Raw genomic sequence first — 114,039 nt, forward strand, 5'->3', positions numbered from 1 at the left:
CGGCATGGCCCTGCTGCACGCGCTGCCAGTGGTCGCGCGAGGTGATGTTGGCGTCATGCGGCTCGCTGCCGATGGCGGTCGGGTAGAAGAGGATTTCCGCGCCCATCAGCGCCATGCTGCGGGCGCACTCCGGGAACCACTGGTCCCAGCAGATGCCGACGCCGATGCGCGCGTAGGCGGTATCCCACACTTTGAAACCGCTGTCGCCCGGGTTGAAGTAGTACTTCTCGTGGTAGCCCGGGCCGTCCGGAATGTGGCTCTTGCGGTAGATGCCCAGGTTGCTGCCGTCGGCGTCGATGATAGCGATGCTGTTGAAGCGGGCGCGGCCGGCGCGCTCGAAGAAGCTGATCGGCAGAACCACTTTCAGCTCGGCGGCGACTTTCTGGAAGTGCGCGATGGCGGCGTTCTCTTCCACGCGGGTCGCCAGCTGGGTGTAGTCGGCATTGGGCTTCTGGCAGAAGTAGGGGGTCTCGAACAGTTCCTGGATCAGGATGATCTGCGCGCCCTTGGCGGCAGCCTGGCGCACCAGCTTCTCGGCATTGGCGATATTGGCCTGGCGATCCCAGGAACAGGCCATCTGAGTAGCGGCGACGGTGACATTGCGGGTCATGGAACACCTCATGAGCGGACGCGGATGGGCCTTCTGACCTTAGCAGAGGCCGGTGACGTTGCTGCGTGGTGGCGTGCATTCGCTCTCCGCGCAGCGTTGAGGCGATTTATATCCGATAAAAATCGGCTTTTGAAGCGATAATTTTCTATTGAAAGAAATTTATGGATAAAAAACCGGATAAGTATCGGTAAAAGTATCGCGAGTCTTCAGCGGGCGCTCTGCCGTTTGGGCAGGAAGGGCGGCAGGTACAGCGCCAGGTAGGCGTCGAAGACGCGCATGCCTTCTTCCGCCAGGCGCGGCTCGATGTGGCCGTGGCGTTGCACCGAAAGGGCATAGACGCGGTCGCCCAGCTCCATGGCCAGGCTGAACACCTCGATATCCTCGGGCAGCTCCGGCAGGTGGAAGTGCCGGTCGAACAGCGCGCGCATGGAGTCGCCGAGTTGCACGTCGTGCTGCCGGTCGGCCAGGGTCACTTCGGCCAGGCCGTGGCTGGCCAGGATCAGTTGCCGCGCGGCGGCGTCGGCGGCATAGACCGCGAGCATGCGCTCTTCGACGATGCGCGAGAGGTCACGCCAGCAGCGCAGCGCGGCATGTTCCACCGGGGCGGCGAGGCAGGCGCGGAAGGCCGCGTGGACGTCCGCGGTGAGCGCCTGCAGCAGCGCCGGCACGCTGGGGAAGAAGTGGTAGACCGAGGATGGCGGCATCTCCGCGCGTTCGGCCACGGCGTAGATCGACAGGCCGGCGGCGCCGTTCTCGGCGAGCAGGGCGCGGGCGGCAGCGAGGATCGCGGCGATGCGCGCCTGGCTGCTGGCGCGCGGCTTGCGGGAGCTGTTGGCGGTGGTCGACATGGGAATCTCCGGGCGTGGGCGGCTATTGGACGCCAGCTCACGCCGGAGGAGCAAGTCAGTTGCTGGCGCGCAGCTTGTCCCAGACTTCCTTGAACACCGGCGCGGTCTTCTCCGGCGCGGTTTCCAGGGCGAACAGGCGGCGCTTGGTTTCCTGGTCCGGGTACAGGCCTGCCTGGCTGCGCAGGGCCGGATCGAGGAACGAGGCGGCATCGGCGTTGCCATTGGGGTAGAGGGTGGCGCTGGTGATCTGCGCGGCGACCTTCGGCTGCATCAGGTAATCGATGAAGCGCAGGGCCTGGTCGCGGTGCTCGGCGCTGCTGGGGATCACCAGGCTGTCGATGAACAGCACCGAGCCTTCCTGGGGCACCATGAAGTGCACCGGCTGGCCGGCGTTGGCCGCGTGCAGGGCATCGCCGACCCAGGCCATGGCGACGCACAGCTTGCCGTCGTTGAGATCCTGGATATAGCGCTCGCTGTCGATGTAGCGCAGGTTCGGCCGCAGCGCCGCGAGTACCTCGCCGGCGCGGCGAATCTGTGTCGGCGCGCTGCGGGCAAAGTTGCGGCCCTGGTAGTTCATCAGCACCGAGAAGGTTTCGCTGGGAGCATCGAGCAGGCTGATGCCGCAGCTCTTCAGGCGCTGGCTGTTCTGTGGATCGAACAGCAGGCTCCAGCTATCCGGTATCGGGCCGCCGAGGGCCTTTTCCACCTGCGGCTGGTTCACTGCCAGGCCCACCGCGCCCCACAGATAGGGCACGGCATGCTGGTTGTTCGGATCGACCGCGGCCAGCTTGCTCAGCAGTTGCGGGTCGAGGTGCTGGCGGTTGGGCAGGCGCGTGAGGTCCAGCGGCTGGATCAGCTGGTCCTTGATCAGTTGCGGCAGGTCGTTGTGCGAGGGCACCGCGACATCGATGTGCTCGCCGCTGTGCAGCAGTTGCTTCAGCTCCTCCGCGGTGCTGTAGGTGTGGTACTCGACGCGGATGCCGGTGTCTTTCTCGAAGTCCTTGAGCACTTCGGGAGCGATGTAGTCGTTCCAGTTGTAGACGCGGATGACTTCTTCGGCCTGGACGAACAGCGGGCACAGTAACAGCAACAGCGGGGCAAGCAGGCGTGGCATTGACATTCTCCCTGTATGTCCAAGCGCAGCATGGGCGGCTGGTGGCCGGGCGAGCCCGTTCTCCAGCGAAGAAGGCAGTCGTGCAGAGACGCGGTCGAGCCGCGTGATAGCGCCGGGGTCGGAGCCGCCGGCACCGACGCCCCCGCGTTGTGTGCCTGTCGGTCCGCCCCGTCGCTTGCCAGCCGTACAAAGAGACGCCGGCACGGGGCCGGCGTCTCGCGACTGGCTTATACGGTGTGCAGGTACCAGTTGTACTCGAGGTCGGAGATCGAGTACTCGAACTCCTGCAGCTCGTGTTCCTTGCACGCGACGAAGATGTCGATGTACTCGGGGCTGATGTACTTGTTCATCACATCGCTGTCGTCCAGCTCGCGCAGCGCATCGCGCAAGTTGTTCGGCAGGCTCTGCTCGAGTTGCTCGTAAGCGTTGCCTTCGATGGGCGCGCCCGGTTCGACCTGGTTGGTCAGGCCGTGGTGGATGCCCGCGAGTACCGCTGCCAGCAGCAGGTACGGGTTGGCGTCGGCACCGGCGACCCGGTGTTCCAGGCGTACCGCTTCCGGCGCGCCGGTCGGCACGCGCAGGGCCACGGTGCGGTTGTCCAGGCCCCAGCTCGGCGCGTTCGGTACGAAGAAGGCCGAACCGAAGCGGCGGTAGGAGTTCACGTTCGGGCAAAGGAAGGCCATGGAGGCCGGCAGGGTCTCGAGCACACCGCCGATTGCATGGCGCAACGCGGCGTTCTGCTCGGGATCCTCGCTGGTGAAGATGTTCTTGCCATCCTTGTCCAGCAGCGACACATGAACGTGCAGACCGTTGCCGGCCTGACCCGGGTAGGGTTTGGCCATGAAGGTCGAGTCCATCTCATGGTCGTAGGCCACGTTCTTGATCAGGCGCTTGAGCAGTACCGCATAGTCACAGGCCTTCAGCGCGTCGTTGACGTGATGCAGGTTGACTTCGAACTGCGCCGGGGCGCTTTCCTTGACGATGGCGTCGGCCGGGATACCTTGGGCGCGGGCTCCGTCGATGATGTCCTGCAGGCAGTCTGCGTACTCGTCGAGGTCGTCGATGGAGTAAACCTGAACCGATTGCGGGCGTTTGCCGGAGATCGGCGAGCGTGGCGGCTGCGGACGGCCGTTCACGTTCTCCTGGTCGATCAGGTAGAACTCCAGTTCGAAGGCCGCGACGATGCTCAGGCCGATGTCGGTGAACTTCTGCACGACTTGGCGCAGCACTTCACGTGGGTCGGCGAAGAACGGCTCGCCTTCCATTTCATGCATGGTCATCAGCAGTTGCGCGGTCGGGCGCTTCTGCCAGGGTTCCATGGCGATGGTGTCGGGGATGGGGAAGCAGACGCGGTCGGCATCGCCGATGTCCAGGCCCAGGCCGGTGCTTTCCACGGTGGAGCCGGTGATATCGAGGGCGAACAGCGATGCGGGGAGATTGATACCTTTTTCGAATACTTTGGGCAGACTGGTGCGTTCGATGCGTTTACCGCGAACCACTCCATTCATGTCTGCAATAAGGAGGTCGACGAATTGGACCTCGGGGTGTTCCTTCAGGAACTCGGTCGCTTCTGTGAGCGGAACGGCACTCGGGGGTACCGACATGATGCAACACCTTTATTGTTAAAAATTTCAATCATGCAGGGGCTGAGGTGTGAGTCAATCCGAAAGGCCTGTTGTTGTCAATAGCGCCAAAAATTGCTCCCTGTTGGTGCAATGGGGCCGTTTTTGGGGCGTTTCAGGTCGCTTTCGACTCGCTGAAAGCCATGGCTGGCGCGATGTTCAGTAAGGCGTGTGCAATTTTTTACAGAGCTATTGTGTAAAAAAATGAACAGCGCTAAGCTCGGTCGCAACCCATAACACATAACAAGCACGGGTGCCCCAATGTCTCGCCTGCCGTTAATCGGTGTATCTGCGTGTATCAGGCAGATCGGTCCTCAGCCATACCACACCGCCGGCGACAAATATCTCAAGGCTGTCGTTCACGGCGCTAATGGTCTTCCGCTGATCATTCCTGCCCTGGGCGAACAGATCGACCAAGGCACCCTGCTGGCCAGTCTCGACGGCCTGCTCTTCACTGGCTCTCCGTCGAACATCGAGCCTCATCATTATAGTGGTTCTGCGAGCGATGCTGGCACATTGCACGATATCGCCCGCGACGCTACCACACTGCCCCTCATTCGCGCTGCGATCGCCGCTGGCGTACCGGTACTCGGTATCTGCCGCGGCTTTCAGGAGATCAATGTGGCTATGGGCGGCAGCCTGCACCAGAAGGTGCACGAGACACCAGGATTCATGGACCACCGCGAGCCGGCAGACCAGCCGCTCGAGGTGCAGTACGCCCAGCGCCATGCCGTGCATGTGCAGCCGGGCGGAGTGCTCGCCGGCATCGGCTTGCCGGAAGAGATAAAGGTCAATTCCATTCATGGCCAGGGCGTTGAACGTCTGGCGCCGGGCCTTCGAGTAGAAGCGCTGGCGCCTGACGGGTTGGTCGAAGCCTTCTCCGTCGAAGGTGCCAAGACCTTCGCACTCGGTGTGCAGTGGCACCCGGAGTGGCAGGTCCGATCGAACCCCAACTATCTCGCTATCTTCCAGGCATTCGGCAAAGCCTGCAGCAAGAGGGCGGGGCAACGTTGAGTCCGGCGGTTGGGGCCGGGCTCTCACACCCTGAGGTCTTTATGACTACCAAGTTAGACCAGCTGACCAGCTGGCTGAAGGAACGCAAGATCACCGAAGTGGAATGTCTGATCGCCGATCTGACCGGGATTGCCCGGGGCAAGATCGCGCCGACCAACAAGTTCCTCAACGAGAAGGGCATGCGCCTGCCGGAGAGTGTTCTCCTGCAGACCGTGACCGGTGATTACGTCGAGGACGACATCTATTACGACCTGCTGGACCCGGCGGACATCGATATGGTCTGCCGCCCGGACGAGAATGCCGTGTTCCTCGTCCCCTGGGCCATCGAACCTACCGCGATGGTGATCCACGATACCTACGACAAGCTCGGCAATCCCATCGAGCTGTCGCCGCGCAATATTCTCAAGCGCGTGCTCAAACTCTATTCCGACAAGGGCTGGAAGCCGATCGTGGCCCCGGAGATGGAGTTCTACCTGACCAAGCGCAGCGACGACCCAGACTACCCGTTGCAGGCGCCGGTCGGCCGCTCCGGCCGCCAGGAAACCGGCCGCCAGTCCTTCTCCATCGACGCGGCGAACGAATTCGACCCGCTGTTCGAGGACATGTACGACTGGTGCGAAGCGCAAGGCCTGGACCTGGACACGCTGATCCACGAGGAAGGCACCGCGCAGATGGAAATCAACTTCCGTCATGGCGATGCCCTCGATCTGGCCGACCAGATCCTGGTGTTCAAGCGCACCATGCGCGAGGCCGCGCTCAAGCACAACGTCGCGGCGACCTTCATGGCCAAGCCGATGACCGGCGAGCCGGGCAGCGCCATGCACCTGCACCAGAGCATCATCGATATCAAGACCGGCAAGAACATCTTCTCCAATGCCGACGGCAGCATGAGCGAGCTGTTCCTGCACCATATCGGTGGCTTGCAACGTTTCATCCCCGAGGCGTTGCCGCTGTTCGCGCCCAACGTCAACTCGTTCCGCCGCTTCCTGCCGGATACCTCGGCACCGGTGAACGTCGAGTGGGGCGAAGAGAATCGTACCGTCGGCCTGCGCGTGCCGGACTCCAACCCGGAGAACCGTCGCGTGGAGAACCGTCTGGCCGGTGCCGATGCCAACCCATACCTGGCCCTGGCGGCCAGCCTGCTGTGTGGCTACATCGGCATGATCGAAGGCATCAAGCCCAGTGCCCAGGTCAAAGGACGCGGCTATGAGCGACGCAATCTGCGCTTGCCGCTGACCATCGAGGCGGCGCTGGAAACCATGGAAGGCAGCAAGACCCTTGAACAGTACCTCGGTAGCAGGTTCATCCGCGGCTATATCGCGGTGAAGCGCGCCGAGCACGAGAACTTCAAGCGGGTGATCAGTTCCTGGGAGCGCGAGTTCCTCCTGCTTTCCGTCTGATCGGCGTGGGGCCCGGCTGTCCCGGCCGGGCCCTGTGTTACATAGAGAGAGGTTTTGACCAAAATGACTAAAGAGACCAGCGCCCAGACCCAACACTGGCAGGCGCTCAGCCGCGAACACCACCTGGCTCCGTTCACCGACTACAAACAACTGAACGAGAAGGGCGCGCGGATCATCACCAAAGCCGAAGGCGTGTACCTGTGGGACAGCGAGGGCAACAAGATCCTCGATGGCATGGCCGGTCTCTGGTGCGTCAACGTCGGCTACGGCCGCAAGGAACTCGCTGACGCTGCCTACAAGCAGATGCTTGAGCTGCCCTACTACAACCTGTTCTTCCAGACGGCCCACCCGCCGGTGCTGGAGTTGGCCAAGGCCATCGCCGACATCGCGCCGGAAGGCATGAACCATGTGTTCTTCACCGGTTCGGGTTCGGAGTCCAACGACACCGTGCTGCGCATGGTCCGCCACTACTGGGCGATCAAGGGCCAGCCGCAGAAGAAGGTGGTCATCGGCCGCTGGAACGGCTACCACGGTTCCACCGTCGCCGGCGTCAGCCTGGGCGGCATGAAGGCCCTGCACAGCCAGGGCGACCTGCCGATTCCGGGCATCGAGCACATCGCTCAGCCGTACTGGTTCGGCGAGGGCGGCGACATGGACCCGGAAGAGTTCGGCGTCTGGGCTGCCGAGCAACTGGAGAAGAAAATTCTCGAAGTCGGCGAAGACAAGGTCGCGGCCTTCATCGCCGAGCCGATCCAGGGTGCCGGCGGCGTGATCGTTCCGCCGCAAAGCTACTGGCCGAAGATCCGCGAGATCCTCGCCAAGTACGACATCCTGTTCATCGCCGACGAAGTCATCTGCGGCTTCGGCCGCACCGGCGAATGGTTCGGCAGCCAGTACTACGGCAACGCCCCGGACCTGATGCCGATCGCCAAGGGCCTGACCTCCGGCTACATCCCCATGGGTGGCGTGATCGTCCGCGACGAGATCGTCCATACCCTGAATGAGGGGGGCGAGTTCTACCACGGCTTCACTTACTCTGGGCACCCGGTCGCCGCCGCGGTGGCGCTGGAGAACATCCGTATCCTGCGTGAAGAGAAGATCGTCGAGACGGTCAAAGCGGAAACGGCACCGTATTTGCAGAAACGCTGGCAGGAACTGGCGGATCATCCGCTGGTGGGTGAAGCGCGCGGTGTCGGCCTGGTGGCCGCACTGGAGCTGGTCAAGAACAAGAAGACCCGCCAGCGCTTCGAAGGCCAGGGCGTGGGGATGCTGTGCCGTGAGCACTGCTTCCGCAATGGTCTGATCATGCGTGCGGTTGGCGACACAATGATTATTTCGCCGCCGCTGGTGATCAGTAAGTCGCAGATCGACGATCTGATCACTCTGGCGCGCAAGTGCCTCGATCAAACCGCCGCTGTTGTGCTGTCTTGAGTCTTTAACCGGACCTTTGACAGACTGCGCCTGTGCGTTGGCCAGGCTCACCGGGTGGTGACGGCAGAGACTGTTCGGCGCCACCCGGATACACGAAAAATAACTGGAGCTACCCGCATGTTTAAGACCTTCGGCAAGACCCTGCTCGCTGTGACTCTGGCGAGCGCTGTGGCCGGTATGGCACAGGCCGATAACAAGGTATTGCACGTCTACAACTGGTCGGACTACATCGCCCCGGATACGGTCGATAAGTTCACCAAGGAAACCGGCACCAAGGTCGTCTATGACGTCTATGACAGCAACGAAGTGCTGGAGGCCAAGCTGCTGGCCGGCAAGTCGGGCTACGACGTGGTAGTGCCGTCCAACTCCTTCCTCGCCAAGCAGATCAAGGCCGGCGTCTACCAGCCGCTGGACAAGTCCAAGCTGCCGAACTGGAAGAACCTCAACCCGGACATCATGAAGACGCTGGAAGTCAGCGACCCGGGTAACAAGTACGCCATCCCCTACATGTGGGGCACCATCGGCATCGGCTACAACCCGGACAAGGTCAAGGCCGCGCTCGGCGACAACGCCCCGGTCGATTCCTGGGACCTGGTGTTCAAGCCGGAGAACATGGAAAAGCTGAAGCAGTGCGGCGTGAGCTTCCTCGATTCGCCGACCGAAATGATCCCGGCGGCCCTGCACTACCTGGGCTACAAGCCGGACAGCAGCGATCCCAAGGAAATCAAGGCGGCTGAAGACCTGTTCCTGAAGATCCGCCCGTACGTGGCCTACTTCCATTCCTCGAAGTACATCTCCGACCTGGCCAACGGCAACATCTGCGTGGCTATCGGTTACTCCGGCGACATCTTCCAGGCCAAGTCCCGCGCCGCGGAAGCCAAGAACAACGTGAAAGTGGCCTACAAGATTCCGAAGGAAGGCGCCGGCGCATTCTTCGACACCGTGGCCATCCCGAAGGATGCCGAGAACCCCGAAGGCGCGCTGCAGTGGATCAACTTCCTGCTCAAGCCTGAAATCATCGCCGAGGTCAGCGACACCGTTTCCTACCCGAACGGCAACGCCGCCGCCACCCCGCTGGTGAAAGAAGAAATCCGCAACGACCCGGGTATCTACCCGAGCGACGAAGTCATGAAGAAGCTGTACGCCTTCCCGGATCTGCCGGCGAAGACCCAGCGTCTGCTGACTCGCAGCTGGACCACCATCAAGTCCGGCAAGTAATGGGATAGCCCGGCCGGCGATCCTTGCCGGCCTGGATGTACCGGGTACGCGATGGGGGAGCCATGGCTTCCCCATCCGCGAGGCCCTGAATTTCGGATCATCTCAGTGGGATGGCCGTTGGTCGCGACGCTCTCGTAATTGACCGGGCTGTAGACGTTCCGGCGCGCTCCACGGAAGGCCAAACAGATACGCGGTAAACGCTACGCAGACATAGAAGCATTCAAAACAACGAGAGGACTAACGTGTGCGCATTCCCTTCCGCAAAACCCTGATCGCTGCAGCTTCCCTGCTGAGCCTGAGCGCCGCCGTCGCGCAGGCCGAGCCAACCGTGCATGTCTACAATTGGACCGACTACATCGGTGAGACCACCCTCGCGGACTTCCAGAAGGCCACCGCGATCAAGCCGGTCTACGACGTCTTCGACTCCAACGAAACCCTGGAAGGCAAGCTGCTGGCCGGTCATACCGGCTACGACGTGGTCGTGCCGTCGAACAACTTCCTTTCCAAGCAGATCAAGGCTGGCGTGTTCCAGAAGCTCGACCGCAGCCAACTGCCGAACTGGCAGAACCTCGATCCGGCGCTGATGAAGCGTCTGGACAAAGCCGATCCGGGCAACCAGTACGCCGTTCCCTATCTGTGGGGCACCAACGGCATCGGCTACAACGTAGAGAAGATCAAGGCCGTCCTGGGCGTCGACAAGATCGACTCCTGGTCCATGCTCTTCGAGCCCGAGAACATCAAGAAGCTGACCCAGTGCGGCGTCGCCTTCCTCGACTCGCCGGACGAAATGTTCCCGGCAGTGCTCAACTACATGGGGCTGGACCCCAACAGCACCAATCCGAAGGATTACGAGAAGGCCGAGGCCAAGCTGATGGCCGTCCGCCCCTACGTCACCTATTTCCACTCGTCGAAGTACATTTCCGACCTGGCCAACGGCAACATCTGCGTGGCCGCCGGTTTCTCCGGCGACATCTTCCAGGCGGCCAACCGCGCCAAGGAAGCCGGCAAGGGCGTGCACATCGCCTACTCGATCCCGAAGGAAGGCGCCAACCTGTGGTTCGACATGCTGGCCATTCCGTCCGATGCGCCTAATGTCAAGGAAGCGCACGCTTTCATCAATTACCTGCTGCAGCCTGAGGTCATCGCCAAGGTCAGCGAGTACGTGGGGTATGCAAACCCCAACAGCAAGGCCGACTCTGTCATGGATCAGGAGTTGCGTAACAATCCGTCGGTCTATCCGGCGCAGGACGTGCTAGACCACCTTTACGTATCCATTCCGCTGCCGCCGAAAGTGCAGCGCCTGGAAACCCGTTCCTGGACGAAAATCAAGTCCGGTAAGTAATAGCAATCCAAGCATGCCCGGCCGCGGGGGTCGGGCATCAATAGTTGGGAGTTGTGGTAATGGCTATAGCCTCCGGTGCCTACAAGAAAGCCCTCGCGGGCGACCAGCAGCCGAAAGAGGTGTTGGTAAAAATCGACCGGGTCACCAAGCAGTTCGACGAGACTCTGGCAGTGGACAGTGTGTCCCTGACCATCAAGAAAGGCGAAATCTTCGCCCTGCTCGGCGGCTCCGGTTCCGGTAAGTCCACCCTGTTGCGCATGCTCGCCGGCTTCGAGCGGCCGACCGAAGGTCGTATCTTCCTCGATGGTCAGGACATCACCGACCTGCCGCCTTACGAGCGGCCGATCAACATGATGTTCCAGTCCTACGCGCTCTTCCCGCACATGACCGTGGCGCAGAACATTGCCTTCGGCCTGAAGCAGGACGGCCTACCCAAGGCCGAGATCGACAAGATCGTCGAGGAAATGCTCAAGCTGGTGCAGATGACCCAGTATGCCAAGCGCAAGCCGCACCAGCTCTCCGGTGGCCAGCGCCAGCGGGTGGCACTGGCGCGCTCCCTGGCCAAGCGTCCGAAGCTACTGCTGCTCGACGAGCCCATGGGCGCGCTGGACAAGAAGCTGCGCTCGCAGATGCAACTGGAGCTGGTGGAGATCATCGAGCGCGTCGGCGTGACCTGCGTGATGGTGACCCACGACCAGGAAGAGGCCATGACCATGGCCCAGCGCATCGCCATCATGCACCTGGGTTGCATCGAGCAGATCGGCAGCCCGATGGACATCTACGAGACCCCGGCCAGCCGTCTGATCTGCGAGTTCATCGGCAACGTCAACATGTTCGACGGGCAACTGGTCGAGGACCTGCAGGACCACGCGGTGATCGCCTGCCCGCAACTGGAGAACCCGATCTACATCGGTCACGGCATCAGCACCCGTGCCGAGGACAAGCGCATCACCTATGCGCTGCGTCCGGAGAAGGTCATGGTCAGCGCGCAGAAGCCGGAAAACCTGGAACACGCCGGCTTCAACTGGGCCCAGGGCACCGTCTACGACATCGCCTACCTCGGCGGCCATTCGGTGTACTACATCAAGCTCGCCTCCGGGATGATCGTGCAGGCCTTCATGGCCAACGCCGAGCGTCACGTGGCGCGCCCGACCTGGGATCAGCCGGTCTACATCAGCTGGTACGACGATAGCGGTGTGGTACTGCAATCATGAATGTCGCCAAATCGATCCTGAAGCGCCTGCCCCGCGGCCGGCACGCCGTGATCGGTGTGCCGTTCCTCTGGCTGTTCCTGTTCTTCCTGCTGCCCTTCGCCATCGTGCTGAAGATCAGTCTGGCGGAAGCGGATGTGGCCATTCCGCCGTACACCGAAGTCTTCCAGTACGCTGACCACACCATCCAGGTGGTGCTGAAAATCGGCAACTACCTGATGCTGACCGACGACCCGCTCTACATCGACGCCTACCTGGGCTCGCTGAAGATGGCCTTCATCAGTACCCTGATCTGCTTGCTGGTCGGCTACCCGATGGCCTATGCCATCGCCCGTGCCAGCAAGGAAATGCAGACCGTGCTGCTGCTGCTGATCATGATGCCGACCTGGACGGCGATCCTGATCCGCGTGTACGCCTGGATGGGCATCCTCTCCAACAACGGGCTGCTCAACGGCTTCCTGATGTGGCTGGGGGTGATCAACGAACCGCTGACCATCCTCAACACCAACCTGGCGGTGTACATCGGTATCGTCTACTCGTACCTGCCGTTCATGGTCATGCCGCTGTACGCGAACCTGGTGAAGCACGACATGAGCCTGCTGGAGGCCGCATCCGACCTGGGCGCGCGCAACTTCACCAGCTTCTGGAAAATCACCGTGCCGCTGTCGAAGAACGGCATCATCGCCGGCTGCATGCTGGTGTTCATTCCGGCGGTGGGCGAGTTCGTCATCCCGGAACTGCTCGGCGGTCCCGAGACGCTGATGATCGGCAAGGTGCTGTGGCAGGAGTTCTTCAACAACCGTGACTGGCCGGTGGCATCCGCCCTGGCGGTGGTCATGCTGGCGATCCTTATCGTGCCCATCATTCTCTTCAACAAGAACCAGGCCAAAGAGCTGGAGGGCAAGGTATGAGCAAGCGCTGGTCGTTCTCCAACATCATGCTGATCGCGGGCCTGCTGTTCATCTACGTGCCGATGGTCATCCTGGTCATCTTCTCCTTCAACGGCTCCAAACTGGTGACCGTATGGGGTGGCTGGTCGGTGAAGTGGTATGTCGGTCTGCTGGACAACACCCAGCTGATCAGCGCGGTGTTCCGCTCCCTGGAAATCGCCGTCTACACCGCGTTTTCCTCGGTGGCGCTGGGCACCCTGGCGGCCTTCGTGCTGACCCGCATCCCGCGTTTCCGTGGCCGCACGCTGTTCGGCGGCATGGTCACCGCGCCGCTGGTCATGCCCGAGGTGATCACCGGTCTGTCGCTGCTGCTGCTGTTCGTGGCCATGGCGCAACTGATCGGCTGGCCGCAGGAGCGCGGTATCGTCACCATCTGGATCGCCCACACCAGCTTCTGCTCGTCCTACGTGGCGGTGGTGGTGTCGGCTCGCCTGCGTGAATTGGACCTGTCCATCGAAGAGGCAGCCATGGACCTGGGCGCCAAGCCGTGGAAAGTGTTCCTGCTGATCACCATCCCGATGATCGCGCCGTCCCTGGCGGCCGGTGGCATGATGTCCTTCGCCTTGTCGCTCGACGACCTGGTGCTGGCCAGCTTCGTCTCCGGCCCCGGTTCCACCACCCTGCCGATGGAGGTCTTCTCCGCCGTGCGTCTGGGCGTGAAGCCGGAAATCAACGCGGTGGCCAGCCTGATTCTGCTGACCGTCTCGCTGTTCACCTTCTTCGCCTGGTACTTCACCCGTCAGGCCGAAGAGCGGCGCAAGCGCGCGGTGCAGGAGGCCATGGAGGCCAATGCCACCGACTGGCAAAAGGGTTCGCCAGCCACCGCCTGAGGCCGTCTTGTCGGCCGGCCGTATCCGGCGTCTGTCGAACCACGGGCCACCTTCGGGTGGCCCGTGTTCTTTGTGGCGGGACGACTTATTCCACTCGCGGAGGCCTACAGGGTTTCTCAGAATCTTCTGGCGTGATTCCTCTCATACTTCCGCGCGATTGCCATCTACTATTCAAGTGTTCGTCGCGGATCGCTGGCTTTTCCCCGCAGCTTGGTCGGCAATCACGGCGCCGGACGACTTTTTGTGCAGAAGCAACGCACCAACGCGGGAGGTGGCGCCGAATACAAGACCCCGAGTTATCCCTAGGGGAAATAGCGCGCCAGGGAGCCACGGCACCTCCTGCAGTCCCTACAGCGAAAACGACGAACCCCGCCTGGCGGGGTTCGTCGTTTCTGCCCTCCGCCGATCGGCTGCGGCTAGCGGTTGGCGGGCTCCAGCTTGAGCAGCCCCTTGCTGTTGGCCTTCACTTCCTCGTCCAGGTAGTGCTCCGGCATGTACAGCCCCTCGACGTAGCTTTGCGCCTGGTCGGCATAGTGCGCGTCGAAGAGGACTCCGCTCTGGCCGACGGGGTTGATGCCCAGCGCATGGGCCGGGTCGGCGAAGTCGATCAGGCGCCGGGTCGAGGGGCCATAGGTCACTTCCCAGGGCGCCGGACCGACGCGCGCGGAGAAATTGTTGGGCGTCTCGTGGCTGCCGGGCGCCTCGAACGGGCCGACATTGAACAGGCGATCCAGCGGCTTCTGCATGCCCAACGGGTGGACATGGGTGAGGGTGTGCGCCTTGCCCCATTGCCAGTGCGCCGGATCCGGCCCGAGTAACTCGCGCAAGTGTTCGAGGCTGGCCTGCCAGGCACCCTTGACGATGTCCGCGCGGGTTTCCTTCTGCGGCGTGGCGCGCTTGTCCCACCAGGGCGAGTCCGCATCCGCGGTCAGGCGTGGCAACATGCTGTCCAGCACGCGCGTGGACAGCAGGCTATCGAAGAAGGCATCGCCCAGTTCGTCATGCATGGCGTCGTGGGCGATCTGGTAGAGCAACTGGTTGAACAGCGTGGCCGCCACCGAATCCAGCGGGTAATCGCCTTGCCACTGCGCCAGTCGCTCGACCAGGGCCTTTTCTTCGGCGTTGCCCGCTGCGTCACGGAGGATCGGCAGCAGCGGGGCCAGGGTACGCGGGCCGTAGCCGGTGCCGGTATCCAGTTGCAATGCCTGGCTGTTCTGCAGGTCCCACTTCACGCTGCTGTCGCTCAGCCGCTGGTTCAGCCGCCGGCCACGATCCGCCAGGTTGTAGTAACCGGGGATCGGCCGGCCATTGGCGGGCAGCGGCTGGAAGTTGGCCGAGACGATATAGCCGCGCGGCGGGTTTTCTTCCTGCGGATTCTCGTTGAATGGGTAGAAGCCATCCTTGTCCGCCGCGGTGCCGCTGCCATCGAGAATGAAGTTGGGGTCGACGCCGGCCGGGCGCTTGACCAGCTTGGCCGCGGCCCACCAGGCGATATCGCCGCTGGCGTTGGCCCAGACCACGTTGAGCCCCGGCGCCTGGATGTTCGCGACGGCGCCGCGGGCCTTGTCCAGGGTGTCGGCGCGGTCCAGGCGGTAGAAGGCGTCGAGGAGTGGATTCTCGGTCTCGAGGAAGCCCCACCACATGGCGATCGGTGTCTTGCCGCCAGCATTGCCGAGGGCATCGTTGATCAGCGGGCCATGGGGCGAGCTGCGCAGCGTCAGGCGAACCGGGTCCTGGCCTTTGACCGCGATGCTCTGCTCCTCGCTCTTCAGCTCGACCCACTGGCCGTGGTACCAGACCTGGTTGGGATTGTCCGGGTTGACCTTCTCGGCGATCAGATCGAGGTCGTCGTTCTGGAACATGGTCAGGCTCCAGCCGAACTGCAGGTTGTGGCCGAGCATGGCGAAGGGCACCAGCGCCTGGTGGTGACCGTAGAGTTCGAAGCCTGGCGCGCTGAGCTGCGCTTCGTACCACACCGAGGGGGTGGCGAAGCGGATATGCGGATCGCCGGCCAGCAACGGCTTGCCGCTGCGCGTGCGGCTTCCGGCTACGGCCCAGGCGTTGCTGCCCTCGAACTGTGGCAGGCCGGCAGCCTCCAGGGCCTCTCGACTCAGCCGGGCAATGGCGTTGAGGTCGCGCCAGTCGGCGGCGGCCAGCGCGCCGGACTGCTTCAGCATGCCCTCGGGGTGCCAGGCCAGGTCGAAGTCCTTGAGGTAGTCACTGCCGAGGGTGTCGCGGATGTAGGTCAGCACCGGCTCGGTACGGAAGGCGGCGGCGAAGCTGTAGGCCAGGTAGCCGGAAACGGCGACGGTGTCTTCGGCGGTGAAGGGGCGCTTGGGAATGCCCAGTACGTCGAATTCCAGCGGTCGCGGGTGGTTGGCCTGGTACTGGTTGATGCCATCCAGGTAGGCCTGCAGCGCCAGCCAGACCGGCGATTGCTTGTCCTGCCTGGCGACGTATTCGGCGGCGTGGTCGCGCAGGCGCAGGCTGCGGAACAGGCGATCGGTCTCCACCAGCTTGGGGCCGAGCACCTCGGCCAGTTCGCCGCGGGCCAGGCGGCGAATCATCTCCATCTGGAACAGCCGGTCCTGGGCATGCACGTAGCCCAGGGCACGGTACAGGTCAGTCTCGTTCTGTGCGCGGATATGCGGCACGCCGCGCTCGTCGTAACGCACGACGACCTCGGCCTGCAGGCCACCCAGTTGCGCCAGGCCGTCGCGGATCGGCTGCTTGCCGTGCAGGTACCAGGCAGCGCTTCCCGTGCCGGCCATGATGACCAGGGCGAGGACTGTCAGGGGGCGTTTCATTCAGCTCTCCTTGTTGTTTTGTGCTGAGGCGCGCGTGGGGGTCTGGCAGAAAACTCCTCAGACTAACCAAGGTGGTCACTGGATGTCGATGCTGCGAAAGGTGAGGCGGGCGGGCGCGAGAGGCTCTGGATGGCGCGCTTGGGAGCGCGGCGGAGGGAAACGCGGAGCAGTTGCCCGCACCAGAAGCACTGGTGCGGGTCGGGGACTGGCTTATTCGGCCAGCGGTACCTGGCTGCCGACATCCAGGACCATCATGGCGTCGAGCTGGGTTTCGATCTGCAGGAAGCGCATGGCGCGTGTCGGCGACACTGTCTTGGCGATCCGCGCGACATACTTGTTGCGCAGGTCCAGGCGGCGGCTCTGCAGGTCCTCCACGCGCTTGATCAGCTTGCTGGCATCCTGGTCCGAGACTTTGCCGGTGTTATAGGACTTGGCGTAGTCGGCCAGCAAACCCAGGCTTTCGTGGCTGAGCTTGTCGGCCTCGGTGCGGTAGGTGTTGTAGATCGGCCAGAAGGCTTCGCCTTCCTTGTCGCTCAGGCCCATGTTGGCCTCGACGATACGCTTGCGCTTGTAGTCGATGTCGGCCAGGCGATTCTGGATCTCTGCCTTGTGCTCCTTCAGCACGTCCTGGCCGCTGGCGTTGGTCTGGTCATCGGCGCTGGCCAGCAGTGGCGTGGCGAGCAGGGCGCAGAGGACGAGGGTCGAACGTAGACGCATGCTGTAGCTCCTTATCGCGGGACCGGCCCTTCATGGGCCGGTCGCCCCAGTCTAGCCAGGCTGGGGCGGCCGGCGGAGAAAAGCGCATCATTGTTTGATCCCGGTCGGGTTCCAGGGGCAATAACAGCCCAATGCCAGGGTGTGGGTCGCGTTCACCGCCCGCCCGCTGACCAGGGCTTCGAGGACCGGCTCGATGAAGCTGTTGCTGGAGCTGCAGGTGGCGCCTTCGCTGTAGGGGCCGAAGTAGGCCAGGCGCCCCTGGCGATCCCAGATCGCCACCGCCGGGCTGGCTGGCAACTGTTCGGCGCCGGGCACTCCGGCGAGCGCCTTCAAGCCGGCCAGGGTGCTCGGCAGTTGGCCACGGCTGCCGGGTTTCTGCAGCGAATAGAACGCCACCCCTTGCGGGGCAAAGCGCGCCAGCAGTTCGACGAGGTGCTGCTGGTTACCGACGTTGCACGGGCAGGCCGGGTCCCAGAAATGCACCAGGCGGATCGGCCCCGGCCCGGCCAATTCCGCGGGCAGCTGCAGGATGTCGCCGGCAAAGAGGGTCGGTTGCTGGCTGAATGGGCGAATGTAGCGGCCCTGGAACCATTGGTAGGCGCTCAGCAGGCCGATGGCGCAGAGCAGGGCGAGCAGGCAGGAGAGCAGCAGGCGACGGCGGGAAGTCATGGCGAATACCGGTAAGATAGCCGGCAAGATTGCCACGCCTGCGCGCGCGGCAGAATATCCCGGCAAGCGTCCGCGCATTCGCCGGCGCACGCCACTCCCAGCGGGGCCCCTGATGCCTGAAGCCTTCCAGCCCGAATCCCTGCGTCAACGCCTGCGACCCCTGGCCGCAGCCGAACTGGACAGCCAGGTACTCGGTTACCAGTCCTACTACGGGCTCGACCTGCGCGACCGCTACCCCGGTCTGGAAAGCCGCCTGGGGGTCTTCGAGTGCGCCGGTTACCGCATCGCCGCGCAATACTGGCGGCCGCCGTTGGCCCAGGGCAGTCTGTTGCTGCTGCACGGCTACTACGACCACATGGGGCTGTATCGCCATGTGATCGAGTGGGCGGTGGGGCTGGGGCTGGCGGTGCTGGCCTGCGACCTGCCCGGACATGGGCTGTCCGGCGGCGAGGCGGCGAGCATCGGCGATTTCGGCGAGTACCAGGCAGTGCTCGCCGGTCTGCTGGAGCAGGCCGACGCACTCGGCTTGCCGCAGCCCTGGCACCTTTGCGGGCAGAGCACCGGCGGCGCCATCCTTCTCGACTACCTGCTGACCGGCGCCCCGCGCCCGGAACTCGGGCGTACTCTGCTTCTCGCGCCGCTGGTGCGGCCGCGCGCCTGGGCTTGGTCGAAACTCAGCTATCAGTTGCTGAAACCCTTCGTCGGTTCGATTCCGCGGCGTTTCAGCGACAACTCCAACGACCCTGAATTCCTCGCCTTCCTGCGTGAGCGCGATCCCTTGCAGCCGCGCACCCTGCCCACCGCCTGGGTGGGCGCGCTGGCGCGCTGGATACCGCGCATCGAAGCCGCGCCCGCGAGCGCCCAGGGGCTGCTCGTGGTGCAGGGCGATGCGGACGAAACGGTGGACTGGCGCCACAACCTGAGGGTGCTGGAGGACAAGTTCGAGCGGATCGATTGCCTGCTGCTGAGCGGCGCGCGGCATCATCTGGCCAACGAGAGCGAAACCCTGCGTCAGCGCTATTTCCAGTTTCTCGGCGAGCGGTTGTTGTAGGCGGGGGAGACACGGCGGGGTGGGACCGTAGAGCGGAGGGGCTGTTCCTGGCTCCCTGCGCCTGTCCTGCGGCGCCACCTCGTTCTACGGTGCGCAAATACTAGCGGATTCCCTTATCAGGCCTGGGCTTGCCGAGGCGCGGGAAGTTTCCGTGCGGACCTAGGGCGTATTCCCGTTGGCCGACAGGCCGGCCCTGACCGCGGCCAGCGCTGCCTGGTAATAGGCCTTGCCGGCGGGCGATTCGGCGAATTCGGCAAAGGCGCCCAGTTCGTTGTCGGACAGCCCGCGGTAGACGTAGAGCAGGGTGTTATCGAGGTCGGCGCCGATCTGCTGCATGAGGTTCTGCCGCTGACCTTCGAGCATCCCCTGGCCTTGGCCCTGGCCGAGCAAGCCCGGCAGCATCTGGCTGAGGCTGTCGGCGGCGACGCTGGCCAGCGCCATGCTGACCTCGGCGCCGGCTTCGCGGGCCGGCAGCGCCTGGCTCAGGCGGTGGGCGATCTGCCGGCGTTGCTCGCTGACCTGCTGGCGCGGCAGGCCGCCGGCGTAATGGGCCAACTGGTCGCTGCGCGTGGCCAGGGTTTCCGCAGCGCTGATCTTGTGTCCCAGCGGGGACTGGAAGAATGCCAGCGCCGGGCCGCTGTCCGGCAGGTTCTGGCGCAGGCCGTCGAGCGCGCGGGCGTCGATCTGCGCCGGGGCGAAGCGCTGGTTGCTGTTGTCCACCAGGGCCTGGTACAGCGCGGGCGGCAGGTTGTTCTGGTAGCGCTTCTGCGCCGCATGCAGGGCATCGTTGAAGTGCGCGCGTTGCTCGGGCCAGCCGGCCACCTGGTACAGGCGCTGATAGTCGTCGGCCAGGACGGGTAGGCCCAGCATCAGCAGGGCTAGGGCTAGCAGTGCACGCAATTCGGGTTCCTCCGGGCGACAGCTTGCGTTCGCCGCGGCTATTGTCGGCAAGCCTGGCCTCGCTTGTCGAGGCGCTTGTGGCGGGCGTTACAATAGCGCATGAACCAATATCCCGATTCCCCCCTGCTGCAACATATCGCCGACGACCTGGCCGAACAGGGCTGGTCGCTGCAAAGCGTGTTCCTTTCCGCTGAGCTGACCGAGGCCCTGGCCGACGAGTGTCGCGCCCGTGCGCAGGCCGGCCAGCTCGCCGCCGCTTCGGTCGGTCGCGGCGAGGGGCAGGCGGTGCGCGAGGGCATTCGCGGCGATCGCATCCAGTGGCTGGAGCCGGGCCAATCGCCGGCCTGCGACCGCTATCTGGCGCTCATGGATGCCCTGCGCCAGGAGCTGAACCGCAGCCTGTACCTGGGGCTGGAGGATTTCGAGTGCCACTTCGCGCTTTATCCGCCGGGCGCTTTCTATCAAAAGCACCTGGATCGCTTCCGCGATGACGACCGGCGCAGCGTATCGGCGGTGCTCTACCTCAATCCGTCCTGGCTGCCGCAACAGGGTGGAGCGCTGCGTCTGTACCTGGCGGATGGTTCGGCGCGCGATATCGCACCGCTGGGCGGCAGCCTGGTGGTGTTTCTCTCCGGGGAGTTTCCCCACGAAGTGCTGCCGGCCGAGCGCGAGCGTTTGTCGCTCACCGGCTGGTTCCGCCGCCGCGGCGACGCGCCGCTCTGAGGCTCGGCGGGGCGGGGACCCGGCCGAAGCAAGGCTGTCCCGCCAACCGCTGGGCGTAGCGTCGCCTGGCGTGACCCTCGCGGATCGACGCGCTAGTCTTTGCCCATCGCAAAGGAGTGGTTCGCTCATGCAGAAGATTCTCGTCAGCCGTTGCCTGCTGGGACATCGGGTGCGCTACGACGGCGGTAGCCATGGCCCCTTCGATCTGCTGGCCCGCTGGCAGGCGCAAGGGCGCGTGGTGGCGCTTTGCCCGGAAGTGGCCGGCGGCCTGCCAACGCCACGGCCGCCAGCGGAGATTCCCGGCGGTCGCGGCGGCAGGGTGCTGGATGGCCTGAGCCAGGTGTTCACCGTGCACGGCGAGGACGTCAGCGCCGCTTTCATTCGAGGTGCCGAACAGGCCGTCGAGCTGGTGCGCGCCCACGATATCCGCCTGGCCATCCTCAAGGCGCGCAGTCCGTCCTGCGGCAACCGCGAGAACTACGACGGCAGCTTTTCCGGCATGCGGGTGCCCGGCGAGGGCGTGACCGCGGCTGCCCTGAAACGCCTCGGCGTGCTGGTGTTCAGCGAAGAGGAACTGGACGCGGCGGCGGTCTGCCTGGCCGGTCTGGAGGCGGGTGGCTGACGCATTCGGAGAGCCTTTGCCGCACTATTCCGCTTGAGCCCTGCGCAGGGATGCCTATGCTGAGTGCTCCAGGCGGACCTTTGCGCTCAGGTATGGTGTGCCACGTCACCGAGCGCCGCTGCTATTCGTCGGGAACCTGGCGGTCCGCCCGCGCTTTCCATACCCGTGTCACAGGAGAACTCCATGAAGCTCATGTTGCCTTGCCTCGGCCTTGCCGGCCTGCTGCTCGCCGCCTCCGCCGCGACCATGGCGGAGGGCATGCCGCGCACCCAGGCTCCCGAAGGTGCCAAGGTGTATTTCATCGAACCGCATGACGGCGCCACCGTCGGCAAGACCTTCACCGTCAAGTTCGGCCTCAAGGGCATGGGCGTGGCGCCCGCCGGTGTCGACTCGCCGAACACCGGCCACCATCACCTGCTGGTCGATCTCAAGGAGCAGCCGGCGATGGACCAGCCGCTGCCGGCGAACGATAACATCCGCCACTTCGGCAAGGGCCAGACCGAGACCGAACTCACCCTGCCGCCGGGCAAGCACACCCTGCAACTGCTGGTCGGCGACAAGAACCACGTGCCGCTCGACCCGCCGGTGGAGTCGCAGAAGATCACCATTACCGTCAAATGAGGCGGGCATGACATGAAAAAGGGAGGCCGAAGCCTCCCTTTTTCATGTCCGAACAGCGACTGCGATCAGAACAGCACGCGGCTGCGGATGGTGCCGTTGACGTGCTGCAGCTTCTCCAGCGCCAGATCGGAGTACTCGGCGTCGACGTCGATCACCACGTAGCCGACCTTATCGTTGGTCTGCAGGTACTGGCCGGAGATGTTGATGCCGTTGTCGGCGAACACCTTGTTGATTTCGCTCATCACGCCCGGGATGTTGGCGTGGATGTGCAGCAGGCGGTGCTTGCCCGGGTGCGACGGCAGGGCCACTTCGGGGAAGTTGACCGAGGACACCGAGGTGCCGTTGTCGCTGTACTTGACCAGTTTCTCGGCGACTTCCAGGCCGATGTTGGCCTGGGCTTCGGCGGTGGAGCCGCCGATGTGCGGAGTCAGGATCACGCGGTCCAGGCCACGCAGCGGGCTTTCGAATTCTTCGTCGTTGGACTTCGGCTCGACCGGGAACACGTCGATGGCGGCGCCGATCAGGTGTTCGTCCTTGATTGCGTTGGCCAGGTGATCCAGCTCGACCACGGTGCCGCGCGCGGCGTTGATCAGGATGCCGCCCTTCTTCATGGCGCGGATTTCCTTCTCGCCGATCATCCACTGGGTGGACGGCAGTTCCGGCACGTGCAGGGAAACGATGTCGCACAGGCCGAGCAGTTCGTGCAGCGAACCGATCTGTTGCGCATTGCCCAGCGGCAGCTTGGTCACCACGTCGTAGAAGTAGACCTGCATGCCCAGGGCTTCGGCGAGTACCGAGAGCTGGGTGCCGATCGAGCCGTAGCCGACGATGCCCAGCTTCTTGCCGCGGATTTCGAAGGAGTTGGCCGCCGACTTGATCCAGCCACCACGGTGGCAGGAGGCGTTCTTTTCGGGGATGCCGCGCAGCAGCAGGATGGCTTCGGCCAGCACCAGTTCGGCCACCGAGCGGGTGTTCGAGTAGGGCGCGTTGAAGACCGCGATGCCGCGCTCGCGGGCGGCGTCGAGGTTGACCTGGTTGGTGCCGATGCAGAAGCAGCCGACGGCGATCAGCTTCTTGGCAGCCTCGAAGACTTCTTCGGTGAGCTGGGTACGGGAGCGGATACCGATGAAGTGCACATCGGCAATCTTTTCCTTCAGCTCTTCACCGGACAGCGCACCCTTGAGGTACTCGATGTTGGTGTAGCCGGCGGCTTTGAGGGTATCCACCGCATTTTGGTGGACGCCTTCGAGAAGAAGGAATTTGATCTTGCTCTTGTCGAGAGAAGTCTTGCTCATCTGCTTGAACCTGTAGTCCCGGAGCCCGTGGTTCCGAATAGAGTGGCTAGAAATCGAACAGCTCTGGCCGAACCGGCCGGTGCCAGGCAGCTCGGCGCCTGTAGGCGATCTGCATGGGGTGCGTATGCTAGCATGTTCTCCCTTTTCCTTGCCCGGTTGCGACCTGAGCTGTTCTCAGGACGACCATGAACCATTTGAGAGTTCCTTCAATGACCCGCGAAGCCCTGATCGAATCGCTGAAGCCCCTGGTGGAGCCCGGCAAGCTGCTCACCGACGCCGATTCCCTCGAGACCTACGGCAAGGATTGGACCAAGCATTTCGCTCCGGCGCCGCTGGCCATCGCCTTCCCGAAGAGCATCGAGCAGGTTCAGGCCATCGTTCGCTGGGCCAATGAACACCAGGTCGGCCTGGTGCCCTCGGGCGGTCGCACCGGCCTGTCCGCCGCCGCCGTCGCCGCCAATGGCGAAGTGGTGGTGGCCTTCGACTACATGAACAAGATTCTCGACTTCAACGCCTTCGACCGCACCGTGGTGTGCCAGCCGGGCGTGGTCACCAAGCAATTGCAGACCTTCGCCGAAGAGCAGGGGCTGTACTACCCGGTGGACTTCGCGTCTTCCGGTTCCAGTCAGATTGGCGGCAACATCGGCACCAATGCCGGTGGTATCAAGGTCATTCGCTACGGCATGACCCGCAACTGGGTGGCTGGCCTGAAGGTGGTCACCGGCAAGGGCGATCTGCTCGAACTGAACAAGGACCTGATCAAGAACGCCACCGGCTACGACCTGCGCCAGCTGTTCATCGGCGCCGAGGGCACCCTGGGCTTCGTGGTCGAGGCCACCATGCGCCTCGAACGCACGCCGAAGAACCTCACCGCGATGGTCCTCGGCACGCCTGACTTCGATTCGATCATGCCGGTGCTGCACGCGTTCCAGAGCAAGCTCGACCTGACCGCCTTCGAGTTCTTCTCCGACAAGGCGCTGGCCAAGATCATGGCGCGCGGCGACGTGCCGCCGGCCTTCGAGACCGACTGCCCGTTCTATGCCCTGCTGGAGTTCGAGGCTTCCACCGAGGAAGTGGCCAACGAGGCCCTGGCCACCTTCGAGCACTGCGTCGAGCAGGGCTGGGTGCTGGACGGCGTGATGAGCCAGAGCGAGCAGCAGCTGCAGAACCTGTGGAAGCTGCGCGAGTACATCTCCGAGACCATCTCGCACTGGACGCCGTACAAGAACGACATCTCGGTCACCGTGTCGAAGGTCCCGGCTTTCCTCAGGGACATCGATGCGATCGTCGAGGCCAACTACCCGGACTTCGAAGTGGTCTGGTTCGGCCACATCGGCGACGGCAACCTGCACCTGAACATCCTCAAGCCGGAAAACCTGTCCAAGGACGAGTTCTTCGCCAAGTGCGCCACCGTCAACAAGTGGGTGTTCGAGACCGTGCAGAAGTACAACGGCTCGATCTCCGCCGAGCACGGTGTGGGCATGACCAAGCGCGACTACCTGGGTTACAGTCGCTCGGAGGCCGAGATCGGCTATATGAAAGCGGTCAAGGCGGTGTTCGATCCCAACGGGATCATGAACCCGGGCAAGATCTTCGCCGAGTAAGTCGAGTTACCCAGAAGGGCCGGTTCACCGGCCCTTTTCACGTGCAGCGCCGCCGGACGTGGCGCGCAGCGCCGGCAGGCGGCCGCTACCGCCCGGGATCGCGAGCCCTGGCCGGCAGAATCCTTTCCATCCGTTCAGGAGTCGGTAATGAGTTACCAGCATCAGTATGTCGATGGCACCCGTATCCACTTCCCGCTGGGCAAGGTGGTCTGCGTCGGGCGCAACTATGCCGAGCACGCCAAGGAGCTGAACAACCCGGTGCCCACCGAGCCGCTGCTGTTCATCAAGCCGGGCTCCTGCGTGGTGCCGAGCGAGGGTGGCTTCGCCATTCCCGAAGGCCGTGGCGACGTGCACTACGAAGCGGAGATCGCCGTGCTGATCGGCAAGCCGCTGTCGCGCCAGCCGAGCCGCGAGGAAGTGCTGGATGCCATTTCCGGCTATGCGCCGGCGCTGGACCTGACCCTGCGCGACGTGCAGGCCAAGCTGAAGGAAAAGGGCCTGCCCTGGGAGTTGGCCAAGTCGTTCGACGGCGCCTTCGTCCTCGCGCCCTTCGTCAGCGCCGACCATTTCCCCGATCCAGCCGACATCGGCATCCGCCTGAGCATCGATGGCGAGGTGCGTCAGGATGGCAACAGCCGCGACATGCTCAATCCGATCGTGCCGCTGATCCAGCACATCTGCGGGCATTTCTCCCTGCAGCCGGGCGATGTGGTGTCCACCGGCACGCCGGTCGGGGTGGGACCGCTGAAGCATGGCAATGCCCTGGTGCTCGAACTGCCGGGCGCCAGCCGCTTCGAAAGCCGCGTGCTCTGAGCCGCGCAAGGTCCGACGAAGGCCGCCGCAGGGCGGCCTTTTCGTTGCCTGGGCGGTTATCGGTTTGCCACGGATGCGCACGCCGGGTGAATGCCGGCGGCGGATTAATCCTGGCTTAAGGGCGAATTCAGGCTTGTTTCAGCGTCGCTGCCTAGCCTGGGCCCAACGAAATCAGCCAGGAGGCACCCCATGAAACTGCGTCATTTCTCCCTGCTCGGCGCCATTGCCCTGTTCTCGGGCGCCAGCGTCGCCGCCGGTTATGTCGGTCCGGGCAGCGACAGCGCGGCAGCGACCACCGCCACCCCGCTCACCACGGTGAAGCAGGCGCTGACCGCCGCGGACGACACCCCGGTACGGCTGGAGGGCAGCATCGTCAAGCGCATCGAGGGCGAGCATTACCAGTTCAAGGACGCCAGCGGCAGCATCCGCGTCGAGATCGGCAGCCGGCAGTGGCCCGCCGAAGCCGTTTCCGAGAGCACCAAGGTGCGCCTGAGCGGTGAAGTGGACGTCGACCACAAGCGCCATGAGATCGACGTCGATCAGCTGGAAATCATCCAGTAAGCGCCCCGCGCCGCCCCGTTCATCCCGATCCACGGTTGCCGCGTCCTCCCTCCCCTGGGGCGACGCGGCCTTTTTATGCGCGGCGTTCAGCGATGGGTGCTTTCGAAGCCTTGCAGCACGTTCACCGCGTTGATGCCGATCTCCTCCACCGCATAGCCACCCTCCATGACGAACAGTGTCGGCAGCCCCAGCTTGCCGATGCTCTCGCCCATGCGCAGGTAGTCCGGGCTGTCCAGCTTGAACTGCGAGATCGGGTCCTCCTTGAAGGTGTCCACGCCGAGGGAGACGATCAGCACGTCCGGGGCGTAGGCGCCGATCTGGCGGATGGCCGCCTGCAGCGCCAGGTTCCACACCGACCAGTCGCTGCCGGAAGCCAGCGGGTAGTTGAAGTTGAAGCCTTCGCCGACGCCCTGGCCCTTCTCGTCGGCGTAGCCGAGGAAGTACGGGTATTCGAAGCGCGGGTCGCCATGGATTGAGGTGAAGAGCACGTCGGCGCGGTCGTAGAAGATGTCCTGGGTGCCGTTGCCGTGGTGATAGTCGACGTCGAGGATGGCCACCCGCGCGGCGCCCTGGTCGAGCACCGCCTGGGCGGCGATGGCGGCGTTGTTGAAGAAGCAGTAGCCGCCCATGAAATCGGCCGACGCATGATGTCCCGGCGGGCGGCACAGGGAGAACACCGAGCGCGCGCCCTTGGCCAGTTCGGCCTGGCCGGTCAGGGCCACGTTCACCGAACTGGTGATGGCCTGCCAGGTGCCGGCGGTGATCGGTGCGCCGGCATCGAAGCTGTAGTAGCCGAGGCGGCCGTCGATGCTGTCCGGTTCTTTCTGCCGCAGGCGCCGGTTGGGCCAGGCGATCGGCAGCATGTCGTGGCTGCGGCCGGTGGCCAGCCAATCGCGCCAGGCGTGCTGGAGGAAGTTCACGAAGCCTTCGCTGTGTACCCGCAGGATCGGCTCCAGGCCGAACCCGCGCGGGCCCTGAATCTCGCCCAGGGTCACGGCCTTGACCCGGTCGAGGACCATGTCGGCGCGACTGGGTTTCTCATAGCAGGGGGTGAACTGGCCGCCGATCAGCTCGTGCTGGCCGTGGTGCAGGCGATGGTCATCGCTGTAGATCGTCAACATCGTCGGTACTCCTCGGGCGCTGTCCGGGCGCCCGTCTTGGGTGTTGATCTGGCCGGTCCCGGCGACGCGCATGGCCGGGGCCGCACCGGACGCCTGGGCAGCCCAGGGCGGTGTTCGGCCGGTCGCATCGGCAGCCGCTCGCCGGGCGCAACCCGGTGAGCGCTCAGAAAGGCGGATGGATAGGCGGTCTGTCCGTGCGCTTGCCTGGCGGGGCCGGGGCCCCGCCGGCGCAGCGTTGGCTTACTTCTTCAGCTTGGTCCAGACCTTGGCGCGCAGCGCCAGGGACTTCGGCGAGCAGAGCTGGAAGGGCTTCAGGCGGTCCAGCTTGTCGGTCGGGGTGTTGATCGCCGGGTCGTCGAACAGCTCCTTCTCCATGAACTTCTCGGAACCGGTGATGGCGTTGTTGTACTTGGCGAAGTTGGAGGCGGCGGCGATGTTTTCCGGCTGCATCATCCAGTTGAGGAAGGCGTGGGCTTCCTTGACGTTGGTGGCGTCCTTGGGAATCGCCAGGTTATCGATGAACAGGCGGATGCCTTCCTTCGGATAGACGTAGACCAGGCTGGCGCGCTGGGCGTGGGCGCGGTGGAAGGCGCCGTTCCATTGCTGGTGCATGTACACCTCGCCGGCGGCCATGCGTTCGATGGTGCCGTCGCTGTTGTACATCGCCAGCATGGGTTTCTGCTTGAGCAGCAGGTCGAGGACCTTCTCCGCCGCCTTGGGATCTTCGGTGCACTCGTCGACGCCGGCGTAATAGGTGGCCGGGGCCCAGAGGTCGTCGATGGAGTTGAGCGCGACCACCTTGCCCTTGAAGTCTGTCGGCGGCTCGAAGAAGGGCTTCCAGCTTTCCTCGAACTGGCCGCCCGGCGCCTTGGCGCTGTCGTAGCTGTAGCCGGTGGTGCCCCACAGGTAGGGCACGGTGTAGTCGTGGCCGGGGTCGTAGCTGAGGGTCTTGAACTTGTCCTTGAGGTTGGCCAGGTTCGACAGTTGCCCCTTGTCGAGTTTCTGCAGCAGGCCTTCCTTGACGAAGATTTCGATGAAGCTGTCCGAGGGCACCACCACGTCATAGGCGCCGCCGCCGGCCTTGAGCTTGGCGAGCAGGGTTTCGTTGCTGTCGTAGGAGTCGAGGGTGGCGTGAATGCCGGTGTCCTTCTCGAATTTCTTCAGCAGATCCGGCGGGAAGTAGTCGGACCAGTTGGCGAAGTGCAGGGTGCCTTCGGCATGGGCCTGGCTGGCCAGGGTGACGCCCGCGAGTAGCGCGGCCTTCAGGGCCAGCGCGAGGGGTGAGCGGCGGATGGTCATCGGTGAAGCTCCTTGGGTAGTTGTTATCGGGAGGCAGTCAGCGCCGGCGCTGGCCGACGTAGTACGACAACGCAACGAACGCGATGGAAATCAGGAGGATGATCGAGGAGATCGCATTGATCTTCGGAGATATCCCCATTCTTATGGAACTGAAGATGTACACCGGCAGGGTGGTGGCCCCGGCGCCGGCGACGAAGTAGGTGATGACGAAGTCGTCCATCGAGATGATGAAGGCCAGCATCGCCCCGGAAAGGATGCCGGGCATCAGCAGCGGACAGGTCACCCGCCAGAAGGCTTTCCACGGCGAGGCGTAGAGGTCGGCGGCGGCTTCCGCCAGGCGCGGGTCCATGCCTTCCAGGCGGGCGCGGATCGGCAGGTAGGCGAAGGGGATGCAGAACACCACGTGGGCGATGAGGATGGTGAACAGCGACAGCTTCAGGCCGATGAAAGCGAAGAACATCAGCGTGGCCACCGCGGTGACGATTTCCGGCACCAGCAGCGGCAGGCCGAGCACCCCGTTCATCAAGCCCTGGCCGCGGAAGGCGCGGCCGCGCATGCCCAGCGCCGCCAGGGTGGCCAGCGCGGTGGAGATCAGCGTGGCCAGGCTGGCGACCATCAGCGAGTTCTTCGCCGCGCGGACGATCTCCGGGTCGTTGGCCACCACCGCGTACCACTTGAGGCTGAAGCTTTCCCAGAGGGTCGCCGACTGGCCGCTGTTGAAGCTCAGCACCACCAGCACCAGGATCGGAACGTAGAGGAAGGCGAAGAACAGCCAGGCGGCCGGGCGCACGCCGGTGAAGCGCCACAAGGGATTCAGCGAGTTCATGGGTGACCTCCGGCGGCGCCCTGCTTGAAGCGCATGCTGTAGATCAGCATGGCGGCGAGGACGAAGGCGAGCAGGGCGAACGACAGCGCGGCGCCGAACGGCCAGTTGTGCGCGGTGCCGAACTGCAACTGGATGAGGTTGCCGATCATCAGCGACTTACCGCCGCCGAGCAGCTCGGGAATGATGTAGTTGCCCAACGAGGGGATGAACACCAGGATGCCGCCGGCCACCACGCCGGGCATCGACAGCGGGATGATGATCCGCTTGAGCGCTTTCCAGCGATTGGCGCCAAGGTCGAAGGCGGCCTCCACCAGGCGCCAGTCCATCTTCTCCAGGCTGGTGTAGATCGGCAGCACCATGAACGGCAGGTAGGTGTAGAGCAGGCCGATGATCACGGCCTTGTCGGTGTACAGCAGGCCGATGGCGGCGTCGCTGAAGCCCAGGGCGTGCAGGCCCTCGTCGACCAGGCCGCCGTTGCGCAGCAGCAGGATCCAGGCGTAGACGCGCACCAGCAGGTTGGTCCAGAACGGCACCGTGACCAGGAACAGCAGCAGGTTGCGCCGGCGTTCGTCCTGCAGCGCCAGGTAGAGCGCGGTGGGATAGCCGATCAGCAGGCAGCCGAGGGTGGTCAGGATGGAGAGCCAGAAGGAGCGCTGGAAGATGCCCAGGTAGTCGGTGTTGAACACCAGGGCGTCGTCCAGGTCGCGCTCCCAGAGGAAGTTGAGGTAGGCCTCCAGGGTGTGCTGGCCCCATTTGACCCCGCCGTAGTCGCCCGGCGCCTGGATCGACACGGCGAACATGATGCCCAGCGGCAGGACCAGGAATACCAGCAGCATGAACATGGCCGGGGTGGTCAGCGCCAGCCGCGCGCGCAGGCTCTTGCGCTCGGCTTGCAGGCGCAGCGTACTCATTCGGCGAGTACCCGGATGGCGTTGCCGGGCACCCGCACGCGGACCCGGCTGCCCGGCGCGTGGGGCGTGTGCGCGCCGTCGCGGTTCTGCTGGCGTACGCGGAAGCCGCTGCTGCCGCCGATATTCAGGTGGTACACGGTGTCGGTGCCCACGTAGACGATGTTCTCCACCAGGCCTTCGAGCTGGCCGTCATGGGCCAGTTCGGTGCGCTCCGGGCGGATCGCCAGGGTCACCTTGCCGGACTGGATGGTGCCGGTGGCGAGCACCTGGCCGTCGGCGAGGACCACGCCGTGGGCATAGGCCTCGCCTTCGAGGAAGTTGGTCTCGCCGATGAAATCGGCCACCAGGCGATTGACCGGCGCTTCGTAGATTTCCGTGGGCGAGCCCACCTGCATGACCTTGCCCTTGCTCATCACCGCGATGCGGTCGGACATGGTCAGGGCTTCCTCCTGGTCGTGGGTGACGAAGATGAAGGTGATGCCGGTTTCGTGCTGCAGGCGCTTGAGTTCGATCTGCATTTCCTTGCGCAGCTTCAGGTCCAGCGCCGACAGCGATTCGTCGAGCAGCAGCACCTTGGGCCGGCTGGCCAGGGCGCGGGCCAGGGCGATGCGCTGCTGCTGGCCGCCGGACAACTGGTCGGCGCGGCGCGCGCCGACGTCGGGCAGGCGCACCAGGTCGAGCATGGCCTTCACCGTGGCATCGATCTCGGACTTGGCCTTGCCCTGCATTTCCAGGCCGAAGGCGATGTTCTGCGCCACCGTCATGTGCGGGAACAGGGCGTAGCTCTGGAACACGGTGTTGACCGGGCGGCGGAAGGGCGGCAGGCCCTCCATGGGCTCGCCATACAGGCGGATGCTGCCGGAGGTGGGTTGTTCGAAGCCGGCGATGAGCCGCAGGAGAGTGGTTTTACCGCAGCCGGACGGGCCGAGGAGGGTGAAGAATTCGTTGGCGCGGATGTCCAGGGACACGTCGTCCAGGGCTTTGAGGCCTTGGCCGGGGGTACCGAATTCCATGCCGATTCGCTCGATGGCAATCGCGCTGGTCATACTTCAATACCATGCAGTTAAGCAGTTGTTATTGTTGAGGTTTTGCGATTCTGACGATCGCTTCACCTAGCTGCGGCTTGATAATGAACCGCCTTTCGGAAAGGGCAGAACGATAGAACAGGCCAATAAGGGATAAATCAGGCCAAGTTCATGGGCCGTTTGCATGACGTCGGGACTGGCCAGGAGCCGATGGCGGCCGCGATCGCCCGGCCCGAGCCGCGCGGACGAAGGTCGCCGGATGGCGCGTGTGGACCTGGGCGATGCGCGACTGCGGATCAGCCGCGGTAAAGGCTCGGGCTGTAGCCGCTCCAGCGCTGGAAGGCATGGCGGAAGCTGGCGGTCTCGCTGTAGCCGAGTTGCTCGGCGATCAGGTAGATCGGCAGGTCGGTGTCTTTCAGCAGTTGCCTAGCCTTGTCGTAGCGCACCTCGTCGAGCACTTGCTGGTAGCTGGTGTTGTGCTGCTGCAGGTGCCGCCGCAGGGTGCGGCTGGAGCGGTGCAGGTGGCGCGCCACGGTTTCCAGGCTGCGGCTCTCCTGCAGGTGATTGGCGAGGTGGCGGCGGATCACGTCGAGGATATCGCCGCGGCTGCTGAGCGCGGCACTCAGGCGCTGGCATTGCTGCAGCCCGTTGCGGCAGCTCACCGGATCGGCCAGCGGCAGCGGGCGTTCGAGCAGCGCCGGGCCGAAGCACAGGGCGCTGGTCGGGGCGCCGAACTCCACCGGGCAGCCGAGCCGTTCGGCATACGCATGCGCGTGCAGCGGCGGGCGGTAGGCCAGCAGCAGGCGGCGCGGGCGCACCGATTCGCCGAGCAGGTCGCGGACCACGGTCAGCAGCGAGGTCATGCACAGCTCGGTGTTGAAGACCGTCAGTTCCGGGGCGTAGCGATAGCCATCGGCGCTCAGGCGGACCTCGTCGCCGTGATCCTGCAGCGCCAGGCGAAAGTAGGTGCCGAGCAGGTCGGGGTAGTGCATGGCGTGCTGCAGGGCATCGCGCAGGGTGCGGCTGGCGAGCATGCTGTAGCCGAGGATGCCGTAGGCCGAGACATGCATGCGCAGGCCGAGGTAGAGGCCCAGCGCCGGGTCCTGGTGACAGCTCAAGGCATTGGCGAAGACGCGCAGCTCCTGGGCGTGGCTGACGAATTTCTCCGCGTTCTGCAGGTCGGCCTCGGCAATGCCGCTGCCCTCCAGCAAGCGCGCCCGTGGAATGCCGGCCTGGCTGAGCACCTCGGTGGCCAGGACCACGGTGTGCAGGGTGGTCAGGATACGCTGCTCGGGAAGCTGGAATGCAGGCATTGGAACCCTCGTGTGGCAAAGCGAGCGATCACGGTTGCACTGTCCTGAATGTAGCCTGGGGTCGTTTGCCCGTGCCAGCGCATCGCCCTCGGGAGGCCGCGTTCAGCAGTCGTCGCTGATTCCGGCGTCGCTGGCGTAGCGCTTCACCGCCGCCACCCCGCCTTCGGCATTGGCGCGGTTGGCATACATCTGGCTCTGCCCGATCACTTGGCCGTTGCTGGCCTTGAGCACGAAGTAATGCTTGCCGTTGACCGCCACCTTCAGCTCGAAGGCGCCGTCGCGGTGGGCGTTCTGCCGCACCGATTCGATGCCGTCGCGGGCGGAGGCCTTGGCTTTGTAGAGTTCGCTGGAGAGGACGATCTCGCCATTGCTGGCGTGTAGGCTGAAATGAAACTGACCATCGCTGGCCCGCTTCAGATGGTATTTCGCGGCCATGGCTGCCTCCGTCGGTGTCGGGAACAAGGCAAGCCTAGCTGCCGGATGGCGGCTGGCCAGTACCGCGCCCCGGGCGGGGCGCGATCGGGGCAAGGCTCAGGCCTTGAGGGTTTTCACGCCCTCGGCGGTGCCGAGCAGCAGCAGGTCGGCGGGGCGCGCGGCGAACAGACCGACGGTGACCACGCCGACGATGTTGTTGATCTGCTCTTCCAGGTGCGTCGGGCTGTCGATGCGCAGGTTGTGCACGTCGAGGATGATGTTGCCGTTGTCGGTCAGCACGCCCTCGCGGTACACCGGGTCGCCGCCCAGCTTGACCAGTTGGCGGGCTACGTGGCTGCGGGCCATGGGGATGACTTCCACCGGCAGCGGGAAGGCGCCGAGGATCGGCACCAGCTTGCTCTGGTCGGCGATGCAGACGAAGGTCTTGGCCACCGCGGCAACGATTTTCTCGCGGGTCAGCGCGGCGCCGCCGCCCTTGATCAGCTCCAGGCGCTCGTTGCTCTCGTCGGCGCCATCGACGTAGAACTCCAGCTCGCTCACGCTGTTCAGGTCATAGACCGGGATGCCGTGGCCCTTGAGGCGCTGGGCGGTGGCCTCGGAGCTGGCCACGGCGCCGTCGAACTCGGCCTTGTGCCTGGCCAGCAGGTCGATGAAGAAGTTGGCGGTGGAGCCGGTGCCGACCCCGATGATGCTCTTGCTGTCGAGGTGCGGAAGGATATGGTCGACGGCGGCCTGGGCGACGGCCTGCTTGAGCTGGTCCTGGTTCATGTACGCGGTTCCGGGGGAGATGGCGGAGCGGCGAATTATAGCGGGGGTGCCCGGCGAATGTGGATTTGCCGCGCCAGGGCGGAATTTCTTGGAGTAGACTTCCCGCTCCCCGCCAGCCCGCGAATGTATCCGTCGATGCTCGAACAGTACGTCAAGAAGATCCTCACCTCGCGCGTCTACGACGTCGCCGTGGAAACGCCCCTGCAACCGGCCCGCCAGCTCTCCGAGCGCCTGGGCAACCAGGTCCTGCTCAAGCGCGAGGACTTGCAGCCGGTGTTCTCCTTCAAGATTCGCGGCGCCTACAACAAGATGGCGCAACTGACCGCCGAGGAACTGGCGCGCGGCGTGGTCACCGCCTCGGCCGGCAACCACGCCCAGGGCGTGGCCCTGGCGGCGCGCGAGCTGGGCATCAAGGCGACCATCGTGATGCCGCGCACCACCCCCGAGCTGAAGGTCCAGGGCGTGCGCGCCCGTGGCGGCAAGGCGGTGCTGCACGGCGACGCCTTCCCCGAAGCGCTGGCGCATTCGCTGAAGCTGGTGGAGGAGAAGGGCTACGTCTACATCCATCCCTACGACGACCCGGACGTGATCGCCGGCCAGGGCACCGTGGCCATGGAAATCCTCCGCCAGCACCCCGGTCGCCTCGACGCGATCTTCGTCCCGGTCGGCGGTGGCGGGCTGATCGCCGGTATCGCCGCCTACGTGAAATACCTGCGCCCGGAGACCAAGGTCATCGGCGTCGAGCCGGACGACTCGAACTGCCTGCAGGCCGCCCTGGCCGCCGACGAGCGCGTGGTGCTGAACCAGGTCGGGCTGTTCGCCGACGGCGTGGCGGTGGCGCAGATCGGCCAGCACACCTTCGACATCGCCCGCCAGTACGTGGATGAGGTGATCACCGTCAGCACCGACGAAATCTGCGCGGCGATCAAGGATATCTACGACGATACCCGCTCAATCACCGAGCCGGCCGGCGCCCTGGCCGTGGCCGGGATCAAGAAGTACGTCGAGCGCGAGCAGGCCAGCGGGCAGACCCTGGTGGCCATCGACTCCGGCGCCAACATCAACTTCGACCGCCTGCGCCACGTCGCCGAGCGCGCCGAACTGGGCGAGAAGCGCGAAGCCATCATCGCCGTGACCATTCCCGAGCGGCCGGGCAGCTTCAAGGCGTTCTGCGAGGCCATCGGCAAGCGCCAGATCACCGAATTCAACTACCGCTACAACACCGAACGCGAAGCGCACATCTTCGTCGGCGTGCAGACCCACCCGGAAAACGATCCGCGCGCGGCGCTGGTCGGGCATCTGCGTGGCCAGGGCTTCCCGGTGCTCGACCTGACCGACAACGAACTGGCCAAGCTGCACATCCGCCACATGGTCGGCGGCCACGCGGCGCGGGTCAGCGACGAGCAGGTGTTCCGCTTCGAGTTCCCGGAGCGTCCCGGCGCGCTGTTCAACTTCCTCAACAAGCTCGGCGGGCGCTGGAACATCACCATGTTCCACTACCGCAACCACGGTGCCGCCGACGGCCGCGTGGTCGCCGGCCTGCAGGTGCCGGAGGAGGAGCGCCACCTGGTGGCGGCGGCGCTGGACGAGATCGGCTATCCGTACTGGGACGAGAGCGACAACCCGGCCTACAAGCTGTTCCTCGGCTGAACCCGGCCCCGGCGGCTGCCGGTTGCCGGCGTCCGGCGCGGTGGTTTCGCACAGGCAACGCAGCGCCGGCGGCTTCTCCGGCCAGTGGCGGCGCTGCTAGGCTCAAGGGACGCACAAATCGCGACAGGGATGCACGACATGGAAATCTACCCGCGCCTGCAGATCCTCCACGGCATCGCCGTGGTGATCCCGTTCCTGGCCATCCTCGGCCTCGCCTGGTATGGCTGGCGCAGCTGGCGCGCCGCGGACCCCGGCGTCCTGGCCAAGGCGCTGCGGCGCATCGGTCTGCTCGCCTGGCTGCTGGTGGCCGGCAGCGTAATCAGCCTACCGCTGAGCGGCTGGCAAATGGCGCACCGCGCCGGCCTGCCGCTGGGGCAGACCTGGCTGCTGGGCAGCGCCTGCCTGTTGATCGTCGCCGCTATCTTCTGGCTGCTCTTCACCAGCCGACTCTGGCGCGTCCGCGGCCATGCCCTGGCCGCGCACAGCAGCGGCGAGCCGCTGGCCGGCCGCGCCACCCGCGACCTGCGCTTTGGCCTGGCATTCTTCCTGCTGGCGTTGCTGAGCCTGCTGGCGATCCTCGCGCTGATGCTGGCCAAGCCGCTCTAGCGGCGGTACCCGTCCAATGATCAAGGCGATGGAGCGCCGATGAGCCCCTACCTGCTGCTCAAGACCCTGCACATCCTTTCGTCCACGCTGCTCTTCGGAACCGGGCTGGGCTCGGCCTATTACGCCTGGCGCGCCTGGCGCAGCGGCAACCTCGAGGCGATCCGGGTGACCTTCCGCCACCTGGTCAGCGCCGACTGGCTGTTCATCGCCAGCACCGCGCTGCTCCAGCCGCTCAGCGGCCTGGCCATGGCGCACCTGGCCGGTTGGCCGCTGACGCAAGGCTGGCTGCTGTGGAGCCTGGGCCTGTATGTGTTCGCCGGGCTCTGCTGGCTGCCGGTGGTCTGGTTGCAGATCCGCGTGCGCGACATGGCCGAGGTGGCGCATGCGGCGGCTGGCGCGCTGCCAGCCAGGGCCTTCTTCTATATGCGCTGGTGGTTCGTCCTGGGCTGGCCGGCGTTTCTCGCCTTCCTGGCGATCTTCTACCTGATGGTCAACAAGCCGGCCTGAGCCGGCCTTGCCGCTGACCTCAGTCGCGCAGGCTGATCACCGGCCAGCCGCGCGCCTGGGCGGTGGTGCGCAGGGTGTCGTCGGGGTCGACCGCCACCGGATTGCTGACCGCTTCCAGCAGCGGCAGGTCGTTGCGCGAATCGCTGTAGAAATAGCTGTCGTCCAGGCTCATGCCGTTTTCCCCCAGCCAGCGCTGCAGGCGCGTGACCTTGCCGCCCTGGTAGCAGGGCACGTCGAAGGTGGTGCCGGTGTAGCGGCCATCGCGCATTTCGCACTCGGTGGCGAGCAGGGTCGCGACGCCCAGGCGTGCGGCGATCGGCCCGGTGATGAAGCGGTTGGTGGCGGTGATGATCACCAGGCGGTCGCCGGCGGCGCGATGCTCTTCGAGCAGGGCCTCGCCCTTGGGCAGGATGATCGGCTCGATCACCTCGCTCATGAACTGCCGATGCCATTGCGCCAGCTGTTCCATCGGGTGGCGGGCGAGGATCGCCTGGGTGAAGTTCTGGTAGGCGATCACGTCCAGTTGGCCGGCCAGGTAGTCGGCGTAGAAGGCATCGTTGCGTGCCTGATATTCGCCAGCGTCGACCAGACCGCGCTGGCACAGCCATTCGCCCCAGCTATGGTCGCTGTCGCCGGCCAGGAGGGTGTTATCGAGATCGAAGAGGGCCAGTCGCGCCATGATTCACCGTTTATTGCCAAAGCGGAAAAAGCGCCTAGAGTAACGACTTTTGCCTGGCCTGCACATGAGGCCGCGCCCCGCGTTGCCGCTGTCACAGGCTTTGTGGAACAATGCGGGCACACGCGTTTTCGAGGATGTCCCGCCGTGATCGATCCCGATGGTTTCCGCCCGAATGTCGGCATCATCCTCTCCAACGAGGCCGGACAGGTGCTGTGGGCGCGGCGCATCAATCAGGAGGCCTGGCAGTTTCCGCAAGGCGGTATCAACGCCCAGGAAACCCCTGAGGAAGCGCTGTTCCGCGAATTGAACGAAGAAGTCGGCCTGGAAGAGCAGGATGTGAAGATTCTCGCCTGCACCCGTGGCTGGTTGCGTTACCGTTTGCCGCAGCGCCTGGTGCGCACCAATAGCCAACCCTTGTGCATCGGTCAGAAGCAGAAATGGTTCCTGCTCCGCCTGACCGGCGACGAGAACCGGGTCCGCATGGATGTGACCGGCAAGCCAGAGTTCGACGGCTGGCGCTGGGTGAGTTACTGGTATCCGCTGGGGCAGGTCGTGACCTTCAAGCGCGAGGTCTACCGGCGTGCGCTGAAGGAATTGGCGCCGCGCCTGCTGGCGCGGGACTGAAAAGGAGATAAGGCCCTGAGCATGCTCAACACGCTGCGCAAGATCGTCCAGGAAGTGAACGCCGCCAAGGATCTCAGGGCGGCGCTGGGCATCATCGTGCAGCGGGTCAAGGAGGCCATGGGCACGCAGGTGTGCTCGGTCTACCTGCTCGACGCGGAAAGCAACCGCTTCGTCCTGATGGCCACCGAAGGCCTGAACAAGCGTTCCATCGGCAAGGTCAGCATGGCGCCCAACGAGGGCCTGGTCGGCCTGGTCGGCACCCGCGAAGAGCCACTGAACCTCGAGAACGCTTCCGAACACCCGCGCTATCGCTACTTCGCCGAGACCGGCGAGGAGCGTTACGCCTCTTTCCTCGGCGCACCGATCATCCACCACCGCCGGGTGATGGGCGTGCTGGTGGTGCAGCAGAAGGAAAAACGCCAGTTTGACGAAGGCGAGGAAGCCTTCCTGGTGACCATGAGCGCACAGCTCGCCGGGGTGATCGCCCATGCCGAGGCCACCGGTTCGATCCGTGGCCTGGGCAAGCTTGGCAAGGGCATCCAGGAAACCAAGTTCGTCGGCGTGCCCGGTTCTCCCGGCGTGGCCGTCGGCAAGGCCGTGGTGGTGCTGCCGCCGGCCGACCTCGAGGTGGTGCCGGACAAGCCGATCGACGACGTCGAGGCCGAGATCGAGCTGTTCAAGCAGGCCCTGGAGTCGGTCCGCGAGGACATGCGCAACCTCTCCAGCAAACTCGCCACCCAGCTGCGCAAGGAAGAACGCGCGCTGTTCGACGTGTACCTGATGATGCTCGACGATGCCTCCATCGGGCAGGAAGTGAAGCGCATCATCCGCTCCGGCCAGTGGGCCCAGGGCGCCCTGCGCCAAGTGGTGATGGAGCATGTCTCGCGCTTCGAGCTGATGGACGACGCCTACCTGCGCGAGCGCGCCTCGGACGTCAAGGACATCGGCCGGCGCATCCTCGCCTATCTGCAGGAAGAGCGTAAACAGAGCCTGACCTACCCGGACCAGACCATCATCGTCAGCGAGGAGCTGTCCCCGGCGATGCTCGGCGAAGTGCCCGAGGGCAAGCTGGTCGGCCTGGTCTCGGTGCTCGGTTCGGGCAACTCCCACGTTGCCATCCTCGCCCGCGCCATGGGCATCCCCACGGTGATGGGCGCGGTCGACCTGCCGTATTCCAAGGTCGATGGCATCGACCTGATCGTCGACGGCTACCACGGCGAGATCTACACCAACCCCTCGCCGCAACTGGTCAGCCAGTATGGCGAAGTGGTCGCCGAGGAGAAGGAACTCAGCAAGGGCCTGGCCGCGTTGCGCGAGCTGCCCTGCGAGACCCTCGATGGGCACCGCATGCCGCTGTGGGTCAACACCGGCCTGCTGGCCGATGTCGCTCGCGCCCAGGAGCGCGGCGCCGAAGGGGTCGGTCTGTACCGCACGGAAGTGCCGTTCATGATCAACGACCGCTTCCCCAGCGAGAAGGAGCAGCTGGCGATCTACCGCGAGCAGCTCTCGGCCTTCCACCCGCTGCCGGTGACCATGCGCACCCTGGACATCGGCGGCGACAAGGCGCTGTCCTACTTCCCGATCAAGGAAGACAACCCCTTCCTCGGTTGGCGTGGCATCCGCGTGACCCTCGACCACCCGGAAATCTTCCTGGTGCAGACCCGCGCCATGCTCAAGGCCAGCGAGGGCCTGGACAACCTGCGCATCCTGCTGCCGATGATCTCCGGCACCCATGAACTGGAAGAGGCGCTGCACCTGATCCATCGTGCCTGGGGCGAAGTGCGCGACGAGGGGGTGGACATCCCCATGCCGCCGGTCGGCATGATGGTGGAGATTCCCGCGGCGGTGTACCAGACCCGCGAACTGGCGCGCCAGGTGGACTTCCTCTCGGTCGGCTCCAACGACCTGACCCAGTACCTGCTGGCGGTGGATCGCAACAATCCGCGCGTCGCCGACCTTTACGACTACCTGCACCCGGCGGTGCTGCAGGCATTGAAGAAAGTGGTCGACGATGCCCACGCCGAAGGCAAGCCGGTGAGCATCTGCGGCGAAATGGCCGGCGATCCGGCGGCGGCGGTGCTGCTCATGGCGATGGGTTTCGACTCGCTGTCGATGAACGCCACCAACCTGCCCAAGGTGAAATGGCTGCTGCGCCAGATCACCCTGAGCAAGGCGCGCGAGCTGCTCGCCCAGTTGATGACCTTCGACAACCCGCAGGTGATCCACAGCTCCTTGCATCTGGCCCTGCGCAACCTCGGCCTCGGCCGGGTGATCAATCCGGCGGCGACCGTCCAGGGTTGAGGCCGGCCGCGCCAGCCCAGCCGGCGTTCGCCGGCTGGGTCCTGCCCGACATCCTCACAGTTCCAGGTTCACATCGCCCAGCCGCGCACCGTGCGGGCCGAAACTGCGCTCGAAGAACTCGCGGCGGCCGTTGGCGTGCACGCGCAGCACGCTGCTGGCGCGGGTGCCGTAATTCGGGCTGGCGATGAACACGCTGGAGAGCAGGCGTTCGGTGGCCAGCCCGACGCCGGTTTCCGGTAACCGTTCGTCGGCGGGGCGTTCGTGGTCGGCCAGCAGCGCCAGCAGGGCTCCCGTTTCGGGCCGCTCGAGATGCCGCGCCAGTGCGGCGCGGGCGCGCTCGAGCTTGGGCCAGGGCGTGTCCAGGGCGGCATTGGACAGGCCGTAAAGGCCGGGGGCCAGGGCGTGCGGCGCGCCGCTGCGGGAGTTCAGGTAGCAGAGCTGACGGTGATCGCCGACCAGCAGGTTGAAGCCGGAGTATTCGGCGGCACGCTCGCGGACCTCGGCCAGATAGTCCAGCGGCGCCTGCTGTCCACGCAGGAAGCCAGCTACCAGTTCGCCGCGCGAGCGCGGGCCGAGCGCCTGGTCGGGATCGCGGACGTTGGTCAGGGCGGCGAAGCGCCCATCCGGGCCAATGCCCAACCAGGTCCCGCCAGCCTCCAGGTCGCGCCCGGCGTGCACCCCGGGGACATCCTCCCAAGCCGCCAGCGGTAGGCTGGGGCGGGCATAGAACTCGTCACGGTTGGCCGCGACGATCAAGGGCATGGCGTGCTCGGGGCGCCAGGCAAAGACGATCAGGCACATGGGAAACTCCTCGTGGTCGGGCGAGTCTATCAAGCCCCTGCTCGCGCCGCTCTGGCTGGAGCCACCGGATGGCTTCCGCTACCATGCCGCTTTTCCGATCCGAGGTGACCATGGAGTTCCTCTTCTACCTGCTGCTTGGCGCAGGCGCCGGCGTGCTTGCCGGCCTGTTCGGCGTTGGCGGTGGGTTGATCATCGTGCCGGCGCTGGTATTCAGCTTCACCGCCCATGGTTTCCCCGTCGAAGTCCTGACCCAGATGGCCATTGGCACGTCCCTGGCGACCATCGTCTTCACCTCGGTCAACTCCATCCTCGAACACCATCGGCGCGGCGCGGTGCGCTGGCCGGTATTCCTCTGGATGGCCCTCGGCATCATCGTCGGCAGCGCCCTGGGGGCGGTCACTGCCTCGGGCATCAAGGGGCCGGTGCTGCAGAAAATCATCGGTAGCTTCGCCGTGCTGATTTCCTTGCAGATGCTCCTGGACCTGAAGCCCAAGGGGCATCACGCGCTGCCGGGTCGGCTCGGCCTCGGTGCGGCGGGTGGCTTCATCGGCTGGGCCTCGGCGATCTTCGGCATCGGCGGCGGCTCGCTGACCGTGCCGTTCCTGTCCTGGCGCGGACTGACCATGCAGCAGGCGGTGGCGACCTCGTCGGCCTGTGGCCTGCCGATCGCCGTGGCTGGCGCCATATCCTTTATCGCCGTGGGCTGGCACAAGCCGTTGCTGCCGGAGTGGAGCGTCGGTTTCGTTTACCTGCCGGCGCTGGTCGGGATCGCCGTGACCAGCATGTTTTTCGCCCGCATCGGTGCGCGCCTGGCGCACCGCCTGCCGGCCAAGGTGCTCAAGCGTCTGTTCGCTCTGCTGATGTTCTGCATCGGCATGAGTTTCCTGCTTAAGTGATTCATCCCTAGGAGAAAGCGATGCTGCCTTATCCACAGATCGACCCGGTTGCGGTGTCGCTCGGTCCCCTGAAAGTCCACTGGTACGGCCTGATGTACCTGATCGGCATCGGCGGCGCCTGGTTCCTCGCCTCGCGCCGGCTGAACCGCTTCGATCCGACCTGGAGCAAGGAGAAACTCTCCGACCTGGTGTTCTGGGTGGCCTGTGGCGTGGTCCTCGGCGGCCGCATCGGCTACGTGCTGTTCTACAAGCTGGATTACTACCTGGCCAACCCGCTGGGCCTGTTCAAGGTCTGGGAGGGCGGCATGTCCTTCCATGGCGGACTGCTTGGGGTGATGCTGGCGACCTGGTGGTTCGGCAAGCGCAACGGCAAGAGCTTCTTCCAACTGATGGACTTCATCGCGCCGCTGGTGCCGATCGGCCTGGGCGCCGGGCGTATCGGCAACTTCATCAACGCCGAGCTGTGGGGCAAGCCCACCGACGTGCCCTGGGCGATGATTTTCCCGCCCTACAGCGACCCGGCGCAGCTGCCGCGCCACCCCTCGCAGCTCTATGAATTCGGCCTGGAAGGCATCGCCCTGCTGATCATCCTCTGGCTGTTCACCAGCAAGCCGCGGCCGACCGCCTCGGTTTCCGGGTTGTTTATCCTCTGCTACGGCCTGTTCCGCTTCTTCGTCGAATTCTTCCGCCTGCCCGACGCCGACCAGGGCGCCGGTGGCAACGGCGGTCCGGGCTACCTGGCCTGGGATTGGCTGACCATGGGCCAACTGCTCTGCGTGCCGATGATCCTCGGCGGCATCGCCCTGATGATCTGGGCCTATCGCCGCGCGGCGGCCAAGCCCCTGGTCAACTGAGTCGCACGCCCATGAAAAAGCCCGCCGCTCGGCGGGCTTTTTCATGCCGGGAAAGCATGCGCCGCGCCGCCGCAGCGCCCGTCGCCTGTGCAACGGCGGGCCTGGCGTCAGGCCGGTTCGACCAGCAGCAACACTCCATCCTGCCCGGTGACGCGAACCTGTGCCCCGGCCGGCAGGTCCGGGCCGCTGACCAGCCACAGCGAGTCGCCGACGCGAATCTTGCCGCGGCCGCCGACGATGGCGTCATGCAGGGCGAACTGGCGCCCGAGCAACTCGCTGCCACGGCGGTTGAGGCTGGAGTGGCCGGCGTCGGCGGTCGTGCGGCGCTGGTGACGCCACCAGAACACCGCAGTGAGGATGGCCAGCACGCCGAAGGCGAGGAACTGCCCGGTCCAGGGCAGCGCCGGGAAGAGGAAGGCGATGCCCCCGGTGATCGCCGCCGCCACGCCGATCCACAGCAGGTAGCCACCGGCGCCGAAGATTTCCAGGATCAGCAGCAGGGTGCCGAAGGCCAGCCAGTCCCAGAAGCGCAGGTGTTGCAGGTAATCCCACATAGGCTCAGCCCCTGGTTTTGCCGCCGTTGTCGCTCGCGCCGAAGGTGGCTTTGACGATCTCGCCGATGCCGCCCACCGCGCCTATCACCTGGCTGGCCTCCAGCGGCATCAGGACGATCTTGCTGTTGTTCGAGCTGGCCAGTCGGCCGAGGGCGTCGACGTACTTCTGCGCGACGAAGTAGTTGACTGCCTGCACGTTGCCGTTGGCGATGGCTGCGGAGACCACCTGGGTCGCCCGCGCCTCGGCCTCGGCCTGGCGCTCGCGGGCCTCGGCTTCGAGGAAGGCGGATTGGCGCAGGCCTTCGGCCTTGAGGATCTGCGACTGTTTTTCGCCCTCGGCGGTGAGAATTTCCGCGGCGCGCTTGCCCTCGGCTTCGAGGATCTGCGCGCGCTTCAGGCGCTCGGCCTTCATCTGGCTGGCCATCGCCTCGACCAGGTCGGCCGGCGGGCTGATGTCCTTGATCTCGATGCGGGTGACCTTCAGGCCCCAGGGCGCGGTGGCTTCGTCGACGGTGCGCAGCAGGCGCTCGTTGATCGCATCGCGCTGGCTGAGCATGTGGTCCAGCTCCATGGAGCCGAGCACGGTACGGATATTGGTCATCACCAGGTTGCGGATGGCGTTCTCCAGACCGCTCACCTCGTAGGCCGCGCGCGCCGCGTCGACCACCTGGTAGAAGCACACCGCGTCGATCTGCACGATGGCGTTGTCGGCGCTGATCGCCTCCTGCGGCGGGATGTCCAGCACGCGCTCCATCATGTTGATCTTCTGGCCGATGCGGTCCATCACCGGCACGATGATGTTCAGCCCCGGCTTGAGCGTGCCGGTGTAGCGGCCGAAGCGCTCCACCGTCCACTCGTGGCCCTGCGGCACCACCTTGAAGCCCATGAAGACGATGGCCACCGCGAGGATGACGAAGAGGATCAGAACACTACCGATTTCCATGTAACGCTCTCCTTGAACGAAAACGACGTCCTGTTCCCGCGCCTTGCCGGGCGCGGGTTATTTCTGCTCGCTCTGCGGCGTCACGCGCAGCACTTCCTCGATGGTCGTCAGGCCCGCCGCGACCTTCTGCGCGCCGGACAGGCGCAGGCTGCGCATGCCTTCCTTGAAGGCCTGGCGGCGCAGCGGGATGAGGTCGGTATCGGGGGTGATCAGCTCCTTCAGGCTGTCGCTCAGCAGCATGATCTCGTAGACCCCGGCGCGTCCCCGGTAGCCGGTGTCGCGGCACTCCAGGCAGCCCACGGCCTGCTGCGCGCCGCTGGGCAGCGGGGCGTTCCACGGGCGGGTCAGTTCCTGCCAGTCGTTTTCCTGCAGCGCCAGTGGCGCCTTGCAGTGCGGGCACAGGGTGCGCACCAGGCGCTGGGCCATGACCCCGAGCACGGTGGCGCGGATCAGGTAGTAGGGCACGCCCAGCTCGAGCAGGCGGGTGATCGCCGTGGGCGAGTCGTTGGTGTGCAGGGTGGAAAGCACCAGGTGCCCGGTGAGCGCGGCCTGGATGGCCATCTCGGCGGTTTCCAGGTCGCGGATCTCGCCGACCATGATGATGTCCGGGTCCTGCCGCAGCAGCGCGCGCACGCCGCTGGCGAAGCTCAGCTCGATGTTGTGCTGTACCTGCATCTGGTTGAACGAGGGCTCGATCATCTCGATCGGGTCCTCGATGGTGCAGACGTTCACCTCGTCGGTGGCCAGTTGCTTGAGCGTGGTGTACAGCGTGGTGGTCTTGCCCGAACCGGTGGGGCCGGTGACCAGGATGATGCCGTTGGGCTGGTTGGTCATGCTCTGCCAGCGGCGCAGGTCGTCCGGCGAGAAGCCGAGCTGGTCGAAGCTCTTCAGCAGCACTTCCGGGTCGAAGATACGCATCACCATCTTCTCGCCGAAGGCGGTGGGCAGGGTCGACAGGCGCAGTTCGACCTCGGCGCCGTCCGGGGTCTTGGTCTTGACCCGGCCGTCCTGCGGCTTGCGCTTCTCGGCCACGTTCATGCGGCCGAGCGACTTCAGGCGGCTGACCACCGCCATGCTCACCTGCGGGGGGAACTGGTAGACGTTGTGCAGCACGCCGTCGATGCGGAACCGCACCGTGCCCTGTTCGCGGCGCGGCTCGATGTGGATATCGCTGGCGCGCTGCTGGAAGGCGTACTGGAACAGCCAGTCGACGATGGTGACGATGTGCGCGTCGTTGGCATCCGGCTCCTGGTCGCTGGCGCCGAGCTTGAGCATCTGCTCGAAGTTGCCGATGCCGCTGATCTTCTGGTCCTGCGCCGAGGCGCCGCTGACCGACTTGGCGAGGCGATAGAACTCGGTGGTGAAGCGCTGGATATCCTGTGGGTTGCAGATCACCCGCTTGATCGGCCGCTTGAGCACGTGGGTCAGGTTGCTTTCCCAGCTCTGCACGAAGGGCTGCGCGCTGGCGATGGTGACGCTGTCCGGGGCCACCGCCACGGCGAGAATCTTGTGGCGCTGGGCGAAGGCGTAGGACATCAGCGGGGTCACCGCGGCGACGTCGATCTTCAGCGGGTCGATGCGCAGGTAGGGCTGGCCGGAATACTCGGCCAGCCAGTGCACCAGGGTATCGATATCGAGGCTACGGCCGGGCCGGCTGAGGTCCGGCACCTGTTGCGCGGCGAGGAACTCCAGGGGGTGCTGCTGGTTATTCACCGCGCTGCGGCGGATCGCCAGGCACTGCTCGGCATCGTTCTGCGCGACGCGGCCCTGGGTGACCAGCTCGTGGAGGACATCGGCCAGATCCAGCCAGCGATCCTGGGCCGGAGAAGCGAACACGGACATGCAGACTCCCTGCGTTGGTTGTGCCGCGGACGGCTGCGGGGGAATTCTGCCGAGTCCTTCCCGCAGCGCCGGGTCGCCAGCTTATTTCAAAAGCGCCTTCCACGGCTTGAGAGCCTGCACAGTATGGGCCTGGGCCGCCAAGGCATCCAGTGCGTCGGCGGCGTCGGCGTGGGCCAGCAGCGCTTGCAGCTTGGCCAGTTCGCCGTACAGGCGATCGACTTCCGCCAGCTCCAGGACGCCACGCGCCAGGCGCAGCCAGACCAGCATGCGCTGCAGGCGCGGCAGTTGGTCGGCGAGTACTTCCGGCTGCTGCTGGGCACGCGCCAGCGGTAGGCCCTCGGCTTCCTCGGCGAGCAGGCGCGGCAACCACTTGCCCAGCGCCGCGGCGCCCTGGCGGTTGCCGCGCTCGTTGCGGCCTTCGCACCAGGCCTTGCTCGACAGCCAGCGCGAGGCGTTCAGCGAGAACAGGCCCCAGCGGGTGTTTTCCAGTTCGGCGCGGAAGGCTTCCGGCGCTTGCTGACGCGCGGCTTCGTCGTGCTCGCCCTGTTCCAGGCGCGGGCGCCAATCGGCGATCAGCGCATCCAGGGCATCACGCAGTTCGCGGGTGCTCGCGCGTGGCACGGCCAGGCCGAGGCTGCCGAGCAGCGCGCGCAGGTCGACCAGTTGTTGCAGCCAGTCTTGCAGCAGGCGCCAGTGGCCGTTGAAACGGTATTGCTCGGCGAGGCGCTGGCTGCTGCCCAGCAGCGCCCAGGCGAGGGCGGCGAAGGCGCCGTCCAGCGGGGTTTCCGCGAGGAGTTTCTGGGCGTCCGGCTGGATGTCGTAGCTGGCCGGGTCGAACAGCCGGTAGCCGCGCTCGGCCTTGCTGATGTCGCAGGGCGTCAGCGGCAGGTCGGCGGCCAGCTCGGCGGCCAGCTCCAGCAAGGCCGCCGGTTCGCCCTGGCGCAGTTCCAGTTCCAGTTCGCAGATGTCCTCTTCGCGCTCGCCGGCCAGCACCTTGCCCAGGTCGAGGGCGGCTTCCACCACCACCTTGGCCTTGCCGCGTCCCCAGGCGATCTCGGCGCGCTCGCGGACGAAGTCGGTGCTGAAGATCGGCTTGAGCTGCTGCTTGTCGAGGTCGGCCAGGGCCACCGGCCAGCAGTTGTCGTCGAGCTTCTGCAGGTCCAGCTCGGGCTTGTCCAGGTACCAGTCCCACTCGTTGCGTTCGGACAGACCGGCGACGCTGTGGCCGCGGCTCTTCAGGGTCTGGATGTACTGCTCGCCGTCGCGGCGCAGGCGCAGCGCGACCTTGGCCCGGGACAGGTCGCGCTCGGGGGTGTCGTAGTACTGGTTGAACAGTTCGCTCTGCTGCCAGCCGGATTTGTTGCGTTTCTTCAGCAGCGGATGGTCGCGCAGGGCGGCGAGGGTCTCGCGGCTGACGCGCAGTTTGATTTCGGTTTCTTTCTGCATGACGGGGTCCGGGCGGCGGGCGCGTGGCGCCCTGGAAGGAATAGCGTAGACGGGAGCGTCGATGGGGATGCCGGCGCGGCCCGGCGAGGGGCGCGCCTGTCCGCCAGAGGGCGATAGTGTACAGGACTCCGCCTGCCGCATCGCCGCCGCGCGGCTGTCGCGTTCGCGCCGCAGGCGGTTTGCCTGGCGCCCGTCATGGTCCATGATGGGCGCAATGCAATCCGGAGAATCCCATGCCCTTGCCGAGCCTGAAAGACCGTTTCGCCTCGCTGCTCGCCAGCCCCTCGGTGAGTTGCACCCAGGCCAGCCTCGATCAGTCCAACCGAGCGCTGGTGGCGTTGCTGGCGAACTGGCTCGGCGACCTCGGGTTTGCCTGTGAACTGCAGGAAGTGACGCCGGGCAAGTTCAACCTGCTCGCCGTGCTCGGCAGTGGACCAGGCGGCCTGGTGCTGGCCGGACACACCGACACCGTGCCCTACGACGATTCGCTGTGGAGCAGCGACCCGCTGCGCCTGGATGAGCGCGACGGCCGCTGGTATGGCCTGGGCAGTTGCGACATGAAGGGCTTCTTCGCCCTGGCCATCGAGGCCTTGCTGCCCTTGCTCGACCGGCCGCTGCGCCAGCCGCTGATCATCCTCGCCACCTGCGACGAGGAAAGCTCCATGGCCGGCGCCCGCGCCCTGGCCGCCGCCGGTCGGCCGCTGGGCCGCGCGGCGGTGATCGGCGAGCCGACCAACCTGCGGCCGATCCGCCTGCACAAGGGCGTGATGATGGAGCGCATCGACATCCTCGGGCAGAGCGGCCACTCCTCCGACCCGCGCCTGGGCCACAGCGCCATGGAGGCGATGCACGCGGCCATCGGCGAGCTGCTCGCGCTGCGCGCGCAGTGGCAGACGCAATACAACAACCCGCAGTTCGGCGTGCCGCAGCCGACCCTCAATCTCGGCTGCATCCATGGCGGCGACAACCCCAACCGCATCTGTGGCCAGTGCGCCCTGGAGTTCGATCTGCGGCCGCTGCCGGGGATGCAGCCGGAAGCGCTGCGCCAGGCCATCCGCGAGCGCCTGCAACCGCTCGCCGAGCGCTTCAGCGTGCGCCTCGACTACCGGCCGCTGTTCCCCGCGGTGCCGCCCTTCGAGCAGGCTGCCGATGCCGAGCTGGTGCAAGTGGCCGAACGTCTGAGCGGACATTCGGCGGAAGCGGTAGCCTTTGGCACCGAAGCGCCGTATCTTCAGCAGCTCGGCTGCGAAACCCTGGTCCTCGGCCCCGGCGATATCGCCTGTGCCCACCAGCCGGACGAGCATCTGGCGCTCGACCGCATCGTGCCGACCGTGAATCTGCTGCGTGGCCTGATCCAGCACTACTGCCTGTAACCCCTTCGAGGAGAAAACCGTCCGATGTGCATGCGACGACGATAACCGCCGCTCCGGCCCTGCGCCGGCATCCGCACTCGACGCTTTTCCGCCGCTCATCGACCACAGGCTTTCTGGACAATGCACGACTACGTCACCTGGTTACGTCACGCTTCCCCCTACATCAACGCCCACCGGGACTGCACCTTCGTGGTGATGCTCCCCGGCGAAGGCGTGGAAGACCCGAATTTCGGCAACATCGTCCATGACCTGGTGCTGCTGCACAGCCTCGGCGTGCGTTTGGTGCTGGTGCATGGCTCGCGCCCGCAGATCGAAGCGCGCCTGGCTTCCCGCGGGCTGGCGCCGCGCTTCCATCGGGGCCTGCGGGTCACCGACGCGCCGACCCTGGAGTGCGTGATCGACGCCGTGGGCAACCTGCGCATCGCCATCGAAGCGCGCCTGTCCATGGACATGGCCGCCTCGCCCATGCAGGGCGCGCGCCTGCGCGTGGCCTCGGGCAACCTGGTCACCGCGCGGCCGATCGGCGTGGTCGAGGGCATCGACTATCACCACACCGGCGAAGTGCGGCGGATCGACTGCAAGGGCATCAACCGGCTGCTCGGCGAGCGCTCCATCGTCTTGCTGTCGCCGCTCGGCTATTCGCCCACCGGGGAAATCTTCAACCTCGCCTGCGAAGACGTGGCCATGCGCGCGGCCATCGAGCTGGGCGCGGACAAGCTGATCCTCTTCGGCGCCGAGCAGGGCCTGCTCGATGACAACGGCAAGCTGGTCCGCGAGCTGCGCCCGCAGCAAGTGCCGGCGCACCTGCAACGCCTGGGCAGCAGTTACCAGGCGGAGCTGCTCGACGCCGCCGCCCAGGCCTGCCGCGCCGGGGTGCGGCGCAGCCATATCGTCAGTTTCACCGAAGACGGCGCGCTGCTCAGCGAGCTGTTCACCCGCGCCGGCAACGGCACCCTGGTGGCCCAGGAGCAGTTCGAGCAACTGCGCGAGGCGAACATCGAAGACGTCGGCGGCCTGCTGGAGTTGATTCGCCCGCTGGAAGAACAAGGCATCCTGGTGCGCCGTTCCCGCGAGGTGCTGGAGCGCGAGATCGAGCAGTTCAGCATCGTCGAGCGCGAAGGGCTGATCATCGCCTGCGCGGCGCTCTATCCGATCGCCGATTCCGACGCCGCCGAACTGGCCTGCCTGGCGGTGAACCCGGAGTACCGCCACGGCGGTCGCGGCGACGAGTTGCTCGAACGCATCGAGGAACGCGCCCGCGCCCTCGGCGTGAAGACCCTCTACGTGCTCACCACGCGCACCGCGCACTGGTTCCGCGAGCGCGGCTTCCAGCCCAGCAGCGTCGATCGCCTGCCGGCGGCGCGCGCCTCGCTGTACAACTACCAGCGCAATTCGCAGGTCTTCGAAAAGGCCCTCTGAGGTTCGCCCTGCAACCCTCCGCGCCCTCGTAGGATGGCGTGGAGCGCAGCGATAGCCATCGATGCTTCCGCCGCGTTCCTGCCATCCTGCAAACCGGCCGATCGCTTGCTCGGCAGGGCACGCCGGCGATGCGCGGGAGCGGAGGGCGGACAACCCGTTCGCGGTTATCCGCCGCCCGGCCTCACACCCCGATCAGACCCAGGATGCTCGCCTGGTAGGCCGCGACGAAGGTATCGAAGTCGCCTTCCGGCTGCCGCTCCAGCTCCTCCTGTTCGGCCAGCGAGGTGCTGGCCAACCGTTCGAAGCGTGCCTGTTCGGCCGGCTCCAGCGGCTCCGAGCGCAGGTACTCGGCATGCTGGCGGCTCTGGCGCAGGGCGAAGGCGGCGAAGCTCTCGCCCCTGACGCGCATGTCCGCCAGTACGCGCGCGGAGGGCGTGCACTCGGGGTCGGCGACCTTCTCGCGCTGCTGCGCCAGGCTCTGCATATGGACCGTGTCGCCGTGGGCGCGGTCGAGCAGCTCGGCGATGGGCGCGATGCGCGCCAGTAGCTCATTGGCCCAGTCCTGCAGCGCGACGGTCTGGCCGCCGCGTTGCAGGTGCAGGCCGGGGCGCCGGCCTTCCTTGACCACCTTGAGGAAGTTGGCGGTGGCGCCGCCGCATTCGCCGTCGGCCAGCAGCGGGCTGTCGGCCAGCGCGCAGTAGAGCAGGAAGGCGTCGAGGAAGCGGCCTTCGGTGGCATCGATGCCCAGGGGCAGGAAGGGGTTGATGTCCAGGCAGCGTGCTTCGACGTACTGCACGCCGCGCGCCATCAGCGCCTGGATCGGCCGCTCGCCGGTGTAGGTGACGCGCTTGGGACGGATGCTCGAGTAGTACTCGTTCTCGATCTGCAGCACGTTGGTGTTCAGTTGCACCCATTCGCCGTTCTGCTGGGTGCCGATCTTCTCGTAGGGCGGGTAGGGCGTGCCGACCGCGCGGCGCAGACTCTCGATGTAGCTGTCGAGGTCGTTGTAGCAGGGCGTCAGGCCGGCCTGGGCGTTGTTCTGGTAACCCAGGTCGCTCATCCGCAGGCTGGTGGCGTAGGGCAGGTACAGGGTGTGTTCGTCGAACTGCTGCAGTTGGTGCGGGCGACCGCGCAGGAAACCAACGTCGAGGGCCGGCGAGGCGCCGAACAGGTACATCAGCAGCCAGCTGTAGCGACGGAAGTTGCGGATCAGCGCGATGTAATGGGCGGACTGGAAGTCGCGCGGGTCCTGCCCGCCATCCTCTTCGCGCTGCAGCAGTTGCCAGAGCGCCTCGGGCAGCGAGAAGTTGTAGTGGATGCCGGCGATGCACTGCATGGTCCGCCCGTAGCGCAGGGCCAGGCCCTTGCGGTAGACGTACTTGAGGCGGCCGATGTTCGAGCTGCCGTAGCGGGCGATGGGGATCTGCTCTTCTTCCGGCAGTTCGCAGGGCATGGACGGACTCCACAGGAGTTCGCTGCCGAGCTGCTGGCTGGCGAAACGGTGGATCTCGTCGAGCGACGCCAGGGTCTCTTCGACGCTGGTGGTGGCCGGCGTGATGAACTCCAGCAGCGACTCGGAATAGTCGGTGGTGATCAGCGGGTGGGTCAGCGCCGAACCCAGAGCGCGCGGGTGCGGAGTCAGGGCCAGGTGGCCGGTGCGGTCCACGCGCAGGCATTCGCGTTCGATGCCGTGCAGACACTGGGTGAGCAGGGGCAGGTTGGCAGCGTCACCGAGCAGAGCCAGGCGGCGGGAGAGTAGGTCGCTCAAGTTTGATGTCCTTCACGCGGCGGTCGCCCCACTATGGGGGTGGACCAGGCGGTCTACAAGGGGGAGGGCGGCCGGCGTTGTCGCCTGGCGCTGCGACGACTCACCGGAGTCCGCGCGGCGCGCGGACTGCCGATGGTCAGCATAGAACAGGAAGAAGGGCTCGGCTTATAGCTGGGCGAAGGTGCCTTGTCCCTTGGCGACCAGCTTGTCGCCCTGGAGGATTTCCGCTTCCACCACCAGCGAGCGGCGCCCGGCGTGCAGGACCCTGGCCACGCAGCGCACTTCGCCCTCGGCGACGGCGCGGATGTAGTTGATCTTGCACTCCAGGGTGACGCTCTGGCGGTCGAAGCCGTGGGCGCTGGAACAGGCCAGGCCCATGGCCACATCCATCAGCGAGAACAGCGCCCCGCCGTGCATGACGTTACCGCGGTTGCGCAGGTGCTCGGCCATCTTCAGGCTCACCTCCGCCTCGCCGTCGCCCAGGCGCACCGGTTCGAGGCCGAGGTTGTCGCTGAAGGCGCTGATCATGCGTTCCCGGCTGGGCATTTCGCTCATGGCGGTTTCCTTACTTCTTCTTCAATTGTTTGGCGTTGGCGAACAGCGACGCCATGGCGTTGTTGCTCGGCGCCTTGTTCTCCTGCCGCGGGGCGCCACGCTCCTGGCGTTGCTGGCCAGCGGCGGGACGGCCGCCGCGCGGGCCTTCGACTTTCTCGCCAGGGGTGTCGCCCATGCGCATGGACAGGCCGACGCGGTTACGCGGGATATCCACTTCCATGACCTTGACCTTGACGATGTCGCCGGCCTTGACCACCTCGTAAGGATCCTTGACGAACTTCTCCGACAGCGCCGAGATGTGCACCAGGCCATCCTGGTGCACGCCGATGTCGACGAAGGCGCCGAAGTTGGTGACGTTGGTCACCACGCCCTCCAGCACCATGCCCGGCTTGAGGTCCTTGAGGCTCTCGATACCGTCCTGGAACTCGGCGGTCTTGAACTCCGGGCGCGGGTCGCGGCCGGGCTTGTCGAGTTCCTTGAGAATGTCGGTGACGGTCGGCAGACCGAAGTGCTCGTCGGTGAACTTCTTCGGGTCGAGGCGCTTGAGGAAGCCCGAGTCGCCGATCAGCGAGCGGATGTCACGGCCGGTATCGGCGGCAATGCGCTGCACCAGCGGGTAGGTTTCCGGGTGCACCGCCGAGGCGTCCAGCGGGTTATCGCCGTTCATCACGCGGAGGAAGCCGGCGGCCTGCTCGAAGGTCTTCTCGCCGAGGCGGCTGACCTTCTTCAGTTCGTCGCGGGTCTTGAACGCGCCATTGGCGTCACGGTGCGCCACGATGTTCTGCGCCAGGGTGCTGTTGAGGCCGGAGATGCGCGCCAGCAGCGCCGCCGAGGCGGTGTTGACGTCGACGCCGACGGCGTTCACGCAGTCTTCCACCACCGCATCCAGGCTGCGCGCCAGTTGCAGCTGCGACACGTCGTGCTGGTACTGGCCGACGCCGATCGACTTGGGTTCGATCTTCACCAGCTCGGCCAGCGGGTCCTGCAGGCGGCGGGCGATGGACACGGCGCCGCGCAGCGAGACGTCGAGGTCCGGGAATTCCTTGGCGGCCAGTTCCGAGGCCGAGTACACCGAAGCGCCGGCTTCGCTGACCATGACCTTGGTGACCTTCAGCGCCGGATATTTCTTGATCAGCTCGCCGGCCAGCTTGTCGGTCTCGCGGCTGGCGGTGCCGTTGCCGATGGCGATCAGCTCGACCTGGTGCTTGGCGCAGAGCGCGGCGAGCACGGCGATGGTCTGGTCCCACTGGTTCTTCGGTGCGTGCGGGTAGACGGTGGCGGTTTCCAGCAGCTTGCCGGTGGCGTCGACCACCGCAACCTTCACGCCGGTGCGCAGGCCCGGGTCGAGGCCCAGGGTGGCGCGCGGGCCGGCCGGGGCGGCCAGCAGCAGGTCGTGCAGGTTGCGGGCGAAGACGTTGATCGCCTCCAGGTCGGCGCCTTCGCGCAGTTCGCCGAGCAGGTCGGTTTCCAGGTGGGTGTAGAGCTTGACCTTCCAGGTCCAGCGCACCACCTCGGCCAGCCACTTGTCGGCGGCGCGGCCCTGGTTGGCGATGCCGAAGCGCTCGCCGATCATGATTTCGCAAGGATGGGCGGTGCCCGGCAGCTCTTCGCCGACCTTCAGGGCAACGCTGAGCACGCCTTCGTTGCGTCCGCGGAAGATCGCCAGGGCGCGGTGCGAGGGCGCGCTCTTCAGCGGCTCGTCATGCTCGAAGTAGTCGCTGAACTTGGCGCCTTCCTGCTCCTTGCCGGGCACCAGGCGCGCGGTCAGGGTGGCGTTGTCCTTGAGGAACACGCGCAGGCGGTCGAGCAGGGTGGCGTCTTCGGCGAAACGCTCCATGAGGATGTACTTGGCGCCTTCGAGCACGGCCTTGATGTCGGCGAAGCCTTTCTCGGCGTCGATGAAGCGTGCGGCTTCGCTGTCCGGGCTCAGGGTCGGGTCGTTGAACAGGGCGTCGGCCAGCTCGCCGAGGCCGGCTTCCAGGGCGATCTGGCCCTTGGTGCGGCGCTTCTGCTTGTACGGCAGGTAAAGGTCTTCGAGGCGGGTCTTGGTGTCGGCCAGCTTGATCTCGCGGGCCAGTTCCGGGGTCAGCTTGCCCTGTTCCTCGATGCTGGCGAGGATCGCCGTGCGGCGTTCGTCCAGCTCGCGCAGGTAGCGCAGGCGCTCTTCCAGCATGCGCAGTTGGGTATCGTCGAGGCTGCCGGTGACCTCTTTACGGTAACGAGCGATGAAGGGGACGGTGGCGCCCTCGTCGAGCAGGGCGACGGCAGCGGCGACTTGCTGCGGTTGAACGCGGCCGGAGGGCAGTGCGGAAAGCTCTTCGGCGATACGGGTGTTGATGCTGTCCATGAATCCACCTGGGAAAACCAACGAAAATACGGGGTGTGCTCGGATGGCCGGCCGATCTGTCGCGCCGGCTGACAGGCCTCTCTGACAACGCCCCGCCGCAAAAGCGCCGCATTATACCCACGGCAAATTGACCGGGTGGGCGGCTGGTCGGGGAAAAATCTGCTAACAATGGACCGTCCGAGGCCAACCGAGGCTGGGCGATAATGCCCGCCTGATCAGATCCTGGAGCTACCATGAGCAACCCCGCCACCCTGCCTGAAGGTGAAAAGATCCTCATCGTCGACGACGACGCCCGCCTGCGCCGTCTGCTGGAGCGTTTCCTCGACGAGCAGGGCTACCGCGTGCGCGCGGTGGAAAACACCGAGCAGATGGACCGTCTGCTGGCTCGCGAACTGTTCCAACTGGTGGTGCTCGATCTGATGATGCCCGGCGAGGATGGGCTGTCCGCGTGCAAGCGCCTGCGCGAAGCGAACAATCAGATTCCGATCATCATGCTCACCGCCAAGGGCGACGAGTCCAGCCGTATCCAGGGCCTGGAACTGGGCGCCGACGACTACCTGGCCAAGCCCTTCAACCCGCGCGAACTGCTGGCGCGGATCAAGGCCGTGCTGCGCCGCCAGGCGCCGCTGGTGCCGGGTGCGCCGGCCGGCGAGGACGAGGTGGTGAGCTTCGGCGACTACGAGCTGTTCCTGGCCACCCGCGAGCTGAAGAAGGCTGGCGAAGTGCACATGCTCACCACCGGCGAATTCGCCGTGCTCAAGGCGCTGGTGCAGCACGCCCGCGAGCCGCTGACCCGCGACAAGCTGATGAACCTGGCGCGCGGCCGCGAATGGGATGCCCTGGAACGCTCCATCGACGTGCAGATTTCGCGCCTGCGCCGGCTGATCGAGCCCGATCCGTCGAAGCCGCGCTATATCCAGACGGTCTGGGGCGTGGGGTATGTGTTCGTGCCGGACGGCAACGCGCGCAAGTGAGCCCGCGCCGGGATCGCCCCGCAGCCTGTCGCCGCCGCCTGTCGTGACAGTTGCCCTGTCCACGCGGCGGCCTGGCGTTCTGGACGATCCCCAAGCGTCCGCCATCCCGTGCACGAAACGTCCGGAAATCCCGTTGTGAAAACCCCGCTCTGGTTCCCACAAAGCTTCTTCACCCGCACCCTCTGGCTGGTGCTCATCGTCGTGCTCTTTTCCAAGGCGCTGACGCTGGTCTACCTGCTGATGAACGAGGACATGCTGGTCGATCGCCAGTACAGCCATGGCGCGGCGTTGACCGTGCGAGCCTACTGGGCCGCCGACGAGCGCTCGCGCGAGGCCATCGCCAAGTCCGCCGGCTTGGCCTGGGTGTCCCAGGAGAACGAGCAGCCGGAAGAGCAGCACTGGCCTTACAGCGGCATCTTCCAGCGGCAGATGCGCACCGAACTGGGGCCGGACACCGAAACCCGCCTGCGTATCCATCATCCGTCGATGCTCTGGGTGCATGTCCCCAGCCTCGGCGAGGGCTGGCTCGGCGTTCCGCTGTATCCGCACCCGCTGCGCGGCCAGCAGATCTGGAGCGTGCTTGGCTGGTTCCTCGGCATCGGCCTGCTGTCCACGGCGGCGGCGTGGATCTTCGTGCGCCTGCTCGGCCAGCCGCTGAAACGCCTGGTGGTGGCCTCCCGCGAGTTCGGCAAGGGGCGCAGCGTGCGGCTGCCGCTGGGGCAGGACACGCCCAGCGAGATGGCCGAGGTGTATCGCGCCTTCAACCAGATGGCCGACGACGTCGAACAGGCCGCGCGCGAGCGCGAGCTGATGCTCGCCGGGGTGTCCCACGATCTGCGCACGCCGCTGACCCGCTTGCGCCTGTCGCTGGAGCTGATGCCGGCGAGCGAGCGGGAGATGGTCGAGGACATGGTCCGCGATGTCGAGGACATGGACGCCATCCTCGACCAGTTCCTCGCCTTCATCCGCGATGGCCGCGACGAGCCGGTGGAGGAGGGTGACCTCAACGAACTGGTGCGCGAGGTGGTGGCGCCCTACAACCAGGGCGAAGAGCGCGTGCGCCTGTGCCTGGCGCCCTTGCCGCCCTTCCCGCTGCGCCGGGTGTCGATGAAGCGGCTGCTCGGCAACCTGATCGGCAATGCGCTGAATCATGGTGGCAGCGGCGTCGAAGTGGCCAGCTACGTGGCCGATGGCGGCGGCGCGCCCTACATCGTGATGAGCGTGCTCGACCGTGGCGCCGGCATCGACCCGCAGGAGCTGGACAGTATTTTCAACCCCTTCATTCGCGGCGATAAGGCGCGCGGCGGCAAGGGCACCGGCCTGGGGCTGGCCATCGTCAAGCGCATTGCCGCGCAGCATGGCGGCAGCGTCGAACTGCGTAACCGCGAAGGCGGTGGCGTCGAGGCTCGGGTCTGCCTGCCGCTCGGCCTGTTGTTACCGCGCGGGGCATCCTGAGCGCCTCGGGCGGCCGTCACCAGCTCAAGCCATGGCCATCCAGGCGCGCCAGGCGGCCATAGGGCCAGGCGCGATTGTGCGCGCCGTGTCCGCTGGGTAGCTGGTGGTAAAGCGGTACGCCGAGCGGCTGCAGGTACTCCGCGAAAATCTCTTCCAGGCTGTGGGCGACGTTTTTCCGCGGGCAGTCGGTGAAGGTGCCCAGGCACACCGCGCCAAGCCGTGCCGCATCGATGCTCTGCAGCAATTGCCAGAGGCTGCGCTCCAGGCGGTAGTAGGGCTCGCCGACATCTTCCAGAACCAGGATCGCGCCCGCTGGCGCGTGGAGCGCCGCGGCAGTGCCGGCGGTGCTCGCCAGGGCGGTGAGGTTGCCGCCGATCAGTTGTCCTTCCACGGCGCCCTTGGGGCCGCTCAGGTGACTGGCGGGCAGGCGCTGCTCCTGGCCGGCCAGCAGGCGGCTGACCGAAGCCAGCGAGGCCAGGCGTTCGCGCTGTTCGCTGGGCGCGCTCAGGGGCTGCAGGCCAAGGGCGCTGGCGACGGGGCCGTGGATCGCCGGCAAGCCCTGGCGGTGGAAGGCGCTGAGCAGGATGGAAATATCCGAGAAGCCGATCAGCGGGCGCGGCGTGGCGGCTTTCAGGCGCGCCCAGTCCAGTTTCGGCACCAGTTGCGCGCAGCCATAGCCGCCGCGCAGGCACCAGACCGCGCTCACGCCGTCCAGCTCGAAGGCCTGGTGGAAGTCCTCCAGGCGTTGCTCCAGCGTGCCGGCCAGGTAGCGGTAACGACCATCGGCATGGGCGCCCAGGTGATAGTCGATAGCGAAGACTTCGAGTTGCCGCAGGGTCGCTTCGAGGACTTCCTCGGCGACCGCGGAGGCGGGCGAGACCAGGGCGACGCGGCCTTCGATGGGGGACCAGGTCAGTTCGGCGGGGCGGGGGGATTTGGGCATGGCTCTGTTCGGCGGAGTGAAGAGGCGCGGTTGCGCGAATGGGCATCCCTTGCGGGACTTCGTGCGCCGTCGGCGCCCCGGCTCAGCCCTTGCCCTGGGTGCGGACCAGGTGGGGGCCGTTGTTCTTTTCCAGGTATTCGATGATCACCCCGGCGATGTCCTTGCCGGTGGTGGTCTCGATGCCTTCCAGGCCTGGCGAGGAGTTCACCTCCATCACCAGCGGGCCGTGGTTGGAACGCAGGATGTCCACCCCGGCGACCTTCAGGCCCATGATCCGGGCGGCGCGGATGGCGGTCATGCGCTCTTCCGGGGTGATCTTGATCAGGCTGGCGTTGCCGCCGCGATGCAGGTTGGAGCGAAACTCTCCCGGCGCGGCCTGGCGTTTCATCGCGGCGATGACCTTGTCGCCGACCACGAAACAGCGGATGTCGGCGCCGCCGGCTTCCTTGATGTACTCCTGCACCATGATGTTGTGCTTGAGTCCCATGAAGGCTTCCAGTACCGACTCGGCGGCTTTCTGCGTCTCCGCCAGCACGACCCCGACACCCTGGGTGCCCTCCAGCAACTTGATCACCAGCGGCGCGCCACCGACCATCTGGATCAGGTCGGGCACATCGTCCGGGGAGTGCGCGAAACCGGTGATCGGCAGGCCGATGCCCTTGCGCGAGAGCAGTTGCAGCGAGCGCAGTTTGTCCCGTGAGCGGGCGATGGCCACCGACTCGTTGAGCGGGAACACGCCCATCATCTCGAACTGGCGCAGCACCGCGCAGCCATAGAAGGTCACCGAGGCGCCGATGCGCGGAATCACCGCGTCGAAGCCTTCCAGCGGTTGGCCGCGGTAGTGGATCTGCGGCTTGTGGCTGGCGATGTTCATGTAGGCGCGCAGGGTGTCGATCACCACCATCTCATGCCCGCGTTGTTGTCCGGCCTCCACCAGCCGACGGGTGGAATACAGACGCGGATTGCGCGACAGCACGGCAATTTTCATTGAGCACCTGAGAGCGGGGCGGTAACCATGATGAGGGGTTTGTCCTGGACATAGGCTTGCGCCGGGTTGACCACCAGTTGGCCCTGGATCAACGCCTTGGAGCCGAGCAGGACGCGATAGCGCATGGTCTTGCGGCAGGCCAGGGTGAACTCCACCGGCCAGGCACGGTCGCCGAGGGCCAGGGTGGTGCGGATCACATAGCGGGTCTGGCTCTGGCCGTTGGAGCTTTTGATGGTCTTCATCGTCACCAGCGGCGCTTCGCAGCGGTGGCGGCGCTGTACCTGGGTGCCGAGGTGGGCGGTGAAGCGCACCCAGTCGCGGCCGTCGCGATGGAAGGTGACGATATCGCTGGCATGCAGGCTGGAAGTGCTGGCGCCGGTGTCGATTTTCGCGCGCAGGCCGACCATGCCCAGTTCGGGAAGGGCAATCCACTCGCGCAGGCCGATCACGGAGAGGTGGTCGAAGGTTTTCAAGGCTGGCTTCCCAGGAGTTTGCCGCATTCTAGCAGGGCCGTTGGCGCCCGCCAGGGGCCTGCCGGGAACGTCGTGCCGAGGGTAGACTGCCAAGGTTGCAGAGGTAGGAAGACAGGCCGTGAGCGAGAAAGACGACGACAAGGTACGCCTGGACAAGTGGCTGTGGGCGGCGCGTTTCTATAAGACCCGCGCGCTGGCCAAGGAAGCCATCGAGGGCGGCAAGGTGCATTGCCGGGGCGAGCGCTGCAAGCCGGGCAAGGAGCCGAAGATCGGCGAGGAATACGTGCTGCGCACCGGTTTCGACGAGCGCACCGTGGTGGTCAAGGCGCTGTCCGTGGTGCGTCGTGGCGCGCCCGAGGCGCAGCAGCTCTATGAGGAAACCGCCGACAGCCTGAAGCGTCGCGAAGAAGCCGCCGCGCTGCGCAAGGCTGGCGCCCTCGGCCTGCAGACCGATGGTCGGCCGAGCAAGAAACAGCGTCGCCAGTTGCAGCACTTCCGCGACTGGGAGTGAGGCGCTGGGACGCCTCCCGCGTCGACCAGGAGCGGCTCGCCCTGCGAGCGCGCTCCTCCAGCCCATGGCGAATCAGGCGGCGATCACGCTCAGCTTGTTCAGCAGCGGGATTTTCACCAGCAGACGGAACAGCGGATCGCTGAGGCGCACCAGGGCGTTGCTGGCCCAGGCGGCGAACGGCGTGAAGCAGCTCCAGGCCAGCGCCAGCAGGGCCATCTGTACGCCACCTATATAGTCGTCCTGCCCCCAATGGGCGCCGGCGACCAGACGCGGCAGCATGAACAGCAGGGCCAGGCCCCAGATCACCAGCCATTGCAGGGCGTTGCGGGCGAACAGGGTGAGGAAGAGCGCCCAGATCAGCAGCACCGAGGCATGGTCGCCGGGGAAGCTGCGCGCGGACTGGTCCTTGATCTCGAACAGACTGTTGTCCCAGCTCGGGAAGTAGCTGGCCAGGTGTACGGCTCCCTGGGCGACGGTCGAGATGCTGTCGTGCTGCCAGTCCAGGTGTCGGGCCAGCTTGGCGTAGAGCACGCGGACCACCACCAGCAGGATCAGCGTGGCGATGAAGCCGAAGGTCGCGGCGCGCGCCTGGGCGGCCTTGAACACCCAGTCGCCGCGAATCAGCAGGCAGAGCAGGATCACCCCGACCAGGGCGTCGAACGGCCGGGTGCTGGCCACGGCCCAGATGCCACGCCAGGTCTCGTTGCTCGCCAGTGGCGCGTTCAGGGCCTGGAACAGGCTGAAGTCGAAGAGATCCATCGCCGCGCGGCTGGGAGCCCAAAGCCAGAGCAGCAGCAGGGCCAGGGCCAGTAGATGACAGGCGATGAATGGTCGCCAGGACCAGGTGGCTTGGAACGGAGAGCCTTTCTCCATAAAATCGATACCCCTTTTCATGCAGCCCCAGGTGCGGGCTGGTGTTGCAAAGCGCGCTTTATAGGCCTTTGCCATCGGCTTGTCATTCCCTTCTGCTATCGCCAGCGTTGTGCCCAGCATGTCCCAGATCGATCAAAGTCAGCGTTTCCTTTTCGACAACACCGATGTTCGCGGTGAGATGGTGGCGCTCGAACGCAGCTTCGCCGAGGTACTGGCCAAGCATCCCTATCCGCAGCCGGTCGCCCAATTGCTTGGCGAGATGCTCGCCGCCGCGGCGCTGCTCTGCGGCACCTTGAAGTTCGAGGGTCTGCTGGTGCTGCAGGCGCGCTCCAGCGGCGCCGTGCCGCTGTTGATGGTCGAGTGCTCCAGTGAGCGTGAAGTGCGCGGCCTGGCGCGTTACGACGGCGAGCGGATCGGTGAAGACGCCGGCCTGCGCGAACTGATGCCCGATGGCGTGCTGACCCTGACGGTGGACCCGAAGAACGGCCAGCGTTACCAGGGCATCGTGCCGCTGGAGGGGGTGAACCTCGCGGAATGCCTGTCCGGCTACTTCGCCACTTCCGAGCAATTGCCTACGCGTTTCTGGCTCAATGCCGACAGCCGGCACGCCCGTGGCCTACTGTTGCAGCAGCTGCCGGCCGACCGTCTGAAAGACACCGAAGCCCGCGAAGCCAGTTGGCAGCATGTCACCACCCTGGCCGATACCCTGACCGCCGAAGAACTGCTCGGCCTGGATAACCAGACCCTGCTGCACCGCCTCTATCACGAAGAGGACCTGCGCCTGTTCGAGCCGCAGCCGCTGGTGTTCCGTTGCAGTTGCTCGCGCGAGCGCTCGGCCAATGCCCTGGTCAGCCTGGGCCACGAGGATGCCGAACGCCTGCTCGGCGAGCTGGGTGGCGAGATCACCGTCGACTGCCAGTTCTGCAACCAGCGCTACCGTTTCGACGGCAGTGATATCGCCCAGTTGTTCGCTGGCGGCGGCAGCGCCGCGCCGTCAGAAACCCGCCATTGATCGCCGTTACAGGGGCGATAGCCGAACGCTTGGCGCTATCAGTGGATCAGAGGCTGCACCTGAACTGACCTTTTCTGGCATAATCCCGCGACTTTTTTCCGCGGTAGTGGGAATTAGAAGTCACTACGCAATGTTTGGAGGACTCGGCCTCTGGCCGACGGGGACCCACATGACGCAAGCCAATAAAGCCGTGTACACCGATATCAGCGTTGCCCAACTGGTCGAAGAAGCCATTCGCCGCGGCGAAGGCCGACTGGCCGACAACGGCTCGCTGGTGGTGGAAACCGGCCACCGCACCGGCCGCTCGCCTATCGATCGCTACATCGTCGAAGAGCCCGGCAGCAAGGACTCCATTGCCTGGGGCGCCATCAACCGCCCGTTCCCGGCCGACAAGTTCGATGCCCTCTGGGATCGCGTCATTGCCTTCAACAACGCCCAGGAACACTTCGTTTCCCACGTTCATGTAGGCTCCGCCGCCGATCACTACCTGCCGGTCAAGATGATCACCGCTACCGCCTGGCAGAACCTGTTCGGCCGCGCCCTGTTCATCAACCCGGAACAGTACAACCCGGCCGGCCGCGGCGAGTGGCAGGTCCTCAACGTCGCCAACTTCGAGTGCGTGCCCGAGCGTGACGGCACCAACTCCGATGGCTGCGTGATCCTCAATTTCGCCGAGAAGAAGGTGCTGATCGCCGGCATGCGCTACGCCGGTGAAATGAAGAAGGCCATGTTCTCCGTGCAGAACTACCTGCTGCCGGAAAAAGACGTGCTGCCGATGCACTGCGCCGCCAACATCGGCGAGCAGGGCGACGTGACCCTGTTCTTCGGCCTGTCCGGCACCGGCAAGACCACCCTGTCCGCCGACGAAAGCCGTTACCTGATCGGTGACGACGAACACGGCTGGGGCGAGGGCGTGGTGTTCAACATCGAAGGCGGTTGCTATGCCAAGTGCATCGACCTCTCCGAGAAGAACGAACCGGTGATCTGGAAAGCCATCAAGTTCGGCGCGGTGCTGGAAAACGTGGTGCTCGACGAAGCGCGCACCCCGGACTACGCCGATGACCGCCTGACCCAGAACTCCCGCGCTGCCTACCCGCTGGAGCACGTCGAGAAGCGTTCCGAGAAGAACCTCGGCGGCGAGCCCAACGCCGTGATCTTCCTGACCTGCGACCTGACCGGTGTGTTGCCGCCCGTGTCGATCCTGAACAACGAGCAGGCTGCCTACCACTTCCTGTCCGGCTACACCGCGCTGGTCGGCTCCACCGAAATGGGTTCCGGCGGCGGCATCAAGTCGACCTTCTCCACCTGCTTCGGCGCGCCCTTCTTCCCGCGTCCGGCCGGTGTCTACGCCGAGCTGCTGATCAAGCGCATCAAGGCCTTCGGTTCCAAGGTCTACCTGGTCAACACCGGCTGGACCGGCGGTGGCTACGGCGTCGGCAAGCGTTTCAACATCCCGACCACCCGTGGCGTGATCGCTGCCATCCAGAGTGGCGCGCTGGTCGGTGTCGAAACTGAGCACCTGCCGATCATCAACCTGGACGTGCCCAAGGCCGTTCCGGGCGTCGAGACCAACCTGCTCAACCCGCGCAACACCTGGGCTGACAAGGCTGCCTACGACGAAGCCGCCAAGGGCCTGGCCGCCAAGTTCATCGACAACTTCAAGAAGTTCGACGTGAGCGACGCCATCAAGAACGCCGGCCCGCAGCTCTAAGCGCGCGCGTTCCCGGAAAAAGCCGCCTTTTGGCGGCTTTTTCTTTTTTGGCTGTCTGATGCTCCTGGCTTGTGTGTGAAGGTCGGCGGAAAGCTAAGAGAAATTTCTCTCACATAGCTGGAAAATTCCCACAAAGCTCTCCCCTAGGATGAAAAGTCCGTCAATGGTGAGAAAAGGAGAGCCTCCATGCTCGATTCCCTCGAACGCACCTTCGGATTCCGGGCCTTCCGGCCCGGTCAGGAAGCAACGGTTTCGGCGGTGTTGTCCGGCCGTTCGGTGGCGGCGATCTTTCCCACCGGCTCCGGCAAATCGCTTTGCTATCAGTTGCCGGCCGTGCTGCTGCCGCATCTGACCCTGGTGGTTTCACCGCTGCTGGCGCTGATGCAGGACCAACTGGCCTTCCTTGCCGCTCGCGGCATTCCCGCGGCCAGCATCGACTCGACGCAGAGCCGTGAGCAGGTGCAGGCGACCATGGCGCGCGCCAAGTCCGGCGAACTCAAGATCCTGATGATTTCGGTGGAGCGCCTGAAGAACGAGCGCTTTCGCCACTTCATCGGCCAGGTGCCGATCTCGTTGCTGGTGGTGGATGAGGCCCATTGCATTTCCGAGTGGGGGCACAACTTCCGCCCCGATTACCTGAAGCTGCCGGACTATCAGAAGCAATTCGGTATTCCCCAGGTACTCTTGCTCACCGCCACGGCAACGCCGGCGGTGATCGCCGATATGCGCGAGAAGTTCGCCATCGCCGCCGCCGACGTCATTACCACCGGCTTCTATCGGGCAAACCTGAACCTGCAGGTGGAGCCCGTCAGCGGAACGGCCAGAACCGCCCGCCTGGTCGAGTGGCTAGGCGCGCGCGCAGGGCAGCCCAGCATCGTCTACGTGACCCAGCAGAAGACCGCCGAGGAATTGGCCGCGCAGCTTTGCGGGCACGGCATTCCCGCCAGCGCCTACCATGCCGGCATGGACTACGCCGACCGCGAACGGGTGCAGCGGCGCTTCATGGCCGGCACGCTGAACTGTATCGTCGCCACCATCGCGTTCGGCATGGGCATCGACAAGAGCGATATCCGCAACGTCGTGCACTTCGACCTGCCCAAGTCGATCGAGAACTACAGCCAGGAAATCGGCCGCGCCGGGCGTGATGGCCAGCCCTCGGATTGTCTGGTACTGGCCAACCGCGACAGCCTCAGTGTGTTGGAGAACTTCGTTTATGGGGATACCCCCGAGCGCGAGGGCATCCAGTGCGTGTTGCAGGAGATCGCCAGTGCTCGCGAAGGGCAGTGGGAGCTGATGCTTTCCTCGCTGTCGGAGCGCTCCAACATCCGTCCCCTGCCTCTCAAGACCCTGCTGGTGCAACTGCAGTTGCGCGGCATCATCGTCCCGCGGCACAGCTATTTCGCCGAGTACCGCTTCAAGACCCTGGTGGACGTTCAGGAGTTGCTCGGCCACTTCGACGGCGAGCGCCGGGCGTTCGTCGAAGCCATTCTCACCACCTCGCCGCGCGCCCGTACCTGGTCGACCCTGGACTTCGCCGCCCTCTACGAGCGCCACGGAGCCGAGCGCGGGCGAGTGGTCAGGGCGCTGGAGTACTTGCAGGAACGTGGCTGGATCGAGCTGGAAAGCCAGCAGATGACCGAAGTCTACGGCGTGCTCGATGCCGGCTTCGACCTCGATGCGCTGTGCGAAGCGCTGTATCGCTACTTCAAGCGCCAGGAGGGCAGCGAGATCGCGCGGATCGGCGCCATGCTCGCCTTGTTCGCCAGTGACGAATGCCTGAGCCGGCGTCTGGCGCGCTACTTTGGCGACGAGCGCGCGCCCGAGCACTGTGGACATTGCTCGGTGTGTCGCGGCCAGGTCGCCCGCCTGCCGGAACCGCCGGCGTTGCCGACACTGGCCGGGCAGGCGCTTCGGACCCGCTGCGGCGCCTTCCTCGACAAGTACCAGGCTGCCAGGGGCGTACCGCCCAGCGCCGACTGCGTGACCCGTTTCCTCTGTGGTATCGGCATGCCGTTCTTCACCCGCCTGCGCGCCCGCACCCTGCCGGGCTTCGCCGCGCTCGAGCGGTATTCCTACGAGCAGGTCTACGCCTGGATCGAGTGGCAACTGCCGGCCGGGGACGAAGGGGCTCACCCATCCTAGGGTGGGGCGTTCCTGGCGGGCGTCCCTTGTAGGGTGTGGGTAGGAATTCCCTCCTAGACTCAACCAGGCAGCCCTGTCTGCCGGCCGAGGAGCCCCCATGTCCGTCGAGCACCTGGATGTACTGATCGTTGGCGCCGGCCTGTCCGGCGTCGGCGCCGCCTACCATCTGATGAAGCACTGCCCGGGCAAGACTTTCGCCCTGCTCGAGGGACGCGAGGCGATGGGCGGCACCTGGGACCTGTTCCGCTATCCGGGCATTCGCTCCGATTCGGACATGTACACCCTGGGCTACAACTTCAAACCCTGGAGCGACCCCAAGGCCATCGCCGACGGCCCGTCGATCCGCCGCTATATCGTCGAGACCGCGCGGGAAAACGGCATCGACCAGAAGATCCGCTACCGCCATCGGCTGCTCAAGGCCGACTGGTGCAGCGACAGTGCGCGCTGGCAGCTCAGCGTACAGCGTGGCGACGATCCCGAGCCGCTTCGCATGAGCGCGCAGTTCCTCTTCATGTGCACCGGCTACTACCGCTACGAGGCCGGCTACACCCCGGAATTCAAAGGCCGCGAAGAGTTCAAGGGGCCGGTCATCCACCCGCAACTGTGGCCGCAGGACCTCGACTACGCCGACAAGCGCATCCTGGTCATCGGCAGCGGCGCCACCGCCGTCACCCTGGTGCCTGCGCTGACCGACAAGGCGCGTCACGTCAGCATGCTGCAGCGCTCGCCGTCCTACGTGATCAGCCTGCCGCAGAAAGACCCCCTAACGAATTTCCTGCGGCGCTTCCTCCCCGAGTCCTGGGTCTATCGCCAGGCGCGGGCGCGCAACGTGACCATGCAGATGATCTTCTTCCAGCTCTCCAAGATATTCCCCGGCCTGGTGCGCAAGGCGCTGCTGGGGCTGGTCCGCCGCCAGCTCGGCGAGGGCTTCGACATGCGTCACTTCAGCCCGCGCTACAAGCCCTGGGACGAGCGCGTCTGCTGCGTCCCCGACGGCGATCTGTTCAAGGCGCTGCGCCAGGGCAAGGCCTCGGTTGTCACCGAGCACATCGACAGCTTCTGCGACAAAGGCATTCGTCTGAAGTCCGGCGAGGTGCTCGAAGCCGATATCATCGTCACCGCCACCGGGCTAGATCTGCAGATGTTCGGCGGCGCCGAGCTGTCCGTGGATGGCCGGCCGTTCCAGATCAACCAGAGCATGGGCTACCGCGGCATCATGCTCCGCGACCTGCCCAACCTGGCCGCGGTGATCGGCTACACCAACGCCAGTTGGACGCTCAAGGCCGACCTGTCCAGCGAGTACTTCTGCCGCCTGATCAAGCACATGGATGCCATCGGCATGCGCCAGTGCACGCCGCGCAGCCATGCCGAGGTCCAGCCGGAGCCCTTCCTCAACCTCAACTCCGGCTACATCCAGCGCGCCGCCGAGAGGATGCCCAAGCAGGGCGACCGCATGCCCTGGAAGCTCTACCAGAACTACGCACTGGACCTTTTGCTGCTGCGCCATGGCAAGGTCGAGGACGGCTACCTGGTGTTTTCCTCCGCCAAGCCCGGCGTCAGCGACAACCCGGCGTTGAACGCGGTCGAGGGTTGAACCCCATTGCCTCCGGCCGCGTCTGGCGCGGCTTTCTCCTTTCGATGATTTTCATCAGGAAAATTGCCTGAAGGCTCTGCGCGGGCGGTTTACCATGGCCGCCATTCGTTACCCAGCCATCCAACAGGAGTCTTTCCATGCTTATCGAAGAAGCCATCCGCAGCCGCCGCGCCGTCAAAGGTTACGATTCGACCTTCGTCCTCAGCCGCGAAGAGAAGGATGAACTGCTGCAACTGGCCATGCTGGCGCCGTCGGCCTTCAACCTGCAGCACGTGCGTCTGGTCGAAGTCAGCGATCCGAAGCTGCGCGAGAACATCCGTGAAGTGGCCTGGGGGCAGGCGCAAGTCACCGACGCGTCGCTGCTGGTGGTGGTCTGCGCCCAGCTCGACAGCTGGGAAAAGAACGCCCGCCGCGTCTGGGACGGCGCGCCCCAGGAAGTGCAGGACTACATGGCTGGCGCCATCGACAACTACTACCGGGGCAAGCCGCAGGTGCAGCGCGATGAAACCATGCGTAGCTGCGGCCTGATGGCGCAGACCCTGATGCTCGCCGCGCGCGCCAAGGGCCTGGACTCCTGCCCGATGGACGGCTTCGATTTCGACGCCGTGGCCAAGCTGATCAACCTGCCGGAAAACCATGTGATCGGCCTGATGGTCGCGGTCGGCAAGCAGAGCGTGGCGCCCAAGCCGCGCGTGGGCAAGCTGACGCTGGACGAAGTGGTGATCCGCGACCGCTTCTGAGACCTGTCGCTCCCCAACGAACGCGCCTCCGGGCGCGTTTCGTTTTTCTGCGCGTTGCACCTGGCGAGGATTCCCGGCGGCGGCTCCGCGCTGCGGCTCGGTGGCGTGTGTGCCTGCGCGGCGGGAGCGGCCCAGGCCGTTCCATCATCGGATCAGCGGGCGGCGCCTCAGACCCGCTCCCAGACCTCGAAGGCATACGCCGGGGTGTCCGCCGTCGCCGCGTGTTCGATGCTCGAAGCCAGGTGCCAGCGACTCTCGTCCAGCTCGGGGAAGTGCGCGTCGCCCTCGGGGCTCAAGGCCACGCGGGTCAGGTAGAGGCGCTCGGCCAGCGGCATGGCTTCGGTGTAGAGCTGGGCGCCGCCGATCAGCATCAGTTCCTCGGCGTCCTCTTCGCGAGCCCATTGTTCGGCGCGCTGCAAGGCCGCGTGCAGGTCGGCGAAGACTTCCGCGCCTTCCAGTCGCAGGTCGGCCTGGCGGCTGACCACCAGGTTGAGCCGGCCGGGCAGCGGGCGGCCCAGCGAGTCCCAGGTCTTGCGGCCCATGATCACCGGTTTGCCCAAGGTCAGCGCCTTGAAGTGCTTGAGATCCGCCGGCAGGTGCCAGGGCAGGCGGTTGTCCACGCCTATCACGCGGTTCTCGGCGAGGGCGGCGATCATCGCCAGCGGCAGTCGGGAAGTGGCTTCGGCCATCGTTGCTCCAGTCTCGGGTTCGGGGGGCGCTCAGGCGCAGAGAATACCAGCCGTTGCGCCGCTCGCGCCGTTCCTTGGTTCGGTGCGCGCTCGCGGCATGTTACCGCCGCGGGCGGACGTGCGCGGCGGCAGCGGTTATGCTTCCGGCTCAGAGCCGATTGCTGGAGCCCCCGTGAGCGTAACCGCCCCACCTTCCGCCTTCGATCGTCTGTGGCTGAGCGAAACCGTGCGTCTGCGCGAGGAGCACGCCGGCCCGCTGGAGGACGCCGAAGCCAACCGTCGCGCCATCGCCGCCGGTGGCGACCTGGCCCGGCGCATCGAATCCCGCGCCCTGTGGCTGGCCGGCCGCGACCAGCTCGATACGGCCCTGCGCACCTGGAAGCAGGGCGCGCACCTGGCTTTCTACCTGTTGATCGTCCTTGCCCTGTTCAGTGGCGCCGGCCTGGCGCTGGCCGCGCTGGGTGATGGGCAGCGCCCGGTCAATGTGTTCTGGGCCATCGCCAGCCTGCTCGGTCTCGATCTGCTGATGCTGCTGGGCTGGGCCTGCGGTTTCGCGCTCGGGGGCGGCGAGGCGGCCGGCGCCCTCGGACGCCTGTGGCTGTGGTTGAGCGGCAAGCTAGCGCGCGACGCCCACGCTGTGCAATTGGCCCCGGCGCTACTGGTGTTGCTGGGGCGCCAGGGCCTGACCCGCTGGGTGCTCGGCATGCTGGTCCACGGCCTCTGGCTGCTGGCGCTGAGCGCGGCGCTGGTGGTGCTGCTGGCGTTGCTGTCGACGCGGCGCTACGGCTTTGTCTGGGAAACCACCATTCTCGGCAGCGACACCTTCGTCGTCCTGACTCAAGGCCTGGGCGCGCTGCCGGCGCTGGTCGGTTTCCCCCTGCCGGACAGCGCGCTGGTGCGCGCCAGCGGCGATGCCTTGGTGGCCAGCGAGGCGGCGCGGCACGCCTGGGCCGGCTGGCTGGTCGGCATCCTGCTGGCCTACGGCGTACTGCCGCGCCTGGCGCTCTGGCTGCTCTGCCTGTGGCGCTGGCAACGTGGCCGCGCGGGCCTGGCCCTGGACCTGGCGCTGCCCGGCTACAGCCTGCTGCGCGAGCGCCTGCTGCCGAGCAGCGAGCGCCTCGGCGTGAGTGACGCCGCGCCGGACGCGCTGTTCGAAGCGCAGGCGCAGGCGCCGGCCTCCGTGGCCGAGGGGGCGCTGCTGGTGGCCATCGAACTGGATGACAGCCAGCCCTGGCCGCCGAAACTGCCGCGCGCGGTGGCCGACGCCGGCGTGCTCGACGATGGCGCCCAACGCCGTCGTCTGCTCGAACAACTGACCCGCTATCCGCCGGCCCGCCTGGCCATTGCCTGCGACCCGCGGCGTTCGCCGGACCGCGGCACCCTGGCGCTGATCGCCGAGCTGTCGCGCTGCGCCGGCGCCACCCGCGTCTGGCTGCTGCAACCACCGCCGGGCGCCAGCCAGGACAGCGCGCGCCTGGCCGATTGGCACGCGGCCATCGATACCCTGGCTCTGCCACACAGCAGCGCGGCGCCGATGAGCTGGCTGGAGAGCGGCCATGACTGAGCCACTCAAGCTGGCGGTGGTCGGCCACACCAACGTCGGCAAGACCTCGCTGCTACGCACCCTGACCCGCGACGTCGGCTTCGGCGAGGTCTCCCATCGCCCGAGCACCACGCGGCATGTCGAGGGCGCGCGACTGTCGGTGGACGGCCAGGCGCTGCTCGAACTCTACGACACCCCTGGGCTGGAGGACGCCATCGCCCTGCGCGACTACCTGGACGCCCTGGAGCGCCCCGGCGAGCGCCTGGACGGCCCCGACAAGTTGCGGCGCTTCCTCGATGGCAGCGAGGCGCGCGGGCGCTTCGAGCAAGAGGCCAAGGTGCTGCGCCAATTGCTTGCCTCCGATGCCGGGCTCTATGTGATCGATGCCCGCGAGCCGGTGCTGGCCAAGTACCGCGACGAGCTGGCCGTGCTCGCCGGTTGCGCGCGACCGCTGCTGCCGGTACTGAATTTCGTCGCCTCCGCCGAGCACCGCGAGGCGCAATGGCGCGAAGCCCTGTCGCGCCTTGGCCTGCACGCGCTGGTGCGCTTCGACAGCGTGGCGCCGCCGCTGGACGGCGAGCGGCGGCTCTATGAGAGCCTTGCCCTGTTGCTGGAAAAGGCCCGGCCGCCATTGGACCGACTGATCGCCGATCACGAGGCCCAGGCGCTCGCCCGCCGCGAGGCCGGCGCCACCTTGATCGCCGAGCTGCTGGTGGATGTCGCCGCCTGCCGCAACCTGGTTCCCGGCGATGCCGAGGCCATCCGCCGCGCCACCGAGGCCTTGCGCGGTCGCGTGCGCAAGCGTGAGGACGCCTGCGTGCAGGCGCTGCTGCGGCTCTATGCCTTCCGCCAGGATGACGCCCGTGCCGCCGATCTGCCGTTGCTCGATGGCCGCTGGGGCGATGACCTGTTCAACCCGGAAACCCTGCGCCAGCTCGGCGTGCGCCTGGGCGGCGGGGTGGCCGCCGGAGCCGCCGCCGGCGCCGGCATCGACCTGCTGGTCGGCGGCCTGACCCTGGGCGCCGCTACCGCCATCGGCGCCTTGGCCGGTGGGGCCTGGCAGACGGTCGGCCATTATGGTCAACGCCTGCTCGGCAAGCTCAAGGGCCAGCGCGAACTCTCGGTGGACGACAGCGTGTTGCGCCTGCTCGCCCTGCGCCAGCGCCAGTTGCTGGCGGCCCTGCAGGCGCGCGGCCATGCGGCCATGGAGGCGATCCGCGTGGCTTCGCCGGAGGACCAGCAATGGCGCGAAGGCAGGCTGCCGGATGCCCTGCGCAAGGCCCGCGCACACCCGGAATGGTCGACCCTCAACGGCGGCAAGCGCGTGGAAAAGAGCGAGCGCCAGGAGCAAGTGGCGGCGCTCGCCACGCAACTGCTGGAGCCGTAGGGCAATGAAATAACGCCTTCTGCTTTATGCCTGACGTTTGCCGAGGGGGCGTGTCATGCCTGCGATCGCCTGGCTCATCCCAGGCTGATCATCTCCACGTCGATCCGGCCCTCGGCGATCGTCAGGATCGCCAGCGAAATCGGCAGTTTGAAGCGCCGTGGCCCGGCGCTGCCGGGGTTGAGATAGCGCACGCCGTCGCGGACTTCGTCCAGCGGCTGGTGCGAGTGGCCGGCGAGGACCAGGTCGATGCCCGCGGCGCGCGGGTCGATGGCCAGCCGTTTGAGGTCGTGGATCAGGTACAGGTGCAGGCCGCCGAATACCAGGCTGAGGCTTTCCGGGAGGGACTCGGCCCAGGCCTCGCTGTCGTTGTTGCCACGCACGGCCTGCAGCGGCGCCAGCTCGCGCAGGGCAGCGAGGATCTGCGGTTTGCCGATGTCGCCCAGGTGCAGTAGGTGCTGGCAGCCGCGCAGGGCATCCAGGGCTTCGGGACGCAGCAGGCCGTGGGTGTCGGCGATCACGCCGAGGCGCAGGGAACTGTTCATGCGCCCAGCATAAACGACGACGCCAGCGCTGGGTGGCGTCGTCGAGGACTCAGTGTTGAGCGCTGGCCGCTGGCGCTTCCGGCAGGAACCAGTTCAGCAGCAGGGCGCAGATGCCGCCGGTGGCGACACCGGATTCCAGCACGTTGCGCAGCGCCAGCGGCATGTGCGCGAGGAATTCCGGCACCTGCGAAACACCCAGGCCGAGGGCCAGGCTGACGGCGATGATCAGCAGGGCGCGGCGATCCAGATGGATGCCGGCGAGGATGTTGATGCCCGAGGCGGCGACCGCGCCGAACATCACCATGGCCGCGCCGCCGAGCACCGGCTCGGGCACCGCCTGGATCACCCCGGCGACGCTGGGGAACAGGCCCAGCAGCACCAGCATCAGAGCCAGCCACACGCCGATGTGGCGGCTGGCCACGCCGGTGAGCTGAATGACGCCGTTGTTCTGCGCGAAGATCGAACTGGGGAAGGTATTGAACAGCCCTGCCAGCAGCGAGTTGGCGCCGTTGACCAGTACCCCGCCCTTGATCCGCTGCATCCACAGCGGGCCTTCCACCGGCTGCTTCGACACCTTGCTGGTGGCGGTGACATCGCCGATGGCTTCCAGGGAGGTGACCAGGTAGATCACCAGCATCGGGATGAACAGGCTCCAGGAGAAGCTGATGCCGAAGTGCAGCGGGGTCGGCACCTGGAACAGCGCGGCCTGGTGCATGCCGGTGAAGTCCAGGCGGCCGAGGTAACCGGCCAGGGCGTAGCCGACCGCCAGGGCGATGACGATGGCGCCGCTACGCATCCACACCACCGGGATGCGGTTGAGCAGCACGATGATCGCCAGCACCACGCCGGACAGCAGCAGGTTCTCGCCGTTGGCGAAGGTGCCGTTGGCCATTGCCGAGAAGCCGCCGCCCATGCTGATCAGGCCGACCTTGATCAGCGTCAGGCCGATCATCAGCACGACGATGCCGGTCACCAGCGGGGTGATCAGGCGTTTGACGAAAGGCAGGATGCGCGAGATGCCCATTTCGACGAAGGAACCGGCGATGACCACGCCGAAGATCGAGGCCATCACGGCCTCGACCGGCGTGCCTTGCTTGACCATCAGCGCGCCGCCGGCGATCAGCGGGCCGACGAAGTTGAAGCTGGTGCCCTGGACGATCAGCAGTCCGGCGCCGAAGGGACCGAAGCGCTTGCACTGGACGAAGGTGGCGATGCCGGAGATGACCAGCGACATCGACAGAATCAGGTTGGTGTCATGGGCCGAGACGCCTAGCGCCTGGCAGATCAGCAGGCCGGGGGTGACGATGGGCACGATGATCGCCAGCAGGTGCTGCAGCGCGGCGAGCAGGGCCACGGGCAGCGCGGGGCGGTCTTCCAGACCGTAGACCAGGTCGTGCTGTACCGGGTCGGCGGAGGCGGGGTTTTCGAAGGAACTCATGGCGGCAGTCCGAAAAAAGAGCGGGATTCTACTGGCCACGGCGATGACCGCCCAGTGCCATAGGGCAGGCAAGAAAAAGCCCGGCGCATGGGCCGGGCTTTTTCTGTCTGCGCGAGCGATCAGCCGTCGAGCAGCGCCTTGTTGCGCACGGCGCCCTTGTCGGCGCTGGTGGCGAGCAGGGCGTAGGCTTTCAGCGCGGTGCTGACCTTGCGCGCGCGCGGTTGCGCCGGCTTCCAGCCTTTCTTGTCCTGTTCGACGCGGCGGGCGGCCAGTTCTTCGTCGCTGACCAGCAGGTTGATCGAGCGATTGGGAATGTCGATCAGGACCTTGTCGCCGTCCTGTACCAGGCCGATGGCGCCGCCAGCGGCGGCTTCCGGAGAGGCGTGGCCGATGGACAGGCCGGAGGTGCCGCCGGAGAAGCGGCCGTCGGTCAGCAGGGCGCAGGCTTTGCCCAGGCCCTTGGACTTCAGGTAGGAGGTCGGGTAGAGCATTTCCTGCATGCCCGGGCCGCCTTTCGGGCCTTCGTAGCGGATGATCACGATGTCGCCCGGCTTGACCTCGTCGGCGAGGATGCCGCGCACGGCGCCGTCCTGGCTTTCGTAGATCTTCGCGGTGCCTTCGAAGACATGGATGGACTCATCCACGCCGGCGGTCTTCACTACGCAGCCGTCGAGGGCGATGTTGCCGTAGAGCACGGCCAGGCCGCCTTCCTTCGAGTAGGCGTGCTCGACGCTGCGAATGCAGCCTTCGGCGCGGTCGTCGTCGAGGGTCGGCCAGCGGGTCGACTGGCTGAACGCGACCTGGCTCGGGATGCCTGCCGGGCCGGCCCGGAAGAAGGTGTGGACGGCTTCGTCGCGGGTCTGGGTGATGTCCCACTGGGCGATGGCGTCGGCCATGCTCGGGCTGTGCACGGTCGGTACGTCGGTGTGCAGCAGGCCGCCACGGGCCAGTTCGCCGAGGATGGAGAAGATACCGCCGGCGCGGTGCACGTCTTCCATGTGGTACTTCTGGATGTTCGGCGCCACCTTGCACAGCTGCGGCACCTTGCGCGACAGGCGATCGATGTCGCGCAGGTCGAAGGGCACGTCCGCCTCCTGGGCCGCGGCCAGCAGGTGCAGGATGGTGTTGGTCGAGCCGCCCATGGCGATGTCCAGGGTCATGGCGTTCTCGAAGGCCTTGAAGCTGGCGACGTTGCGCGGCAGCACGCTGTCGTCGCCTTCGCCGTAGTAGCGCTGGCAGAGTTCCACGGCCAGGCGCCCGGCGCGCAGGAACAGTTGCTCGCGGTCGGCGTGGGTGGCCAGGGTCGAGCCGTTGCCCGGCAGCGACAGGCCCAGGGCTTCGGTCAGGCAGTTCATCGAGTTGGCGGTGAACATGCCGGAGCAGGAGCCGCAGGTCGGGCAGGCGCTGCGCTCGTACTCGGCGACCTTCTCGTCGGAGCAGGAGTCGTCGGCGGCCGCGACCATGGCGTCGACCAGGTCCAGGCCGTGGCTGGCCAGCTTGGTCTTGCCGGCTTCCATCGGACCGCCGGAAACGAAGACCACCGGGATGTTCAGGCGCAGGGCGGCCATCAGCATGCCGGGGGTGATCTTGTCGCAGTTGGAGATGCAGACGATGGCGTCGGCGCAGTGGGCGTTGACCATGTACTCGACGGAGTCGGCGATGATCTCGCGGCTCGGCAGCGAATAGAGCATGCCGTCATGGCCCATGGCGATGCCGTCGTCCACCGCGATGGTGTTGAACTCCTTGGCCACGCCGCCGGCTTTTTCGATCTCGCGGGCGACCAGTTGGCCGAGGTCCTTCAGGTGCACGTGGCCGGGCACGAACTGGGTGAAGGAGTTGGCGATGGCGATGATCGGTTTCTTGAAGTCTTCGTCCTTCATCCCGGTGGCGCGCCAGAGGGCGCGGGCGCCGGCCATGTTGCGGCCGTGGGTGGAGGTCTTCGAACGGTAATCGGGCATGACGAGTTCCTGCGGCTAATCAGGTATCGGTAAGAGTCGTATCGTGAGCGTCGCACGAAACACATGCAAACGGCAGATGGAGCTGCATGTTCGGAGGGGACCGCAAGGCGGGGCGGGGTCTCCGCCCGCGCGGCCGGGGCTCACAGGCCCGCCGGGGGATGTTGGCGAGGAATGCCCGGATTCTACGCCGGCCCCGACCGCCAGGGGAAGGCTGGCGGTCGGGCGTCGCGCTGCGCGGCTCGTCAGCTGTTGGGCAGCAGGCGGCAGGTCAGGCTCTTGATGTAGCGGGTTTCCGGGATGGCCATGTGCACCGGGTGGTCCGGGCCCTGGCCGCCGCGTTCGAGCAGTTGGATATTGCGGTCCAGGTGGCGGGCGCTGCCGAGCAGGATGTTCTGCAGGTCGTCCTCGGGCAGGTGCATGGAGCAGGAGGCGCTGACCAGGATGCCGTCCTTGCTCAGCAGGCGCATGGCCTGTTCGTTGAGGCGGCGGTAGGCGGCCTCGCCGTTCTTCAGGTCCTTCTTGCGCTTGATGAAGGCGGGCGGGTCGGCGATGACCACGTCGAAGCGCTCGTCGGCAGCCTTCAGCTCGCGCAGGGCGTCGAACACGTCGCCTTCGACGCAGGCGACCTTCTCCGCCAGGCCGTTGAGGGTGGCGTTGCGCTCGACGCCATCGAGGGCGAAGCCGGAGGCATCGACGCACATCACTTCACTGGCGCCGAAGGCCGCGGCCTGGATGCCCCAGCCACCGATGTAGCTGAACAGGTCGAGCACGCGTTTGCCCTGGACATAGGGCGCCAGGCGCGCGCGGTTCATGCGGTGGTCGTAGAACCAGCCGGTCTTCTGCCCGGCCAGCACCGGCGCTTCGAACTTCACACCGTTCTCTTCCAGGGCGACCCACTCCGGCACGTCGCCATAGGCGTTGGCCACGTAGCGCTCCAGGCCTTCGGCATCGCGCGCGCTGGAGTCGTTCTTCCACAGCACGGCGCTCGGCTTGATCACCTGCAACAGCGCGGCGAGCACGTCGTCCTTGTGCTTTTCCATGGTCGCCGAGGCCAGTTGCGCCACCAGTACGTCGCCGAAACGGTCCACCACCAAGCCGGGAAGCAGGTCGGAGTCACCGTAGACCAGGCGGTAGAAGGGCTTGTCGAAGAGGCGCTCGCGCAGGCTGAGGGCAACGTTCAGGCGGTGAACCAGCAGCGATTTGTCGAGAACGTGCTTGACGTCGCGGGAGACCAGGCGGGCGCAGATCAGGTTGTTCGGGCTCATGGCGACCACGCCCAGCGGCTTGCCATTGGCCATTTCGAGGATCGCCTGTTCGCCGGCGGCGAAGGTGTTCAGCGGGGTGGCGGCGACATCCACTTCGTTGCTGTAGACCCACAGGTGGCCGGCGCGCAGGCGGCGCTCGGCGTTGGCTTTCAGACGCAAGCTGGGCAGGGTCATGGCGGTGCTCCGGGAAAAAGAGCGCGATTATAGCAACGTGCCGGGGTAGCGCCGAGGTCCGGCTGGCGCGGGATCGGCCGGCGTAGCGGGGCTGCGGCCAGCTTCCGTGGTCAGTGCCGATGGTGGAGGCTGGCGCTGGCTTTGACGAATCTTCAACAAATACCCCCTGCTCGACCGGCCACGACTCTGGTTAAACTGTGCGCCCCGTCAACTTTCTCCCAGCCACCATGTCCCCCGAACTTTCCGCCGAGCAGATCCGCCAGGTATTGCAGGGCATCAGCGTGCCGCCTCAACCACAGATCATGGTCGATCTGCAGATGGAACAGGTGATGCCCAATCCCGACCTGAAGTCCATCGCCAAGCTGATCAGCCAGGACCCGGGACTTTCGGGGGCGTTGCTCAAACTGGTGAATTCGCCGTTCTTCGGCCTGGCCAATCGCATCACCTCGATCCAGCGCGCGGTGAACCTGCTGGGCAGCCGCTCGGTGATCAACCTGATCAACGCGCAGTCGATCAAGGGCGAGATGAGCGACGACACCATCGTCACCCTCAATCGCTTCTGGGATACCGCCCAGGACGTGGCCATGAGCTGCCTGACGCTGGCCAAGCGCATCGGCTACGAGTCGGTGGACGAGGCTTATGCCCTGGGGTTGTTCCACAACTGCGGCATTCCGCTGATGCTCAAGCGCTTCCCGCACTACATGGCGGTGCTCGAAGAAGCCTACGCCAGCGCCGGCGACGAGCGCCGCGTGGTGGACACCGAGAACCGCGTGCTGAACACCAACCACGCGGTGGTCGGTTACTTCACCGCGCGCTCCTGGCGCCTGCCGGAGCACGTCTGCGAGGCCATCGCCAACCATCACAACGCGCTCTCGGTGTTCAGCGATGAAAGCAGCCGCGACACCCAACTGAAGAACCTGCTGGCGATCCTCAAGATGGCCGAGCACATCTGCGGCTCGCACCGGGTGCTGGGCAACCAGCCGGAAGACCATGAGTGGGAGAGCATCCGCAGCAAGGTGCTGGACTACGTCGGTCTGACCGAATACGAGTTCGAGAACCTCAAGTCGAGCATTCTCGAACTGGGCGTGGGGCAGGGCAGCTACTGATTCTGCCGATATGAAAAAGCCGGGCATTGCCCGGCTGTCCATGCTCGGCACGGCGCGCATCCGCGGTCGCGCGGATGCGGCGCTCCGGCCGCAGCGGGCGCTTCAGTCGAGCATGTCGCTGAAGCGCTCGTCTTTCTTGTACACCAGCGGCTGGGCGAAGCCCGGCACCTTCAGGCTGTCGGCGGTGATCTGGATGGCGCTGTCGTCGATCATGTCGTGGCCGAAGTTGTAGATGATGTCGAACTGCCCCTTCAGTGCCTGCTCGTCGTAGCGCTGCGCCGCGGCGCGGGTTTCCTCGCGGCGCGACAGGTAGTCGTCGAAGGCTTTCTGGCCGTGGCGCTTGCGCAGCATCTTCTCGGTGACGCGCGGCGACAGCACCACGCCGGTGGCGTTGTTGCCGCCGAAGCCCTTGGAGTTGATGAAGCAGACGTCCAGGTCGTCGCGGCGGGTGTCACGGTTGGACAGGCGGATGTGGGCTTGGTGCACGTCGTCGGCGAAGGTCTCGACGGTCTTGATGCCGGGCAGCAGGCCGTACTTGAAGGTGCCCAGGGCGGAAGCCATCTGGTCGGCGCTGGCGGTGGCCAGGGAGTGGCCGACGAAGGCCTTGACCGCGGCCACCGGCCAGTCGGCGATGCCGAAGGCGGCAGCGACGCGGTCGAGGATTTCCGATTCGGTGACGCGGTTGGCTGGCGTGCTGGAGCCGTGGGCATGCACGAAGCTGCGCTGGCGCACGGCGTCCGGGCCGACGATCTGCATGGCGGCGGCGACGGCCTTGGCCATGGTCAGGTAGTTGCCCGGGCCGGGGGCGGAAATGGACTTCTTGAAGCCATCGGCGTTGGTGAAGACGTCGGTCACCGCGCCGTGGATGTCGGCGCCCAGTTCCAGGGCCAGGGCGTCGTCCATCAGCACCACGTACTGGCTGGATTCGGCCAGGGTGAAGCCGCAGTTCTCGCCGAACGGGCGGCTGGCGCGGCGGAAGTCGACCTCGTCGCGGCCTTCGATGTGGCGCAGGCCTTCTTCGGTGGCCAGGGCGCTCATGGCGGCGTAGCCCTCGACGATTTCCGAGGTGATCGGCGCTTCGCTGTTACCGACCACGACCACGCGGGCCTGGCCGGAGGTGATGACCTCGATACCTTTCTGCAGGTTGTAGAGGAAGGTGGCGCAGGCGCCGGTGACACTGCCGGTGAGGCCGACACTGCCCAGCACGTAGGCGTTGATGAAGTCGGTGGGCATGCTGTTGAAGCCCAGCGGCAGTTGCTTGGCGCTGACCCGGTGACCCCTCAGGCGCGATTGCAGCAGACCGCCGAAACCGTTCTCGTCGAGCTGGCTCATGATGCTGCTGGAGAACACGGCGATTTCGTCGGGCTGCACGTGGTCGACGATGCGCTGCCAGTCGATGCCGATCGAGCGGATCGCATCGGTGGCGCCGATCACCGCCATCTGCAGGCCGCGCGGATGGAAACGCGAGTTGTAGAGTTCGCCCGGCTCGAAGCCGGTGGGCAACTGGCCGGCGGACTTCACCGACATCTCGCGGTAGCTGTCGACTTTCACTTCGCAGCTGTCGTGCAGGGTCACCCGCACTTCGTTGTCGCCCAGTGGCTCGACCGACCAGTTGGCCGGCAGCGGTTCGGGCAGTTGCTTGCGTTGGGTGGTGAAGCTCAGCGGGCTGGCGGCGTCGGCTTCGATGGTGAGGCTTTTGTGCCAGTGCGCGGCGTTGACGTCGAAGTAGCGCGCTTCGATGCGGCGGATCAGGGTCGATTCGAGAATCTGTGCGCTATAGCGCTGCTCGATCTCAGCGAGGCTCAGGCTGTCGCCCTCGGCGCTGCTGCGGTAATGGCCGTCCTCGAACTTGACCAGCTTCATCATGACCGCCAGGCCGGCGAGGGTCTCCTGGCGGGCGGCGTTGTCCAGCGATTCGAGGACGGTACGGCGGAAGCCGTGGTGGAAGGAACTGCGACCCGCTGCGTTATACCCACCAAAACCAACGATGACCGGTAGTCGAGACATCTCTCGGGAACTCCTTCAAATTGTCCGTCCTGTGCTGGCTGGATGACGCGGCCGGGGGGAGCAGGCAAGGCACGGCGGCGGGTATCACGGGCCAAAAGGGCACAAGCCAGGCAGCAGCTCTGTGATTGGAATGCATATGCTGACGAGGATGATGACTGTCGAGTCACGCCTTTGGCCAGGGATTACCGGCGAAAAAGCGACGAACATGCATTCCGGGCTGGGGCAGAGTGTCCGGGCAGGCGCCGGGAAGGAGGCCGGGAGCCAGAGCGGCTCCCGGGTTTGTGGCGAGGTTGCCGCCAGGCTCAGCGGTACTCGATGCCGGCTTTCTGGGTGCTGACGCGGGTGCCGGCCTTGCCCTGGGTGATGGCGACGATGTCGGTCAGCGAGCCGATCACCGCGTCCTTGCCGGTGGCGCGGGCGAACTCGCTGGCGGCCTGGACCTTCGGACCCATGGAGCCGGCGGCGAAGCCGAGGCGTTCCAGTTCGTCCGGGTGGGCTTGGGCGATGGCCTTCTGGGTCGGTTTGCCCCAGTCGATGTAGGCCGCGTCGACATCAGTGGCGATGATCAGGATGTCGGCGTCCAGCTCCTGGGCCAGCAGTGAGGAGCAGAGGTCCTTGTCGATCACGGCCTCGACGCCGGAGAGCTTCTTGCCCGACTCGTCGTACATCGTCGGGATGCCGCCACCGCCGGCGCAGATGACGATGGTGCCTTTCTCCAGCAACCATTTCACCGGGCGGATTTCGAAAATGCGCTTCGGCCGGGGGCTCGGCACCACGCGGCGGAACTTGTCGCCGTCGGGGGCGATGCTCCAGCCTTTTTCCTTGGCCAGGGCCTCGGCTTCCGCCTTGGCATACACCGGGCCGATGGGCTTGGTCGGGTGCTGGAAGGCCGGGTCCTTGGGGTCCACTTCGACCTGGGTGAGGATGGTCGCGAAGGGCTGCTCGAAGGGCAAGAGGTTGCCCATTTCCTGTTCGATCATGTAGCCGATCATGCCCTCGGTTTCGGCGCCGAGCACGTCCAGCGGATAGGTCGCGACCTTCTCGTAGGCGGCGCCTTGCAAAGCCAGCAGGCCGACCTGCGGACCATTGCCGTGGGCAATCACCAGTTCGTTGCCGGGCGCTACTTTGGCGATCTGTTCGCTGGCTATCCGCACATTTTCACGTTGGTTTTCCGCAGTCATGGGCTCGCCACGACGCAGCAGGGCGTTGCCACCCAAGGCGACGACGATTCGCATAGTTCATCTCCCTTCGGAATGAGTGTTCCTCCCGGGGCGTCCGCCCCGGGAGGTCGCCGGATCAGAGGTCGGCGAGGGTGGAGACGAGGATCGCCTTGATCGTGTGCATGCGGTTTTCCGCCTGGTCGAAGGCGATGCAATAGGGCGATTCGAAGACGTCATCGGTGACTTCGATGCCGTTCTTCAGGTTCGGATACTGCTCGGCGATCTGTTTGCCGACCTTGGTCTCGCTGTTGTGGAAGGCCGGCAGGCAGTGCATGAATTTCACCCGCGGATTACCGGCGGCTTTCATCATGTCCATGTTGACCTGGTAGGGCAGCAGTTCCTTGATGCGCTCGCCCCAGGCCTCCACCGGTTCGCCCATGGAGACCCAGACGTCGGTGTGGATGAAGTCCACACCCTTGACCGCGGCCTTGGCGTCCTCGGTGAGGGTGATGCGTGCACCGCTCTCTTCGGCGAACTTCTTGCAGGCGGCGACGTGCTCGTCGCTCGGCCACAGGGCCTTGGGCGCGGCGATGCGCACGTCCATGCCGAGCTTGGCGCCGATCAGCAGCAGCGAGTTGCCCATGTTGTTGCGGGCGTCGCCCAGGTAGGCGTAGGCGATGTCGTGCAGCGGCTTGTCGCTGTGCTCGCGCATGGTCAGCACGTCGGCAAGCATCTGCGTCGGGTGGTATTCGTCGGTCAGACCGTTGAACACCGGAACGCCGGCGAACTTCGCCAGTTCCTCGACGATCTCCTGCTTGAAGCCGCGATATTCGATGGCGTCGTACATGCGGCCGAGCACGCGGGCGGTGTCCTTCATGCTTTCTTTGTGGCCGATCTGCGAGGACGTCGGATCGATATAGGTGACATTGGCGCCCTGATCATAGGCGGCGACTTCGAAAGCGCAGCGGGTGCGGGTGGAGGTCTTCTCGAAGATCAGTGCGATGTTGTTGCCTTTCAGATGCTGCTGCTCGGTACCGGTGTATTTGGCGCGCTTCAGGTCGCGGGACAGATCGAGCAGATAGCGCAACTCCTGCGTGGTGTGGTGCATCAGGCTGAGCAGGTTGCGGTTGCGAATGTTGAAAGCCATGTTCTTTCTCCTTGTGGGGCGAAATCTCGGCCTCGTCAGTACAGCTCTTGGCTGGCGGGGCGGGCGGCCCGGATGGGGCCGCCGCGTTGCGTTGGGATGGTGTGCGGGGATCAGTAGTCGATCGGGTCGCGGAGGATCGGGCAGGTCATGCAGTGGCCGCCGCCACGGCCACGGCCGAGCTCGCTGGCACTGATGGTGATGACCTCGACCCCGGCCTTGCGCAGCAGGGTGTTGGTGTAGGTGTTGCGGTCGTAACCGACCACCACGCCCGGTTCGATGCAGACCACGTTGTTGCCGTCGTCCCACTGTTCGCGTTCGGCGGCGAAGCTGTTGCCACCGGTTTCGACGATGCGCAGTTTTTTCAGCTTGAGGGATTCGGCGACCACGTCGACGAAGCTTTTCTCCTCGCGGCGGATGCTGATGCCGTAGGGACTGCTGCTGTCCGGGCGGAGGGTGAAGGGCACGATCTCCTTGACCACTTCCGGGAAGAGAGTCACCAGGTCGCGGTCGCAGAAGCTGAACACGGTGTCCAGGTGCATGGCCGCGCGCGACTTCGGCAGGCCGGCGACCACCACGCGCTCGGCGGCGCCCTTGGCGAACAGTGCCTGGGCGACCTGGCCGATGGCTTGCCGCGAAGTGCGCTCGCCCATGCCGATCAGCACGGTGCCGTTGCCGATCGGCATGACGTCGCCCCCTTCCAGGGTCGAGGCGCCGTGATCCTTGTCCGGATCGCCGTACCAGACTTCGAACTGGGCATTGGTGAATTCTGGGTGGAACTTGTAGATCGCGGAGGTCAGCAGGGTTTCCTGACGTCGCGCCGGCCAATACATCGGGTTGAGGGTGACGCCGCCATAGATCCAGCAGGTGGTGTCACGGGTGAACTGGGTGTTCGGCAGCGGCGGCAGCAGGAAGCTGGAGTGGCCCAGGTACTCGCGGTACATCTTGAGGATGTTGGCGCCTTCGCTGGCCGGCATATCGTCGGCGGCGACGCCACCGATGAGGAACTCGGCGAGCTTGCGCGGTTCCAGGCTTTCCAGCCAGGAGCGGACTTCGCCGGTGAGGCCGATACCGACGGTGTCGGCGGTGATCTTGCGATCGAGAATCCACTTCAGGGCTTCGGGGTTCTGGATGGTCTCGGTCAGCAGGTTGTGCATTTCCAGCACATCCACGCCGCGCTCACGCATCTTGGTGACGAAGTCGAAGTGGTCGCGCTTGGCCTGGTTGACCCAGATGACGTCGTCGAACAGCAACTCGTCGCAGTTGCTGGGGGTCAGGCGCTGATGGGCGAGGCCAGGCGAGCAGACCATGACTTTGCGCAATTTGCCAGCTTCGGAGTGGACGCCAAGTTTGGTTTTTTCCGTGCTCATGAGAGTCTCCTGTGTCACAGGGTGAGGAAGCCGTCGTAGAGTCCATAGGCCGCGATGACTGCGCCGATGACGACTGCGGCAAAGATGAGCTTCTCGACGTTGGTGAATACCGGTTGGCCGACTTCATGCTTGGCTTTGGCGAAAAGGATGGCGCCAGGGGCATACAACAGTGCCGACAACAGCAGGTATTTCAGGCCGCCGGCATAGATCAGCCAGATCGCATAGATCAGGGAGATCGCGCCGATGACCAGGTCTTTGGTGCGGTCACGGGAATCGTTTTCGTAGGTCTCGCCACGCAGCGGCAGCAGCACCGCATAAGCCGCCGACCAGAAGTACGGGATCAGGATCATCGACGTGGCCAAGTAGATCAGCTTCAGGTAAGTGCTGGCGCTGAACAGGGTGATGATCAGGAATACCTGCACGCAGCCGTTGGTCAGCCACAGGGCGTTGGCCGGAACCTGCTTGGCGTTCTCCTTGCGGATGAACTCGGGCATGGTGTGGTCCTTGGCCGCGGCGAACATGATTTCGGCGCAGAGCAGGACCCACGAGAGCAGCGCACCGAGCAGTGAGATCACCAGACCGATGCTGATCAGTACCGCCCCCCAGTGGCCGACGACATGCTCGAGCACGCCGGCCATCGACGGGTTCTGCAGCTTGGCCAGTTCCGGTTGGGTCATGATGCCGAGCGACAGGATGTTCACCAGCACCAGCAACAGCAGCACGATGACGAAGCCGATGATGGTCGCCTTACCGACATCCGTGCGGATTTCGGCGCGGGCCGAGAAGATGCTCGCCCCCTCGATGCCGATGAACACCCACACGGTGACCAGCATCATGTTGCGCACCTGATTCATCACACTGCCGAGTTCGGGGTTGTTCAGGCCCCAGATGTCCGCGCTGAAGATATCCAGCTTGAAGGCGAACAGGCAGATCAGGATGAACAGGAACAGCGGCACCATCTTGGCGATGGTGGTCACCACGTTGACGAATGCCGCCTCCTTGATCCCGCGTAATACCAAGAAGTGCACCGCCCACAGCAGTATGGAGGCGCAGATGATGGAGGCCACGGTGTTGCCTTCACCGAAGATCGGGAAGAAGTAGCCGAGCGTGGAGAACAGTAGGACGAAGTAACCGACGTTACCGATCCAGGCGCTGATCCAGTAACCCCAGGCTGAAGAGAAACCCATGTAGTCGCCGAATCCGGCCTTGGCGTAGGCGTACACACCGCCGTCGAGTTGCGGTTTGCGATTGGCGAGGGTCTGGAAGACGAAGGCCAGGGCCAGCATCCCGACTGCGGTGATGGCCCAACCAATGAGGATCGCCCCAACGTCCGCGCTGGCGGCCATGTTCTGTGGTAGCGAGAAAATCCCTCCTCCTACCATGGAACCGATCACTAAAGCCGTTAATGCGCCGAGTCGTAGTTTTTGGCTGCTTTCTTGCGACATTTTTCGGAATCTCCCTATAGGAGTTGGAGAGTGTAGTCATTAGGCGCCGACTGTCAGGGACACCCCCTGATGTAAATCAATAGCCTGCTAACAAATGGTTCCAACTGCGCGGCGGTGCCTGTCCGCTTGATCAAAAAGATAGGAGAGGTTCAGCGAAGACGCTTTGATTTAGATGGGTTCGAAGTGACATTTCGACGTTGGAAGCGTGACGAATAGATGGCACGGGCAAAGCGCGGGGGAGCGTCCGGGATGACGCGAAGGAGCTGGAGGCGTGTCGGGTTGGGCGCCGAGTGCTGCCAGCAACCCAATGCACTCTGGAAAAAAGCCCGGCGCGGCCGGGCTTGATTCATCCAGTGCTTTGGGTCCGGACAGGATCGCTGCGCGGACGCTGTCGTCATCGATCAACGAGACGACCGAGGCTCAAGGGCCGGAGAGACACCGACAGGCTTGTGATCTGGCGGGCGCAGCAATCAGGTGCCGCGAGTCGAGGCGATACGCAAGGTATCGGCGCTTGTAACGCAAGCCCCATGCCAGCTTGTCGCGTACCGCGCAGGCCGCGCCGGTGCGGGAGCGCAGCTTTCTACCCATGGGCCCCGTCGGCAAAAAACCGCTCAGAACTCGCTGTCATCGGCGGAATTCCCGCCCGCGCCGGAGAACAGCAAGCCATGCTTGCGCAGCTTGTCGTGCAGGGGCTTGCGAGGTAGGTACTCCTCGATGCCGGCGCTGCGCACAGTGGGTTCTAATCGTTCAGGTCTAGCCCGGAAGTGCGGATGAAGCGGTGCCGTTATTAATATTAATGTGGCGAGAGTTTCTGCAGGTAATCACTCTCCGTCTCGGTGCGCGATGCAACCAGTTCCTGCCTCTTCGTTGGTTGTGCGTTCGATGAGGAACGGTTTTTCTGATTTTCGCTCAGCCTGGATGGCATTTACTTCTTATAGGGAGATTTTTCTAGTCGCCAGTTTGGCATCGGATGTCAATTATTCAGCGCTTGCGCGGAAAACGAATTTTTTATCCAGATGGTATTTGACGATGTATCCGATGGCTAATCCAATGATGCCTCCCAGATAGCGCATTTCCTTGCTATCGAATAGATACTGGAAGGTAAATTCGAAACCCCAGAAAATTGCTGTGGTAGCCAGCCCCATGATGCTATACAAGGCAAAGACTTGGCCGTCGTGCAATGTGTTTCGGGTTTTGAATCGAAAGATGTAGCGCTTATCAAGTATGTACTTGGCGATCAGACCAACTGCTGTCCCCAGGATTACCGAGAGCAGGATGCTCAGGGGGCCGGTATATATGCGAACAGATATATCTTGCGCGCCAATGTTGAAGCCTGTCGCTATTAGCGCAAACAGAACGTAGTAGAGTGCGATTTTTGTTGATGTAAGCATTTTAGAGTTCTGCTGAAGCTTTCTTGAGTAATGGCTGAAATGATCTGAAAGCCAGGGTCTTCACTGTGAATTCTTGATCTTCAGTTGTCTCTGGTCTGTGGCGCGTGTCTGCTAGTGAAGATTATGGGGCGTTCCCTTTAGAGCGAAAGGCGCTTGAAGATGAAGTTTGGAATGCTTCGAATGATCAGCATTATTGCGGTCCAGAACGCCGGCGTATAAATACTGTCCTTCTTCTTCTCGATGGCGCCGACAATATCCCTGGCCACTCGGTCCGGCGTGGCGACCAGCGCCTTGGGCAGGGGCAGGCCTTGTGTCATCGGAGTGTCGACGAAACCTGGCTTGATCGTCAGTACATGCACGCCGGCCTTGAAGAGACGCGCACGCAATCCTTCGCAGAAAGTGGTCACTGCCGCTTTGGCGGTGCCATAGAGATAGTTGGAGGGGCGACCGCGATCGCCCGCTACCGAGGAAATCACCGCAATGGTGCCACTCCGCTGCTGCTCCAGGCGGTTGGCCAGGCGGGTGAGCAGGGCGATCACGCTGAGGCCGTTGCTGGAGAATTCACGCAAGGCCACTTCGACATCCTGCTGGCAGGCTGCCTGGTCGGGCAGGGTGCCGTGGGCGATCAGGCATATATCCAGGGTACCGAGGCTGGAAAAGGCGTTGCCAAGCATGGCTTCGTGGGCTTGCAGGTCGTTCATGTCCAGGGCGTGGGTCAGCACGTCCTTGGCGCCACGGGCACGCAGGTCGTCGGCGACCTGGGCGAGCTTGTCGGTGTTTCTCCCGACCAGGAAGAAGCGCGCCTGCTGGGCGGCCCAGGTGCGTGCGCAAGCGTTGGCGATGGCGGAGTTGGCGCCGATGATCAGGATGTTTTTCATGCTTGGGTCACGCGTTTCCAGAATAGGGATAGAAGGGATGGGTCGCGCAGGGCGTCGACTTGCTGCCAGGCGGGGTAGAAGGCGCGGAAGTCGTCGCCGGACATGTGCGCGTCCTTGGCCGGATAGAGGCGCCCGCCCGCGCCCCTGACGATCTGGTCAAGGCGACGGAACAGCCCGGACTGCAGGCGCTGTTGCTGCGGGAAGTCCAGTGCCAGCGAAACTCCAGGCATGGGGAAGGACATCAGACCCGGGGAGGGCACGTCGCCGCAGCGTTTCATCACGGCGAGGAACGAGCCACTGCCGCTGGCCGAGATGCTGGCGAGTATCTCGGCCATGGCCGTTTCGGCCGCAGCGTCTGGAATCACGCACTGATACTGCTGGAACCCTTTACGGCCATAGATGCGGTTCCAGTGCAGGATGCTGTCCAGCGGATAGAAGAACGGATCGTAACTGCCCTGGGACGCATGGCGGCCCGGCTTGTGCAGATGGAAGTAGGCATTGTTGAACAGGTTCAGGCTGAGCTTGTTCATCAGGGTGATCGGCGGTGTCAGCGGCACGCTCAGGCGGCGCCGGTCATCCACCAGCAATTGCCCGTCGCGGGCGTGGTTGCCCACCGAGAACAGGCCGCGCCCAGCCGACGTTCCCTTGGCCAGGCAATCGATCCAGGCCACCGTGTATTCGTGGGTCTTGTCGAATTCCTCGGACAGGCTGAAGAACTCGGCGAGGGAGTCGAAGCGGACGTTGATGCTGTCTATCCGGCTCGAGGCAATTGGCATGAGCTGCAGTTCGACCCAAGTGATCACACCGGTCAGGCCGAGTCCGCCGATGCTTGCCTGGAAGAGTTCTGCATTCTCCTCTCGGGAGCAAAGGAGCGGCTCGGTCCTGTCCGAGCGCTGCAGTGCGAAGCGTTGCACATGGCAGCCGAATGTGCCGCGGACGTGATGATTCTTGCCATGCACATCGTTCGCTAGGGCGCCGCCCAGGGTCACGAACTTGGTGCCCGGAGTGACCGGCAGGAACCAGCCGCGCGGAATGGCAATCGCCAGTAGCTCGGCCAGGGTCACCCCGGCTTCGGCCTGGATGACGCCTCGATCCCAGTCGGCGGAGAGCAGGCGATCGAGTTGGCGGGTCTGCAGCAACTGGCCGCTCGCGGCCAGGCAACTGTCGCCATAGCTGCGGCCATTGCCATACGGCAAGGTCCCTTGCGGATCGCGGGACAGGCGGTCGAGCAGTGGCTGTAGTTCGTCTCGCCAGCTGCATGGGTGGCGATGCTGTGGCGCGTAGGGGTAGCGGCCCCAGGAGCAGAGTTCGCCGTTCATCAGGCTGCGACCCAGAAAATCACGGCGAAAAGCGCCCCGATGCATAGGCTGACGCGGTCCTTGATGGCGAATACCACCGGGTCGTCATGCATCAACCCGCGGTGTGTGAGCATCCATACCCGGGTGATCCAGAACAGCAGCAGCGGGCAGGCCAGCCAGATCAACTGCGGGTAGTGGTACAGCACCGCGGTGCTGCCATCCTGGATGTACAGCGCCAGGACCATCACCGACAGATAGCCGGAAGATGCGCCCAGCGAGGCGATCATCTCCAGGTCGTCGGGGTAGTAACCGCGGCCGCGGGTTTTCTGACTCTTGCCTTTCATCCTGGCGTCACGCAGCTCGGCATAGCGCTTGACCAGGGCCAGGCTGAGGAAAATGAACATGGAGAAGGCCAGCATCCAGAAGGTCAGCTTGACCTCGAAGGCGAAGGTGCCGGCGATGATGCGCGAGGTGTAGAGCATGGCGAGGACCAGCACGTCCACCGCCATCAGGCGCTTGAGCCAGAAGGAGTAGGCCAGGGTGAGCAGGTAGTAGGCCAGCAGGGCGAGGCTGAACTTCCAGGGAAGCAGCAATAGTGCGCCGAGGAAGCCTCCGGCGAGCAATAACGGAAAGACCAGCAAGCCGCTATGGATCGACAGGTTACCGCTGGCGAATGGGCGGCGGCATTTGCTGGGATGGTGCCGGTCGTCTTCCAGGTCGAGCAAGTCGTTCAGGACATAGACGCTGGATGCACACAAGCCGAACAGGATGAAGGCGAGAACGCCGTTGAGCAGCAGATGAGGCTCCAACAGGCGATGGCTGGCCAGCAGCGGGACGAAGATCAGCGCGTTCTTCATCCATTGGTGTACACGCAACGCCTTGATCCAGGTGCGCACGAGGTTGATGTCGCGCTTGAACTCTTCCTCGACATTACCGTGGTTGTTCGCACGTCGACTGATCTTGCCGTTGGAGTTCACCACATAGGCGCGCCGGGCGGCTTGCCAGACCGGCAAATCATCACTGGAGTTGCCGGCATAGTCGAAACCTTGCAAACCGAACTCGGCGACCAGGGCGTCACGCTTGCGCTGCGCTGACAGGTTGGTGTGTTCGTCCGACGCCATGACCTGGTCGAATAGACCGAGATGTTCGGCAATCTTGTCTGCATAACTGCGATGGCTGGCGGTGGCCAGAACAATTCGTCGACCTTGAGCCTTTTCCCTGCGTATCAGATCGAGGACGGTCTGGTTGTAGGGCAGGACCGAGACATCCAGGGGGGCAATCTTGGCCAGGCGGCTCTTCAGATTGGCCTTGCCGCTGGCAAGCCAGCGCAGCGGTGATAAAGCCTGCAAGGGATGGCGCTTGAGAAAGCTCAGGCCGGACTCGAGCAGCAGATCGCTGTGGATAAGGGTGCCATCAAGATCGATGACCAACGGGGCTGACACTGACTACTACCTCGACGAATCCATGAGTAAAAATCCTGTGAACTCAGTGTTAGTGAGCTCTTGTCATCTTTGAAACCGGAGATAGTAACTGCTGGGTACCCATTGAAAAAGCCGCTATCGGGGCACCTGGCGACTTTCTAGAGATCGCTTTCGCTGCTGTCGGCCTGGTTGAACAGCAAGCCATGCTTGCGCAGCTTGTCGTGCAGGGTCTTGCGTGGCAGGCCCAGCGCTTCCGCGAGGCTGCGCAAAGAGTTGTGGGGGCGGGCCATCTCCGCTGCGATGAGCGAGCGCTCGAAGGCTTCGACCTGAGCGTTCAGCGACGCGCCAGGCGTTGCCGCCGGGGCGCCGCCGCGCTGCTCGTCCAGGCCCAGGTCCAGACCCAGGGCGAAGCGCTCGGCGACGTTCTGCAGCTCGCGCACGTTGCCCGGCCAACTGTGTGACAGCAGCAGGGCGCGCTGGGCGGGGTCGAGCGGACGTGCATGGATGCCATGGCGCTGCGCCGCATTTTCGGCGAAGTGCTGGAACAGCAGCAGGATGTCTTCACCGCGCTCGCGCAGCGGTGGGATGCGCAGGCTGGCGACATTGAGGCGGTAGTAGAGGTCGGCGCGGAAACGACCATCGTCGGCGGCCAGGCGGAGATCTTCCTTGGTTGCGGCGATGATGCGGATATCCAGTGGGATCAGCTGGTTAGAGCCGAGGCGTTCGACCACCCGTTCTTGCAGCAGGCGCAGCAGTTTGACCTGGACGTCGAGGCTCATGCTTTCGATTTCGTCGAGGAACAGGGTGCCGCCATTGGCGAACTCGAACTTGCCGATCCGGCGCTTCTGCGCCCCGGTGAAGGCTCCCTGCTCATGGCCGAAGAGTTCGCTTTCCACCACCGACTCCGCCAGGGCGCCGGCATTGATGGCGACGAAGGGGCCGTTGCGCCGGCTGGACAGATCATGCAGCGCGCGGGCGACGACCTCCTTGCCGGAGCCGGTTTCGCCGAGGATCAGCACATCGGCCTGGATCGCGGCGAGGGACGCCACCTGCTCCTGCAGACGCTGCATGCCGGGCGACTGGCCAACCAGGCGGCCGCGCAGTTCCTTACGCTCGGCCAGCGCCAGGCGCAGGCTGCGGTTCTCCAGTACCAGGCGGCGGGTATCGAGGGCGCGGCGCACGCTGTCGAGCAAGGCGTCGCTGGGGAAGGGTTTCTCCAGGAAGTCGTAGGCGCCGGCGCGCATGGCTTTCACCGCCAGCGGCACGTCACCGTGGCCGGTGATGAGGATCACTGGCAAGTCCGGATCCTGCGCATGCAATTGTTCCAGCAGTTGCAGGCCGTCGATGCCGGGCATGCGGATATCGCTGACCACCACGCCCGGCCAGTCCCGCGCCCGCTGGGCATCCAACTGGCGCGCATCGCCCAGGCTGACGGCCTTGAAACCGGCCAGATCGAGTGTCTGCCCGAGCGCCTGGCGCAGGTGCGGGTCGTCGTCGATCAGCAGCACCTGGTTGTCGGCTGCGAAGGCTGCACTGGACGTCATGCGCGGGTTTCCTCCTGTGGCGTCGGGCTTACACCGGGTACACCCGGCAACAGGTGCAATTGTACGAGAGCGCCGCCGTCGGGGTGATTACCCAATTCCAGGCGGCCGCCGAGGGCGCGCAGCAGTGTGTCGCAGATCGCCAGGCCGAGGCCGAGGCCTTTGGCGCTGGTTTTGGTAGTGAAGAAAGGCTCGCGGGCATGGGCCAGGGCCTCTTCGGAGAAGCCCGGTCCGTTGTCGCGCAGGCTGAGGGTCACGCCATCCGGCGTCTGCGACGCGGTGAGCCAGATACGCCGCGGTGGTGCCTTCTCGCTGAGGGCATCGAGGGCGTTGGACAGCAGATTCGCCAGTATCTGGCGCAGACGCGTCTCGCCAGCCTGCACCCACAGGGGCGCATCGGGCAGATCGCGCAGCAGTTCGACGCTCATCGCCTGGCGCCGGCTGGCGACCAGTGACAGGGCGTCATTGATGGCCGGTTGCAGCGCCACGTTTTCCGGTGCGCGGCGGGCACCGCGAGCGTAGGCCTTGAGGTGGGCGATGATCGAGGCCATGCGTTCGGTCAGGGCGCTGATCTGCTCCAGATTGCCGCGCGCATCGTCCAGGCGCTGGTGATCCAGCAGCACGCGCGCGTTGTCGGCATAGCTGCGGATCGCCGCCAGCGGCTGGTTCAGTTCATGGCTGATGCTCGCCGACATGGTGCCCAGGGCGGTCAGTTTGCCGGCCTGCACCACCTCTTCCTGGGCGCGCATCAGTTCCTGCTGTGCCTGCTCGCGGTCATGCACTTCCTGGAGCAGCCGGGCATTGGCGCCCTCCAGCTCCTCGGTACGTTCCAGCACGCGAATTTCCAGTTGGCGCTTGGCCTGGGCTTCGAGGGCGATGCGTTCGAGGAAATGGCGTCGGCTGATGTTCAGCAAGGCCAGCAACAGGAGCAACGCCAGCAGCGTCGCGCCGCCGACCAGCAGCACGCTGCGCACCGGGCGATCCACCTGGGCATGCGGGGTGTAGATGCTGACGGTCCAGCCGGTTTCCGGCAGTTCCCGGCTCAGGCTGATCCAGTCCTTTTCGGAGATCCGCAGCGGCTGCGGATTCAGTACCGGATAGGGAATGTTCTCCGCGACCTCGCGCTGGGTTGCCGGCGATAGCGGCCGGCTGGCACGAAAGCGCCAGGCATCATGGGACGACAGGATGACCACGCCATTACTGTCAGTCACCAGCAACTGCTCCGGGGTGTTGCCCCAGAGCTGCTCCATGTGCTCCAGATCGACCTTGACTACCAGCACGCCGAGCAGGCGCTCACCGTCGCGCACTTCATTGGCGAAGAAATAGCCGCGGCGCTTGGAGGTAGTCCCCAGGCCGAAGAAGCGCGCCGGTTTACCCTGTACGGCTTCTTTGTAATAGGGCCGGAAGGCGAAATTGCGCCCGACGAACGTATCCGGCTGATCCCAGTTGGATGCCGCTTGCGTCAGTCCGTCCGGGCGCATCAGGTAAATGACGTCCGCCCCCGTGCGTTGGCGGATCTCGGCGAGCTTGGCGTTCGCGGCATTCCGTGCCGCCTCGCTGTCGGCATTTTCCAGCGCGCTGCGCAGAACCGGCAATTCACTCAGGAGCGGCGGCAGATCCTCGTAGCGCCGCAGCGTGCCGAGCAGGTTGGCGACATAGAGGTCGAGGGTCTGCTGGTTCTGCTCGGCGAGTTGCTGGGTGTAGTAGCGCTCGGCGAAGTGGTGGAGGGGCCAGAGGAAGATCGCCAGCAGGGCGGTGAGAAAGGCCAGGTAACGCCAGCGATGAGGCAACGGGGTAGTCATCAAAGCTCCGGACCAGTCTGATTCATGCTGGCGAGATCGAGTCGGGTTTCTATAACGCAGGTTGTGGTCGATTGATGTCATCGGAGTCAAGCGCCTGACGATGGCGCTGCTCCCAATCCGTGGCTAATCGATGCCAATCGATCACACTAATCCGCCGTTCTTTCTAGTCAACTTTCCTCATTTTTCGACACGTCGTCGCTGCCATCTTTATGGTCTGTCCCAGAGCCACAGGGATACTACTGAAGAACGGCTGGTATGGGGGGAGGCGTAAGTTTAATAATTCCGAACAAACAGGACTTGGTCCATGGCTACTCTCGGCTTACCACTTGCAGGGACATACCCTTTCTGTGCGAAGGCTACATGATAATTATGGTTGGTAATTAATTTTAGTCGCTCTTGGTTTTCATTACCAAGGTCAAAAATTAAATCTGGAATTGGGATTCCACATTTTTCTTCAAGCTCGTTGGCGGTCTCGAAATAAGAGCTGTAGTCATACATTAAGCCGTATTTGCTCTTGGGGATTCTGGAAGTCAGTGGGCAACGAAGGAACTCATCGGTTGCCAGTGCCCGGATATCTACGAACCTCATGCGATCCCCAAACGTTTGGTGAAGATAGAATGGCACCATACCTGCTTGAGCGGAGAGGACGACAATCTTCCCCTTGCGATTGATCTCGTCGGAGACAAACTTCTGTATGCCATTGATGAAAAACGCATCGCGAAGGTGAACCTGGTTTTGCAGCTCAAACCAGGAGTACTGGCCTTCTAGTGTGGCTGGAGGAGTGGCCCTGCCGGTTGACTGATTACCACTGAATGAGATTGTCTGGAATGCCATAATGAAGCAGAGAGCTATCAGACAAAGCGTCGGAAGTTTTTTCTCCCCTGCGCTTATGTTGAGGCAGCTGAAGAACGTTACCAAAGGGATGATGGGGACCAGAAAACGGCCGCCTTCCATCCAGTCGCCTCCCGACGCAATGATGAATGCGAGAACTGATAGTGTGAATAGTCCAGCCATTATATGGGCTGGCTTATCTTTAGGCTCAGCCGTAAATGACTTGTATGCTGTGCCGCATATGATGATGAGGATCAGGACTAGTAATCCGGTGCTTTCGAGTAATTGCGAGAAAAGGTAGGTGAATCCATCACAAAACGCAGTTAAGGAAAGCCCAGTTGATTTGGCGTAGACAGGAAGGGGAAAGGCGCGCCCAAAGTACTGTAAGCGAAACGTTGTCACTGCCAGGAAAACTGCCAGTCCGAAAAGAATCGCATAGATACCGGACTTGGCTAGATTCCAGTCAATTTTTCCTCTTCGGGCTAATGTGAGTGATGAGATCGCCAGGGTGAACACGCCAAAAAGCAGGATGACAAAGAAACCTTCTGGTCTAATTATTGAATATAGCGAAAGAATTGCGCCAAAAGAGGCAGCCTTGCTTTTCTGTAATAGGTAGACAAAGGCAGTCAATATAATCAGTGCTGCCAGAACAGACTCCAATCCACCAAACGCCCAATATACAAAGTAGGTGCTGCTAGAGGTGGCAAGCGCTGCGATTTGGCCCGTCCGTCGATTCTTGGCTCCGCTGAAGAGCATCATTATGAGTAGGCTCAGCGCGCCAGCCACAATAGTGAGACATCCGCCAAGCGCAGGCATGCTGATCATTGGAAACAGAGCTTTCAGTCCCCCAAGTATCGCGACATGAAGGATGCTGCTGCTTTGCTCTATGTGATCTCCATTGATGTTGGTGAAGCCCTGGCCGTTTGCCAAATTAAGGGCTTCGGCATAAGTGATGTGGACATCGTCACGACCGGTCGAGCCATAGAGCCAGAAACCATTAATAAAAAAAACTAAAAATGGTGAGATGATCAACAGAAAATTCAAAATTGAGCGTGTGCGAGAGTGAGTGCTTTCTGCTGATCTCATGATGCCAAATGCAGTCGATTGATGAAACGATATAGGGTATTATGGGCTGGATGGCCTTTTTAGAGAGCGCTCGAATCTCTCACCTTAAGAGTCTATTTCGAGAGCTCTAAGAAGTTGCTTCAAGCACTCTGAGAACGCAAGGTCGTGAGTATTCAAGAGTAGATCAGGTGAGTCTGGTGCTTCGTAAGGTGCACTCACTCCGGTGAAGTCCTTCAGCTCACCAGCCCGCGCCTTCTGATACAACCCTTTCGGGTCGCGTTTTTCACAAATAGCCAGCGGTGTGCTGACAAAGACCTCGATGAATCTATCGGTACCGATGATCTGTCGGGCGAGCTCGCGATCCTCTCGGTAGGGCGAAATGAATGAGGTGATCACGATCAAGCCTGCGTCGTTCATCAAATGAGCGACCTCCGCGATGCGGCGGATATTCTCCGAGCGATCTGAGGCAGTAAAACCAAGGTCTCGGCAAAGGCCATGCCGGACATTGTCGCCATCCAGGGTATAGGCAATTTTGTTTCGCTCAATCAGCGCTTTTTCCAGGGCGAATGCCAAGGTGGACTTGCCTGAGCCGCTAAGGCCTGTGAGCCATACCGTAGATGGATTCTGCTTGAGTAAGCGCCGACGATCGGAATCGCTCACCTGACTGCGGTGCCATACAAGAAGGTTTGGCTCAGTGAGAGGCGGTGGCGTCATCGCGGTATGGCTCCTGCGTGTAGTGGAAACGATGGACTCATTATCTGCAGGCGATTGCGGGCGGGCGAGTTGTCCATTGCTTTAAGCGACGGACGTCATCTGCCTCTTTGCGAGGCCTTGTCCGTGCCTGCGCGAGGGTGTACTGCTCCAATCGCGAGGCGATATAGATGGTCCCACAGAGAACAGTGGCCAAGGTGCCATACGACACGTTGGCCAAGTGTTGAGTTACTGGATAGAGAGCAGCAGCCAGTCGCTGTCAGCCCCCCCGTTGTTGTCGACGCTGATGTGGATACTGTCGATATCTCTGATGTCGATTTCTTGGGTCGCTGGTTTTGTTGCTGTCACCACTGCATCCATCAGTACCGAAGTATTTCCACCGACGGTGACCCTCACATTGCCAGCGCCACGGGCAACAGCCTCAGGGCTGATCAACGGCGAAATGGCCAGTTTGACCTTCAGGCTGTCGCGATGGAACTTTTCTCGGAATGCAGCTGTATTCAACGTCGCTTCCGTTGGTGTCTTCTCGCCCGGATGGATAAAGAGCGTGGATTGATCATTGATCTTCAGGATACCGAATTTATCGCCAAGTTTTATATTGGAGAGCAGGCTGAAGTAGTCCTTGGGTGGTGCGGCATCGGTAATTTGGTCAATTATATCTTCTCTGGCTAAAACGCTGAAGTAAAAGGGTAGGTCGTGTGAGTAGGCCTCATCAAAAACTTTTACTACCTTGTAGCCACTTTGCATGACCCAGTGATTGGGTTGCATTGGGTTTGTGCCGGGGTTTGCCTGTAGAATAATAACTTCAGGTCGATATTTTTCAACAAGGTTGTTATTTTCAAACCTTCTGTTTAAGAAAGAACCGTCGATAACTTCTCGTTCAGAGTGGAATGCGGGGTTTCCCCAATATGTCAATAGTTTGAAGTCTTTGGGGGTGTGCGCATCAACCCAGCGGCCTGCTTCTGCTCTGTCGTATTCTACTAGCCCGGCAAATTTCTTGATTGAGTCAGTTGTGGCGATTTCGATTGTGCTGTTAGTGTATGCGTATGTTGAGAGGATAAGTGCAGTACTTCCGATGACGGCTATTTTGCTTTTAGATATCTGATTTTTAAGGATGGATAGAGCATTATTAATCCCTAGGCAGGCCAGCACTATAAGGCAAAATACACTGGGCATGCAGTACCAGTTGTAAGGCTCGAAAGGATACTTTACTGTATAGGCAATAGTGTGGGTTGCCAGTGTTCCGACAAGAAATATAAGTATGTAAAAATTCTTTTTGATGTTGGTGAGTGAGCCAACAAGTGCCAGTAAGGTAAGCCACTTGTGCGCGCCGCCCCAATAGACAAAAGTTCCGAACCAAGTCCAGTCAATAATCTTTGGGAGGTCTTCCTGATGAAGAGATTTGGTCAGGAATGAATTGGGTACTGGAGCTCCGAAGTATAACCAGGCAAATCCATACCATGCGAGTGCGATAATTCCTGCAACAAAAAATGCACGAATAGGGAAAGCTCGGTTGCGAGCCCACAAGGCGAGCAGCAGCAGTCCACCAATTGGCGCCAAGTCAAGCTTATTGGCCATCAATAATCCAGCAACTGCTCCGATGAGCGATAGGCTTCTAGATCTGAAGAGTGACCAGGCTGCCAGAGATAGCAGAAGCAGAGTCAAGGGGCTTTCTAGGCCACCTACCGAAAAATACATGGTCCCAGTGTCCATGGCGGTAAATACTAAGAACGCCAGGCCCGCGGAGAGACTCAATTGGCGAGCGAACAATACAACGAGGAAGGAGAAACTTAGTGCGGTGAGTAGAGAGCCAACTACGATGATGCTGTGCTCAGGGCTGAGGCCGAAGAACATGGCGATGGCAAGCAGAACAGGGTAGAAGGGAGCGCTAGCCCCCCAAACAGGAGCTTCGCCTAGGTTCCAAACCCAGAATTGGCCGGCAAGCATGTTCTGCGCGTAGCGGAGGAAGAAAGCGCCATCGTCAGCTACTTCCAGGCCAATCCGCCAATACATTGCAAAAAGATAGACAATAAATGAGAAGATAAAGAGTGCTAGAGTTTTAATTTGTGGCATTGTTATTTTTTCTGCTAGCTGCTGCCGTGCGGCATTCTGAACATATTCCATGTGCATGCTCTTTGGGTAATAATTTTAGTATGCTGTAGTTGCAAGTGCGCGCAGGCGCCCAGCCATCTTCTTTGCTTCGGATTCCCACGATGTACTGGTGGCGAACGCCAGTCCATTTTGTCGCAATTCTTCAGCGTAATCCTGATCGTTCAATACTTCCACTATCTTTCCAGCCAAGCCCTCCACTGTGGCGGGTGCAAGCGCGCTATTGCTTTCATCGAGCAACCAGCGCGTGTGGGGCGCGTCATTACTGACCACGGGGACGCCGCTTGCCATCAACTCCAGTGGCAACAGTGAAAGATTGGTACAGGAAAGCACCAGCGCCACATCGCAACTGGCGTAGACCTGCGGAAGCGCATCGATTGCCACGAGCCCTAGCTGCTCGCAGGGGAAGGGGATTTCATAGTTTGAGACGTCCCATCCAGCCAGTACCACTTTTGCATCAGGTATCTGCTGGCATACCTCTCGGAGAACCAGTAGCCCAAGTTCGAACGCTCGACGGGCAGTCGGTGGTCTGGCATAGAAGAATATGCGTCGATCCTTGTTCGCTGCCCGATTTACTGGTTTATACAGTTCCTTGTCGAAGGAGAATCCCAGTCCACAGGTGTGCATGCCATATTCGGTAGACAGCTTGCTGGCGAGCCAACTACCGGCAGTGAAGCCTTGAAAGCCAAAACTGTACGTTGCTTCTGCAAGCAGCGAATCCGAGCCTGCTGGATAGAACCAGGGCTCGAAATCCTGCACGAAGTAGCAGCGTATGTGGGTACTTTGGAAGGCCCTGACGGTATAGGCTGTCTGCCAGGATGTGGCAATGCTGAAGTGCGCTGGCGGAATCGCATCGGTGGTTCCGACAAAAACCTCCGCCTTGAGCGGGAAGAACCAGCGATGGATATCCTGCTTGGCAATCTGTGCGGATACAGGCAGTAGATCATCGACGATGACGATTCGGCAATTGAATCCCAGTTCTTCCAGATTCTTGATGAAGCGGAAAATATTGAGATGTCCACCTGAGCCTTTGCCCACTCTGGGAATAAACCAGTTTATGGTGTTTGGCTCGATGTCCCCGCTTCCGATCGTTGCGCCAATTGGTTGCGGGAGAACGAAATCGTATTGCCGCAGGATGGCTACCTTGCCAAATAGACCATTTTTGCTGGCCATCTTCCTGTTTATCAGGGTGATCAGGTTGATCCAGCCATTTTGGCGCGCGAACTGCAACGCTTTGATTGACGACTTGTACAGGTGCGTCAAATTCATGGACGACTGCTCCAGTCATCGATCTGCATGAGTCGTCGATCACGCGAAAGGCGCAAACGAAGCGCCATGGGAAGTTTCTCCGCACGCTGCCCAAGGAATGTCCCAAGGATTCGCATCATGTTATCCATCGGCATCCGTATCACTTGAAGGATATGTTCCTTGAACAATCCCTCTTGCAGGGCAACTTTCAGGTCTCGTCGCGTGAGTGCCAATAGGCTTCGTACGGCGTGCTTGAGGCTGGTTCCGCCTTTGTAGTCAAACAAGCGCCGCAGCGCGTAGCTTTCGTCAAAACTGCGTTGCAGGCGTTCGAAAAGCCCATAGTTATGCGAGTGGTAGACTGCGGCATTGTGGGCGTAGGCCTTTTGATAGCCAGCCTCGATGATCAAACGAGCCCAAGCCTGGTCTTCTGCGAAATCCACTTCCGGGTAGGGTATTTGTTCCCAGACGCTACGGCGTAGCATGGCGTTGTTGTCTGAGAAGAAGTACAGGAATTGCCTGTATCCCTCTTCATTGGCATAGCGTTCACGTGAGTCCAGCTTGGCCAGAGGCTGTTTCGCAAAACCCTCAAAATGGGCTTCGAGTTCATGTCGGGTGAATATGGATGCGTCCGGGTAGGCAAGGTGCCTACCAAATACCCCGGCCACCTGCGAATTCGCGAGCAGAGGCTCGGCCATCTTTGCAAGCCAGTCGTCAGAGGCCGGCAGCGCGTCTTGGGTAATCATTGCGACGAACTCGCCCTTTGCTTTGGACACGGCGAAGTTACGGGTTTTTCCGTGTCCGAACTCCCGGGGCTGGATCTCGATCAGGCGCACTTGGGGATATTGCCTGACGATATCCAGGGTTTCGTCGGTGGAGCCGGAGTCCACTACCAGAATATCCAGTGTTCCGGGGACCTTCTGGCAGGTGACACGCTCAAGCACTTGCTTGAACAAGGGGCCGCCATTTTTGGTGGGAATGACGACGGAATAGATGGTTTGCAGAGGCGTGGAACTCATTACCTGGAGGCCTGCTTCATCCACGCGACTGTACGCTGGAGCCCCTCTTCCAGGCTGATAGCTGGATTCCAATCCAGTTCACGGCGTGCCCGCTGGTTGCATAGCACACTGACCGGAACATCGAATGACCGCCCGGGGAGATAGTTGCGCCTGATTTCCTTGCCCAGCACCTTTTCGAGCTGTCCGACCAGTTCGTTCAGCGATGTTCCGGTGCCGGAGCTGATATTGAATACGGACTCGGGCCCATCGTAAGCGGCGGCCTTGGCAAAGGCTTCGGCAACATCGGAAACGTGGATGTAGTCCCGTGTGACACTTCCATCGCCCCAGATATCAATGGGTTGTCCCTGCAATGCGCGATTGAGGAATACCCCCACGGCGCCCTGTGCTGTTTCTACTCGTTGGCGTTCCCCATAGGGGTTGGTCACGCGCAGGATGTTGGCTTTGATTCCATGCAGATGCTGATACATCAGCAGGTATTTCTCGATCATCAGCTTGGTGATGCCATAGGAAACCTGCGGCTCTGTCGGATGCTTCTCATCGATCGGCAGGTAGGTTGGCGGGCCATAGACCGTGCCTCCCGACGAGATGAAAACGATCTTGCGCACGCCTTTGGCGACCATGAGATTGAGCATCTGCAGGGTGGCAATCAGGTTGGTCTGGACATCATAGATGGGGTCGTCATTAGAGCTCTTGGGCAATGTCGTAGAGACCAGATGCAGAACGGTATCCACTCCCTCCAGGACCTCGGAGACATCATGCGTACTCATCAGGTCGCCGGTTAGCCACTCCACGTGTTCCCCGACAGAGAACTCACGATAGGGTGGCACTCGTGGACGCTCGAAGATTTTCAGCTGATGCCCATCTTTCAGTAGTCGGTCGGCGATCGCCGAGCCAATGAAGCCACCACCACCAAAAATTGCAATTTTCATCGAGTCATACCGGAAATGTTCGTTACCGCGCAGCGCATGGCCTTATCCGCGATGGAAAGAGGGAAGAGCCGCTCCAGGGCGTGCAGCATGGAGCCGTCATACGGCAGGGGTTCCTCGGGGTAATCCTGCCATTGGAGGTCTAGTTCCAGGATCGGTCGAAGTGCTTCACTGCGTGCCCAGAACATCGTGCCCACCGGGAATAGAATGTGTTCAGGCAGTGCGGCAATGTGCAGGCGCGCCGCCAAGTCTTCGGCGAATGGTCGGTTGGCGCTCCAGCCTACAGCGTTTGGATCGTCTGGAAACACCAAGCCGATCGTCGGGTCCGTCTGCATGTGGGCGATGATCCTATCGGCCATTGCTCCTGCTTTTCCGCCCAGTAGGTTCTCCAACAGAAAATGATACCAAGTCTCACCCATCGAGCGGTCTTTGACGTCAGCGCTCATCTTGGTATGCAGGTGCCCGACGAAGTCATAGCTTTCGGACAATGCAGGCCCGAAGGCAGTCAGGAGCGGGCCTATGTCGCGCCCCCGATTGGGGACCGTAACGAGTTCGATCACTTTCCCTGGGTATGAGCCCAACTCCTGGGCGACCTTGGCTTTCACCTGGTCATTGGGAACACTAACGAAAAGGTCAGGCAACAGGAGATTGTGCTTAAGCCGTTTAAGCATTTCACCCAGAAGCTTTGGATAGTAGACGTGCAAATGAAGGGCGACCCTGGCTCCTGGCAGCAGCTGAGGAGCAGGGGTTTCGCTGGCGATCACCTGTGTAATCCATGGCCCTTCAGGTTTGCCCTTTCGAAGGTAGTCAGCCAAGGGATCCGGTCCTGATGGATCGAGGCCATTCAGCTCTTGGTAGATGCCAGGGTGAAATCCCGGGAATGGTTTGCGCTGCCCCATGCCACAGGCCCAGGCACGAACATAGCCAAGGATTGCCTGGTCCTCGGGCTGATTACGGAAGTGCGGGAGGCAGAAAAAGTCCTGACGTACGAGCTTGGAGCTGGTGATGATTGCCACGTCTTCGGATTCTTGCCGGGCCTTAGCTGATATCGAGATCGCCAACTGCTCCAACTTGGCGACATAGTCGGCCATATCGAAACGTTTCGCTGCGATTGTTCGGGAGCGGGCGACGACCTCCTGATAAAGATCTCGGTCGTTTGCCAGCCGGAGCAGCTTGCTCGCCATGTCGCAGCTATCCAGGTAGCCAGCCACGCAGGATTCCTGCAACCCCTCTTCGGCCAGGATATCCGCTATGCCGGTCGTATTTTCGAAACACACCACCGGGAGGCCTTCACTGAGTGCATCGATAGCGACATTAGGCAGCGGGTCTAGGCGAGACGTTAACAGCAGGACGTCCGCTTGTTGGTAGACGACATCTATTTCCGGGGTTTCATCCAGGAAAACTATGTGACTCTCCAAGCCCGCGCGCTTTATTTGGTCGGCTAGATAGACGGAGTAGCTGACGTCATGATCCGGATCGTAGCCCCTGCCAATCCAGGCGAAACGGATGTTCCGTTCTGGGTGGGCACGAATGACGCGGCTTGCACATTCAATGAAAAGATCCACGCCTTTGCGTAGCTGGACGAAGCCCACGCCGACAATCAGGAATGTATCGCTGCTGGCGCTCGCGGGTCGCAGGGCCTTGAGCAATTTCTCCTGTCGTTCACCACTGCCTTTTACCGCTTGTTCGGGAAGCAGGCATCGCCCCTGCGGCAGGATGTGTGCAACCCCTTCTCCCAGGTCAGGGTATTCGTCGAGAGCACTCTGCAACGTCAATCGAGCAGAGAATACTGAGTCGCTCGACCAGAACAGGGCTTCGCGGAAGGCATGGCGTGGTCGAGTGTAGGCTGCGAACTCATGAAGCAGGCTGATCCGAGGGACGAATCGCTGAGCAAGCGACGGCAGCACGACGCGTGATTCGATACTGTTAACCAGTGCGAATTTGATCTGGCAACGGTCCAGGAGTTGATTCATGACCAAGCCGGCCATGATCGGGTTATGCCTTAGCTCATAAGGACCCAAGACGACGGCGCCCGCATCTCGAAATGCCTCGACTAGCGGTCCTCCTCCGAGGAGTAGGGCCACCACGTTGTAGCGTTGCCCAAGGACACGGACCAGATTGAGGCTGAGAATTGGGGCGCCAGTGCGGGAGGCCTCGTGGCTGACCACCAGCACGGTTTCTCGAGTCGAGTCGAAGTCGGCCTCCGGAGTGCCGATAAACTTGAGTTCGGGAAGTCTGCCAATTCTGCCTTCACTCCTCCCGAAGCGGTAGAAATGCTCGTCAGGCCCAATGCTGGCGGCGGCAATATCAGGGTATTGCTGCAGGTAGAAGGCTCGGTCATAGAGGTTCGAGTATCCACCGGTATTTATTCGCAGCTTGTAATAGGCTCCCCGCAGTCGCTTGATGAGGCCTCTCAATTTTCTTCGGCTCAAATGTGTCTTTCCTGTGACAAATATAAATGTGCGGACCCTTGTCTTCCTTGACCAGATCAGCGGGAGCTGCCTGGAGTGTTGGTCAGAGCGATGCTGCTGCCGATGCTCGTACAGACCAGAGGCATCAGACGCTCCATGGCATGCAGCATGCTGCCATCATATGGCAACGGCTCATCCGGGTACTCGCTCAAGTCGCCGAACGCATTGACCAGCGGTGAAAGCACTGCACTGCGTGCCCAGAACATTGTCCCCACTGGGAAGTTGAAGTGTTCTGGAAGAGCCTCGGCCGATAGTCCCAGCCTTGGAGCTAGTTCTTCTGCAAAGCTCCGGTTGGCAGTCCACCCTGTAATGTAGGGGTCGTCAGGGAAAACCATGCCTAGGTTGTGGTCCTTGCACATTTGGCCGAGGATCGTATCCGCCATTCTGTGTTCGTGAGTGCCCAGAAGGTTATCCAGCAGGAAATTGAACCAAGTCTCGCCCATCATTGGATCAGCGATATCGGCAGTCTTTTTGGTATGGATATGCCCGACGATGTCGTAGCCAGTTACCAGCTCGGGGCCAAAGACCGTCAGTAGAGGAGCGATATCGCGACCTTTGTTGGGTACGACTTCGACCTTGATGAAGTGACCCTCAAAATTATGTAGCAATTCCGATACCTTGGACTCGGTACCATTATCGGGAACACTGATGTAGAGATCCGGGAGAACTTCGTTGAAGCTCAAACGTTCGAGTATTTTCGGCAGCAGATCCGGATAGTACGCGTGAATATGCAGAGCAATCCGCTGGGTAGCGTGTATCGGCTCTATCGATGTTTCCGGCGTTATAACTGGCAGTAACCAGGGACCTTGCGGTTGTCCTGCCCGTATGAAGTCGGCAAGGGGATCGATGCCCCCTCCTAGCAAGCCGTTTCTTTCTAGGTAAACACCGGGGTGGAATCCAGGGAATGGCTTGCGGCAACCGATGCCACTTGCCCAGGAGCGGGTATACAGCCTCAGTGCTTTTGCTCTTTCCACGCCTGCCTGTTCGGGAGGCAGAATGAAGTCAAGACGCGGTAGTGAGGAGTGTTCAATGGTGATCAGGTCTGCCTTTTCCTGGCGACACTGAATTTGAATGTCGCTGGCCATTTCTTCAAGTCGAGAAATGTAGTGAGGCATATCAAAGTATTCCCGCGACTTAAGCATGCAGCGCTCACCTACTTCACGCCGGTGCGACGCAGAGGAGGCAAGGGCAATAACTTTTTCTGCCATTACCGCTGTGTCGAGGTAGGGAGCAACGCATTCCTGCTCAAGCCCATTACTCACCAAGAAGTCAGCAATGCCGGTGGTTTTATCGAAGCAGATGACGGGTAGCCCATGGTCCATGGCATCAATGGCGACATTGGGGAGTGGGTCGAGACGAGAGGTCAGGAGAAGAACATCTGCTTCTTCATAGACAGTTTCGATTGCAGATGTCTCTGCAATGAACGTGAGCTGATTTTCCAAGCCCGCACGACGAATCTGGTCTGCCAAATAGACCGAATAGCCAGTGTCCTGGTCAGGATCATAGCCTTGGCCAATCCAGATGAATCGACATTTTTCTCCTCCCGGCATGCTGTGCACTCGCGCAGCACACTCAATGAACAGATCGACGCCTTTGCGAAGCTGAACGAATCCGGCCCCTAGGACGATGAGCGTGTCCGGTGCCTGGTTTGCCGGTCTGAGATCCTTGCGGATTCGCTCTCGCTCTTTCGCCATAGTCTCCGGCTGGAGGCTTTCCGGTGGAACGATGCAGCGTCCCTGAGGCAAGACATGGCAATGCCGTTTGACCAGTTCTGGATACTCGCTCTGGGCGCTCTGCAGCGTCAGGTCCGCTGAGAAAACAGTATCACCGGACCACAGTAGGGCTTCTCGGAAGGCCTGCCGTGGACGCGTATAAGCGGCGAATTCGTGAATCAAACTCATGGAGGGGATGAAGCGTTCAGCCAGAGCCGGCAGGACTACTCGGGATTCGATGCTGTTGACCAGAGCCAGATCAATATCGAACTGATCGATTACCTTGTTCATCAATAGACTTGCCAAGATCGGATTGCCCCGAATCTCAAGCGGGCCGACGACGACAACGTTCGATTGAATGAATGCTTCTTCTAACCCTCCGCCACCCAGCAACATGGCTATGACGTTGTGATCTTGCGCAAGCGTTTGGGCGATGTTGAGGCTGAGTATTGGCGCACCTGTGCGAGAGGCCTCGTGGCTCACGACCAGAATGGTTTTTCTGCGTGGATCGAACTCTTCGGTGTTGCCCCGAATGGTCAATGGTGGAAGGTTGCCAATTCGACCTTCCGCGCGTCCATGTAGTTGATAGTGTTCAAGTGGGTCGACGCCCGCTGCCTTCAGGTCAGGATAAAGTGCTAAGTAAATTTCTGCATCGAAGGTGTCAACATGTACCGGAAGGCTATTATTGCCGGAGTGTTCACTTTTGTTCTCTATCTCTATTGTCCGGGCCGTCTGCAGAACCCTCTCGACAATAGCTGCTGTCTTTGCAGTTTGTTTGAGAGGCGTCTGTGGCTGCTCTGGATGGACGACGCTGGTCATTAGCGAATAGAGGCGCTTTTCCGGTAAGCCGAACGCCAGAAAGTGCTCTTCAGGAGAAAGACCGGATTCAGCCACATCCGGATATTTGTCCAGGTAAGCTTTTCCATTGAACTCGAATGCATCGATGAGTAGTTGGGAAATCCTCTCCTGGAGCGGCCCCATGAATTTCTTAAAACGAGTTTGTATGCGCCAGGCTCTGGAGCTGATTATTAATGCAAGCGCTCTTGAGTAAACATGAGTGATTTGCTCATGCTTTTCCAGGGCGTCAGTAAGCTCATTGATGAGTTCAGTATGTCGCAATAGGTCCTGACGGAGGCTTTTCTCGTTTTGGCTAATGCACTCGAGTGCCTGCGCCGAGTCCTTCGAAAGGTTCTCGTATGAGGTTATCTTTCGGCTAAGTTCTTGGATCTGAGCTGACTGCGTATGTAGCAGATCCTTGAGGTTGGCTTCATTGGACTTCAGCTCTTCGATGCTTAATTCTGCATGTGCCTTGTGTTGGCGTAGACGAGACAGTTCCTTATTTCTTTCAGAGAGGATTTTTCCAAAATGCTCTCCTTTCTGGGACTGCTCGTCAATCGCCCTCTGCAGCTCACTTATTTGTTCGGTACGCTCGTTGAGTTCGGCTTTTATCTCAAGAATTTCCTGGTCGCGGGAGTTGAGCGTCGAGTAAAGGGCTTCACTGGCTTGAACGTGCTCGGCAAGATCCTGGGTCAGCTTTCCGATCTTTGCGTCACGCTCTTTCAGCAGACGAAGGCTATTACTTTCCACCAGTGATTCGGAAACATGTCCACTCTCCACGCCTGGTGTCTGGTCTTGGCCAATATTCTGCCCGTTGTTCGGGGCTCTTTGTGCTAACGCAGCATTGGCATCCAGTAGCTTCTCAATCAGCTGCGCGCGCTCGCCAGCCAGTCTTTGCTGCTGTTGGAGTTGTATTTCAGTGGTCTTTATTCGTTGTTGAAAGTCAGCAATGCGAGCATGCCTGGACTTGATCATTTCGATGCCTTTCAAGGCGACCTTGAAGGCTTCGTCACTCATTGCCGCCTTTGAAGGTGGGAGCGACGTTTCATAACCGAAATGCTCGAAATCGCGGTGATACAGCTTTTGAATGAGTTCTATTGACCGAGTGCTGAAGAACTGCTCCGAGTATGGAACCAGGCTTTCGTTTGAGTTGCTTGTCTTAAATGGATTAACGAAGGCATCGCCCAGCGATGATCTTAGAATTTCTTCAAGCTCGGTGGTGTTCTCTAGCTTGGCGATCAGAGTATAAGGTAGGAGATCAGGGCGTAGCAGTTCTACCTGAGGGGTCCAGTGTGGGTCCCAGAATGTTGGGGCCTCTTGTTCGGATAAGTGCTCGAGGAAGCACTCAAAGGCGTAGGCGATGCTCTCCACTGTCGATATCTTGGTGTGGAAGAAGTCGCTGGACAAATAGGGGCCTGATTGCAATGGCTCTTGTAGTAATAGTTTTGATTGCCACGCAGAGAAAAGTCTCTTGTAAGGATTCCTGACAACGGCGAAGCGCAATATTTCCGGTGCGTTGAATATCTCGGTAAGAGCAGCACTTTCAAGACCGGTGACGTCAGGAGCCACTTTGTGGAAGGTGTCGTGAATGACCAGTTCGGGAGAGCTCTCTAGGCTGCCGCCTAGTTGGCGAATCGCTGCGGCATGACCTTCCAGTCGAGCGAACCACCATTTCAATGATGTGCATGCTACTTTGGGCGTGGAAATATAAAGAAGCTTCTTCTTGGATGAGAAGTAAGAGCTATATTGAAGATATTGCCAATTCTTGCTTGTAAGATTGTAATCCATGATCTCGTTTTTTCTCTAGCTTTCGCAGGGCGTGGCTCCTATTTTGATTTTTATACGCCTTGCAATATAAAAGTGGGCTTAGCTTAGTTCTAGCTCTGGTGGTAGCGTCATCAGATCGCAGTAGCCAAAGGAGTGGCTTTCTGATGAAGGGGCGACCCGGAACATGGCTGCATCTATAATCCGGTGAAGGTTGTTCGGTTCGTTATGAGACCATACACCGCAACCCGCAAAGTAAATGCCTGGTTGTAGCGACATTTTGTAATTGAAGCTTATTCTGAACTGCTCGCCCGCCACGGCCTTCTCTATGACGTGGGGCTCTTGAGGATAGCGTTGGCCGGTGATCTCAAGTCCAGAGATGGTTCTAATATGCATTCCGAAATAAATGGATTCGCACGTTTTTTCGAAGCGTCCCTGGATTACGAACTGATATTCAAGTCCAGAGGCCAGGACATTCACGCGATTGCCATTGCTGCTGAATATGTCGAGCGAAATGATCTGTGCACCTTGTTCCGGGTAGCGAACAGTGCTTTCCGGTATCAGGCCTGGATCGAATTCCTCATCGCTCTCTGGCTGCTTGCCATTTTCGGAGCTGTCCGCAAGCAGCAGTGGTGCGTCAGTGCGCTCAAGCTCTGCTTGTTTGTATTCGGAAATGAGCTGTAGATATTTCTCTGGTGGTGCGTAAATGAGGCGCTGGTAGTTTTTGATAACTTCGGCAGCGTCCCCGTAAAGCAATTTTTGCCCTTCGTTCAGCAAGAGTGCTTTATCGCAGAGTTCTTTCACGCTCGGTGCTGAGTGAGAAACGAATAGTATGGATGTCCCTTGCTGCTTTAATTCTTCTAGGCGCGCGAAACATTTTCGCTGGAATTTCTCATCGCCTACCGCTAGGGCTTCGTCAACAATGAAAATGTCGGGATCAACTACGGTCTGCACAGCAAAGGCGAGACGAACAGCCATGCCGCTAGAGTAAGTTTTTACCGGCTGCTTAATGAAATCGCCAATATCTGCGAAGGCGAGTATGTCGTCTAGGCGAGAGTCGATTTCCTGGCGTTCCAGGCCTAACACCGCACCATTGAGGTAGACATTCTCAATTCCAGTGAAGTCAGGGTTGAAACCGGATCCTAGTTCCAGAAGGGCGGCTATTCGTCCGTTTGTCTGGATGTCGCCTTGAGTTGGACTCAATGTTCCGCAGATTAGCTGTAGGAGAGTGGACTTGCCGGATCCATTTTTTCCCACTATTCCAATGGTTTCGCCTTTCTTGATAGTAAAGGAGACGTCTTGCAGAGCCCAGTACTCACGGTAATAGTTATGCTTGGGCAGTCCTGCTAAACGACGAAGAGAGGGTAGGATGAATTGCTGCAGGCGATGTCTTGGTAAATCATATACATGAAAGCATTTGCTCAGGTTGTTGACCTGAATGGCGATATCACTATGCGCGTCGGGCAGGCTGGTGCGAGTATCGATAACGCTTAACTCAGAGGACATCTGCAAAACCCTTGCGTGTTTTCTGGAACCAGGCAAATCCTGCCCAAGCTACCAGCGTAGAAATTAGAAAATAGATCGTCAGTCCCTGAATATCGGGAATCTTGCCTTCAATTAGGACGGTTCTTGACTGTTCAATAATAAAGGTCAAGGGGTTTGCCATGATAAATGGTCGGAATCTCTCGGGTAGAGCGCTTAAGGGAAAGAAGACCGGTGACATGAACAACATAACAGTGGTGAAGATAGCCATTGTCTGGCTGACATCTCGCAGAAAAACGCCGATTGATGCAAGGAACCAACTTATGCCAAGTGTCAGGGTGACCAAGGGAAGTAGAACCAATGGAAGAAAAATAGAGGTCCACTGCGGGGCGCCTAGGAAGGCGATATAAGCCAAAATCAGTACGAGTGTACTAATTGCGCTATGAAATAGAGCTGCTCCCATGGAGACTATTGGCAGTATCTCTATGGGAAATATGACTTTCTTGACGAAATTTACATTGCTGATAATGAGTCCGGGCGAGCGGTTTATCACTTCTGCAAATAAGCCGTGAACGATCAGGCCGACGAAAAGCATGATCGCAAACATGGCATGGCTATCGTTGGTCAATGTCGTCGAATTGCCCCAGCGTGATTTGAACACGACAGAAAAAACGAAGGTGTACACACTCAACATCATTAGTGGGTTGAGAAATGACCAGGCGATCCCTAGAGCTGAACCACGATATCGCCCGATGACCTCACGTTTGGTCATCTGCCCAATGAGTTGGCGATGGCGCCAGAGACTGCTGACGAGCGCGTTCAGTGAGCTCCGCTGGCTCATGTGCACGCTCATTCAAATACCTCTGCTTCCTTGAGTTGGCGCCCCAACTTATCCTTTTCTGACAGGATGGGTTGCATCGATAGTGGCCAATTGATCGAAAGAGTCGGATCATTCCATGCAATGCAACCTTCTGCGGCCGGCGCGTAATAGTTGGTGGTTTTGTAGAGGAACTCCACGTGCTCGGAAAGTGTCAGGAATCCGTGTGCGAAGCCTTCTGGAATCCAGAGTTGTTGCTTGTTTGTCTCTGATAGGTGCACGCCAACCCATTGTCCGAAAGTTGGAGAGGATTTTCTTATATCCACCGCAACGTCGAAAACCTCGCCTTGCACAACCCGTATAAGTTTACCTTGCGCGTGTGGTGCAAGTTGGTAGTGCAACCCGCGCAGTACCCCTTTCGCTGATCTGGAGTGGTTATCTTGAACGAAGTTAACCTTGCGGCCAGTGGCCTCTTCGAACTGGTGTTGATTGAAACTTTCGAAGAAAAAGCCACGGTCATCGCCGAACACTTTAGGCTCGAAAAGAACGACATCAGGTATGGCAAGGCGAGTAGCTTTCATCAGTAAACGGTCTCGACCAGCAAACGTTTCAGGTATTGGCCATAGCCATTCTTGGACAGCGGTGCGGCAAGCGCTTCAAGTTGCTCCGCACTGATCCATTTCTGGCGGAAGGCGATTTCTTCCGGGCAGGAGACTTTCAGGCCCTGGCGGTTTTCCAGGGTGGCAATGAAGTGGCTGGCTTCCAGCAGCGAGTCGTGAGTGCCGGTATCCAGCCAGGCGTAGCCACGGCCCATGATTTCAACGGACAGTTCGCCGCGCTCCAGGTAGAGGCGGTTGACGTCGGTGATTTCCAGCTCGCCGCGGGCGGACGGCTTGATGCTCTTGGCGACGTCGACGACCTGGTTGTCGTAGAAGTACAGGCCGGTCACCGCGTAGCTCGACTTCGGCTTTGCAGGTTTTTCTTCCAGGCTGATGGCCTTGCCCTCGCCATTGAACTCGACCACGCCGTAACGCTCCGGGTCGTGCACGTGGTAGGCGAACACGCTGGCGCCGCTGGTGCGGTTCATCGCGTTGAGCAGCAGCTCCTGGAACTCATGGCCGTGGTAGATGTTGTCGCCCAGTACCAAGGCGCAGAGGTCGTTGCCGATGAATTTCTCGCCAATCAGGAAGGCCTGGGCGAGGCCGTCCGGGGACGGCTGCACGGCGTATTGCAGGTTCAGACCCCACTGGCTGCCGTCGCCTAGCAATTGCTCGAAGCGTGGGGTGTCCTGAGGCGTGGAGATGATCAGGATGTCACGGATACCCGCCAGCATCAGGGTGCTCAGCGGGTAGTAGATCATCGGCTTGTCATAAACCGGCAGCAGCTGCTTGGAGATGGCCAGCGTGGCTGGGTGCAGACGAGTGCCGGAGCCACCGGCGAGGATGATTCCTTTGCGTTTCATACGGTTCCCTGATCGATCAGTTCTTTAATCATGCGTTGGGCGTGGTATTCCCAGGCGGGAAGCACCAGGCCGAAGGTGCGTTGCAATTTGCCATTTGCCAGCCGCGAGTTCGCCGGGCGCTTGGCCGGCAGCGGGTATTCGTGGGTGGCGATGGGCGCGATGCGTTCCGGTGTGGCGCGCAGAGCGCTGCCGAGGCGGACGGCTTCGCCGATGACGAACTGGGCGTAGCGGTGCCAACTGGTCTCGCCGCTGGCTACCAGGTGGTAAGTGCCGCTCGCATGCTTGGTCAGCTCGTGGTCCTGTGCCAGGCGTTGCAGAGCCAGGGCGGTGACGTCGGCGATCAGCTCGGCACTGGTCGGGGCGCCGAACTGGTCCGCAATCACGCGAAGCTCGTCGCGCTCCTTGGCCAGGCGCAGCATGGTCTTGGCGAAGTTGCCGCCACGGGTGGCATAGACCCAGCTGGTGCGGAAGATCAGGTGGCGACAGCCGCTTGCGCGGATCGCCAGTTCGCCTTCCAGTTTGGTTTGGCCGTAGACACCCAGCGGCCCGGTAGGGGCGTCTTCCTCGATGGGGCTGTCACCACTGCCATCGAACACGTAGTCGGTGGAGTAGTGCACCAGCCAGGCGTCGAGTTCGCGCGCCGCCGTAGCCAGCGTGGCGACGGCTTCGGCGTTCACTCGGCGGGCCCCGGCAATGTCGCTTTCGGCCTTGTCCACGGCGGTGTAGGCACCAGCGTTGACGATGACGTCCGGGCGCTCCTCACGCACCAGTCGGGCCAGCGCATCCAGATCGCTCAGATCGGCGCGCTGACGGTCGCACACCACGAGTGGCGCCAGCGGCGCCAGGGCTCGCTGGAGTTCCCAGCCGACCTGACCGTTGGCGCCGAGCAGAAGAATCTTGTTCATGCGTATTGCTTGCCTACCCACTCACGGTATGCACCGCTGGTGACGTTGTTTACCCAGGCTTGGTTGTCCAGGTACCAGCGCACGGTCTTGCGGATGCCGGTTTCAAAGGTCTCCGCCGGTTTCCAGCCGAGTTCGCGCTCCAGGCGGCTGGCATCGATCGCATAGCGGCGGTCGTGGCCGGGACGATCTTTGACGAAGGTGATTTGCTCGCGATAGCTCCGCCCGTCAGCCCGCGGCTGCTCTTGGTCGAGGATGTCGCAGAGGGTGTGCACGACGTCGATATTGGCCTTTTCGTTCCAGCCGCCGACGTTGTAGGTCTCGCCCAGTTGGCCGGCTTCCAGCACACGGCGAATGGCGCTGCAGTGATCTTTCACATAGAGCCAGTCGCGGATCTGCTGCCCGTCGCCGTAGATCGGCAGCGGCTTGCCGGCCAGTGCGTTGTGGATGATCAGCGGGATCAGCTTCTCGGGGAAGTGATAGGGGCCGTAGTTGTTCGAGCAGTTGGTGGTCAGCACCGGCAGGCCGTAGGTGTGATGGTAAGCGCGCACCAGGTGGTCGGATGCTGCCTTGGAGGCCGAGTAGGGGCTGTTGGGCTCGTACTTGTTGCTTTCCTTGAAGGCCGGGTCGGTCGGGCTCAGCGAGCCGTAGACTTCGTCGGTGGATACGTGCAGGAAGCGGAAGGCCTGCTTATCGGCTTCCGGCAAGGCGTTCCAGTAGGCGCGCACGGCTTCCAGCAGGCGGAAGGTGCCGACGATGTTGGTCTGGATGAAATCTTCCGGGCCGTGAATGGAGCGGTCGACGTGGGACTCCGCGGCGAAGTTCAGGATCGCCCTGGGCTGGTGCTCGGCCAGCAGCTTGGCAACCAACGCGTC

Annotated in this window: 95 protein-coding genes (2 of these 95 cut by a window edge); 35 read left to right on the forward strand and 60 right to left on the reverse strand. The window is 63.2% G+C overall.

Going from position 1 to position 114,039, the window contains the following annotated elements:
• The 4 genes from aguB to BLQ74_RS18905 all read right to left on the reverse strand — a co-directional run.
• Positions 1 to 610 carry the 5' portion of an N-carbamoylputrescine amidase gene (gene aguB / locus BLQ74_RS18890; RefSeq protein ID WP_090265026.1) on the reverse strand. The gene continues 272 nt to the left of window position 1, outside the view, so only the first 610 of its 882 coding nucleotides appear in the window; its start codon is at positions 608 to 610; its stop codon lies beyond the left edge, outside the window.
• Between the two features lie 206 nt (positions 611 to 816).
• Positions 817 to 1,458, reverse strand: coding sequence for a TetR/AcrR family transcriptional regulator (locus BLQ74_RS18895; protein ID WP_090265028.1), 642 nt, complete (start codon positions 1,456 to 1,458; stop codon positions 817 to 819).
• Positions 1,459 to 1,513: 55 nt separating this feature from the next.
• Entirely contained in the window at positions 1,514 to 2,572 is a 1,059-nt protein-coding gene (locus BLQ74_RS18900; RefSeq protein WP_090265030.1) for a polyamine ABC transporter substrate-binding protein, read from the reverse strand.
• A gap of 227 nt (positions 2,573 to 2,799) precedes the next feature.
• Entirely contained in the window at positions 2,800 to 4,176 is a 1,377-nt protein-coding gene (locus BLQ74_RS18905; protein ID WP_090265033.1) for a glutamine synthetase family protein, read from the reverse strand.
• A gap of 279 nt (positions 4,177 to 4,455) precedes the next feature.
• On the opposite strand from BLQ74_RS18905, the gene BLQ74_RS18910 reads away from it, so the two are divergent.
• The 8 genes from BLQ74_RS18910 to BLQ74_RS18945 all read left to right on the forward strand — a co-directional run bounded on the left by BLQ74_RS18910 (position 4,456) and on the right by BLQ74_RS18945 (position 13,590).
• Positions 4,456 to 5,208: a gamma-glutamyl-gamma-aminobutyrate hydrolase family protein gene (locus BLQ74_RS18910; protein ID WP_090265035.1), complete on the forward strand. Its 753-nt coding sequence runs from the start codon at positions 4,456 to 4,458 to the stop codon at positions 5,206 to 5,208.
• A gap of 41 nt (positions 5,209 to 5,249) precedes the next feature.
• Complete coding sequence (locus BLQ74_RS18915; protein ID WP_090265036.1) at positions 5,250 to 6,608, forward strand: glutamine synthetase family protein; 1,359 nt, start codon at positions 5,250 to 5,252, stop codon at positions 6,606 to 6,608.
• Between the two features lie 63 nt (positions 6,609 to 6,671).
• Complete coding sequence (locus BLQ74_RS18920; protein WP_090265501.1) at positions 6,672 to 8,039, forward strand: aspartate aminotransferase family protein; 1,368 nt, start codon at positions 6,672 to 6,674, stop codon at positions 8,037 to 8,039.
• A 117-nt stretch (positions 8,040 to 8,156) separates the two neighbouring features.
• The gene (locus BLQ74_RS18925; RefSeq protein ID WP_090265040.1) at positions 8,157 to 9,257 is read left to right on the forward strand and encodes a polyamine ABC transporter substrate-binding protein; all 1,101 of its coding nucleotides are present in this window, start codon (positions 8,157 to 8,159) and stop codon (positions 9,255 to 9,257) included.
• A gap of 244 nt (positions 9,258 to 9,501) precedes the next feature.
• Positions 9,502 to 10,599 (forward strand): polyamine ABC transporter substrate-binding protein, encoded by a 1,098-nt coding sequence (locus BLQ74_RS18930; protein ID WP_090265042.1) that lies wholly within the window; start codon positions 9,502 to 9,504, stop codon positions 10,597 to 10,599.
• Between the two features lie 59 nt (positions 10,600 to 10,658).
• On the forward strand, positions 10,659 to 11,813 hold the full coding sequence (locus BLQ74_RS18935; RefSeq protein WP_090265044.1) for an ABC transporter ATP-binding protein: 1,155 nt from the start codon (positions 10,659 to 10,661) through the stop codon (positions 11,811 to 11,813).
• Between the two features lie 26 nt (positions 11,814 to 11,839).
• Positions 11,840 to 12,721: an ABC transporter permease subunit gene (locus BLQ74_RS18940; RefSeq protein ID WP_090265504.1), complete on the forward strand. Its 882-nt coding sequence runs from the start codon at positions 11,840 to 11,842 to the stop codon at positions 12,719 to 12,721.
• Complete coding sequence (locus BLQ74_RS18945; RefSeq protein WP_090265046.1) at positions 12,718 to 13,590, forward strand: ABC transporter permease subunit; 873 nt, start codon at positions 12,718 to 12,720, stop codon at positions 13,588 to 13,590. Before BLQ74_RS18940 ends, BLQ74_RS18945 begins: the two co-directional genes overlap by 4 nt.
• Positions 13,591 to 14,006: 416 nt before the next feature.
• Here the strand turns inward: BLQ74_RS18945 and BLQ74_RS18950 are convergent, their stop codons facing one another.
• From BLQ74_RS18950 to BLQ74_RS18960, 3 genes are all read right to left on the reverse strand, one after another.
• Positions 14,007 to 16,397 (reverse strand): penicillin acylase family protein, encoded by a 2,391-nt coding sequence (locus BLQ74_RS18950; protein WP_090265048.1) that lies wholly within the window; start codon positions 16,395 to 16,397, stop codon positions 14,007 to 14,009.
• A gap of 210 nt (positions 16,398 to 16,607) precedes the next feature.
• The gene (locus BLQ74_RS18955; protein ID WP_090265050.1) at positions 16,608 to 17,114 is read right to left on the reverse strand and encodes a transcriptional regulator; all 507 of its coding nucleotides are present in this window, start codon (positions 17,112 to 17,114) and stop codon (positions 16,608 to 16,610) included.
• Between the two features lie 87 nt (positions 17,115 to 17,201).
• Positions 17,202 to 17,783, reverse strand: a complete 582-nt coding sequence (locus tag BLQ74_RS18960; protein WP_090265052.1) for a DUF6436 domain-containing protein — start codon at positions 17,781 to 17,783, stop codon at positions 17,202 to 17,204.
• Positions 17,784 to 17,895: 112 nt separating this feature from the next.
• On the opposite strand from BLQ74_RS18960, the gene bipL reads away from it, so the two are divergent.
• The gene (bipL, locus tag BLQ74_RS18965) at positions 17,896 to 18,834 is read left to right on the forward strand and encodes a phospholipase BipL (protein WP_090265505.1); all 939 of its coding nucleotides are present in this window, start codon (positions 17,896 to 17,898) and stop codon (positions 18,832 to 18,834) included.
• 159 nt (positions 18,835 to 18,993) lie between these two features.
• On the opposite strand, the gene BLQ74_RS18970 is transcribed toward bipL, so the two are convergent.
• Positions 18,994 to 19,734 (reverse strand): hypothetical protein, encoded by a 741-nt coding sequence (locus BLQ74_RS18970; RefSeq protein WP_090265054.1) that lies wholly within the window; start codon positions 19,732 to 19,734, stop codon positions 18,994 to 18,996.
• Positions 19,735 to 19,833: 99 nt separating this feature from the next.
• Between BLQ74_RS18970 and BLQ74_RS18975 the strand changes: the two genes are divergently transcribed.
• From BLQ74_RS18975 to BLQ74_RS18985, 3 genes are all read left to right on the forward strand, one after another.
• Complete coding sequence (locus tag BLQ74_RS18975; RefSeq protein WP_090265056.1) at positions 19,834 to 20,457, forward strand: 2OG-Fe(II) oxygenase; 624 nt, start codon at positions 19,834 to 19,836, stop codon at positions 20,455 to 20,457.
• A gap of 127 nt (positions 20,458 to 20,584) precedes the next feature.
• Positions 20,585 to 21,079: a 2-thiouracil desulfurase family protein gene (locus BLQ74_RS18980; protein WP_090265057.1), complete on the forward strand. Its 495-nt coding sequence runs from the start codon at positions 20,585 to 20,587 to the stop codon at positions 21,077 to 21,079.
• A 183-nt stretch (positions 21,080 to 21,262) separates the two neighbouring features.
• Positions 21,263 to 21,700 carry a DUF4399 domain-containing protein gene (locus BLQ74_RS18985; protein ID WP_090265059.1) on the forward strand — a complete coding sequence of 146 codons (438 nt, stop codon included), beginning with the start codon at positions 21,263 to 21,265 and terminating at the stop codon, positions 21,698 to 21,700.
• Positions 21,701 to 21,765: 65 nt separating this feature from the next.
• Here the strand turns inward: BLQ74_RS18985 and serA are convergent, their stop codons facing one another.
• On the reverse strand, positions 21,766 to 22,995 hold the full coding sequence (serA, locus tag BLQ74_RS18990; protein ID WP_090265061.1) for a phosphoglycerate dehydrogenase: 1,230 nt from the start codon (positions 22,993 to 22,995) through the stop codon (positions 21,766 to 21,768).
• 209 nt (positions 22,996 to 23,204) lie between these two features.
• On the opposite strand from serA, the gene BLQ74_RS18995 reads away from it, so the two are divergent.
• The 3 genes from BLQ74_RS18995 to BLQ74_RS19005 all read left to right on the forward strand — a co-directional run bounded on the left by BLQ74_RS18995 (position 23,205) and on the right by BLQ74_RS19005 (position 25,973).
• The gene (locus BLQ74_RS18995) at positions 23,205 to 24,599 is read left to right on the forward strand and encodes an FAD-binding oxidoreductase (protein ID WP_090265062.1); all 1,395 of its coding nucleotides are present in this window, start codon (positions 23,205 to 23,207) and stop codon (positions 24,597 to 24,599) included.
• Positions 24,600 to 24,746: 147 nt separating this feature from the next.
• Complete coding sequence (locus BLQ74_RS19000; protein WP_090265064.1) at positions 24,747 to 25,412, forward strand: fumarylacetoacetate hydrolase family protein; 666 nt, start codon at positions 24,747 to 24,749, stop codon at positions 25,410 to 25,412.
• 189 nt (positions 25,413 to 25,601) lie between these two features.
• The gene (locus tag BLQ74_RS19005) at positions 25,602 to 25,973 is read left to right on the forward strand and encodes a NirD/YgiW/YdeI family stress tolerance protein (protein ID WP_090265066.1); all 372 of its coding nucleotides are present in this window, start codon (positions 25,602 to 25,604) and stop codon (positions 25,971 to 25,973) included.
• An 86-nt stretch (positions 25,974 to 26,059) separates the two neighbouring features.
• On the opposite strand, the gene BLQ74_RS19010 is transcribed toward BLQ74_RS19005, so the two are convergent.
• From BLQ74_RS19010 to rpiA, 8 genes are all read right to left on the reverse strand, one after another.
• Positions 26,060 to 27,094 (reverse strand): histone deacetylase family protein, encoded by a 1,035-nt coding sequence (locus BLQ74_RS19010; protein WP_090265068.1) that lies wholly within the window; start codon positions 27,092 to 27,094, stop codon positions 26,060 to 26,062.
• A gap of 240 nt (positions 27,095 to 27,334) precedes the next feature.
• A complete protein-coding gene (locus BLQ74_RS19015) occupies positions 27,335 to 28,393 on the reverse strand; it encodes an ABC transporter substrate-binding protein (protein WP_090265069.1) in 1,059 nt (352 codons plus the stop codon).
• Between the two features lie 37 nt (positions 28,394 to 28,430).
• Positions 28,431 to 29,219: an ABC transporter permease gene (locus BLQ74_RS19020; protein WP_090265071.1), complete on the reverse strand. Its 789-nt coding sequence runs from the start codon at positions 29,217 to 29,219 to the stop codon at positions 28,431 to 28,433.
• The gene (locus BLQ74_RS19025; protein ID WP_090265073.1) at positions 29,216 to 30,130 is read right to left on the reverse strand and encodes an ABC transporter permease; all 915 of its coding nucleotides are present in this window, start codon (positions 30,128 to 30,130) and stop codon (positions 29,216 to 29,218) included. The genes BLQ74_RS19020 and BLQ74_RS19025 overlap by 4 nt, the downstream gene beginning before the upstream one ends.
• Positions 30,127 to 31,176, reverse strand: a complete 1,050-nt coding sequence (locus BLQ74_RS19030; protein WP_090265075.1) for an ABC transporter ATP-binding protein — start codon at positions 31,174 to 31,176, stop codon at positions 30,127 to 30,129. The genes BLQ74_RS19025 and BLQ74_RS19030 overlap by 4 nt, the downstream gene beginning before the upstream one ends.
• A gap of 275 nt (positions 31,177 to 31,451) precedes the next feature.
• Positions 31,452 to 32,468, reverse strand: coding sequence for an AraC family transcriptional regulator (locus tag BLQ74_RS19035; protein ID WP_090265078.1), 1,017 nt, complete (start codon positions 32,466 to 32,468; stop codon positions 31,452 to 31,454).
• A gap of 102 nt (positions 32,469 to 32,570) precedes the next feature.
• Positions 32,571 to 32,903, reverse strand: a complete 333-nt coding sequence (locus tag BLQ74_RS19040) for a YegP family protein (protein ID WP_090265080.1) — start codon at positions 32,901 to 32,903, stop codon at positions 32,571 to 32,573.
• Between the two features lie 96 nt (positions 32,904 to 32,999).
• Positions 33,000 to 33,671 (reverse strand): ribose-5-phosphate isomerase RpiA, encoded by a 672-nt coding sequence (rpiA, locus tag BLQ74_RS19045; RefSeq protein ID WP_090265082.1) that lies wholly within the window; start codon positions 33,669 to 33,671, stop codon positions 33,000 to 33,002.
• 135 nt (positions 33,672 to 33,806) lie between these two features.
• Between rpiA and ilvA the strand changes: the two genes are divergently transcribed.
• The 3 genes from ilvA to BLQ74_RS19060 all read left to right on the forward strand — a co-directional run bounded on the left by ilvA (position 33,807) and on the right by BLQ74_RS19060 (position 36,434).
• Positions 33,807 to 35,321, forward strand: a complete 1,515-nt coding sequence (gene ilvA / locus BLQ74_RS19050; protein ID WP_090265508.1) for a threonine ammonia-lyase, biosynthetic — start codon at positions 33,807 to 33,809, stop codon at positions 35,319 to 35,321.
• Positions 35,322 to 35,459: 138 nt separating this feature from the next.
• The gene (locus BLQ74_RS19055; protein ID WP_090265084.1) at positions 35,460 to 35,927 is read left to right on the forward strand and encodes a DUF2269 family protein; all 468 of its coding nucleotides are present in this window, start codon (positions 35,460 to 35,462) and stop codon (positions 35,925 to 35,927) included.
• 39 nt (positions 35,928 to 35,966) lie between these two features.
• Positions 35,967 to 36,434 carry a DUF2269 family protein gene (locus tag BLQ74_RS19060; protein ID WP_090265087.1) on the forward strand — a complete coding sequence of 156 codons (468 nt, stop codon included), beginning with the start codon at positions 35,967 to 35,969 and terminating at the stop codon, positions 36,432 to 36,434.
• 19 nt (positions 36,435 to 36,453) lie between these two features.
• Here BLQ74_RS19060 and BLQ74_RS19065 read toward each other — a convergent pair whose 3' ends face one another.
• Positions 36,454 to 37,113: a histidinol-phosphatase gene (locus BLQ74_RS19065; RefSeq protein ID WP_090265089.1), complete on the reverse strand. Its 660-nt coding sequence runs from the start codon at positions 37,111 to 37,113 to the stop codon at positions 36,454 to 36,456.
• Positions 37,114 to 37,257: 144 nt separating this feature from the next.
• Between BLQ74_RS19065 and BLQ74_RS19070 the strand changes: the two genes are divergently transcribed.
• Positions 37,258 to 37,737 (forward strand): RNA pyrophosphohydrolase, encoded by a 480-nt coding sequence (locus BLQ74_RS19070; protein WP_090265091.1) that lies wholly within the window; start codon positions 37,258 to 37,260, stop codon positions 37,735 to 37,737.
• A 21-nt stretch (positions 37,738 to 37,758) separates the two neighbouring features.
• Entirely contained in the window at positions 37,759 to 40,038 is a 2,280-nt protein-coding gene (gene ptsP, locus BLQ74_RS19075; RefSeq protein WP_090265093.1) for a phosphoenolpyruvate--protein phosphotransferase, read from the forward strand.
• A gap of 54 nt (positions 40,039 to 40,092) precedes the next feature.
• Here ptsP and BLQ74_RS19080 read toward each other — a convergent pair whose 3' ends face one another.
• A complete protein-coding gene (locus BLQ74_RS19080; RefSeq protein ID WP_090265095.1) occupies positions 40,093 to 40,839 on the reverse strand; it encodes an NRDE family protein in 747 nt (248 codons plus the stop codon).
• A gap of 110 nt (positions 40,840 to 40,949) precedes the next feature.
• Between BLQ74_RS19080 and BLQ74_RS19085 the strand changes: the two genes are divergently transcribed.
• Together BLQ74_RS19085 and lgt are read left to right on the forward strand one after the other, a co-directional pair.
• Positions 40,950 to 41,735, forward strand: a complete 786-nt coding sequence (locus BLQ74_RS19085; protein ID WP_090265510.1) for a sulfite exporter TauE/SafE family protein — start codon at positions 40,950 to 40,952, stop codon at positions 41,733 to 41,735.
• A gap of 20 nt (positions 41,736 to 41,755) precedes the next feature.
• Positions 41,756 to 42,589 (forward strand): prolipoprotein diacylglyceryl transferase, encoded by an 834-nt coding sequence (lgt, locus tag BLQ74_RS19090; RefSeq protein WP_090265097.1) that lies wholly within the window; start codon positions 41,756 to 41,758, stop codon positions 42,587 to 42,589.
• 107 nt (positions 42,590 to 42,696) lie between these two features.
• On the opposite strand, the gene BLQ74_RS19095 is transcribed toward lgt, so the two are convergent.
• The 4 genes from BLQ74_RS19095 to BLQ74_RS19110 form a co-directional block, all read right to left on the reverse strand.
• A complete protein-coding gene (locus BLQ74_RS19095) occupies positions 42,697 to 43,143 on the reverse strand; it encodes an NfeD family protein (RefSeq protein ID WP_090265099.1) in 447 nt (148 codons plus the stop codon).
• 4 nt (positions 43,144 to 43,147) lie between these two features.
• On the reverse strand, positions 43,148 to 44,086 hold the full coding sequence (locus BLQ74_RS19100) for an SPFH domain-containing protein (protein ID WP_090265101.1): 939 nt from the start codon (positions 44,084 to 44,086) through the stop codon (positions 43,148 to 43,150).
• A 57-nt stretch (positions 44,087 to 44,143) separates the two neighbouring features.
• Positions 44,144 to 45,928, reverse strand: a complete 1,785-nt coding sequence (gene tfpB / locus BLQ74_RS19105) for a type IV pilus assembly ATPase TfpB (RefSeq protein ID WP_090265103.1) — start codon at positions 45,926 to 45,928, stop codon at positions 44,144 to 44,146.
• 81 nt (positions 45,929 to 46,009) lie between these two features.
• Positions 46,010 to 47,374, reverse strand: a complete 1,365-nt coding sequence (locus tag BLQ74_RS19110; RefSeq protein ID WP_090265105.1) for a CYTH domain-containing protein — start codon at positions 47,372 to 47,374, stop codon at positions 46,010 to 46,012.
• 233 nt (positions 47,375 to 47,607) lie between these two features.
• Between BLQ74_RS19110 and argE the strand changes: the two genes are divergently transcribed.
• Positions 47,608 to 48,747, forward strand: a complete 1,140-nt coding sequence (argE, locus tag BLQ74_RS19115; RefSeq protein WP_090265108.1) for an acetylornithine deacetylase — start codon at positions 47,608 to 47,610, stop codon at positions 48,745 to 48,747.
• A 120-nt stretch (positions 48,748 to 48,867) separates the two neighbouring features.
• Positions 48,868 to 50,166: an amino-acid N-acetyltransferase gene (argA, locus tag BLQ74_RS19120; protein WP_090265110.1), complete on the forward strand. Its 1,299-nt coding sequence runs from the start codon at positions 48,868 to 48,870 to the stop codon at positions 50,164 to 50,166.
• 181 nt (positions 50,167 to 50,347) lie between these two features.
• On the opposite strand, the gene gshA is transcribed toward argA, so the two are convergent.
• The 3 genes from gshA to BLQ74_RS19135 form a co-directional block, all read right to left on the reverse strand.
• On the reverse strand, positions 50,348 to 51,934 hold the full coding sequence (gene gshA, locus BLQ74_RS19125) for a glutamate--cysteine ligase (RefSeq protein WP_090265112.1): 1,587 nt from the start codon (positions 51,932 to 51,934) through the stop codon (positions 50,348 to 50,350).
• Positions 51,935 to 52,099: 165 nt separating this feature from the next.
• Positions 52,100 to 52,489: a PaaI family thioesterase gene (locus BLQ74_RS19130; protein ID WP_090265114.1), complete on the reverse strand. Its 390-nt coding sequence runs from the start codon at positions 52,487 to 52,489 to the stop codon at positions 52,100 to 52,102.
• 10 nt (positions 52,490 to 52,499) lie between these two features.
• Complete coding sequence (locus BLQ74_RS19135; protein ID WP_090265116.1) at positions 52,500 to 54,836, reverse strand: Tex family protein; 2,337 nt, start codon at positions 54,834 to 54,836, stop codon at positions 52,500 to 52,502.
• A 233-nt stretch (positions 54,837 to 55,069) separates the two neighbouring features.
• On the opposite strand from BLQ74_RS19135, the gene ompR reads away from it, so the two are divergent.
• Positions 55,070 to 55,810 (forward strand): osmolarity response regulator transcription factor OmpR, encoded by a 741-nt coding sequence (gene ompR, locus BLQ74_RS19140; protein WP_090265118.1) that lies wholly within the window; start codon positions 55,070 to 55,072, stop codon positions 55,808 to 55,810.
• Between the two features lie 135 nt (positions 55,811 to 55,945).
• Positions 55,946 to 57,265, forward strand: a complete 1,320-nt coding sequence (locus BLQ74_RS19145) for an ATP-binding protein (RefSeq protein ID WP_090265120.1) — start codon at positions 55,946 to 55,948, stop codon at positions 57,263 to 57,265.
• Positions 57,266 to 57,281: 16 nt separating this feature from the next.
• Here the strand turns inward: BLQ74_RS19145 and BLQ74_RS19150 are convergent, their stop codons facing one another.
• From BLQ74_RS19150 to rimB, 3 genes are all read right to left on the reverse strand, one after another.
• Positions 57,282 to 58,208 carry a S66 peptidase family protein gene (locus BLQ74_RS19150; protein ID WP_090265122.1) on the reverse strand — a complete coding sequence of 309 codons (927 nt, stop codon included), beginning with the start codon at positions 58,206 to 58,208 and terminating at the stop codon, positions 57,282 to 57,284.
• An 82-nt stretch (positions 58,209 to 58,290) separates the two neighbouring features.
• A complete protein-coding gene (gene rimK / locus BLQ74_RS19155; RefSeq protein ID WP_090265124.1) occupies positions 58,291 to 59,196 on the reverse strand; it encodes a 30S ribosomal protein S6--L-glutamate ligase in 906 nt (301 codons plus the stop codon).
• Complete coding sequence (gene rimB, locus BLQ74_RS19160) at positions 59,193 to 59,669, reverse strand: retropepsin-like aspartic endopeptidase RimB (protein ID WP_090265126.1); 477 nt, start codon at positions 59,667 to 59,669, stop codon at positions 59,193 to 59,195. Before rimB ends, rimK begins: the two co-directional genes overlap by 4 nt.
• A gap of 118 nt (positions 59,670 to 59,787) precedes the next feature.
• On the opposite strand from rimB, the gene BLQ74_RS19165 reads away from it, so the two are divergent.
• Positions 59,788 to 60,180 carry an RNA-binding S4 domain-containing protein gene (locus tag BLQ74_RS19165; RefSeq protein WP_090265128.1) on the forward strand — a complete coding sequence of 131 codons (393 nt, stop codon included), beginning with the start codon at positions 59,788 to 59,790 and terminating at the stop codon, positions 60,178 to 60,180.
• Between the two features lie 72 nt (positions 60,181 to 60,252).
• Here the strand turns inward: BLQ74_RS19165 and BLQ74_RS19170 are convergent, their stop codons facing one another.
• Positions 60,253 to 61,053 (reverse strand): phosphatase PAP2 family protein, encoded by an 801-nt coding sequence (locus tag BLQ74_RS19170; RefSeq protein ID WP_090265130.1) that lies wholly within the window; start codon positions 61,051 to 61,053, stop codon positions 60,253 to 60,255.
• Positions 61,054 to 61,171: 118 nt separating this feature from the next.
• Here BLQ74_RS19170 and hslO point away from each other — a divergent pair, with 118 nt between their 5' ends.
• From hslO to BLQ74_RS19195, 5 genes are all read left to right on the forward strand, one after another.
• On the forward strand, positions 61,172 to 62,065 hold the full coding sequence (hslO, locus tag BLQ74_RS19175; RefSeq protein ID WP_090265131.1) for an Hsp33 family molecular chaperone HslO: 894 nt from the start codon (positions 61,172 to 61,174) through the stop codon (positions 62,063 to 62,065).
• A gap of 169 nt (positions 62,066 to 62,234) precedes the next feature.
• Positions 62,235 to 63,776, forward strand: a complete 1,542-nt coding sequence (locus BLQ74_RS19180; RefSeq protein ID WP_090265133.1) for a phosphoenolpyruvate carboxykinase — start codon at positions 62,235 to 62,237, stop codon at positions 63,774 to 63,776.
• Positions 63,777 to 63,962: 186 nt separating this feature from the next.
• Positions 63,963 to 65,918: a RecQ family ATP-dependent DNA helicase gene (locus BLQ74_RS19185; RefSeq protein ID WP_090265135.1), complete on the forward strand. Its 1,956-nt coding sequence runs from the start codon at positions 63,963 to 63,965 to the stop codon at positions 65,916 to 65,918.
• 97 nt (positions 65,919 to 66,015) lie between these two features.
• Positions 66,016 to 67,512 (forward strand): flavin-containing monooxygenase, encoded by a 1,497-nt coding sequence (locus tag BLQ74_RS19190; protein ID WP_090265137.1) that lies wholly within the window; start codon positions 66,016 to 66,018, stop codon positions 67,510 to 67,512.
• A gap of 137 nt (positions 67,513 to 67,649) precedes the next feature.
• The gene (locus BLQ74_RS19195) at positions 67,650 to 68,252 is read left to right on the forward strand and encodes a nitroreductase family protein (RefSeq protein WP_090265139.1); all 603 of its coding nucleotides are present in this window, start codon (positions 67,650 to 67,652) and stop codon (positions 68,250 to 68,252) included.
• Positions 68,253 to 68,419: 167 nt separating this feature from the next.
• Here the strand turns inward: BLQ74_RS19195 and BLQ74_RS19200 are convergent, their stop codons facing one another.
• On the reverse strand, positions 68,420 to 68,941 hold the full coding sequence (locus BLQ74_RS19200; protein WP_090265141.1) for a dihydrofolate reductase: 522 nt from the start codon (positions 68,939 to 68,941) through the stop codon (positions 68,420 to 68,422).
• 172 nt (positions 68,942 to 69,113) lie between these two features.
• Here BLQ74_RS19200 and BLQ74_RS19205 point away from each other — a divergent pair, with 172 nt between their 5' ends.
• Together BLQ74_RS19205 and BLQ74_RS19210 are read left to right on the forward strand one after the other, a co-directional pair.
• Positions 69,114 to 70,505 (forward strand): DUF2868 domain-containing protein, encoded by a 1,392-nt coding sequence (locus BLQ74_RS19205; protein WP_244507224.1) that lies wholly within the window; start codon positions 69,114 to 69,116, stop codon positions 70,503 to 70,505.
• Positions 70,498 to 71,871, forward strand: coding sequence for a GTPase/DUF3482 domain-containing protein (locus BLQ74_RS19210; RefSeq protein ID WP_090265145.1), 1,374 nt, complete (start codon positions 70,498 to 70,500; stop codon positions 71,869 to 71,871). Before BLQ74_RS19205 ends, BLQ74_RS19210 begins: the two co-directional genes overlap by 8 nt.
• Before the next feature lie 74 nt (positions 71,872 to 71,945).
• Here the strand turns inward: BLQ74_RS19210 and BLQ74_RS19215 are convergent, their stop codons facing one another.
• The 4 genes from BLQ74_RS19215 to BLQ74_RS19230 all read right to left on the reverse strand — a co-directional run bounded on the left by BLQ74_RS19215 (position 71,946) and on the right by BLQ74_RS19230 (position 77,248).
• Positions 71,946 to 72,413 (reverse strand): metallophosphoesterase family protein, encoded by a 468-nt coding sequence (locus tag BLQ74_RS19215; RefSeq protein WP_090265147.1) that lies wholly within the window; start codon positions 72,411 to 72,413, stop codon positions 71,946 to 71,948.
• Between the two features lie 49 nt (positions 72,414 to 72,462).
• Positions 72,463 to 73,851 (reverse strand): nucleobase:cation symporter-2 family protein, encoded by a 1,389-nt coding sequence (locus BLQ74_RS19220; RefSeq protein WP_090265149.1) that lies wholly within the window; start codon positions 73,849 to 73,851, stop codon positions 72,463 to 72,465.
• A gap of 119 nt (positions 73,852 to 73,970) precedes the next feature.
• On the reverse strand, positions 73,971 to 75,809 hold the full coding sequence (gene ilvD, locus BLQ74_RS19225) for a dihydroxy-acid dehydratase (protein WP_090265151.1): 1,839 nt from the start codon (positions 75,807 to 75,809) through the stop codon (positions 73,971 to 73,973).
• 242 nt (positions 75,810 to 76,051) lie between these two features.
• A complete protein-coding gene (locus tag BLQ74_RS19230; protein ID WP_090265153.1) occupies positions 76,052 to 77,248 on the reverse strand; it encodes a class I SAM-dependent rRNA methyltransferase in 1,197 nt (398 codons plus the stop codon).
• Between the two features lie 281 nt (positions 77,249 to 77,529).
• Here BLQ74_RS19230 and BLQ74_RS19235 point away from each other — a divergent pair, with 281 nt between their 5' ends.
• Positions 77,530 to 78,354, forward strand: a complete 825-nt coding sequence (locus BLQ74_RS19235) for an HDOD domain-containing protein (RefSeq protein WP_090265512.1) — start codon at positions 77,530 to 77,532, stop codon at positions 78,352 to 78,354.
• Between the two features lie 102 nt (positions 78,355 to 78,456).
• Here the strand turns inward: BLQ74_RS19235 and BLQ74_RS19240 are convergent, their stop codons facing one another.
• The 25 genes from BLQ74_RS19240 to rfbB form a co-directional block, all read right to left on the reverse strand.
• Positions 78,457 to 80,361, reverse strand: a complete 1,905-nt coding sequence (locus tag BLQ74_RS19240) for a beta-ketoacyl synthase (protein WP_090265155.1) — start codon at positions 80,359 to 80,361, stop codon at positions 78,457 to 78,459.
• A 302-nt stretch (positions 80,362 to 80,663) separates the two neighbouring features.
• Positions 80,664 to 81,596, reverse strand: a complete 933-nt coding sequence (gene arcC / locus BLQ74_RS19245; RefSeq protein ID WP_090265157.1) for a carbamate kinase — start codon at positions 81,594 to 81,596, stop codon at positions 80,664 to 80,666.
• 61 nt (positions 81,597 to 81,657) lie between these two features.
• Entirely contained in the window at positions 81,658 to 82,668 is a 1,011-nt protein-coding gene (locus tag BLQ74_RS19250) for an ornithine carbamoyltransferase (protein ID WP_090265160.1), read from the reverse strand.
• 110 nt (positions 82,669 to 82,778) lie between these two features.
• Positions 82,779 to 84,035, reverse strand: a complete 1,257-nt coding sequence (arcA, locus tag BLQ74_RS19255; RefSeq protein ID WP_090265162.1) for an arginine deiminase — start codon at positions 84,033 to 84,035, stop codon at positions 82,779 to 82,781.
• A 14-nt stretch (positions 84,036 to 84,049) separates the two neighbouring features.
• On the reverse strand, positions 84,050 to 85,480 hold the full coding sequence (gene arcD, locus BLQ74_RS19260; RefSeq protein WP_090265164.1) for an arginine-ornithine antiporter: 1,431 nt from the start codon (positions 85,478 to 85,480) through the stop codon (positions 84,050 to 84,052).
• 977 nt (positions 85,481 to 86,457) lie between these two features.
• Entirely contained in the window at positions 86,458 to 86,871 is a 414-nt protein-coding gene (locus BLQ74_RS19265) for a GtrA family protein (protein WP_090265166.1), read from the reverse strand.
• Positions 86,872 to 87,008: 137 nt separating this feature from the next.
• Positions 87,009 to 87,749 (reverse strand): SDR family oxidoreductase, encoded by a 741-nt coding sequence (locus tag BLQ74_RS19270; RefSeq protein WP_090265168.1) that lies wholly within the window; start codon positions 87,747 to 87,749, stop codon positions 87,009 to 87,011.
• On the reverse strand, positions 87,746 to 89,068 hold the full coding sequence (locus BLQ74_RS19275) for an FAD-binding oxidoreductase (RefSeq protein ID WP_090265169.1): 1,323 nt from the start codon (positions 89,066 to 89,068) through the stop codon (positions 87,746 to 87,748). Before BLQ74_RS19275 ends, BLQ74_RS19270 begins: the two co-directional genes overlap by 4 nt.
• Positions 89,068 to 90,489 (reverse strand): UbiA family prenyltransferase, encoded by a 1,422-nt coding sequence (locus tag BLQ74_RS19280; protein WP_090265177.1) that lies wholly within the window; start codon positions 90,487 to 90,489, stop codon positions 89,068 to 89,070. The genes BLQ74_RS19275 and BLQ74_RS19280 overlap by 1 nt, the downstream gene beginning before the upstream one ends.
• A gap of 137 nt (positions 90,490 to 90,626) precedes the next feature.
• Positions 90,627 to 92,012, reverse strand: coding sequence for a two-component system response regulator DctD (dctD, locus tag BLQ74_RS19285; RefSeq protein ID WP_090265179.1), 1,386 nt, complete (start codon positions 92,010 to 92,012; stop codon positions 90,627 to 90,629).
• Positions 92,009 to 93,811 carry a sensor histidine kinase gene (locus tag BLQ74_RS19290; protein WP_090265183.1) on the reverse strand — a complete coding sequence of 601 codons (1,803 nt, stop codon included), beginning with the start codon at positions 93,809 to 93,811 and terminating at the stop codon, positions 92,009 to 92,011. Before BLQ74_RS19290 ends, dctD begins: the two co-directional genes overlap by 4 nt.
• A 273-nt stretch (positions 93,812 to 94,084) precedes the next feature.
• On the reverse strand, positions 94,085 to 95,674 hold the full coding sequence (locus tag BLQ74_RS19295) for a hypothetical protein (protein WP_139199087.1): 1,590 nt from the start codon (positions 95,672 to 95,674) through the stop codon (positions 94,085 to 94,087).
• Between the two features lie 138 nt (positions 95,675 to 95,812).
• Entirely contained in the window at positions 95,813 to 96,421 is a 609-nt protein-coding gene (gene cysC / locus BLQ74_RS19300) for an adenylyl-sulfate kinase (RefSeq protein WP_090265187.1), read from the reverse strand.
• Positions 96,422 to 96,646: 225 nt separating this feature from the next.
• Positions 96,647 to 98,542 carry a hypothetical protein gene (locus BLQ74_RS27130; protein ID WP_139199088.1) on the reverse strand — a complete coding sequence of 632 codons (1,896 nt, stop codon included), beginning with the start codon at positions 98,540 to 98,542 and terminating at the stop codon, positions 96,647 to 96,649.
• A gap of 24 nt (positions 98,543 to 98,566) precedes the next feature.
• Positions 98,567 to 99,796 carry a glycosyltransferase family 4 protein gene (locus BLQ74_RS19310; protein WP_090265192.1) on the reverse strand — a complete coding sequence of 410 codons (1,230 nt, stop codon included), beginning with the start codon at positions 99,794 to 99,796 and terminating at the stop codon, positions 98,567 to 98,569.
• A complete protein-coding gene (locus BLQ74_RS19315; protein ID WP_090265194.1) occupies positions 99,793 to 100,791 on the reverse strand; it encodes a glycosyltransferase family 2 protein in 999 nt (332 codons plus the stop codon). The genes BLQ74_RS19310 and BLQ74_RS19315 overlap by 4 nt, the downstream gene beginning before the upstream one ends.
• Positions 100,791 to 101,720, reverse strand: a complete 930-nt coding sequence (locus BLQ74_RS19320) for an NAD-dependent epimerase/dehydratase family protein (protein ID WP_090265197.1) — start codon at positions 101,718 to 101,720, stop codon at positions 100,791 to 100,793. The genes BLQ74_RS19315 and BLQ74_RS19320 overlap by 1 nt, the downstream gene beginning before the upstream one ends.
• Entirely contained in the window at positions 101,717 to 104,149 is a 2,433-nt protein-coding gene (locus BLQ74_RS19325; RefSeq protein WP_244507225.1) for a rhamnan synthesis F family protein, read from the reverse strand. Before BLQ74_RS19325 ends, BLQ74_RS19320 begins: the two co-directional genes overlap by 4 nt.
• 56 nt (positions 104,150 to 104,205) lie before the next feature.
• A complete protein-coding gene (locus BLQ74_RS19330; protein WP_090265201.1) occupies positions 104,206 to 108,525 on the reverse strand; it encodes a rhamnan synthesis F family protein in 4,320 nt (1,439 codons plus the stop codon).
• A 78-nt stretch (positions 108,526 to 108,603) separates the two neighbouring features.
• Positions 108,604 to 110,007 carry an ABC transporter ATP-binding protein gene (locus BLQ74_RS19335; RefSeq protein ID WP_090265203.1) on the reverse strand — a complete coding sequence of 468 codons (1,404 nt, stop codon included), beginning with the start codon at positions 110,005 to 110,007 and terminating at the stop codon, positions 108,604 to 108,606.
• A complete protein-coding gene (locus tag BLQ74_RS19340; protein WP_244507226.1) occupies positions 109,997 to 110,824 on the reverse strand; it encodes an ABC transporter permease in 828 nt (275 codons plus the stop codon). The genes BLQ74_RS19335 and BLQ74_RS19340 overlap by 11 nt, the downstream gene beginning before the upstream one ends.
• A gap of 8 nt (positions 110,825 to 110,832) precedes the next feature.
• Positions 110,833 to 111,381: a dTDP-4-dehydrorhamnose 3,5-epimerase gene (gene rfbC / locus BLQ74_RS19345; RefSeq protein ID WP_090265209.1), complete on the reverse strand. Its 549-nt coding sequence runs from the start codon at positions 111,379 to 111,381 to the stop codon at positions 110,833 to 110,835.
• Positions 111,381 to 112,262, reverse strand: a complete 882-nt coding sequence (gene rfbA / locus BLQ74_RS19350; RefSeq protein ID WP_090265212.1) for a glucose-1-phosphate thymidylyltransferase RfbA — start codon at positions 112,260 to 112,262, stop codon at positions 111,381 to 111,383. Before rfbA ends, rfbC begins: the two co-directional genes overlap by 1 nt.
• The gene (gene rfbD / locus BLQ74_RS19355) at positions 112,259 to 113,167 is read right to left on the reverse strand and encodes a dTDP-4-dehydrorhamnose reductase (RefSeq protein WP_090265214.1); all 909 of its coding nucleotides are present in this window, start codon (positions 113,165 to 113,167) and stop codon (positions 112,259 to 112,261) included. The genes rfbA and rfbD overlap by 4 nt, the downstream gene beginning before the upstream one ends.
• Positions 113,164 to 114,039 carry the 3' portion of a dTDP-glucose 4,6-dehydratase gene (rfbB, locus tag BLQ74_RS19360; RefSeq protein ID WP_090265217.1) on the reverse strand. It continues 183 nt past the right edge of the window, so 876 of the gene's 1,059 nt are visible here — the last part of the coding sequence; the start codon falls outside the window, past its right edge; it ends in the stop codon at positions 113,164 to 113,166. Before rfbB ends, rfbD begins: the two co-directional genes overlap by 4 nt.

This window comes from Pseudomonas panipatensis (assembly GCF_900099785.1).
Lineage (GTDB): Bacteria > Pseudomonadota > Gammaproteobacteria > Pseudomonadales > Pseudomonadaceae > Pseudomonas > Pseudomonas panipatensis.

What these genes read in the sequence shown, in the direction of transcription:
- BLQ74_RS18895 (WP_090265028.1), bottom strand. Translation starts at nt 1,458, where the DNA reads ATGTCGACCACCGCCAACAGCTCCCGCAAGCCGCGCGCCAGCAGCCAG.
- BLQ74_RS18900 (WP_090265030.1), bottom strand. Translation starts at nt 2,572, where the DNA reads ATGCCACGCCTGCTTGCCCCGCTGTTGCTGTTACTGTGCCCGCTGTTC.
- BLQ74_RS18905 (WP_090265033.1), bottom strand. Translation starts at nt 4,176, where the DNA reads ATGTCGGTACCCCCGAGTGCCGTTCCGCTCACAGAAGCGACCGAGTTC.
- BLQ74_RS18910 (WP_090265035.1), top strand. Translation starts at nt 4,456, where the DNA reads ATGTCTCGCCTGCCGTTAATCGGTGTATCTGCGTGTATCAGGCAGATC.
- BLQ74_RS18915 (WP_090265036.1), top strand. Translation starts at nt 5,250, where the DNA reads ATGACTACCAAGTTAGACCAGCTGACCAGCTGGCTGAAGGAACGCAAG.
- BLQ74_RS18920 (WP_090265501.1), top strand. Translation starts at nt 6,672, where the DNA reads ATGACTAAAGAGACCAGCGCCCAGACCCAACACTGGCAGGCGCTCAGC.
- BLQ74_RS18925 (WP_090265040.1), top strand. Translation starts at nt 8,157, where the DNA reads ATGTTTAAGACCTTCGGCAAGACCCTGCTCGCTGTGACTCTGGCGAGC.
- BLQ74_RS18935 (WP_090265044.1), top strand. Translation starts at nt 10,659, where the DNA reads ATGGCTATAGCCTCCGGTGCCTACAAGAAAGCCCTCGCGGGCGACCAG.
- BLQ74_RS18945 (WP_090265046.1), top strand. Translation starts at nt 12,718, where the DNA reads ATGAGCAAGCGCTGGTCGTTCTCCAACATCATGCTGATCGCGGGCCTG.
- BLQ74_RS18950 (WP_090265048.1), bottom strand. Translation starts at nt 16,397, where the DNA reads ATGAAACGCCCCCTGACAGTCCTCGCCCTGGTCATCATGGCCGGCACG.
- BLQ74_RS18955 (WP_090265050.1), bottom strand. Translation starts at nt 17,114, where the DNA reads ATGCGTCTACGTTCGACCCTCGTCCTCTGCGCCCTGCTCGCCACGCCA.
- BLQ74_RS18960 (WP_090265052.1), bottom strand. Translation starts at nt 17,783, where the DNA reads ATGACTTCCCGCCGTCGCCTGCTGCTCTCCTGCCTGCTCGCCCTGCTC.
- bipL (WP_090265505.1), top strand. Translation starts at nt 17,896, where the DNA reads ATGCCTGAAGCCTTCCAGCCCGAATCCCTGCGTCAACGCCTGCGACCC.
- BLQ74_RS18975 (WP_090265056.1), top strand. Translation starts at nt 19,834, where the DNA reads ATGAACCAATATCCCGATTCCCCCCTGCTGCAACATATCGCCGACGAC.
- BLQ74_RS18980 (WP_090265057.1), top strand. Translation starts at nt 20,585, where the DNA reads ATGCAGAAGATTCTCGTCAGCCGTTGCCTGCTGGGACATCGGGTGCGC.
- BLQ74_RS18985 (WP_090265059.1), top strand. Translation starts at nt 21,263, where the DNA reads ATGAAGCTCATGTTGCCTTGCCTCGGCCTTGCCGGCCTGCTGCTCGCC.
- serA (WP_090265061.1), bottom strand. Translation starts at nt 22,995, where the DNA reads ATGAGCAAGACTTCTCTCGACAAGAGCAAGATCAAATTCCTTCTTCTC.
- BLQ74_RS18995 (WP_090265062.1), top strand. Translation starts at nt 23,205, where the DNA reads ATGACCCGCGAAGCCCTGATCGAATCGCTGAAGCCCCTGGTGGAGCCC.
- BLQ74_RS19000 (WP_090265064.1), top strand. Translation starts at nt 24,747, where the DNA reads ATGAGTTACCAGCATCAGTATGTCGATGGCACCCGTATCCACTTCCCG.
- BLQ74_RS19005 (WP_090265066.1), top strand. Translation starts at nt 25,602, where the DNA reads ATGAAACTGCGTCATTTCTCCCTGCTCGGCGCCATTGCCCTGTTCTCG.
- BLQ74_RS19010 (WP_090265068.1), bottom strand. Translation starts at nt 27,094, where the DNA reads ATGTTGACGATCTACAGCGATGACCATCGCCTGCACCACGGCCAGCAC.
- BLQ74_RS19015 (WP_090265069.1), bottom strand. Translation starts at nt 28,393, where the DNA reads ATGACCATCCGCCGCTCACCCCTCGCGCTGGCCCTGAAGGCCGCGCTA.
- BLQ74_RS19020 (WP_090265071.1), bottom strand. Translation starts at nt 29,219, where the DNA reads ATGAACTCGCTGAATCCCTTGTGGCGCTTCACCGGCGTGCGCCCGGCC.
- BLQ74_RS19025 (WP_090265073.1), bottom strand. Translation starts at nt 30,130, where the DNA reads ATGAGTACGCTGCGCCTGCAAGCCGAGCGCAAGAGCCTGCGCGCGCGG.
- BLQ74_RS19030 (WP_090265075.1), bottom strand. Translation starts at nt 31,176, where the DNA reads ATGACCAGCGCGATTGCCATCGAGCGAATCGGCATGGAATTCGGTACC.
- BLQ74_RS19035 (WP_090265078.1), bottom strand. Translation starts at nt 32,468, where the DNA reads ATGCCTGCATTCCAGCTTCCCGAGCAGCGTATCCTGACCACCCTGCAC.
- BLQ74_RS19040 (WP_090265080.1), bottom strand. Translation starts at nt 32,903, where the DNA reads ATGGCCGCGAAATACCATCTGAAGCGGGCCAGCGATGGTCAGTTTCAT.
- rpiA (WP_090265082.1), bottom strand. Translation starts at nt 33,671, where the DNA reads ATGAACCAGGACCAGCTCAAGCAGGCCGTCGCCCAGGCCGCCGTCGAC.
- ilvA (WP_090265508.1), top strand. Translation starts at nt 33,807, where the DNA reads ATGCTCGAACAGTACGTCAAGAAGATCCTCACCTCGCGCGTCTACGAC.
- BLQ74_RS19055 (WP_090265084.1), top strand. Translation starts at nt 35,460, where the DNA reads ATGGAAATCTACCCGCGCCTGCAGATCCTCCACGGCATCGCCGTGGTG.
- BLQ74_RS19060 (WP_090265087.1), top strand. Translation starts at nt 35,967, where the DNA reads ATGAGCCCCTACCTGCTGCTCAAGACCCTGCACATCCTTTCGTCCACG.
- BLQ74_RS19065 (WP_090265089.1), bottom strand. Translation starts at nt 37,113, where the DNA reads ATGGCGCGACTGGCCCTCTTCGATCTCGATAACACCCTCCTGGCCGGC.
- ptsP (WP_090265093.1), top strand. Translation starts at nt 37,759, where the DNA reads ATGCTCAACACGCTGCGCAAGATCGTCCAGGAAGTGAACGCCGCCAAG.
- BLQ74_RS19080 (WP_090265095.1), bottom strand. Translation starts at nt 40,839, where the DNA reads ATGTGCCTGATCGTCTTTGCCTGGCGCCCCGAGCACGCCATGCCCTTG.
- BLQ74_RS19085 (WP_090265510.1), top strand. Translation starts at nt 40,950, where the DNA reads ATGGAGTTCCTCTTCTACCTGCTGCTTGGCGCAGGCGCCGGCGTGCTT.
- lgt (WP_090265097.1), top strand. Translation starts at nt 41,756, where the DNA reads ATGCTGCCTTATCCACAGATCGACCCGGTTGCGGTGTCGCTCGGTCCC.
- BLQ74_RS19095 (WP_090265099.1), bottom strand. Translation starts at nt 43,143, where the DNA reads ATGTGGGATTACCTGCAACACCTGCGCTTCTGGGACTGGCTGGCCTTC.
- BLQ74_RS19100 (WP_090265101.1), bottom strand. Translation starts at nt 44,086, where the DNA reads ATGGAAATCGGTAGTGTTCTGATCCTCTTCGTCATCCTCGCGGTGGCC.
- tfpB (WP_090265103.1), bottom strand. Translation starts at nt 45,928, where the DNA reads ATGTCCGTGTTCGCTTCTCCGGCCCAGGATCGCTGGCTGGATCTGGCC.
- BLQ74_RS19110 (WP_090265105.1), bottom strand. Translation starts at nt 47,374, where the DNA reads ATGCAGAAAGAAACCGAAATCAAACTGCGCGTCAGCCGCGAGACCCTC.
- argE (WP_090265108.1), top strand. Translation starts at nt 47,608, where the DNA reads ATGCCCTTGCCGAGCCTGAAAGACCGTTTCGCCTCGCTGCTCGCCAGC.
- argA (WP_090265110.1), top strand. Translation starts at nt 48,868, where the DNA reads ATGCACGACTACGTCACCTGGTTACGTCACGCTTCCCCCTACATCAAC.
- BLQ74_RS19130 (WP_090265114.1), bottom strand. Translation starts at nt 52,489, where the DNA reads ATGAGCGAAATGCCCAGCCGGGAACGCATGATCAGCGCCTTCAGCGAC.
- BLQ74_RS19135 (WP_090265116.1), bottom strand. Translation starts at nt 54,836, where the DNA reads ATGGACAGCATCAACACCCGTATCGCCGAAGAGCTTTCCGCACTGCCC.
- ompR (WP_090265118.1), top strand. Translation starts at nt 55,070, where the DNA reads ATGAGCAACCCCGCCACCCTGCCTGAAGGTGAAAAGATCCTCATCGTC.
- BLQ74_RS19150 (WP_090265122.1), bottom strand. Translation starts at nt 58,208, where the DNA reads ATGCCCAAATCCCCCCGCCCCGCCGAACTGACCTGGTCCCCCATCGAA.
- rimK (WP_090265124.1), bottom strand. Translation starts at nt 59,196, where the DNA reads ATGAAAATTGCCGTGCTGTCGCGCAATCCGCGTCTGTATTCCACCCGT.
- BLQ74_RS19170 (WP_090265130.1), bottom strand. Translation starts at nt 61,053, where the DNA reads ATGGAGAAAGGCTCTCCGTTCCAAGCCACCTGGTCCTGGCGACCATTC.
- hslO (WP_090265131.1), top strand. Translation starts at nt 61,172, where the DNA reads ATGTCCCAGATCGATCAAAGTCAGCGTTTCCTTTTCGACAACACCGAT.
- BLQ74_RS19180 (WP_090265133.1), top strand. Translation starts at nt 62,235, where the DNA reads ATGACGCAAGCCAATAAAGCCGTGTACACCGATATCAGCGTTGCCCAA.
- BLQ74_RS19185 (WP_090265135.1), top strand. Translation starts at nt 63,963, where the DNA reads ATGCTCGATTCCCTCGAACGCACCTTCGGATTCCGGGCCTTCCGGCCC.
- BLQ74_RS19190 (WP_090265137.1), top strand. Translation starts at nt 66,016, where the DNA reads ATGTCCGTCGAGCACCTGGATGTACTGATCGTTGGCGCCGGCCTGTCC.
- BLQ74_RS19195 (WP_090265139.1), top strand. Translation starts at nt 67,650, where the DNA reads ATGCTTATCGAAGAAGCCATCCGCAGCCGCCGCGCCGTCAAAGGTTAC.
- BLQ74_RS19200 (WP_090265141.1), bottom strand. Translation starts at nt 68,941, where the DNA reads ATGGCCGAAGCCACTTCCCGACTGCCGCTGGCGATGATCGCCGCCCTC.
- BLQ74_RS19210 (WP_090265145.1), top strand. Translation starts at nt 70,498, where the DNA reads ATGACTGAGCCACTCAAGCTGGCGGTGGTCGGCCACACCAACGTCGGC.
- BLQ74_RS19215 (WP_090265147.1), bottom strand. Translation starts at nt 72,413, where the DNA reads ATGAACAGTTCCCTGCGCCTCGGCGTGATCGCCGACACCCACGGCCTG.
- BLQ74_RS19220 (WP_090265149.1), bottom strand. Translation starts at nt 73,851, where the DNA reads ATGAGTTCCTTCGAAAACCCCGCCTCCGCCGACCCGGTACAGCACGAC.
- ilvD (WP_090265151.1), bottom strand. Translation starts at nt 75,809, where the DNA reads ATGCCCGATTACCGTTCGAAGACCTCCACCCACGGCCGCAACATGGCC.
- BLQ74_RS19230 (WP_090265153.1), bottom strand. Translation starts at nt 77,248, where the DNA reads ATGACCCTGCCCAGCTTGCGTCTGAAAGCCAACGCCGAGCGCCGCCTG.
- BLQ74_RS19240 (WP_090265155.1), bottom strand. Translation starts at nt 80,361, where the DNA reads ATGTCTCGACTACCGGTCATCGTTGGTTTTGGTGGGTATAACGCAGCG.
- arcC (WP_090265157.1), bottom strand. Translation starts at nt 81,596, where the DNA reads ATGCGAATCGTCGTCGCCTTGGGTGGCAACGCCCTGCTGCGTCGTGGC.
- BLQ74_RS19250 (WP_090265160.1), bottom strand. Translation starts at nt 82,668, where the DNA reads ATGGCTTTCAACATTCGCAACCGCAACCTGCTCAGCCTGATGCACCAC.
- arcA (WP_090265162.1), bottom strand. Translation starts at nt 84,035, where the DNA reads ATGAGCACGGAAAAAACCAAACTTGGCGTCCACTCCGAAGCTGGCAAA.
- arcD (WP_090265164.1), bottom strand. Translation starts at nt 85,480, where the DNA reads ATGTCGCAAGAAAGCAGCCAAAAACTACGACTCGGCGCATTAACGGCT.
- BLQ74_RS19265 (WP_090265166.1), bottom strand. Translation starts at nt 86,871, where the DNA reads ATGCTTACATCAACAAAAATCGCACTCTACTACGTTCTGTTTGCGCTA.
- BLQ74_RS19270 (WP_090265168.1), bottom strand. Translation starts at nt 87,749, where the DNA reads ATGAAAAACATCCTGATCATCGGCGCCAACTCCGCCATCGCCAACGCT.
- BLQ74_RS19275 (WP_090265169.1), bottom strand. Translation starts at nt 89,068, where the DNA reads ATGAACGGCGAACTCTGCTCCTGGGGCCGCTACCCCTACGCGCCACAG.
- dctD (WP_090265179.1), bottom strand. Translation starts at nt 92,012, where the DNA reads ATGACGTCCAGTGCAGCCTTCGCAGCCGACAACCAGGTGCTGCTGATC.
- BLQ74_RS19290 (WP_090265183.1), bottom strand. Translation starts at nt 93,811, where the DNA reads ATGACTACCCCGTTGCCTCATCGCTGGCGTTACCTGGCCTTTCTCACC.
- cysC (WP_090265187.1), bottom strand. Translation starts at nt 96,421, where the DNA reads ATGACGCCACCGCCTCTCACTGAGCCAAACCTTCTTGTATGGCACCGC.
- BLQ74_RS27130 (WP_139199088.1), bottom strand. Translation starts at nt 98,542, where the DNA reads ATGGAATATGTTCAGAATGCCGCACGGCAGCAGCTAGCAGAAAAAATA.
- BLQ74_RS19310 (WP_090265192.1), bottom strand. Translation starts at nt 99,796, where the DNA reads ATGAATTTGACGCACCTGTACAAGTCGTCAATCAAAGCGTTGCAGTTC.
- BLQ74_RS19315 (WP_090265194.1), bottom strand. Translation starts at nt 100,791, where the DNA reads ATGAGTTCCACGCCTCTGCAAACCATCTATTCCGTCGTCATTCCCACC.
- BLQ74_RS19320 (WP_090265197.1), bottom strand. Translation starts at nt 101,720, where the DNA reads ATGAAAATTGCAATTTTTGGTGGTGGTGGCTTCATTGGCTCGGCGATC.
- BLQ74_RS19330 (WP_090265201.1), bottom strand. Translation starts at nt 108,525, where the DNA reads ATGGATTACAATCTTACAAGCAAGAATTGGCAATATCTTCAATATAGC.
- BLQ74_RS19335 (WP_090265203.1), bottom strand. Translation starts at nt 110,007, where the DNA reads ATGTCCTCTGAGTTAAGCGTTATCGATACTCGCACCAGCCTGCCCGAC.
- BLQ74_RS19340 (WP_244507226.1), bottom strand. Translation starts at nt 110,824, where the DNA reads ATGAGCCAGCGGAGCTCACTGAACGCGCTCGTCAGCAGTCTCTGGCGC.
- rfbC (WP_090265209.1), bottom strand. Translation starts at nt 111,381, where the DNA reads ATGAAAGCTACTCGCCTTGCCATACCTGATGTCGTTCTTTTCGAGCCT.
- rfbA (WP_090265212.1), bottom strand. Translation starts at nt 112,262, where the DNA reads ATGAAACGCAAAGGAATCATCCTCGCCGGTGGCTCCGGCACTCGTCTG.
- rfbD (WP_090265214.1), bottom strand. Translation starts at nt 113,167, where the DNA reads ATGAACAAGATTCTTCTGCTCGGCGCCAACGGTCAGGTCGGCTGGGAA.